Genomic DNA, 113486 nt, shown 5'->3' on the forward strand with positions numbered 1-113486 from the left:
TGGGGCTGTCGCGCAGGTCGCCGCCGTAGAAGGAGGCCACGACCTCCATCCGGCGCCGGGCGCGGGTGACGGCGACGTTGAGTCGCCGCCAGCCGCCCTCTCTGTTGATGGGGCCGAACGACGAGGCGAGCTTGCCCTGCTGGTCGGGTCCGTAGCCGACCGACAGGATGATCACGTCTCGCTCGTCGCCCTGGACGGTCTCCAGGTTCTTGACGAAGAAGCCGTCGAGACGGTCGTCGGTGAAGAAGCGGTCGAGGTCGGGGCGGGCGGCCCTGGCCTTCTGCACGGCCTCCTCAATGGCTTCGGCCTGTGCCTTCGACAGGGCGACCACGCCCAGGGTGAGTCCGGGGCGGGTGGCGAAGTGGTGGATCACCCGCTGGGCGACCCGGGCCGCCTCCAGCGGGTTGTTGCTGCGGCCTCCCTTGTCGTAGACACCGTCTGCCTTGATGAACTCGACCCCGACGTCCGGGCTCTGTTCCAGCGCACCGGGGAAGGTCACCATGGTGTTGTCGTAGAACTCGTGGTTGCTGAAGGCGATGAGGTTCTCGTGGCGGCTTCGGTAGTGCCAGCGCAGAGGGAGACCCCGCAGCACACCGCTCGCCTTGCAGGCGTCGAGTACGGACTCGAAACCGACTGCCCCGTCCTCGTCCCACTCGTCGTCCTCATCGCTGTCGCCGCCCGCGCTGAAGAACGAGGTCGGTGGTAGCTGCTTCTGGTCCCCGGCCACGATGAGTGCGTCGCCGCGGTAGATGGAGTTGACGGCATCCTGGGGCAGCACCTGGGACGCCTCGTCGAAGATGACGACGTCGAAGCGGAAGTCCGAGGGGAGGAACTGACTGACGGTCAACGGGCTCATCATGAAACACGGCTTGATGAGGCGGACGACTTCGCGAGTCTCGCCCAACAGGCGTCGGACCGGCATGTGGCGGGTCTTCAGCTGGGCCTGCCTGCGCAGTACGGCGGCCTGGCCCACCGACGTACGCCGTGGGCGGCGGTCGTTGCAGGCGGCGATGACGTCGGCGTGGGCCGCTTCGACCAGGTCCCGGTCAGCCATGCGGAAGCGCTCCACCAGCTGGTCCCGCTCGACGGCCCGCATGGGCTTTAGCCGGGCGTCGAGTTCGAATCGGCGCTCGATCCACGCGGTGAGGACCGCGCGCTCCATCGCCGCCGGGAACTCGGCGGCGGAGACGTCGCGCTGCGCGAGCTGGCCGGGCAGTCCGTCCAGCCCGTATCCCTTGAGGCGGGTGAGTGCCTGGGCGCAGGAGGTCCATGCCTCGGGGCCGTAGGGATCGTCGTCCAGTCGGGACAGGTAGGTGCGGGCCGCTGACAGGGACTGCTGGAGTTCGCGTCGCAGGTCCCGGTCTCGGGGCGGCTGGAAGTGTTCGGCGAGGGCGTCGCGCTGGCGCCGCCAGTCCTGGTGGCGTTGCGCCACGGACGGGTCGGCGGGCGCCGTCAGCATGGTGTGCGCGGCAGCCGGGGTCAGGGGTGCGGAGTGAGCTCCGTCGGACGTCCTGCGTACCTTCTGGGCCCAGTCGAGGGCATCGAGTACGTCGCTGCGGTTGGTCGCGGTGCTTCGGTAGAGCTCTCCGAGCAGATCACGGTGGGCGGAGGAATCCTCAGTGAAGCGTGCTGCGGCTGCCCGTGCCTGCACGACGGCCGTTACGGCCTCGCGCGCGCGGCCCAGCGTCAGGTCGTGGGGCGTGTCGGCAACGCGGGCGACGGAGTGGACGAGATCGGCAGCGTCCTCGAAGGGCTCGACGTGGGCGCGGAACCACCTCGCTGCCTCGTCCAGCGGCAGAGCCAGGAGCTGGTGGCCTGCGCCTGACAGACGCGGCAGACCTGCATGGCTCTGCCAGATCTCCAGCTCGGAACGGATCCGTTCGGCCTGTCGCTGGGCCTCGTGAGGTTCGGGCCGGCCGTCGGTCATGCCCTCGGCGAGGCGGGCCCTTCGCGCGGGGTCTGCGAGCGCGCCAGCGGCGAGCTTCTCGACGGTTCGTGCCGTCTCGATCGCACGGCGCAGCAGGTCCGAGTCGGGGTGGCCGTCCGGGGCGTACCTCCCGAGCAGTTCGATGTCCTGCGCGCTTGCGCGCGCGACCTGGTCCGGTCCGGCTGTTCCTGCCGGGTCGGAGGCTTCCCACGCCAGGCGGAGCAATTGACCGGTTGCTTCGTGGCCGGTGACGACGCCGGGTGCGTCGTCGCGGAGGCGAGAGGGGTCCGTGTCCAGACCTCCGTACCAAGGGCCGAACAACCGGCGGTGGGTCGCCTCCTCGGCAGCGAACGACGCGGTCTCGCGCCGGGCTTTGTGCGCCGCGGCGACCGCAGCACGGGCGACGGACACCGTGCGTTCGGAGGCTCCTCCGGCTCGTCGGCCGACTGCGGTCAGGGTGTCCAGGAGCGCGATGGCCTCACACAGCGGGTCGAGATGGGCGCGCAGCCGACGGGCTACCGACCTCAGGGGCTGCTTGATGAGCTCATCGGCGTCGGAACGGAGGCTCGGATCGTTCAACTGGGCTGCCCAGGCGCCCAGCTCATCGCGCAGTACGCCCCCCAGGCTGAGCAACTCCGGCGCGGGAGTGACGCTGTCCGCGGTCTGGGCGGCGAGTGCGGTGCGGCGGTGCGGGGTCGTGACAGCGTCCGGTGCGAGCCGGTGCAGGGAATCCGCGTGTGCCGCTGCGGCTTGCAGCGCGGGCACGTCGGGAAGTTCAGAGGCCGCGTAGGCGCCCAGCAGCTCTCGGTGGTCGAGTGTGAGCTGCTTGAGTCGGTCGTGTGCGGTGTGCCAGGCGAGGGCGGTCGGCAATTTGTCGTAGAGATCGCTGCGCCACGAGCCCGTGACGGTGATAGCGGCGACGGTCTTGCGGTCTGCGCGGATGCTGCTGGACAGCAGACCGCCGATACCGCGGGACCCCTCTGTCAGCCGGTGGATCAGATCGGGAAGCCCGGGTGTGCTGAGTACCTCTTGGCGGAAGGTTTCCCGGGCCGCCTGCTCGGCTTCGGTCAAGCGGCCTGCGGCTTCGGCGATTTCAGCGACGGCTTCCCGCATGCGGGGCAGCACTGCGGGGTCGAGCCACGTGGCCGGGGCGCGGTGCGGGGCGGTGGTCAGGTCGATCAGGGCGACCAGGTCTTCGGCCTCCGCCGTGGACCGCGGTCGGTCGAGGCCCAGCAGCGCGGACGCGGACTCGGCATGCCGCTCAGCGGATTCGAGGGTATCGGCGAGGGCGGAGAGCCGGTCGAGAACCTCTGCGGCGTACTGCCGCGTGAACGATGTGATGTCCAGTCCGGCCGGCTTCAGCTCGGCGAGAGCCTGTTCGGCCGCGGACGGATCCGCGCTGAGTCCGATGGGAAGGTCCGCCCATCCGGGCCCGGCCAGCGCGGTGGCTTCCGCCTGCGCGGACAGGACCTTGTCGCGGCGAGCGGAGAAGGTACGCAGTCGGTCGGCGATGACATGCACGGCAGCCTGGTCGGCCTTCGCCGCGCCACCGGGTTCGAGCCAAGACCCGAGTGGTCGGTGCCCGCTTCCGGTCAGCGCGACGATGTCACACACCTGGACAGCTGCTTCGGTGTTGCGGGGAACGTCGAGTCCGAACCGCCGAGCCAGGTCCGAGAGATTCCCATGCGTACGGTCGAGCCCGTCCGCGGTCGTTTCGAACTCCCGGGCCAGTTCGCCCGCTCGCTCTTCCGTGAGAGGGGAAAGGTCGGCCCCAGGAGGCGAGAGACTGGTCAGCGTGCTCTCCGCAGCACTCTTCTCCGCCGTCAGGCGCGCCGAGAGCTCCTCCCAGCGTGCACCGGCCGCAGACCGTGCGGAGGCCGCTGCGCGGTTCGCCTTCCTCAGCTCGGTGAGGAAGGCGTCGACCGGGTTGTCCACCGTCTCGGCGAAGTCGTCGCTGGTCAGCCAGTGTTCGGGCACGGCGCGCCGGGACTCGATGAGCGACAGAAGACCGGTGAGCCGGACGACGCCGCTCTCGTCACCGGCGGGAGAGCCTCCAGGCCCGAGTTCCGGGTAGCGGGACACGGCCGTGACAAGCCCTTCGAGGGCAGCCATGGCCTGGTCGAGCGCGGGTCGCGGATGCGCGGTGCCGGCGCGCAGGTCCCGCCACGGGAAGGACGGGTCGGCGACCGCCTGCCAGGCGTCCGCGATGGCCTGGGTGGCCTCGACGACCAGGTGCAGGTCCTGGCTGCTGACGGTGGCGGCGTCGAACAGCTTCTGGTCCTTGCCGCCGCCGGCCGCCGGGGTCAGATATGCCACGGGTGCGTCGGAAAGCCGTCCCACTCTGCCGATCACGTCGTGCAGGGTCTTGCCGAGCGGCTCGCAGACCTCGTTCATCGCGTCGGCGTAGCCGCTGAGCGCCTGGCGGGTCTCGCGGGCCAAGGTGACGGCCTGCTGCGAGAGCTGGGGCGCCTGCGGTTCCTCTTCGAGCGCCCGGCCCAGCTCCTGTGCCACCGCTCGGCGGCTGGTGTTGTGACTGTGCAGGGCGAGCGCGTACGAGTCCAGGCCGACCGACCGGAGGCGGTCGAGTACCACGTCGAGGGCGGCGGCCTTCTCACTGACGAAGAGCACGCTGCGGCCCGCATGCATGAGACCGGCGATCATGTTGGTGATCGTCTGGCTCTTCCCGGTACCTGGAGGGCCGTCGAGCACAAAGGACTGTCCCGCCACAGCGGCGGCCACGGCCTGACGCTGGGAGGCATCGGCGTCGAGGACCAGCGGGCTGTCCTCGGGCGGGCTGAGCTGGTCGATGCGGTCGAGATCGATCTCCTCGAAGTCGAAGCGATCGGAGGCCAGACCGGCCTTGGGGCCGAGGGCCACCGCTTTGACCAGATCGCTGGCCAGGACGCGGCTCTCGTTCTCCAGCAGGTCCTGGTACATCGACTCCTTGTGGGAGGCGAACAGCGCGAGTACGACGCGGGGCGATACCTTCCAACCGGACTTGCCCGCCACCGACTCGGTGACGGCGGCGAGTACAGCGGCGGGGTCGGTCGGATCCTGCTCGGTGACGGGCACCCAGTCGATGTGGAATTGTTCCAGCTTCACTCTGAGAGCCGGGTTGAGGCGTGGCTCCTCATCCTCGTTGAGCTCGAGGCGCATCCGCCCGTTGGGCGTCCGGGTGATCCGGGCAGGCATCAGGACCAGCGGGGCATCGCTGCCCGTCTCGGCTCCGTCCTCGCGCCAGTGCAGGACGCCGACGCCGAGTTGCAGCGTCCACAGACCGTAGTCGTTGAATATCTGGGTCGACCGGCTGCGCAGACCGCTCAGGGCACGCTGAAGGGCCGGCCCTGTGGTCTTCTGCGTCACGATGCCGTCCGCGGAACTGCGGATCACAGCCGGCCGGCGCGCGGCGGTGCCGCCCTCGGCGGAGCCCGCTTCTTCCTCGCCCGAAAGTTCCTCGTCCGGAAGCGGAGCGAAGTCCCACCCACGCTCCAAGCCCCGTACCAGTGTCTCCGCCGAGGGCTGCGTGATCTCCAAGGTCGCCGACTTGGTGTGGCGGAAGTTGAGCAGGCGATTGCGCCCGCTCAGGTCCACAAGGGAAGTCCGCCAGTCGGCAAGGACCTTCTTGAGTCGTTCCAGGTCTGTACCGCCACCGAAAGTGCCCGGAATTGTCACTCTGGTCCTTGCTCCTCGTCCAGCTTCTCCGGGGCCGACGGAGCACACACGCCCCCGGGTACGTGCTGAACCCGGGACAGCCACACGGCAGGGTCGTGTTCACACAGTCGCCTTGGCCGGATTGGTCCCGCTGATCCCCCTAAGCGGAGGATTCTACGACCAGCGCTGCGTTGAGTGAAGTGCCGGATACAGCCAGGCAGAGAGAAGGCTCAGGTTGTCTCGGCGGCTTTGGCCTTGAGCCCCTTCAGGAACAACGAGTCGAGCACCGCCCACTCGGTCGCCCGGTCGACGACTTCCACCGTGCGCCCGTCCAGTGACGGCGTCTGCTTCGGGTCCTCCATCGGGCACAGCCACCACAGGCCATGCGGGCTCTGCGCAGGGCGGCGGGCCGCCTGTTGCAAGGTCACCAGCAGATCGTGGCCGCCACCATCGAAGTAGCGGGCGAGGAGACCGGCGTTGTGGACGAAGAGCACCGCCCGGGGGCCCGCCTCCTCCGCCATACCGACGAGGCGCTCCGACATCCGCCCGGTGACCCGTTGGACGTACGAGCGCAGGCCCGGCTTCAGCTCTCCGCTGCCGGTGAAGGCGGAGTCCGCACGCAGCACCTTGGACCAGTCGGTGTTCAACTCGTCGGCCAGCGCCCGGAAGATGTTCAGGAACTCCTTGTTGAAGTCCACCGGGACGACTCCGAAGTCGGCTGCCACCGCAGCCGCCGCACCCGGCAGGTCGGCGCCCTTGAGAGTCAGCGCGAGGAAGCCGCCGCGCTCGGCAGACGTGGTGAGCCTCGTGCGCAGCACTGCCTGCGGGTCCCGCCCGGCCGCCGCTGCGGTCCGGGCCTCGGCGACCAGCACGCTGGTACGGGTAAAGGTGGAGCTCGACCAGCGTGCTCCCTCGACCGCCGGAGGGAAGAAGCGCCTGCGAACGGTGTCGTACTCCAGCGGGAAGCCGGCTTCCTTGAGCACGTCCTCGATCTCGATGTGCGTGGGCGCATCAGGAACCGGCACCGACGGGAACCGCGCCTTGACGCGTGCCACGAGTTCACTGATCGAGATGCCCGTCTCCCGGCGCACTCCGGCGGCGGCCTGGGAGATACGCAGGGCGCGGGCCAGCCCGAGTGCCTTGGGGTAGATCTCCAGCCGTGGCGATGCGGAGGCATGCCGGGCGACCACCGCGGCGAGGCCGACCAGGCGGGTGTCGGCGAGCGGAGTCATCCCGCTGGGCGCCGCTACCTCGCGCAGGGTGCGTACGACGGTGGCCCGGCCGGGCAGCGGGTCCTCATCGGCCAGCCGGTCGGCCTCCGCACCGAGGGCTGCCGCGTAGTCGGCCAGCTCCTGCGGGGTGGGGTCGTCCGTGCCCGGCAGCGAGTCGAGTGCCAGTAGGACACGGGAGCCGCGGCGCAGCACTTCGAGGCGCGGATCATGTTCGGTGCCGCGCTGGAGTGCCTCGGCGTCGGCGGCTGCGCGGACGACGGCCAGAGCCTTGGCCAGTGTGCGCTCGGGGGTGTCATCCCCTGCGCCGTGCCTCACACGGAGTTCGGCAGCCGCTTCCTGGACCGTCATCACGCGGCCCGACTGGGCCAGGATCTGCACCAGCTCGTCTCGGATCTGCGGGATCCAGTCGGTGGCGGCCCACTCCTCGATCGCGGCCACATGATGGCGGGAGACAGTGGCCTGACTGCTGCCCAGGTGCTTGGCAATGGCCGTCTGCGGTGGCCATGCCCCGAGCGGGGAGAGCCCGCCGCCATCGGCGGCCGAGCGCGGCAGGCCGAGCGTGAGACGGATGATGTCGGGGCGCAGATTACCCTTACGGGCCGGCCCAGGCGTGAGGCGTGAGGCGAGCGAGTCGACGGGTTCGGCTGCGACGAGCTGCGCCTGTGCCTGCGGATCGGCGGACAGTGACGGCGACATAGGGGCCGCTGCGGAAGAGGCGGGCTCCGCGGGCGGCCGTCGCAGCATCGCCGTCCACTGCTTGTGGCGCCGGTTGAGCTCCCTGCGTACGAGCGTTCCTGCACCACGAGCACGGGCAATCGTGTGCGGGGGGACATCGAGCAGTTCCTCGACGGTACCCGCGCTCAGACCATTGGCGACAGAGACGGCGCGCGGGGAGAGTCCGGCCGCCTCCAGGGCCGTGGTCAGCTCGGCGGCAGCGGCGGCCGTCTCACGGGCTTCCTCCGTGCTGGCGGCGACGGCCCCGACAGTGGCAGGGGTGGTGGCCGGCTTCGCCGAGTCCGCGGTGCGGAAGATCTGCCGCCACGCGTTCTCCATCTGCTTGAAGGTGTCGAAGCGACGGTCGACGTCACGGTGCAGGGCGCGCTGGAAGAAGACGGTGAGACCGTCGCGAAGTCCCGGCTCGAACAGCTCGGCCGCGACGAACAGTGCGACGTCCTCGCTCATGCGAGGGTCGGTCTGGCCGTCACCCCAGACGGGACGCTCTCCCGAAGCCATCTCGTGCAAGGTCACAGCCGCCGCGTAACGCTCGGCATGATCGTCGTACAGCGAGCGGCGGGTGCTACCGAGGAACGGGTCGAGGTAGCCGCGCGTACCCGCCGTGATGTCACGCTCGGAGGCGTCCGCCAGGGAGAAGTCGAAGAGCAGCAGCTCCCACGAACCATCGTTGCGCTTGTGCAGGCCGAGGTTGTCCGGCTTGATGTCGCGGTGCCGGGTGCCCTTGGCGGCGAGTTGGTCGAGCGCAATGAAGAGGTCGTTGCCGTACCGCTCCAACTGGTCGTAGGTCAGGCGCCCTTCGCCGCGCAGCCGTGCGCCGAGGGAGGACTCCCCCGCGTATTCGAGTTCCAGGACGGTGTGACCGGCGATCTCGCGGGGTTCTTCGAGGAGCCTGACGATCCGGCCGCCGCCCACCGCCTTGAGTGCCTGGGCCTCCGCGTACAGCCGGGCGTCCTTGTCCTGGTCGAGCGCAACCTTGAAGACGCGTTCCTCGACGACCGCCCTGCCGTCCGGTCCTTCGGCCTCTTCCACCACTCGCTCGACCAGCAGTGCGCGGGCCGTGGCCCCCGTTCCGAGTACCCGCCGGACCATCCAGGTCTCATCGACCGACTGCCCGGGCACCGCCGTAAGAGGGTCGGTCTCGACGGACACGGACTGGTCGGGAACGGTGGTCTGCTGTTCGGCCTCGTTCAGCAGATCCAGGAAGCGCTCCGTCGAAGGCAGCCGGTCCACGACTTCCGCACGCGTGGCACGGTAGACGAGGTCGTCGAGGCTGTCGGAGAGCCCATCTGCCACTGCGTAGGGGTGCAGCCCACCCTCCGCGGACAACCGCTCGATCAGCGCGCTGCGCCGGTCTGCCGGGGGCTCCCCCGTGAGCAGGAGATACGCGAGCGATCCCAGTCCGAAAAGGTCCAGGTCCACCGGATCGGCGAACTCCTGGTCGGTCTCCGGGGCCAGAAAGACCTGAGAAGCGTCTTCGATCAGGGTGCCATCAAGCGGGGTGTCGCCGATGGAGCGCATCGAAGTGGTGTCGAAATCACGGGCGGCCGTCTGCCAGTCCGTGATCCGAACCACGGGATCGGAACCGTCCTCGTTGGCCGAGACATAAACCGACCGAGCGGCGAGCGCACGGTGGTAGAGGGAGCGGTTGTGGGCGTAGCGGAGCGCCTCAGCAAGCTGGCGTACCAGGTCCAGCCTGGTCTCCGGGGTGAGCTTGCCGCCGTAGGCGTCCAAGTAGGCGTCGAGCCGCAGATCGGTGTGGCGGTGGCGAAAAAGAATCGCCGGGCCGCCCTGGTGTTGGCGGATCTGTACAGCCTGCGCGATGCCACGGTGCGTGATCCCCTGCAGCACCTGGTACTCGCGGCGGGCTGCACGATCCGCGGCTCGCTTGGCTGCCTCCCCGGCCAGCTGCTCGACCAGGTATATCCGGACGCGCCCGCCCTCCTGGACCAGCCCGTCATCGCGGACAGCCAGACGGTCCTCCCAGCCGGGGCCCGCGTCCAGCACGCCGGGTTCCAGCTTCCAGTCGTCGCCGTACCGGAGGTGTGCGGTGGAGTCGCTGATGCCGATCTTCTGCATCAGCTGCTCCAGCAGCTGGGCGGACTGTGGAGTGACGCGCCAGCTCTCGCGCTCCGGCGGCTTGCCGAGCAGGTCGTCCCAGATCCTGCCGAGTCCGCCGGCACCGTCATTGCGGCCGTACACGTTGATCCGCTGGAACTCGTCGAGACCGCTCACCAGGCCGGGTGCATGGAGAAAAACTGCAGGCTTGATGAACGGGACCCGCCGCGGATCGACGCCCATGGACCGTGCAGCCCGCTCCAACTGGCCCTTGAGTTCCTTGCACTTCAGGTCGGTGAGGTGCAGCGGGTTCTTCAGCGTGCGGACGCGGTCGTCATGGAACTGCCAGGTGTCGCCGTGGTTGATGACTCGGCCGGGGTGCCCCTTGAGCTCCAGCAGATACAGACCACCGGGCACGGCAATGAAAAGGTCGCACTCGTTGGTGCGGCCGGACGCTGCGGTAAAGGAGAACGTGGCCCAGGCACGGTACGGCTCGGCAGCCGGCATCAGCTGCCGGACGTGATCGAGCCCTTCCTGCTCCCACGAAAAGGTGGAACGGCGCGACTGAAACCAGCGCTCCTTACGCGGAGGGCCCGGCTTCGGGGCCGAAGGCGTTCCTGCTGCCGTCACGGTCCGACCTCCGCGGTATCCATCTCGCTCTGTGAACGAACGCACAATTCCGCCCGACCTTACCTCGGGCCTGACCGGCCGCACCCGCCCCCATCGGCTTGGCATCCGGCGCGCGGTGGCCTTGTCGAGGTGCTGATTCTCCTCTCCGACTGTGCGATAGCGTTGCTCTGCGCCGCGCGCCCTCCCCGGAGGGTGTACGGGGTACGGTCCTGCGCTGCACACGATTTCGGTGGTCCGGTGGTCTCACTTCAGTGAGTACGGAGAGTTCCCGGTTGGGAGCCATCCCTTCCATCCGACTCCCGAAGGAGATGCTCTCCGCATGCCCCACTCCAAGTACACGCCCGCACGCCGCATCTGGGTACGCGACATCCTCATCGGCGTCGCCGCGAGCCTCGGCTCGGACCTGGTGCGGAATGCCGTGCAGGCGGCAGCGCACCTTCTCGGTTAGCCGAGGGGCGGCGGGGCCGGGGACCCGCCATCACCCGTGTGCCGACAGCCCGCGTGAGGCAATCCGGCAGCGGGACGCATCCGTACAAGGCTCTGCCGGAACCCCAACGCGAGGGCCTCCCTCGGATCGTCGATTGACGTTCAAGAATGGCCAAGTCCGGCTAGAGTACGTCGAAAGTCATTGCGGCCCGACGGGCTTCCGTTCAGGAAACGCCCCCACCCGCACGAGATCCATCGTGCCTGTGGGGAACTCTCTGTACTGCTCCGGAAGTCGGCTGCTGAACTGAGCCCGCTCGTTACCCCCGTCGGCCGAGAGCATCTGCCTCTCACCGAACGGTTGATCAACGAGTACGTGCAGTCTCACCCCAACAAGAAGCAGCCGAACAAAGGCCTGATCGCTTCCTGGGACCACAACCTGCCGGAAGTCATCCACGTACTCGTTGCCCTCGGCCTCCATTCGGTCGAGGCACTCATCGAGTACTCCACTCCCGGAATGGCCGGTGACGCTGATGTCATCCTTGCCGGGCAGCATCCGACGACCGAGGACCTGTCATACGTCGTCATCGAACTGAAGCAGTGGCACAAGGCAGTGGTGTCGTCGACGAACCCGATCGCGGTCGACGCCGGCTACGACAAACCGAAGCTCCATCCCGTACGCCAGGTGCAGCGCTATTGCGAGTACCTCGTCCAGCACCTCGCACCGCTGCGCGGCGCCCGCCAACGGATCGCCGGCGTCGCGTTGCTCCACAACGCCAGCCATGAGGTTGATTCACTCTTCGACTTGCCAAAGAACGACCACGGCCGTCTGTACACGAGAGACCGACTCGGGGAGTTCAAAGCATTCATCGCGTCACGACTGGCTCGAGGATTCTCCGGAAGCCACGCGGCCGATGTGCTGTGTCAGGCCCAACAGTACGAAGCGCCGTCGTCGAGCGAAGCATTCAGCCGGGTCGGGAGTCCGCACCCAGTTTTCGCTCTCCAGAAGGAGCAGGAGATCGCCTTCCAGGAGGTCCGGCAAAAAGTGCGTGCCGGTGGTTCGAAGAGCGGTCGCAAGAAGGTCGTCATCATCCAGGGTGGCCCCGGCAGCGGGAAGACCGCTGTTGCCGTGGAACTCCTGCGCTCTCTCAAGCAGGAGGGACACCACGTCGTGCATGCCAGTGGTTCCCGTTCCTTCACCAGCAACCTGCGTCAGGCAGCCGTCGACACCGCACCTTACGGTAAGCGGGGAGCCGTCGCCAAACAGGCGCGAAAGGACTACCGGTACTTTCAGCAGTCCGGCGAATTGGAGGAGAACTCGCTGGAGGTTCTCATCTGCGACGAGGCCCATCGGGTGCGTGAGAAGTCGGACGGCCGGGACGTCAAGAGATGGGTCAAGGAACGAGGCCTTCCGCAGGCCGACGAACTGATCCGCGTCGCCGAGATGCCTGTCTTCCTGCTCGACGACTGGCAGTCCCTTCGCCCGGACGAGGTCGGCACCGTCGACTATCTCGTTGAGCGGGCCATCGCTTGCGGCTGTGACTACGAGGTTGTCGAGCTGCCCGGAATGTTCCGCGCGGAAGGCAGTATCGCCTTCCGCGAATGGGTGACGAAGCTGCTCAGCCTCAAAGCGACCAGCGCCCCCGCGTGGGTACCGGACGGCCGCATCGACGTGCGGTTGGCGGAAAGCCCGGAGGACATGGAGACCTTCCTCATGGAGCGCATGGAGAAGGACGGATCCCGTGCACACATGACGGCAGGTTTCTGCTGGGAGTGGACACCCCTGGATGGTCGGCTGCGGGTCGAGGTCCAGATCGGTGATTGGCACAGGCCCTGGAACGCCAAGGACGGTGTCCAGCTCGACAACGTGCCGGAGTCGAGTCAATGGGCGACCGATCCGAGAGGTTTCGGACAGATCGGATGTCATTCGCGACCCTCGGTTTGTCCTGGTTTGCACTGCAGACCATCGATTGTCAGCGATCATTGCCTGGTGCTGCCGTCAGCATGCCGTCGGATAATCTCCCGACGTAGTTCCTGGTCCCAGATCTGATCTCCTGCCTCGCGCGGCCGACGCCAGTACTGCACTGGTACCAGGGCGGTCGGCTGACCGCGCTCGGAAGGATCAGCGACGCGATCCGCCCCGGCCTCACATTCTGCGCACACACCCGCACCAGCCACTTCGCAGCACTTTGCCCCGTCGAGCTCATGCTCGACGGGGCAAAGTAGGACCAGCCTCCGAATTGCCCAACAGCGTCCCGCACAGCGCCGGGGGCGGAGGTCTGTCGGTGTACGCACGGTCGTCAGGCGGTCGCCGCCTCCATGTCCGCCTTGACGGCCGACTGGTCGAGCGAGGTGAGCACGGACTGGGGATCGCCGCCCTTCATCACCGCCTGGCCCACATCGGTGCGGATCGTGCCCCGGACGGCGGGCCAGGAACGCATGTTGACCGGTGCGAACTGGGCGTTCGACAGCTGCTCGATGAACGGCGAGAGCGGCTGTTCGGCGGGCTTCCCGGTCGCCGCGTCGGAGGCGGAGTACGTCACGGGCAACGCGGACTGGCTGCCGCCGTAGGTCAGGGCGGACTTCCCGCTGTAAAGGAACGAGAGGAAGGTGCCGCACTCCTTGCGGTGGTCGTTGCGCCGGAAGGCCATCAGCCAGTCGCTGATCCCCACCGGAGGGGCGGCCCCGCCGTCCTTCTTGGGGAACGCGGCGTGCGCATAAGGGAGTTTGGCCCGGTCGGCCGCGCCCATCAGCATGGGGTGGGCGATCATCATGCCGATCTCGCCCCGCAGGAACTGGGCGTACGCGTCGGTCCGGTTGAGCTTCACGGGGTCGGCACCGGCCAGCCCCCCGGCGACCAGCTCGTCCCGCAGCCAGGTCAGGGCCTCGGCGTTCTCCGGCTTCACGAATTCGTACTCCGCGAGCTCCCCCGTGTAGCCGCCGCCGGCCGCGAGCAGCCAGGACAGGGCCTCGTCCTCGGCCGCCTCGGGGCCGAACTGGAGCCCGTACGGCGTCTTCACGCCGATCGCCCTCAGTGCCTGGGCGGCCGCCCGCAACTCGTCCCACGACGTGGGGGCACCGCTGACACGGGCCCGCCGGAAGAGCTCCTTGTTGTAGAAGAGCCGGGGCGTGCTGGCCAGGAACGGAATGCCGTAGGTGGCGTCGTCGACCGTGCCCGCATCGGTGAAGGACCGGATGAAGTCGGCCTGGGTGGCGATGTCGAACAGCTGGGTCATGTTGTAGAGACGGCCGTCCTCGGCGTACGGCGCGAAGACGTTCGACTGCGCGATGTCGGGTGCCCGGCCCTCCTCGACCCGCTGGGCGAGCGTCTTGTCGATCTCGGTGTAGGAAACCCGCTCCAGCTCGATCGTGATCCCGGCGTGCTGCTTCTCGAAAGCGGCGACGATGTCGTCCCACTGGTCGCTGAGCGAAGCGCCGATGCTCTTGTCGTAACTGGCCACGAGCAGGTGGAGCTTCACGTCCTTGCTCGTCGAGCAGCCGGTGAGCCCGAGCGCGGCCGTGGTGCCGGCGAGGCCGGCCGTCTGAAGAAGGAACTGCCGCCGACGCACCGCTCTTGCCACCTCTTGCTAGTCCCACACATGCACTTATGGCAGATTCTGCCACATGGGCAATATCTGCCTTCCGGGCTCGGTGACTCCAGGGCATAACCTGATCCGCATGCAAGGTGGCTCGTTGACGGAGCGGCGCAAGGCCGCGACCCGACTGGATATCGCCCGTACGGCGGCGGCGCTCTTCGTGGAGCACGGCCTGCGGAGCACGCGCGCCGAGGACATCGCGCGGGCCGCGGGCGTCGCCCCACGCACCTTCTACCGCTATTTCGCGACCAAGGAGGAGGCCATCACCCCGCTGCTCGCCGTCGGCGCCCGGCAGTGGGTGGAGGCGGTACGGGACGCCCCGAGCGCCCTGCCGGTGCCGGACGCGCTGCGGCACGCGGCGGCGTGCGCGCTGACCCCGGCCCCCGGTGACACCGCGGCCTCGGAGTCCCTGGAGTGGGTGCGGTCGCTGCTGAGGATGGCGGCGGACAGCCCGGCGCTCCAGTCGGTGTGGAACGACGCGTGCCACGACGCGGACGCCACCCTGGCAGGGGTGCTCGCGGCGCGCGCCGGGCTCCCGGACGAGGCGGGCTCGCTGGAGATCCGGCTGACGGCCGGGGTCGCCGGGGCTGCGGTGCGGGCCGCGGTGGAGACCTGGGCGGCCGGCGACGCCCCGGCGACGGGACCTCAGGGACCGGCGGCACTGGCACAACGCTGCCTGGCCTCGGCGGAGGGCGCGCTGCGGGGCGCCTGATCCCGGACGCCGTAGGACCGGCTCGCGGAGCCCGGCGGGGCTCCGCGAACCGGTCGGCCGCCCCCGGACCCGCTGCTTCAACCCGGTGTCGAGCGCGCTCATCAGCGTGCCCTGCGGCGTGTCCCCCGACATCTCCCGGACCATCACGCCCAGCAGACCCTTGGACTTCACGTAGTCGGTCTTCTTGCCGATGGACCAGGTGTCGTCGAAGGACCACCACTGACTGCCGGTGCTGCCGTACGTCGACACCGGCTGTTCGTCGTGATGGACCGCCATCGTCGGGTAGGCGCCGATGAGGTTGGCGTAACCGCGGGTTCCGGCCTCCTCGGCGAACTGGCCCGGTGCGGCGCCGCCCGCGCTCTGCCGTTCACCGGCGGCCCCGCCGTCGGCGACGTTCTGCCGGCCCCGGCCGTAGAACGGGATGCCGAGGGTCAGCTTGCGGGGCTCGACGCCCGCGCGCAGTTTGCCCCAGCCGTCGTCCGCGCAAAGTCTGCCCGCCCGGCCCCGGACCGCTCGCCCCGCGCCCCTCCCCTCGCCCGGCGGGCCCTCAGCCGCCGAGGACGACCGTGCGCTGGGCGGAGAAGTCGCCCCACTTCCCGTCGGGCAGCTTGGCGCGGATCTTCATCGAGTAGCGGGTGCCGCGCGGGTCGTCGACGGTGAGGCGGTAGCTCGCGCGGCCTGCGGGCGGGGTGGCGCCCCAGACGATCGTGGTGGTCAGCCGGCCGCCGATGAAGAGCTGGTACGCGGGGATCCCGCCGCCCGTCTCCGGCTGCTTCCAGTCCAGTTCGATGGCGTACTCCTTGCCCTCGACGCGGTTGGTGATCCGCAGGTCGGTGGGGGCGGTGCTCGTCGGTACGCCCGGGGCGGAGGCGGTGGTGAGGTCGATGGCGTTGCTGTCCGGCGAGGAGGTGTCGGCGGCATCGCGGGCGCGGACGGTGAAGGTGTAGACGGTGCCGGGGCGCAGTCCGGTCAGATGTGCCGTGGTCCGGGTGCCGGGCACGCTGTGGATCCGGGAGTCCTCCTGGTAGATGTCGTACGAGGTGACACCGATGTCGTCCGTCGAGCCGCCCCAGGAGAGGTTCACCGCCCGGCTGCCGTCCACCGTGCCGCGCAGCCGAACCGGGCGGGTCGGCGCCTCGTGGTCGGCGGGGGTCGGGGCGGGGGTGGTCACGCTCACGGCGGCGCTCGGCGCGGAGAGGTTCCCGGCGGCGTCGCGGGCGCGGACGGTGAAGGTGTAGGCGGTCGACGCGGTCAGCCCGCCGACGTCGGTCATCACCTTGGCCGCCGGGACCGACCGGACCCGCTTCCCCTCGCGGTAGACCTCGTACCCGGTGACCGCCTTGTCGTCGGTGGCCCGCTCCCACATGACGTGTACGGAGGTGGCACTGCTCGCCTGCGCCGTCACATGGCCCGGCACCGTCGGCTTGCCGGTGTCGGCCTCGGGGGCGGAATCGCAGGCGGAGAGCGCGGCGACGAGCAGGGCGGCGGAACAGGCCAACGCGGCGGTTGCGTGGGGGCGTTGCACGGTCGTGCCTTCCATCCGGCAGCAATGGTCCAGACCTGTATCGCATGGTGTGGGGGTCGCCGACAAGAGGGCGGAGCGGAACCTTCCGCAATGTGCCGATGTGTGTCGGCCGTTCGTCGGCGGGGGTCCGATGTGCCGTACGGTCGGCTGATGTCGTGCATACGAGGTGTGGTGCTGCCGGAGCGCGAGGAACGCACGTTCTGGATCGACGGCGAGGTGCTCCGCGCGGGTCCTCCGCCCGGCGGGCTCGCGGGCCGGGACACGGAGACGGTCGTCGACGGCGGCTGGCTGCTGCCCGGTCTCGTCGACGTGCACACGCATCCGGGCGCGTCGGCGCCGGATGCGCCGTTCGACGAGGATCTGCTGCGCAGGCAGTTGGGCGAGCACCGGGACGCCGGGGTGCTCGCGGTACGCACCCCCGGCACCGCGCAGCGGATGCCCGCATGGGTGGCGAAGGACCCGGAGCTGCCGCATGTGACGTCGGCGGGGAGGTGGCTGGCCACACCTGGCCGGTTCTTCCCCGGTTTCGGACGCGATGTGAGCGAGGCCGAGTTGGCGCGGGCGGCCGTGGAGGAGGCGGCCGCCTCGTCCGGGTGGTGCAAGGTCATCGGCGACTGGGCCGCCGACGAACCCGCCCTGCCGCTGCCGCTGTTGACCTCGGTGGTGGCCGCGGTGCACGCGGCGGGCGGGAAGGTGGCGGTGCACTGCCAGACCGCCGAGGGCAGCCGCAATGCCGTACTGGCGGGCGCCGACAGCCTGGAGCACGGTATGCATCTCGACCCGGCCCTGCTGGACCGGATGGCCGCGCAGGGCACGGCGTTCGTGCCGACACTGAGCGTCTTCGGCGCGAAGGAGGACGCGATGCGGGCACGGCAGCCGGGTGTGCGCCGTGATCTGTGGCTGGCCGGCTGGGACACCATGCTCGACAATGTGCGCGCGGCCCACGAGGCGCGGGTGACAGTGCTGGCGGGGACGGACTCCTTCCCTTGCGGGACGGTCGCGGGCGAGATGGAATGGCTGGTACGGGCCGGTCTGCCGGCCCACGCGGCACTCGGTGCCGCGTCCTGGACGGCACGGGCCTGGCTCGGGCTGCCGGGCCTCGTGGACGGCGCACCCGCCGATGTCGTCGCGTACGCCACCGACCCGACCCTGGACCCGGGCGCGCTGAATCACCCGAGCCGGATCGTGCTCCGGGGACGCGTCGTGCGGTGAGCGATGAGTTCGGGGTGCGGAAGGAGTCAGCACTGCATGGACACGCACACGGAAACCACTCCCACGATCGATCTCGAACCCGCGGCGCGGCGGATCGCCGGCCTGCTCGACGGCATCGACGAGCAGCAGCTGGACGATCCGACGCCCTGTCCCGACTATGCGGTACGCGAGCTGCTCGCCCACGTGGCCGGGCTGAGCACGGCATTCTGTGACGCGGCGCGCAAGGACTTCGGCCCGATGACCGACACCGCTCCGGACGCGAAGCTTCCGGTCCTCGCCGACAACTGGCGCGAAGCGCTGCCGCCGTTGCTGGAAGAGCTGGTGACGGCCTGGCGCGATCCTGCCGCCCGGCAGGGAATGACCAGGGCGGGCGGCGTGGATCTGCCGGGTGAGGTGGCGCTGCTGGTCGTGCTGGACGAGCTGGTGATCCACGGCTGGGACCTGGCCCGGTCGACCGGTCAGAGGTACGAGGCGGACGAGGCGAGCCTTCGCATCGCGCTGGACATGCTGACTCCCGGTGACGGCAAGCCCCGGGCGGAGACCATCTTCGGCCCGCCGGTTCCGGTGCCGGACGACGCGCCCCTCGTCGACCGGGCTGTCGCGATGAGCGGCCGCCGCCCGGACTGGCAGCCCGGCGACTGAGCGGTACGCAGGGGCGGGTGTGCCGCTCGGGGGTCGGGTCGGCACGGCCCTCCGGCTCCGGGCGGCGCGGCGCGCGCGGGTCCGGTCAGGGTTTGGCCGGCGTTCGTGCCGCCTCGCGGGCCTGTTCCCGCAGCCGTTCGTCGGCCGGGGCTATCCCCGGCTCCAGGCCCGAGGCCCGCACCCGGAGGTCCCGTTCGGCCAGGGCGATCAGGCGGCGACGACCGTCCTCGGTGAGGGAATCGGGTCCGAGTACGACCAGGGCATCCAGCGCGGTCTCCGCGTCGGCGTCCTGCTCCGCCGCGTCCAGGAGCAGCCCGGCCGTGCGGGGGCCGTCGAGCGTCTCGGGCGCGATCGCGTGCAGGGCGAGCACCGCCGACGGAATCTGCATCGGCTCGGTGAGCAGGCCCTCCAGCGCGGGGACCAGCGGCCGGGCCGCGCCGCCGATGCGGGCGGCAGCCCGCGCGGCACGGCCGAACGTCCAGCGCAGCCACATCGGTTGCACCTCCGCGAGCACACCGGCCAGCACCGGCACCGCTTCCTCCGGGTCACCGGTGATCCGCCACAGGGCCGCGGCGATCTCCACATCGGCGTCCATCTGCGGGATGTTGCGGTCGCCCGCCCGGTCGCTGAGCGCGGACCGGAGGGCGGGTACCAGGGCGACCGCCTCCGGGCCCAGCCCGGCGGCGAGGCTCGCGGCCTCCCGCACCGCCGGACCGCCGGGGGTGAGCCGTGCGGCGACGGCCGCCCGCAGCGGGCCGGTCTCCCCCGTCAGCTCGCGCACCGCCGCCGCAGCAGCGAGCCGGCCCTCCTCCGGGCCGGTGCGTGCCGCGGCGGTCAGGAGCTCCGCGGTCGTCCCCCGGTGCTCCGGCGGGCAGATCGCGACCAGCGCCTTCGGTACCGCCCCCGGGCAGAGCGACAGCACGGCCGACAATTCGGGCAGGGCGGCCGATGCCCGGCTCCCCCACGCGCCGAGCAGGTTGACCAGCCGAACGACCTCATCCGCGCCGGGGCCGCCCGCCTCAGCCAGCCGGGTACGGATCGCGTCCAGCAATTCCGGGTCGTACGTGAACGAGGCCCCGGCCGCCCCTCCGAACAGGAACCCGCATGCCGCGCCCAGTGCCCGTGGGCGCCGTCCCAGGTCCCGGGCCAGGAGCGGGGCGGCCCGGTCGGGGGCCACCGCGACGAGTGCTTCCAGCGCGCGGTCCGCCGGATCGCCCTCGCCCGCGGCGAGTCGGGCCAGCACCGGGGCAGCCGCCGCAGCCCGGACGCCCAGCTTCGCGAGCAGCGAGTACGCCGCGGGCGCGTCCGCCGGGTCGGCGACCATCGCCTCCACGGCACCGGCCAGCCGCTCCGGCGCGCTGCGCGACAGCAGGCAGGCCGTCTCGGCCGCCCACAACGCCTCCGCCCGCGCCTCGGAGTCCGCGCTGCGCAAAGCGCCGTCGAGCAGGGTGTACGCGGCGTCGCGGTCGGCGTCGGTGTCGCGGCGCAGCAGCTCTTCGACGACATACTGCAGGGGTTCGTTGCGCTCCAGGTCCAGCCGGCCCTCGACGAGGTCGTTCACGGGCAGGAGCGAGAGCATCGCCGCGTGGTGCGCGGGTCCCCACGGCAGTCCGCCGTCCACGCAGGCCAGCAGCGCCACGATCCGCACCTCGGCGGGCTCGTGCGCACCGATGGCCGCGGTCGCGTCGGCGGCCGTACCCGGTGGGTCCAGATGCGCCATGGCGCCGAGGAGTTCGGCCCGTACCCCAGGATCCGTCTCGGTCTTCCTGCGCAGGCGGAGCACCGGCAGCACCTGTTCGGCCGCGCCGGTCATCGCGGCGGCCCAGGCCGCGGCCCGCCGGAGCCCCGGATCCTCGGCGTCGGCCTTCGCGAGAATCAGCGGCAGTTGGCCGACGACGGCCGCCCGGCAGGCCGCCTCTTCGCTGTCCCCCTCGTCCGCCCCGCCCTCGGCTATCCCGCCGAGCAGCACCAGCAGGTCCTCCGTGCGGTACCCGGCACCGGCGAGCCGTGCGAGGTACGGAACGGCGCGGGCCGTGGCCCCGTAGACCGAGCCCTGGTGCAGGATGCTGCCGTACAGCTCGGAGATCGCCTCGGACGCGGCCTCCTCGCTCTCCCCGGCGAGCGCCCGCAGGCAGTCGGGGATGTCGGCCGCGCTCCCGTAGGCATGGTGCAGATCCGCCCACGGCTGGGCGTCGACGTCGGCGAAGAACCGTGTGAGATCCATGCAGCGGATCATGGCACCCGGCACTGACAACGCCCACGCCGCCTGCCTTCGGCCGGCCCCGGGCGGGCTTCGGCCGGCCCTCAGCCGGTGAAGAACTCCGTGATCTGGTGGGCGACCTGGTCGGGGTGGATCTCGTGCACCCGGTGGCCGCCCCCGATGGTGATCAGCCGGCAGTCCGGGACGAGCGAGGCCATGTCCTGCAACCGCCCCTGGGGCATGGTGGATTCCGGGCCACCCGCGATGATCAACGTCGGCGCGACGATCTCACCGAGGCCGGCCGCCCACTCGGGGTCGGGGTCGGCCATCTCGGCCCGGATCGGGGCGACGACGGCCAGGTCGTAGTCCACCGGCCCCTCCGGCTCGGCGGCGGGCTTCAGCTCGCTCGGGAACGGCGGCGGGGTCTCCACCAGCACCAGTCGCTCCACCCGGTCCGCGTGTTCCTGGGCGAGCAGATGGGCGACGACACCGCCCATGGAGTGGCCGACCAGGCCGACCCGGTCGATCTCGCACTCGTCCAGGAAGCCGAGTACGTCGTCCCGCATCAGCTCGCAGGAGTACTCGTCCGGCCAGTCGCTCTCGCCGTGGCCGCGCAGGTCGAGGGCGTACACCCGCCACTCCTCGCCGAGCAGGGCGGCGGCCGCCTCCCAGTTCGCGGCGGAGCCGCCGAGGCCGTGCAGCAGGACCACGGGCGAGCCGAAGGGGTCGCCCCAGGTCCGGTACGACAGCCGTACGTCACCGACATCCACTACAGACTGATCTTCCATGCCCATGACGCTACAGGCGCGTGGGCGCCCGGCACGCATCCGGCGGCGCTCACCGCCTCCGGGCCGGTCAAACCTGTGATCGGCGGGCGCGGGAAGCGTCCGCCCCGCTGCCGCGCACGCCGGTGCGCACGTCGTACGACCTGTGCTTTCAGTGCTGCTCGAAGACCGGCCCGGACCCGTGACCCGCCGATCGGCGACCCCGTTGGGGCTGGCGGACGGCTCACGCCGACGTGGGCCGGATCAAGGAGGAGAAATTCGCATGATGAAGAAGATGATGCTGGCCGCGATGGTGCTGACCGCCGGTCTCGGACTGGCCGTGAGCCCCGCCGCCCAGGCCGCGCAGAGCCCCGTCGCCGCACAGGCCACGAAGGCGCCCGCGGCGGTCTGCACCGTCAACGACAACGGGGTGAACTTCCGCGGCGGACCGGGCACCAACTACCCGGTCCTGGGTCAGGTGAACCGGGGTCAGAACCTCGACGCCCGCGGCCAGCAGGGCGAATGGGTCATGGGTGACCTGTGGGGCGGTCCCACGGGCGTCTGGATCCACGTGGCCTACCTCGACTGCTGAGGCCCGCGCCACCCCGGCCCTCACCGCGCCGCTCGTCGCGGACCTGCATCCGTCCCGTACCGGCCCCGCATCGCGCGTTCCGCGCGGTGCGGGGCTGTCGCGTTTCGGGGAAAGTTCTCAACTCCCTGCTGCCGGAGGGGTGTACGGCCCCCTTCCACTCTGATAGGAAAGCTTCCTAACAGACCGATGGAACGAAGAACTCCCCTTGGAGGACTGGTGCACGCTCCCCATAAGCGCGCCGCACGTCGCAGTACCCGCCCCGTGCGCATCGCGGTCATCGCGGTCGGACTGGCCCTCACGGCGATTCCCGTCGCCGCCTACGCCGGTAGCCCCACGCACCAGGCGGCACAGCAGCCGGCGGCAGCGGCCCCGAAGGCCGCCGCCGCGACCGGGCTGGACGATCCGGCGAAGAAGGAGATCGCCATGCAACTGGTCTCCAGCGCCGAGAACTCCTCCCTCAACTGGAAGTCCCAGTACAAGTACATCGAGGACATCGACGACGACCGTGGCTACACCGCGGGCATCATCGGTTTCTGTTCCGGCACCGGCGACATGCTCGACCTCGTCGAGCTGTACACCGAGCGCAAGCCCGGCAACGTCCTCGCGAAGTACCTCCCCGCGCTGCGGAAGGTCAACGGCACCCCCTCGCACAGCGGTCTCGACCCGAACTTCACCAAGGACTGGGTGAAGGCCGCGTCCGACTCGGCGTTCCAGCAGGCGCAGAACGACGAGCGGGACCGGGTGTACTTCAACCCGGCCGTCAAGCAGGGCAAGGCCGACGGCATCGGCACGCTGGGCCAGTTCGCGTACTACGACGCCATCGTCATGCACGGCGACGGCGGCGACAGCACCGGCTTCAGCTCCATCCGCAAGCGGGCCCTCTCCAAGGCGAAGCCGCCGTCCCAGGGCGGCAACGAGGTCACGTACCTCAACGCCTTCCTCGACGCCCGCGTCTGGGCGATGAAGCAGGAGGAGGCCCACGAGGACACCAGCCGGGTGGACACCGCCCAGCGGGTCTTCCTGAAGAAGGGCAACCTGAACCTGGACCCGCCGCTCGACTGGAAGGTGTACGGCGACAGCTACCACATCGGCTGACGCACCGGACGACACCGCTGTGGCGCGTACGGCGACCCTCGCGGGTGCTGCCGTACGCGCCACAGTGCCGTACCGGCCCGTACTTGGCCGGACCGGGCCGGATCGGATCGGACCGGGCCGGATCGGATCGGGCCGGACCGGGTCAGGGCGCGGCCACCGGGTCCGCGGGCGCCGGGCTCTGCTCCCGCTCCGACGGTTGCGGATCCGGCTTCTTCCCGAGGTGGTTGAAGGCCAGGTTGAGCACGATCGCCACCACGCAGCCGGTCGAGATCCCGGAGTCGAGCACCACCAGCAGGTCCTTCGGGAACGAGTGGTAGAACTCCGGCGCGGCGATCGGGATCAGGCCGACGCCCACGGCCGCGGCCACGATCAGCGCGTTCTCGCCCTTCTCCAGTGCGGCGGTCGCCAGGGTCTGGATGCCGCTCGCGGCGACCGAACCGAAGAGCACGATGCCCGCGCCGCCGAGGACCGGCAGCGGGACGAGCGCGATGACGGACGCGGCGGCGGGGACCAGCCCGAGCACGATCAGGATGCCGCCGCCGGCGGCCACCACGAAGCGGCTGCGGACCTTCGTCATCGCGACCAGGCCGATGTTCTGGGCGAAGGCACTGCACATGAAGCCGTTGAAGAGCGGGCTGATGGCACTGCCCAGGGTGTCGGCGCGCAGGCCGCCCTCGATGGTCCGCTCGTCCGCCGGCCGGTCGACGATCCGGCCGAGCGCCAGCATGTCCGCGGTGGACTCGGTCATGCAGACCAGCATCACGATGCTCATGGAGACGATCGCGGCGATCTCGAACTGCGGTGCCCCGAAGTGGAACGGTGTCGGGAAGCCGATCAGGTCGGCGTCCTTGATGGCTCCGAAGTCGGTGATGCCGACCGGTATCGCGATCAGTGTGCCGACGATCAGACCGAGCAGGATCGCGATCTGCTGGAGGAAGCCGCGCAGCAGTTTGCGCAGTGCGAGGACGATCACCAGGGTGACGGCGGCCATGGTGATGTTGGTCGTGGAGCCGTAGTCGGCGGCCTTGGCGCTGCCGCCCTGGGCCCAGGTGAAGGCGACCGGAAGCAGCGAGACACCGATCAGGGTGATCACGGTGCCGGTGACCACGGGCGGGAAGAAGCGGACCAGTTTGCAGAAGTACGGTGCCAGCAGGAAGCCGAGCAGGCCGGCGACGATGATCGCGCCGAAGATGACGGCGATGCCGTCGTGCCCGCGGTCCTTTCCGATCGCCACCATCGGGGTGACCCCGGCGAACGAGACGCCGTTGACGAACGGCAGCCGGGCGCCGATGCGCCAGAAGCCGAGGGTCTGGAGCAGGGTGGCGATGCCCGCGGTGAACAGGCTCGCCCCCATCAGGAAGGCGGTCTCCTTGGCGGTGAGGCCCACGGCGGGCCCCACGATCATCGGCGGGGCCACCACACCCGCGTACATCGCGGCCACATGCTGGAGGCCGCTGGTGAACATCTTCAGTGGGGGGAGCGTCTCGTCGACCGGGTGCTTCCGGTCGGCCGAGGCCGGGTCGGGAAGTGATCCGGAATCGGATGCTGCGTCTGCATCGTTGCGAAACCTGGGCGTAGCTGCCACGGCGGTTCCTCCGGTCGGGTGCACGTCTGCGGTGACGTGGCTGTCAGGGAGGTGGTGCAAGTGGGGCGTTGGTGCAGGTCGGGCAGGTCGTGCAGCTGGTGCGGGCAGCTTCGGTCACCGGTGCGGGGGCGCGTGCGTCCAGGCGCGCGCCCCCGCACCGGTTGCCGTGGACCCCGCTCGGGTCCACGGCGGCCGGCCGAGGGCCGTCCCCCTCGGCCGGCCGGTTCCGGGGGTGCCGGGGAGCGTCAGGCTCCGGCGGCGATCTGTGCGAGGCGGCGGGCCTCGTCGCGGGTGGCGCGGGCGATGGCGTCCTCGTCCGCGGTGATCAGGTGGTTGTCCTCGACGACCGGCTTGCCGTTGACGAGGGAGAGGGTGACGGGGGCCGCGGCGCCGAAGACGAGGGCGGTCACCGGGTCGGCGATGGAGGCGTGGGCGAGGGTGTCGAGCTTCCAGAGCACCAGGTCGGCGAGCTTGCCGCGTTCCAGGGAGCCGATCTGGTCTGCGCGGCCGAGCACCTGGGCGCCGCCGTACGTTCCCAGGCGCAGGGCCTGACGTGCGTTCAGGGCCTTTTCGCGGTGGGCGCCGAGGCGGTTGATGAGGAGGGCGTTGCGCAACTCGGTGTGGAGTTCGCCGGACTCGTTGGAGGCGGTGCCGTCGACGCCGAGGCCGACCGGGACGCCGGCCGCGAGCATGTCGGGGACCCGGGCGATGCCCGCGGCGAGCCGGGCGTTGGACGAGGGACAGTGCGCGACGCCGGTTCCGGTGCGGGCGAAGGCGGCGATGTCGGAGTCGTTCATGTGGACGCAGTGCGCCATCCACACATCTTCGCCGAGCCAGCCGGTGGATTCGAAGTAGTCGGTCGGCCCCATCCCGAACAGCTCGTGGCAGAACTTCTCCTCCTCCACGGTCTCCGAGCCGTGGGTGTGCATGCGCACTCCCTTGCGACGGGCCAGCTCGGCGCCCTGTCGCAGCAGTTCGGTGGAGATGGAGAACGGGGAGCAGGGCGCGGCCGCGATCTGGGTCATCGAGTCGAACGACGCGTCGTGGTGTGCGTCGATGGTCGCCTCGGTGCCGGCGAGCGCGCCGTCGAGGGTCTCCACGGCGAAGTCCGGCGGCAGTCCGCCGTCCTTGACGCTGCGGTCCATGGACCCGCGGGCGAGGGTGAACCGTACGCCCATGTCGCGGGCGACCCCGATGATGGCGCCGGACAGATCTCCGGACCCCTGCGGGTAGACGTAGTGGTGGTCCATGGCGGTGGTGACACCGCCGCGGGCCATCATGGCGAGCGAGCCCTGGGCGGCGGCACGGACCATCGGCTCGTCGATGCGGGCCCACGTCGGGTAGAGGGCGACCAGCCAGTCGAACAGGTTGTGGTCGGTGGCCAGGCCCCGGGTGATCCACTGGTAGAAGTGGTGGTGCGTGTTGACCAGGCCCGGGGTGACCAGGTGCCCGGTGCCGTCGATGCGGCGTACGACGTTCCGAAGGCCCTCGGGGGCCCGGCCGGCGCCGATGGATTCGATCCTGTTGCCCGCGACGACGAGGTGGCCACAGGCGTACTCGGTGTCGTGGGCGTCGACCGTGGCGATGGCCACGTTCTCGATGACGATGCGGGATACGGGGTCTGCCGAAGGTGCCATGGTGCTTCCTTCCGGGGTCAGTGGCGATGCGGGCACGGCAGGACCCTAGGAGGATTTGAGTGCCGCGGCGGACGTGCCGCCACGGGTGCCGAGATGGTGGAAGAACAGGTTCCGGACGGCCTGGCCGATGATGAGCGGGGGCGTGACGACTCCCGCGTACATGGCGGCGATGTGCTGGAGCGCGGCGGGGACGAACCGCGAGAGGTGGAGCTTCTGGTCGACCGGGTGGACCTCGGGTCCTTCCGGTGCGGTGGAACACGGGCCTTCTGCCGGCCCTTGTGCAGGCGTTGCCATGGCTGGCTGTTCCCTCCGGTGTGGCGCATCCCCGCCGACTGCGGGCGGCGGGGATGCGCGCCCCGCGTCAGAGGTTGGTCATGTCGACCGGGATGCGCGGCTCGCAGCCGTCGCGCAGGATGGTGGCCTCGATCAGGCCGTAGGGGCGGTCGGCGGCGTAATACACGGCGCCGTCCTTGGCTTCGTTCTCCAGGCCGAATGCGGAGAGGTCCTGCCGGAAGTGGTGCTTGTTGGGGGCGGAGAAGCGGATCTCGTCGATCTCGCTGCGGTTGTTGATGACCCGCGAACCCATCTGGTACAGCGTCTGCTGGAGCGAGAGCGAGTACGTCTCCACGAAGGCGTGCAGGATGTGCTTCTTGGCCTGCTCGTAGGACTTCTCCCACTGCGGCATGCGCTGCTCGTCACTGGTCCAGTTGTGCCGCCACCACGTCGACAGGGACGTGGCGAGGATCCGGTCGTAGTCCTCGTGGAGCGTCGTGTACTTGTCCTTGATGTAGCCCCAGAACTCGGAGTTCGTGGAGTTCATCACGGTCAGGTCCTTGAGCCCGGACAGGACTTCGAACTTCTCACCGTCGTACGTGATCTGCGCGAGGCGGGTCTCCTGCCCCTTGCGTACGAAGGAGTGCTTGACCTCGTCGGCGCCGATGAACCTGGAGTTGCCGTCGGAGCCGGCGATGCGCTCCCAGGCGTACTCCTCGATGCGGATGCGCGCGCGGTGGATCGAGGGCTGGCTGTCCACGAAGTGCCGGGCGAGGTGGATGCCGTACTGCTCGGCCGACTCGATGCCGTATTCCTTGGCGAACGCGAAGCAGGTGTTCTTCGTGGTGTCCGTCGGAAGGCAGTTGGCGTTCGAGCCGTTGTAGTGGACGTCGTCCAGGTCGCCGGAGAGGGCGACGGAGACGTTCAGGTCCTTGATGTGGTGGGTGTCGCCGTCCCTCGTGATCCTTACGACGCGGTTCTCTGCTTTGCCGTACTGGTTCTGGCCGAGAATCGTGGGCATGTCTGCTAGCTCCCTCGGTATACGGAGTAGCCGAACGGGTTGAGCAGCAGCGGTACGTGATAGTGCTCGCCCGGTACGACGGCGAAGGTGATCGCCACTTCCGGGAAGAACGCACCGCTGTCCCTTACGCGGGGGGCGTCCTGCTGCGCCTCGGCTTGCTTCTTGGCTGCGAAGTACGCCTCGGTCTCGAAGTCGAGACGTACATGGGTGGTGCCCTCCGGCAGAGCCGGCAGGTCCTTGCATCGCCCGTCCGCGTCGGTGGCGGATCCGCCGAGCGTCGCCCAGGGCTCGCCGGCGCCACTGCGGGCGGCGAGCGTGATGGCGACGGCCGCGGCGGGGCGGCCGATGCTGGTGTCCAGGATGTGGGTGGACACCGATGCGGTGGTGTCGGTACTCAAGACCGTCACTCTCCTTCGGTTACGAGACGGGTCAGCCGGATGCGGTTGATCTTGCCCAGCTCGGTGCGCACGATCCCGCGCTCCTGCTCGGGCGAGTTCCCGATCCGGGACTTCACCGCGTCGCGCATCTGCTCACCGGTGGCTCCGGTGGCGCAGATCAGGAAGACATGTCCGAACCGCTCCTGGTAGGCCAGGTTCAGTTCGAGCATCTCGGCCTTGAGTGCCTCGGTGGCGCCCGCCATCCCCCGCTGTTCGTGGGAGGAGGTCGGGTCTCCGGGCTTCGGGCGGCCGATCGGCGGGTGACCGGCCATCGCGTCGCCCAGATCTTTTGGTGTCAGTGCGGCCGTGGCGGCGTCACTGGCAAGAAGGAGGGCTTCCGCGCCGGCGTACGGGCGTCGGGAGAGGATCGCTCTTCCCCATGCCGCACTGGCACACACCTCGTGCAAGGCGGTGGTGGCCTCGTCGTCCGCCAGGGTGTTGAACCGGGCGAGGCCCGGCGTGGAGCTCGAAGTCACGGGAGCCTCCGTGGCTGTTCTTCGCTGTGCGTTCTTCGCTTCGCGTCGGTCGGGCTGCGGATAGCTAACGCCCTCCACAACACCACGTCAACACTTTGTTGAAATTGCGCGAATGCAAAAAGCCGTCGCCCGGTTCTCCGGACGACGGCCCCGCGCGGCCTTCCACCGCGGTCGCTCGGCTACGGCCTCAACCACTCGCCTTTGGCGGCATTTTCCCTGTTCAGGTAGTTGTAGATGGTGAAGCGGCTGACCCCCAGCGCGCCCGCCACCGTCTCCACGCCGTGCCGCACCGAGAAAGCACCACGTGCCTCCAGGGTCCGCACCACCGACTGTTTGGTCCTGCGGTCGAGCTCGGCGAGCGGCATACCGTGCCGGCGTTCCATGGCGGCCAGGATGTGACCGAGCGACTCCGAGAGCTGGGGCAGCCGTACGGCTATGACCTCCTCGCCCTCCCAGGCCAGCACGACGTCATCGGGCTGGGCCTGCTCGGGCCCGATCAGCTCGGCGCCCATGGCGTCGACGAGCGGCTTGACCGCGGTGACGAGCGGGTGGTCCGCCGGTTCGGTCACTTGGAGTCCTCCCCGATCACATTGACCTGGAGGGACACCCGGGTGGCACCCGATGCCAGGGCCCGGCGGAGCAACGAGTCCACCGCGGTGAGCACCTCGTCGGCGCCGCCCTCCGCCGTGTTGCCGAAGGGGCCGACGTCCACGGCGTCCAGGTCGGCCGACTGGATGACCTCGCGGGCCACGACCGCGTGGGCGGGCGCCTCGTCGAGATCGAAGGGCTCGGTGGTGAACTCCACTCTCAAGCGCACTGTGCCTCCCTCATGCGTTCGCCGCGCGGCTGTGGGGCCCGCGGCTCGGGCCCGACCCTAACGGACGTGGGCGGCGGCCATCCGGCGTCGGATCCGCCCTCAGTGCCCGGCCGGGGGCGCGCTCGGGTACGGCAGTACGCAGACGGCGACCGGGGCGGCCAGCGCCCGGCCGGTGCGGGTCAGGCCGCCGTCGCGGGCGTCGACCCGGAAGGCGGTCACCGTGCCCGACCTCTGGTTGGCCGCGAAGAGCAGTTTCCCGTCGGGCGAGAAGGCGATCTGCCGGGGGAAGTCGCCGCCGACGGGCACGGCGGCGAGCAGCCGCAGCACCGCCCCGTCGTCCTCGACGGCGTAACGCGTCAGACTGTTGTGCCCCCGGTTGGCGAGGTAGGCGAACCGGCCGTCGGCGGTGACCAGGAACTGCGCGGGGTAGCTCGTTCCCGCGCCGGTGCCGGTGGACTGCGGGGCGCCCGGGGAGAGCGTGCCGGTGGCCGGGTCGTAGCCGCAGACGACCGCGGTGTTGTCGACCTCGCAGGCCAGGTAGGCGAAGCGGCCGCCGGGGTGAAAGGTGATGTGGCGGGGCCCGGCCCCGGGGCGCAGAGCCGCGCAGGAGACCAGGACGAGCCTGCCGCGCTTCTCGTCGAGCCGGTACGTGTACACGGCGTCGTTGCCGAGGTCCACGGCGAGGACGTGGCCGCCGTCGGGGGTGGTGACGATCTGGTGGGCGTGCGCCCCGTCCTGACCGGGTCCGGGCGGCGGGGTGGTGTGGGCGACCAGGTCGGTACGCTCCCCCAGCGAGCCGTCGCCCCTGATGGGGTGCACCGCGACGCTGCCCGAGGTGTGGTTCGCGGTGAGCAGCCACCTTCCGGTGGGGTGCACGGACAGGTGGGTGGGCCCGGCGCCGCCCGTGCCACGCGTTCCGAGCACCCGGTGGCCGCCGTCCGGCGTCAGGGCCACCGCCGTCACACCGCCCGGGTCCTGCTCGTCGACCGCGTAGACGGTGGCGCCTGAGGGGTGCGCGGCCAGGTACGAAGGGTTGGCCACGCCCGTGATCACGGGGCCTGCTGCCATCTTCCCGGTGACCGGGTCGTAGGCCGCCGTCCCGATTCCCGTACCGCCGCCCTCGGCCGAGGTGTACGTACCGAGCAGCAGCCGCCGGGGGGTGCGCGGGCGCGGGCCGACCGTGGATGCCGGGTCCGGTGACCTCGAAGAGCCGGGCGGTGCGGGAGCCACCGACAGGGCGGCACCGGCGAACAGCGCTCCGAGGACGGTGCGCCGGCTGGTGGCGTGGTTCATGCGAGGCACCTCGTACGGGGTCGGCGGCATCGGACGCACCAGCAACCCTGGCCCGCCCCGGACCCCATCGGCAACCGGCGCAGTCGAGGGCGCACCTTGCGCAACCCGCGCGAAGACCCCGGGGACCGAATTCCGGGCACCCCCTTGACAGCTTCCGCAGCTCCGGGCAGCCTTCCGTTGCGCAGAAACTAACTTCCGCAACACGGAAGGGCGCCGGAACTCTCATGGGCTACCCGGACCAGCGCTTCGATGTGAACCTCTCGATCCTCTTCACGGAACTCCCGCTCCTGGAGCGTCCCGCGGCAGCCGTCGCGGCCGGCTTCACGGCGGTCGAGCTGTGGTGGCCCTGGATCGAGACCCCCACTCCGCCGCAGGCCGAGCTCGACGCCCTCAAGAAGGCGCTCGACGACGCGGGCACGCAGTTGGTGGGGCTGAACGTCTACGCCGGACAGCTGCCCGGCCCCGACCGCGGCGCGCTCTCCGTGCCGGGCACGGAGTCGGACCGCTTCCGCGCCAATATCGACGTGGCGGCCGACTTCGCCGCCTCGGTCGGCTGAAAGGCGCTCAACGCGCTGTACGGCAACCGCGTCGACGGCGTGGACCCGGCCGTGCAGGACGGACTCGCCCTGGAGAATCTGGTGCTCGCCGCCCGCGCGGCCGACCGGATCGGCGCGGTGCTCCTGATCGTCCCGGTCACCCACCGCACCTGGAACGACGACTGGGTGGCGGTACGCTGCCCCGCCTGCGGGCGGCTGGACCAGTGGCCGCAGGCGGAGTTGTGCTGCCCGTGCGGGACGGTGCTGCGCGTCCCCGTCCGGCCGGCGGCGGCCGACGGCGACCCCGCGCCCGGGGACGGCTCCCTGCCCGCCGGACCCTCGCACATCCCGTTGCCGCGCACGGCACCGGCGCCCCGGCCCGCGTTCCGGGCCGTCGCCATCCGCGGCGCGGGCGACGCGCTCGCGACCGCGGCCCGCCATCTGGGCTGGCTGGGCTACCGCGACGTGGTGCGGCCCCCGCAGCCCTCGCCCGCCCGGGTCGACCTGCGGGCCGCCGGGCTGGTGGCCCGGGTCGACACGGTCACCCACCCGACCGCCCTGCGCGATGTCGAGTGCCTCTGGCTGCACGCGCTCAGCACATCGGTCACCGGCGTCTTCTTCTCGCTCCCGGGGTACGCACCGGACGCCGCGGCACGCGCGGACGGCCTGGGCATGCCGCTGTTCGTGCTGGACCCGGCGGGAACGCCGCGGCCGGTCAACAGCCCGGCCGACGAGCTGCTCAGCACCGGGGCCTGAGTGGCGTCCCGGAGCGACATACTGGCCGTATGCGCATCCGTACCGCCCGCCGCACCGACCTTCCACTGCTCCAGGACATCGAGCGCGCCGCCGGCGAACCGTTCCGCACCCTCGGCATGTCCGCGATCGCGGACGACGATCCGCCGCCGCTCGACCTGCTGGAGGAGTACCGCCGGGGCGGCCGCGCCTGGGTGGCCGCGGACCCCGAGGACCACCCGGTCGGTTATCTGATCGCGGACCGGGTCGACGGGGCGGCCCACATCGAGCAGGTCTCCGTGCATCCGTCCGCCGCACGGCGCGGCGTCGGCAGCACGCTCATCGACCACCTCGCCGGCTGGGCGGGCGAGCAGGGTCTGGGCGCGCTCACGCTCACGACCTTCTCCCACGTCCCCTGGAACGCGCCGTACTACGCCCGGCTCGGCTTTCGCGCCCTCGACGAATCCGAACTCACCGACGGGCTGCGGAAGATCAGGGCGCAGGAGGCCGAACACGGCCTGGACCACTGGCCGAGGGTCTGCATGCGACGCGAGATCCCGCACACCGGGCACGCCCGGCAGCTCACCGGAGCCGACCGGCAACAGTGAGTGCAATCGGTCACGTTCGGGCCAGAGGGCCACAAATGTTCGGCCGCTGTCAGTGGTGGGCCTTAAGGTTGTGGTCATGGCTTTAACTCCACGGAACACCCCATCCGACACCCGGCCGCGCACGTCCCGGCCGGTACCCTCGTCCGCCGCCCGGGCGAACGAGGCGATACGGGCGTTCGTGGACGCGCAGGCCGGCCAGGACTGGTCCTCCGTGGAGTCCGCCGCCTACGAGGTGCTGCTGATCGAATGGGCGGCCGCGACCCGGGGCGTCACCTGCGACATCATCGAGGCCGCCTGACGACGCCCGGGGCGATCCGGTCCTACTGCCCGTAGCCCTCCCGCAGTTCGATCTTCCTGACCTTCCCGCTGACCGTCATCGGGAAGGCCTCCAGGATCCGCAGCTGCCGGGGGATCTTGTAGTGCGCCAGCTGCTCGCGGCAGAAGGCCGTCACCTCGTCCAGGGTCGGCGGGTCCGCCGGGTCCCTCGGGATGACACAGGCCAGGATCTCCTCGCCGTAGGTGTCGTCCGGTACGCCCACCACCTGCACATCGGCGATCTTCGGGTGGCCGTAGAGGAATTCCTCGATCTCCCGCGGATAGACGTTCTCGCCACCGCGGATGATCATGTCCTTGATCCGGCCGACTATCTGGACATAGCCGTCCCCGCGCATCACCGCGAGGTCGCCGGTGTGCATCCAGCGGCCTGCGTCGACGACTTCGGCGGTCCGCTCGGGCTGCTCCCAGTAGCCGAGCATCACGCTGTAGCCACGGGTGCGGAGTTCGCCCGGCACACCGCGCTCCAGGGTCACCCCGGTCACCGGGTCGACGACCTTGACCTCGATGTGCGGCATCACGCGGCCGACGGTGCCGGTGCGGCGCTCCAGGTCGTCGTCGCGGCGGGTCTGGGTGGAGACCGGTGAGGTCTCCGTCATGCCGTAGCAGATGGACACCTCGTCCATGTGCATCTCGGCGACGACCCGCTTCATCACCTCGACCGGGCAGGGCGATCCGGCCATGATGCCGGTGCGCAACGAGGAGAGGTCGTACGAGGCGAAGTCGGGGAGGTTCAGCTCCGCGATGAACATGGTGGGGACGCCGTAGAGCGAGGTGCAGCGTTCCTGCTGCACGGCGGCGAGCACGGCGGCGGCCTCGAAGGCGGGGGCCGGGATCACGATGCAGGCGCCGTGCGAGGTGGCACCCAGGTTCCCCATGACCATGCCGAAGCAGTGGTAGAAGGGGACGGGCAGACAGATCCGGTCCTGTTCCGTGTAGGCGACCTGCTCCCCCACGAAGTACCCGTTGTTGAGGATGTTGTGGTGGGAGAGGGTGGCGCCCTTGGGGAAGCCGGTGGTGCCGGAGGTGTACTGGATGTTGATCGGATCGTCGCAGGACAACTCGGCTTCCCGCGCGGCGAGCTGCTCCTGCGTCACGGATCCGGCCACGGACAGCAGTTCGTCCCAGGACGGGTCGCCGATGTAGTGCACGGCGCGCAGCGCGGGGCAGTCGGCGCGGACCTGGCCGACCAGGGCGCGGTAGTCGCTGGTGCGGTGCGAGAGCGAGGAGACCAGGAGCGAGATCCCGGCCTGCGTCAGTACGTACTCCAGCTCGTGCGCCCGGTACGCCGGGTTGATGTTGACCATGATGGCGCCGATGCGGGCGGTGGCGTACTGCACGAGCACCCACTCCGGGCAGTTGACCGCCCAGATGCCGACCCGGTCCCCCTTGGCCACGCCCGAGGCCATCAGGGCGCGGGCCAGCTCGTCGACCGCCGCGCCGAATTGGGCGTAGGTCCAGCGCCGCCCCGACGCGACGTCCACGAGCGCCTCCCGGTCGCCGAACGCCTCGATCGCGCGGTCCAGATTGCGTCCGATGGTGTCGCCGAGCAGCGCCGTGGTGCCGGTGCCGTGCGCGTAGGAGAGCTCGCTCATCGCAGATCACCCTCGTCGTACTCGGTGCCGGTGCCCTGGGCCGTGCGCTCGCGCAGTTCGATGCGGCGGATCTTTCCGGAGACGGTCTTGGGCAGCTCGGCGAACTCCAGCTTGCGCACCCGCTTGTACGGGGCGAGGACCGACCGGGAGTGCTCGAACAGCACCTTCGCCGTGTCCGGGCCGGGCTCCCAGCCCTCCGCGAGCACGATGTACGCCTTGGGGACGGCGAGCCGGACGGGGTCGGGGGCGGGAACGACGGCGGCCTCGGCGACCGCCTCGTGCTCCAGCAGGGCGCTCTCCAGTTCGAAGGGGCTGATCTTGTAATCGCTCGCCTTGAAGACGTCGTCCGCGCGCCCGACGTAGGTGATGTAGCCGTCCGCGTCGCGCGAACCGATGTCGCCGGTGCGGTAGTAGCCGCCCGCCATGGCCTCGGCCGTGCGGTCCGGGTCGCCGTGGTAGCCGGTCATCAGGCCGACCGGGCGGCCGGACAGATCGAGGGAGATCTCGCCCTCGGCCGCACCGGGCTCACCGGTGACCGGGTCCAGGAGCTCGACCTTGAAGCCGGGGCTGGGCCGCCCCATCGAACCGGCCTTCAGCAGCTGGCCCGGGGTGTTGGCGACCTGGACGGCGGTCTCGGTCTGGCCGAAGCCGTCCCGGATGGTGACGCCCCAGGTGCGCCGCACCGTCTCGATGACCTCGGGGTTCAGCGGTTCACCGGCCGCGACGACCTCGCGCGGCGGGGTCTTCAGCTGGGAGAGGTCGGCCTGGATCAGCATCCGCCAGACGGTGGGCGGGGCACAGAAGCTGGTGACGCCCGAGCGGTCCATCTCGGCCATCAGCCGGCCCGCGTCGAAGCGGGTGTAGTTGAAGATGAAGACGGTCGCCTCGGCGCTCCAGGGCGCGAAGAGGTTCGACCAGGCGTGCTTGGCCCAGCCGGGCGAGGAGATGTTGAGGTGGACGTCCCCGGGCTTGAGGCCGATCCAGTACATCGTCGACAAGTGGCCCACGGGGTACGAGACATGGGTGTGCTCGACGAGCTTGGGGCTGGCGGTCGTGCCGGAGGTGAAGTAGAGCATCAGCGGCTCGTCGGCGTCGGTCTCCCGGTCTGCCCCGAAGGTCTCCGGCTGCTCGTCGGCCCCGGCGTACGACAGCCAGCCGGGCACGTCCGCGCCGACGGCGAACCGGGAGTAGCCGCCGGGCACCTCGTCGAACTTCGCGGCGTCGGTGTCCCGGACCAGGACGTGCCCGACCCGGCCGCGCTCCACCCGGTCGCGCAGGTCGACCGGGCCGAGCAGCGGGGTGGCGGGGATGACCACGGCGCGCAGCTTCATCGCGGCGAGTGCGGTCTCCCACAGCTCGACCTGGTTGCCGAGCATGACAAGGATGCGGTCCCCGGCGCGCACGCCCTGGGCGCGCAGCCAGTTCGCGGCCTGGTTGGACCGGGCGGACATCCGGGCGAAGGACACCTCGGTGCGGCCGCCGTCCTCCTCCACGATGTGCAGGGCGGTGCGGTCATTGTTCTCCGCGATGACGTCGAACCAGTCGAGCGCCCAGTTGAAATGGTCGGTCCTGGGCCAGCTGAAGCCCTCGTAGGCCGCGTGGTAGTCCTCGCGGTGCTTCAGCAGAAAGTCCCGGGCGGCCCGGAACGTTTCCGTCGCGCTGGTTGCCGACATGTGCCCTCCTCATTGCGGACCGGACCGGTCGCTTAACATCATGTAAACAGTGACCCAGGTCTCACCACCCCCGAACGGGGGTGACCCTCGGCCACCCCTGGAGCCGGGCAGGAAAGGCGTCAGCGTGCCGGAATCCTTCGATGCGGTCGAGATGCAGACAGCGCTGCTGCGGCTGCGCCGGACCAGTGGGCTGCCGGTGGCCTTCGGCGGGCTGCTCGCCGACGCCCGTCATGCCCGGATCGCCGAGCTGAACGGGGCGCAGACCGCCGCCCTGCGCGGGCTCGTCATCTCGGCGGGCAGCGGGCTCGGCGGCAAGGCGATCGCGCTGTCCCGGCCGTGCGCGGTGACCGACTACCACTCCTCGCGCCACATCAGCCACGAGTACGACCTGGCGGTCGCGGCGGAGGGCCTGCGCTCGGTGGTCGCGGTCCCCGTCGTGGTGCGGCGCAAGGTGCGCGGGGTGCTGTACGGGGCGCTGCGTGAGCCGATCACCCTCGGGGACCGTACGTTCGACGCGGCGGTCGCCGCCGCCCGCGATGTGGAGCAGGCCCTGGTGGTGCGGGACGAGGTGCAGCAGCTGCTGGCGGTGACCCGGGAGCAGGTCACGGATCCGAGGGCGGCCCCGGGGGCGTGGGAGGACGTCCGCGAGGCCCACCGCGAGCTGCGGGCCCTGGTCCCGAAAGTCGTCGACCCGGCGTTGCGGGACGAGTTGCTCGCGGTGTGCGGGCGGCTCGCCTCGGCGGCCGGGACCCGCTCGCCGAAGCCCTGCGAGGTGCAGCTGGCACCGCGCGAGCTGGATGTGCTGGCCTGCGTGGCGGCGGGGGCGACGAACGCGGTGGCGGCGGAACGGCTCGGGGTGCGGCCGGAGACGGTGAAGGGCTATCTGCGTTCGGCGATGCGCAAGCTGGGGGCGCACACCCGTCTGGAGGCCGTGGTGGCGGCCCGGCGCGCGGGGCTGCTGCCGTAGGGCTCCTTGCTCACTCCGCGAAGTCGGTGAAGGCTCACTGCCCGAAATCGACGAAGGCCGCGAACCGGATGTCGTGGCCGTCGGTGCCGCCCACTGCCGTCCTCATGACCGAGAGCATCCGTACGGCCTCCTCCGTGACCGCGTCGCGCTCCGCCCGGCCGAGCCTGCCGAGGGCTGCACGGTGAGCGACGCCGCCCCGGGACCCGGGTGTCCGGCGCCGTCGCCCAGCCGCCGGACCGCCGCGAGGAACCCGTCGGCTCGACGAACAGCTCCTCGCGGATCTCCTTGGGCGTACGGGGCCGCTCCTCGACGAATGTCCTGCTCACCGACCTGAGCCGGTCGAGGTCCACCCCGGCCGGCCCCTCGTGGAAGATGTCGAGCTCCCGGTCGCGCGCCGCCTGGACGAGCGGGCGCAGGGCGAGCGCGTCGGCGGCGGTGTGCATATGGATGGTGGACCGCAACGTGACGATACGGACCACCTCACGGGACTCCATCAGCCCGGCGAGCTCCGCCGGGTCGAAGCCGTCGAGGCGGGCGCAGAGCAGGCCGGTCCGTACGCCTCGCCGTGCCGCCGTGGCGCGGGACCCGGGATCGCGGGGCGCCCGCCCGCATCATGGGCCGGTGGTCAGTGTCCTGTTCGCCGTCCTCACCGCGCTCAGCAATGGCACCGCGTCCGTGCTCCAGCGCCGTGCCGCCCGCACCGTCCCCGACAGCAAGGCGATGCACCTGTCACTGATCGGGCATCTGCTGCGCCGGCGGCTGTGGCTCGCCGGGATCGGCCTGGTGGTGGTCGCGGCCGTCTGTCAGGCCGTGGCGCTGGCCACCGGACCGATCGCCGTGGTCCAGCCGATCTTTGTCATCGAGCTGCCCGCCACGCTGCTGATGGCGGCGTTCGTGATGCGTGTACGGCTGCCCCGGCGGGTCTGGTACGGGGTGGTGGCCGTGACCCTCGGGCTGGCCCTGGGCATGACCTCGGCGGCCCCGGCGGCGGCAGCACCTCCGTGCAGGGGGCGGCCTGGGTCCCCGCGCTGATCCTGACCGGACTCTTCGAGGCCGCGCTGATCGGCGCGGCCCTGAAGAGTCGCGGCAACACCCGGGGCACGCGGCTCGGCCTCGCCGCCGCGTGCGGGTACGCCCTGACGGCGGCGCTTGAAGGACGCCATGGCACGGCTCGAAGGGGGCGGCGGAGCGGTGGCGCTGCTGACGTCCTGGCAGCTGTACGCCACCGCGGCGGCCGGGGTGGGCGCCCTGTTCCTGCTCCAGAACGCACTCCAGGCGGGCACGCTGGTCGCCGTCCAGCCGATGCTGACCCTCGGGGACGCGCTGATCAGCGTGGCGTACGGGGTGACGCTGTTCGGCGAGGAGCTGCGTACCGGCTGGTGGGTGCTGCCCGAGCTGGTCGCCCTCGCCCTGATCGCGGCCGGCTGCGTGGAACTGGCCCGTTCCCCGCTGGCGGCCGGGAACCCGGCCCCGCCCGCGCGCCGGGTCAGGTGAGCCGGCCCGGTCCGGGACGGGGCGATTGCCCCTGACCGGGTCGCGCCGCCCTGCGCTCGACGCTATTCTCCGGTCGAGCCATGTGTGGCGTACGGGCAAGGGGCCCGGTTCTTTTTCTGGGGGTCGGTGTGGTTTCTGGTCGTGTGGTGCGGTTCGACGGAGCTCGGGGATACGGCTTCATCGCGCCCGAACACGGGGGTGAGGACGTCTTCCTCCATGTGAACGACATGCTGATCCCCGAGTCCTACGTACACACGGGTACGGCGGTCGAGTTCGAGATCGAGGACGGTGACCGCGGGCTGAAGGCGTCGTCGGTACGGCTCGCCGAGGGGCCCGACGGGAAGCCGCTGACCCCGCCGAGGATCTCGGGCATCAGCGTTTCCGGAGCACCTGACGACGACACCCTGTGCGATGTGCTCAGCGCGGACGAGTACACCAGGGACGTGACCGACGTGCTGCTGGAGTCCGCACCGTCGCTGACGGGTGCTCAGATCCTCCAGATCCGGCGCGGGCTGCTGCAGTTCGCCAAGAACCACGGCTGGACCGAGGGCTGACGGCCCAGGGTGTGTCCTTGAGGTTCCGGGGCCGGGCCGTCCGCCGTTCAGCCGCTCGGCTCCCGTACCACCAGCGGGGTGCCGAGCACCTGGTGCCCGCCGCTGGCCAGCATGCGCACCTCGCCCCGGTCGCTGATCTCCGCGCGCACGATTCCGGTCTCGTCCTCGTAGATCGGGTAGCCGCCGGCTCCCGACTGTTCCGTGCGCCGGACGGTCACCGTGTCGTCCTCCACGGCGGACGCCTGAAATACCAACTGGTAGCTCTCCGGGTAATCCATGGCCGTTCTCCGATGCGGAGGGGGCAGGGCATGTTCCTCCCGCACCTTCCATGGTCCCTCCGACCGGCCCTCGGCGCCCGAGCAGCGGCCCACGGCTGCGGGCTCATGCCCGGGCCACTTATCCTGAATCCATACGGGCGGTTCAACCGCACTCGGGTGCATACCGCATGAATGGCCCCCTTTTCTCCCGAGCCGTGTGCACGGCATGCACGCCCGGGATCCCCGAAGCCGGGAAGGGACACACCATGATGGATGCCGACAGGGGAGACGATGTCTACCAGCCCCAGCAGCCGGAGGCCTCGGACCTCGCCGAGCAGCTCGACGTCGAGGACACCCTGGACAACCGGGGGCTGACCGACGCACTCGACGAGGGCTACTCCCCGCCCGAGCGCCCATGGGCGGTGGAGGACCGGGGCACCACGGCCGCCGAACAGCACGACGGCGAGTCGCTGGACGGCCGGCTGGCCCGTGAACTCCCCGACTCGCCCGACGGGGACGGCGATGGCGTGGGGGATCTGCCCGGCGGTGACGGCGAGCTCTGGGACGCGGAGGTCGGTACGGTACGCGCCGGCCGGCTCACCCGGCAGCTGGACATCGACGAGCCGGACACCATGGCGGGCGAGGACGTCGGGATCGACGGGGCCGGCGCATCCGCCGAGGAGGCGGCCATGCATGTGGTGTCGGACGGCCAGGTCTGAGACGACGGCCCCCGGCACCGCTCGCACGGCCCCCGCACGAACCGCGCGCCCCTCTCGGACCATGACTTCTCGCCGGGTCGGACGTGGCCACCCTCGCCGAGGCCGGACGCATCTCCTCGGTCAGCGGCTTCCTCGACCGGGTCCCCGGTGCCTGAAGGTCCGCCGGGATGCCTGGGGCGGGCCCGGCACCACCCGCCTCAGGCCGGCTCGTCAAGGAACTTGCCGCCCTCCAGAAGGGTCTTGAGCGTCGAGAGGATCGCCACCCAGCCGCCGCTGACGCCCTCCAGCATCCTGCTGTCGGGGCTGTCGAACCCGTCATGGGTGAGCGTCAGCTTGATCCCCAGCTCGGGTTCCTCGGCCGGCTCGATGTCGAAGGCGACCTTCGACCGCTCCTGGACGGCCCTGTCCCACTCCTCGTCCGAGGCGAAGTCGAACATCTGGCGGTGCATGGGCTGGAGGGTGTGCCAGGTGTACGAGAGCCGCTTGCCGGGTTCCGCCTCCAGGACCCGCTGGCCGACCTCCTCGAACTCACCGTCCGGGTCCATCTTCCAGCGGACCGGTGCGCCGGGTTCCCAGGTCGAATCGGGGCCGTAACCGCCCATGTAGATCTTGATGAGCTCGGGGTCGGTCAGCGCGTGGTAGAGCTTCTCGGCGCTGGTCTGGATGTAGAGGGCGTAGACGAACTCGGACTTGTCCATGACGGTTCCTTCCTACGGGGTGTCGGCGAAGTCCACTCCGGCCGGCGACCGTGACGCCCGTGACTGCGCCGGGAGTGCCGACAGTCCGGGCGCCGGCTCCAGCGGGCGGTCGGTGAAGAACCGGGCCGCGAGGTCCGCGACGTCGTCCGGGCGCTCCAGGACGACCCAGTGGTCGGACTCCCCGATCGTGAGGAATCTGCTTCCCGTCGATCGTGGCGGCGAACGCCCGCTGCCGCTCGGGCGAGGTCACCGTGTCGTGCTCGCCCGCGAAGACCAGCGCCGGCACGCCGGTCGGTCCGCCGGAGGAATCCGGCCGGTGGCACAGCGCCCGATGCCGGGCGGCAGCGGGTCCGCGCCACCCGTGCCGGGCAGGCCGTGGAGTTCGGGCCGGTGCGGGACCGACGGCGCGGTCGACACCTCACAGACCGTGCGCCAGCTCGCTTCGGCACCGATGCCCGCGGCGGTGACCATGCCGATCCCGGTGACGGCGGCGGCGAACGGCTCGGGGCGGTACGGGAGGCCCGTCACGCGGCGGCCTTGCGGTGCACCGCGTCGACGAGCCGGCCGACGGTGTCCCGCGAGCTCAGCTGGACGTCGTCCGGATCGACGCCCATCCGGTCCTCGATGAGCAGCCGCAGTTCCTCCAACGCCAGTGCGTCGAGGCGGAGATGACGGAGCGACACCTCGGGCCGGATGGCGAGCGGATCAGTGCCGAAGTCCGCCATCGGCAAGGTGTTGATCTCATCTGCCGTGCTCATGCGGCGCTCCTGCGCTCTCGTACGCGGTGACGCCCTGCCGCGTGAGGTGTGAGTGCCATCGGGGGACGCCGGCCGGCCCGGAAGAACCATATATACGCCTTCGCGAAGGTGATTCCGATCCGCGTTCCCCCGTGCGGTGGGTGGACGTCCAGGTGTGCGAATTCAGTGGTGCGCGGCGGTCGACGGGCCTCCCGCCGCCGATGACCGGCCCGTACACTCCGCGATCATGACGATCGACATGACCCACGCCGACGGGCCCGCGCTCTTCCCGACGATGTCCACCATGCGCGCGATGCGCCGCCTGAAGCCGGAACCGGTGCCGGACGAGACGCTGGAGCAGCTCATACAGGCCGCCGTCTGGGGTCCCAGCGGCGGCAACATGCAGTGTTACGAGTACGTGGTGGTGACCGACCGCGAGGTGATGGCGCGTCTGGCGCCGTTGTGGAAGCGGTGCGTGGACGCCTACCTGGCGACGACCGGGAAGTACGCGCCCAAGGGCATGGACGACGCGGCGTACGGCCGGATGGTCGCCGCGATCGAGTACCAGCGCGACCGCTTCGCCGACACTCCGGCACTGATCGTGCCCTGCTACCGGTTCCCGGAGCCGCGCCTGGACGAGGAGGGGCTGCTGGCCTCCGCGCGGGCGCTCGGCCCGGCCGCGACCGAGCGCATGATGAACACCCAGGCGCGCTTCCAGGCGCTCGCCGAGGGCTCCTGCGTCTACCCCGGCGCACAGAACATCCTGCTCGCCGCACGGGCCCTGGGGCTCGCGGCGAACATCACCATCTGGCACCTGATGCTGGAGCAGGAGTGGAAGGAAGCCCTCGGCATCCCCGAGGACATGCACACCTATGCCGCCATTCCGGTCGGGTGGCCGCTGGGCAACTTCGGCCCGGTGCGGCGCCGCCCGGTGGCGGACGTCATCCACCGCGACCGCTGGTAGCCCCGGGGCCCGCCGACGGCCCGTCCGTCCACCGGGCGGGCCCCACGTCTCGCGCCTCAACTCCATTGGAGTGAACGGGAGTTCGACACGCCACGGAAGTGATTGTCATGCCCCGGACGGATGAATACGCTGAGCGGGCTTCGCGGCCCCCGGGCCCACCCCACTCGGGCCCGGGGGCCGTTCTTCTCTCTCCACCCCCCACCGAGCAGGAGCAGGTATGCCCAGCCGCGCCGCCGCCCACACAAAGGGCCGCGCATCCGTCCTGGCGGCCCTCACCGCCACCGTCCTCACCGTGACCGGCTCGCCGGCCCTCGCCGCCGCGGACGGCGGCCACCCGATGAACCGGGCGTTCGCGCGGGCCGCCGCGGAGTTCGACGTGCCGCGCGATCTGCTCGCCGCCGTCGGTTACGGCGAGACCCGGCTCGACGATCACTCCGGGCGCCCCAGCCAGGCGGGCGGCTACGGCGTGATGCATCTGGTCAGCAACCCCACGAACCGGTCCCTGGAACAGGCGGCGGCCCTCACCGGCAAGCCCCTCGCCGAGCTCCGCACCGACACCGCGGCCAACATCCTGGGCGGCGCCGCGGTGCTGCGCAGCTACGCGGACAAGCTCGGCCTCGACGCCCGCGACCGCGACGACATCGACGCCTGGTACCCGGCCGTCGCCCGGTACGGCGGCACGCAGGGGCCGGCCGCGGCCTTCTACGCCGACACCGTCTACACCTTCCTGGCCGACGGGCTGAAGGCAGTCGGCCCCGGCGGCGAGCGGATCTCGGTGACGAGCCGTCCGGTCTCCCCGCACAAGGGGGCGCTCTCCGCCACCGGCGTACGCACCCAGAGCCCGGACTACCCCTCGGCGCTGTGGGTCCCGGCCAACCCGAACAATTACGCGACGGGCCGCTCGGCGAAGATCAACAAGGTGATCGTCCATGTCACGCAGGGCTCGTACGCGGGCTCCATCAGCTGGTTCCAGAACCCGGCCTCGGCGGTGAGCGCCCATTACGTGGTGCGCTCCTCCGACGGCAAGATCACCCAGATGGTGCGCGACAGAGACACCGCGTACCACGCGAAAAGCGCCAACGCCTCGGCGCTCGGCATCGAGCACGAGGGGTTCATCGACGACCCGTCCTGGTTCACGGAATCGATGTACCGGTCGTCGGCGGCACTGACCAAGTACCTGTGCGACCGCTACGGGATCCCGAAGGACCGGGCGCACATCATCGGGCACAGCGAGGCACCGGGCAACGACCACACCGACCCGGGGCCCTACTGGGACTGGACCCGCTACATGCAGCTGGTCGGCGGAAACACCGGCGGCGGCAACAGCGCCGACGGGCTGAGCTTCACCTCGTACGCGACCCAGCAGAGCGGCTCGACGGGCGCCCAGGTCAAGGCGGTCCAGCAACTGCTGAACGAGCAGGGCTACTCCGCGGGCGCGGTGGACGGCAGCTTCGGCCCGGCCACGAGGACCGCGGTGACGGCATACCAGGCGGCGCGCGGACTGGGTGCCGACGGCGTGGTGGGGGCCAGGACCTGGACCGCGCTGCTGTCGGCCGGCGCGACGCCGAGCCTCCAGCAGGGCACATCGGGCGACGGGGTGAAGCGGCTCCAGCGCTCGCTGACCGCGGCGCTCGGCTCGACGGTCGGAATCGACGGCAGCTTCGGCCCGGCGACGGTGACCGCGGTGCGCGGCTACCAGACGAGCCGGGGGCTGACGGCCGACGGCATCGTGGGGCCGGACACCTGGGCGGCGCTGCAGACGGGTCGCTGACGAGCCGTCCCCACGAGCGGGGCGGGGCGCGTGCGGACCGCACCGCCCCGCTCCCGGGGGCCATGTCACGTTCAGGTAACCTGCCGGAAACCCTTGACGTTTCTCCTGGCGCGTTCTTAACCTCACTGCGTAGTTCGCATTCCTTGCAGTTCACGTGCTGCGGCGCTTTCCGCAGTGTTTTGACAGGCACAGACATAGACCACCTGTCGGTGGTTTCGTCATGCCTGTTTTTTTGTGCTCCCCGTGCCGCCGATGGGTCTTCCTCGAAGGCGGATTCATGGCACAACGTCCGAGCGTCAAAGGCGTCGCCGACGTCGTTGCGCTCATCGATGGGCTGGGAAAGATCACCGGCCGGGCGCAGGTCATCTGGCTTCTCGTGTTCGGCGGGCTGTTTCTCGACGCCTATTCGAACGCCGCGCTGAGCGCCGGTCTGGGGCCGATGACGTCCCAGATGGAGCTCACCAGCACCCAGGTCTCGATCCTCACGGCCACCGCTCCGGCCCTGGCGATCATCTTCAACCCGGTCGGCGGCTGGCTGGCCACCCGGATCGGCCGCGTTCCCCCACTGCTCATCGCCAAGGTGTTCGCCATCGCGGGCGCCCTGCTGGCCGCCTTCGCCGGTGATTTCACCGTCGTCTGGCTCGGCCGGGTCCTGGTGGGCGTCGCGTACGGCATCGACTTCGCCGTGGCCATGGCGCTGCTCGCCGAGTACACCCCCGCGAAGCTGGGCGGCCGGCTGAACCTGTGGCAGGCCGTCTGGTACGTCGCCACCACCAGCAACCTCGCGCTCGCCCTGGTCTTCTTCAACCTGGACGTCGGCGCGGACATCTGGCGCTGGTCGGTCGGCTCGGCCGCGGTCGTGGCCGGCGCCCTGCTCCTGGGCCAGTGGCTGATGCTGCGGGAGAGCCCCACCTGGCTGGCGAGCAAGGGCCGGCTGGACGAGGCCGTCGTCAACCTGGAGAAGATCTACCGGATCGAGGCCGTCGCCGGGAAGCCCGACGAGGCGACCCGCGCCGCCACCGAGGCGCCCGCCATCGGCTTCCGCCAGGCCGGGCTGCTCTTCAAGGGCGAGTACCTGCCGCGCACGGTCCTCTCCTCGGTCATCTCGCTCGGGCAGTCGATGCAGTACTTCGCGGTCGGCTGGTACCTCCCGCTGATCAGCCTGACGATCTTCGGCGAGAGCTTCGAGAAGGCGACGATCGGCTCGATGGCCTTCAACGCCTTCGGTATCGCGGGCGGGCTCCTCTCCGCCTACTTCGGCCGCCGGCTGGGACTGCGGCTCAGCTCCGCCGCCGGCTTCGCCGGTGTCTTCGTGGCGCTGCTCGCGATGGGGCTGACCTTCGAGAAGGTGCCCACGGCCGTGGCGTTCCTGCTGCCGGTGCTGTTCATCCTCTGTCACTCCGCGGGCCCCGGCGCCAACGGCAAGTCCATCGCCGCGCTCTCGTACAGCAGCGACGTCCGGGCGCTGGGCACCGGTGTCACCGGGATGGTCGGCAGCTTCGGCAGTGTCGTCGGGCTGTACGTCTTCCCGCAGATCAAGGACTCGCTGGGGCTCGCCGACACCTTCCTGGTGCTCTCCGTCGTGCCGCTGCTCGGCCTGATCACCTGCCTGGCGATCAAGTGGGACCCGACGAAGGCCGCCTCCCCCGACGAGGTCGCCGGTCAGGACCGGGCCGCCGCCGCACAGACGGGTCCGTCGGAATCCGCGGAGTCCCTGACCGCGCGCTGACCGGCCGCCGGGCCTGTCGCACCACACGATGGTCCCCTCCCCTCTCTCCCTCCGCACAGCTCGCTCGCGATGCTCGCAATGAAAGGGCTGCAATGACGCAGACGCCCCCCGGCGCCGCCCCACGGCGCGGTGTGCTGTCCATCGACGAGGGCACCACCGGCACCCGGGCCGGAGTCGTCCTCGACTCCGGCGCCGCCCACGAGGTGTTCTACCGGTCGATCAAGGTCAGCCATCCGGACGACCTCTCGGTCGAGCAGGACCCGATGGAGATCTGGACCGCCACCGTCGAGGTGGCGCGCCGGGCCGTCGGCCGGGCCCGCGAGGAGGGCATCGAGATCACCGCGGTGGCGCTCTCCACCCAGCGGGCGACCGCGATGTTGTGGGACCGGGTGACCGGGCGGCCGCTGCTGCCCGCGGTGGTGTGGCAGGACCGGCGGTACGCGGCCGAGCTCACCGCGTACGAGACGGGGTGGGACGCCGCCCTGCTGGCCCGCCAGGGCCGGCCGGTCGGCGCCCGCGCTCCGTTCCTCTGGGCCGCCCGGCAGATCGCCGCGCACCCGGAGGCGGCCGCCGCGCACCGCGAGGGACGGCTGCTCTTCGGCACCGTCGACACCTGGCTGATCTGGCGGCTCACCGGCGGCGCCGTACACGCCACGACGCCGACGAACGCCGCCTCCACCGGCGGATATCTGCTGGAGCGGCACGCCTGGGATGAGGAGTGGATCGGCCACCTCGGCTTCCCCCTCGACCTGCTCCCGGAGCTCCGCTCCGACGACGCCGGATTCGGTACGACCGACCCGGCGGCCCTCGGGATCGCCGTCCCGCTGGCCGCCTCCATGGGCGACCAGCACGCCGCACTCGTCGCGCTCGGCGGCCTCGCCGCCGGGCAGGGCATGTGCGTGTACGGGACCGGCGCCTTCGTCGACGCGGCGACCGGCACCACGCCCGCCCTGCCCCGGCCGGACATCTCCGGGGTGCTCGCCCAGCCCGGCCGGCGGCAGGGCGACATCAGCCACTACAGCCTGGAGGCGTACACCTCCACGGCGGGTTCGGCGCTGCGCTGGCTCTGCGACGACCTGGGCCTGTTCGCATCGCCGAAGGAGCTCGGTGAGGAGGCGGGCCGGGTCCCCACCCGGCCGGGCCGCACCCCGCGTTTCGTCCCGGCGCTCGCCGGGGTCCGTACGCCGGTCTGGCACCCGGAGGCCACCGCCTCCCTCACCGGGCTCACCCTCGCCACCACCCGCGCCGATCTCGCCCGCGCCGTCCTCGACGGGATCGCGCACTCGGTGTGCGACCTGATCGACGGGGTCGCCGACACCATGGGCACACCGTTCACCCGGCTCCGGGTCGGCGGCGGTGTCTCCGGCAGCGACCCGCTGATGCGGATCCAGGCCGATCTGACCGGTCTGCCGCTGGAACGGGTATCCGACTCCGCCACCGCCAGCCTGCGGGGCACCGCGTATCTCGCCGGTGTCGCCCAGGGCCTGTGGTCCTCGCTCGAAGAGGTCGTCGAGGCACAGCCGCTCGGCCGGATCTTCGAGCCCTCGATCACGGCGGCCGAGCGCACCGCGCAGCGGTCCGCCTGGCGCGACGTGCTCATCGCCCACCTGAACGACCCCGCCCTGCTCCCCCTGCGGGCCCCTGAACCTCCCACCCCCCACTGACGGCCCCCCGACCGTCACCCGGCGGCCGGTACCGACCACGCGGCCGCCGCACCGAAACACCAGGAGTTGATGTTGTGATCACCATGCCCGCCCGGAAGCCGCGGCGCAGCGCCGCGGCGACCCGCCGAACGCCCCTGCTGCTCGACCGGGCAGCCCTCAAGCGCCGGCTGGCCGACGACGCGTACGACGTACTCGTCATAGGCGGCGGCATCACCGGGGCGTACGCCGTGCTCGACGCGGCCTCGCGCGGGCTGCGCGCGGCGCTGGTCGAGAAGGACGACTTCGCCTCCGGTACGTCGTCGAAGTCCTCGAAGATGGTGCACGGCGGCCTGCGCTACATCGAGCAGGGCAACGTCAACCTGGTCCGCCACTCGCTCCTGGAGCGGCACCGCTTCCGCAAGAACGCCCCGCACCTGGTGCACCGACTGCCGTTCCTCTTCCCGATCCTGGAGAAGGAGGGAATCTTCGACGCCCGCCTCGCCAAGGGCTTCGAGGGGCTGCTGTGGACGTACGACCTGGTCGGCGGCTGGCGGATCGGCAAGCTGCACCAGCGGCTCACCGTCCCCGAGGTCCTCGCGCAGGCGCCGACGCTGCGCGCGGAGAACCTCAAGGGCGGGCTGATGTACTTCGACGCCCGTACCGATGACGCCCGGCTCGTGCTGACCATCGTCCGGACCGCCGCGGCGCTCGGTGCGACGATCCTCAACGGTGCCCGGGCCGAGGGTCTGCTGATGCAGACGGGCAAGGTGGCCGGTGCCCGGGTCTCGGCGGACGGCGACACCCTCGACATCCGGGCGCGGGCCGTCGTCAACGCCACCGGCGTATGGACCGACGAGCTCGACGCGAAGGCGGACGACGGCCACAAGCCGCAGGTCAGGCCCGCCAAGGGCGTCCACATCGTGGTGCCGTGGGACAAGGTGCGGATCAACTGCACGGTCACCGTGCCGATCCCCGGCCGGGCTCGCCGCGCGACCTGCACCCGCTGGGGCAACAGCGTCGTGCTCGGCACCACCGACGAGGACTACCAGGGCTCCCCCGACGATGTGCACTGCACCCGGGAGGAGATGGACTTCCTGCTGGAGGGCGCCAACACCGCCTTCGAGGGGAAGCTCACCCCGGACGACGTGGTCGGCTCCATCGGCGGTCTGCGCCCGCTGGTCGGCGGCAAGGAGGGCGCGACCCTCGACATGCGCCGCGACCACCACATCACCGTCGGCCGCACCGGCATGGTGACGGTGACCGGCGGCAAGCTGACCACCAGCCGGCACATGGGCGAACTCGTCATCGACAAGGTGATGACCGTCCTCGGCCGCAAGGGGAAGAGCCGCACCTCCGACCTCCCGCTGCTCGGCGGCGCCGGTTACGACGCCGAGGCCGTCGCGGCCTCCGGCGGCATCGCCGCGCACCTCGGCGAGCGCTTCGGCACCGAGGCCCGGTTCGTCGGCGACCTGATCCAGGACGACCCGGCGCTGGCCGAGCCGATCGTCGCGGGACTCCCTCACACCAAGGCCGAGGTCGTCTACGCGGCCCGCGCCGAACTGGCCCGCTCGGTCGACGACGTGCTCTCCCGCCGGATGCGCGCCCGGCTGTTCGCCCGGGACGCGTCCGTCGACGCCGCCGGGGCCGTGGGCGCGATCCTCGGCCAGGAACTGAACCTCACTCAGGCCGAGGTGGAGCGTTCGGTCTCCGAGTACCTCGCAGCCGTCCGTCACGAAAAGTCCGTACTCCTCGAAGGGGCAGCAGCATGATCAGCCGTCAGACCATCACCCACCCGTTCAACCGGGGCAACTACACGATCGGCGCCCCCAGCTTCGCCAAGTGGGCGCAGAGCACCCCGATCGGGGACGGCGAGGCCGCCCTCCAGGTGAACCCGGTCGAGGTGCCCGAGACCGTGATCGAGGCGCTGCGCGAGGCCGCGCACGCGGTGCACACCGCCCGCGAGGAGGTCGTCACCCGGACCCGTGACTGGTGGGCCGGCTCGATGATCGGCGAGACCGAGGGCCGTCCCGCGACGCCGGACGCCGTGATCGTCGAGGCGGCCGACGCCGACCAGGTCGCGGCCGTGCTGCGGATCTGTCACGAGGCCGGCATCCCGGTCACCCCGTCCGCCGGCCGCTCCAATGTCACCGGCGCGGCGCTCCCCGTCTTCGGCGGAGTCGTCCTGGATGTCTGCGGACTGAACCGGATCACCGGCTTCGACGCCGAGTCCAACATCGTGGACGTCCAGGCCGGCATGTTCGGCGACCTCTTCGAGAAGCAGCTCCAGGAGGAGTACGGCGTCACCACCGGCCACTGGCCGTCCGCGTTCGCCGTCTCGACGGTCGGCGGCTGGATCGCCTGCCGCGGCGCCGGTCAGCTCTCCACCCGGTACGGCAAGATCGAGGACATGGTCGTCGGCGTGGACGTGGTGCACGCCGACGGCACCCGGGCCACGTACGGCGACTACGCGCGCGCCGCGGTCGGCCCGGACCTGCGCCAGCTGTTCGTCGGCTCCGAGGGCACCCTCGGTGTCATCGTCTCGGCCCGGCTGCGGGTCCACCCGCTGCCGGAGTACGCCAACGCCGTGGCGTACGGCTTCAAGACCTTCGCGGAGGGCCTGGACGCCTGCCGCAGGATCATGCAGCGCGGTGCGACCCCGGCCGTGCTTCGCCTGTACGACACCCTGGAGTCGGGCACCCACTTCGGCCACCCGGAGACCAACCTGCTGCTCGTCGCCGACGAGGGCGACCCGGCCATCGTCGACGCCTCGATCAAGGTGGCGGCCGAGGTCTGCGAGGAGTACGGCCCCGAGCTGGACAGCAAGGCGGTCTTCGAGCGCTGGCTCGACGAGCGGATGCTGGTCGGCAAGTCCGCCGACGGTTTCAAGCCCGGCCCCGGCTTCGTCGCCGACACCCTGGAGATGGCCGCGTCCTGGACCGACCTCCCGGTGATCTACGACGAGGTGGTCGCCGCGATCCAGTCGGTGCCCGGCACCCTGGCGGCCTCGGCCCACCAGTCCCACGCGTACACCGACGGTGCCTGCGTCTACTTCTCGCTGCGCGGCGACGTGGCTCCCGAGTCGCGCCGCGACTGGTACCGCTCGGTGTGGGACGCCGCCAACGCCGTACTGATCAAGCACGCCGCGGCGCTCAGCCACCACCACGGCTGCGGTCTGCTGCGCGGCCCCTACCTGGAGGAATCCCTCGGGGCGGGCTTCGCGACCTTCGTCGCGGTGAAGAAGGCCCTGGACCCGGCCGGCATTCTCAACCCTGGCAAACTGGGCCTTCCCAGCCGATTCGGTACGTCTCCGCTGAGCTGACGCCAGGCCTCAGCAGCCACGAACCCCTCCCTCCCCAGGCAGGCCCTTGCCATGACCCCTTCCCCCTCCCGGTCCGGTGCCCCGCTCGACCCCCGGCTCACCGCGGCGTTCGCCGAGGTGCCGGTCGTCGCGTCGGTCGTCGGCACCCAGCCGCTGCGGCAGTTCCTGACCGCGCCGGCCAAGGTGTGCATCCTCGCCTCGTTCGCGGTGGGGCAGCTGCCCCAGGTCGTGCCGGCGCTGGGCCGGGCGGGGAAGACCGTGTTCGTGAACGTGGACAGCAGCCCCGGTCTGGCTCAGGACCGGGGCGCGCTGGAGTTCATCAAGAACATGGGCGCGCACGGCGTGGTCAGCACCCGGCTCTCCCTCATAGAGAAGGGCCGCCCGCTCGGCCTGCTGACGATGATGAAGGTGTTCGTCACCGACCGGTCCAATCTGCGCCGCTCCACGGACGCGATCTCGCGCGGGGCGCCGGACCTGGTCGAGATCATGCCCGCCCCGATCATCGGACGGATGAGCGCGCAGGCACAGCGCGCCATGTCCCCGTCGGTGGCCGCGGGCTTCGTGGAGAGCCCCGCGGACGTCGCGCTGGCGCTGGCCCTCGGGTCGGCCGCCGCCGCCACGTCCGACCCCCGCCTCTGGAATCTGCGCCGGGACCAGCTGCCGCCGGTCCCGCCCGCCGCCCTGAAGAGGCCCGCCCCACCCCAGGAGTAACCCCCATGACGTATGTGGTCGTAGCCCGCTACCGCACCAGGGCCGGTGAGGAGAACACCGTCCTGCCCCTGCTCGACACGATGGCCGCCGCCTCCCGCGAGGAGCCCGGCAACCTCGCCTACCGGGTCCACCAGGGCACCGAGGACCCGCGCGCGATCGTGCTGTACGAGGAGTACGCCTCCGAGGCCGACTTCACCGCGCACTGCGCCACCCCGCACTTCCAGGAGATCGTGCTCGGCAAGGTCGTGCCGCTGCTGGAGAGCCGGGACGTGCTGCGCTGCGCCCCGCGTGCGGAGGTGGCGGCGTGAAGACCCGCGCGGTGGTGCTGCGCGGGACATCGACGGCCCGCCCGTACTCCGACACCCGTCCGGTCGAGGTGGAGGAGCTGGAGCTGGGCGCCCCGCGCGAGGGCGAGGTGCTGGTCCGGATCGCGGCCGCCTCGCTCTGCCACTCGGACCTCTCGGTGGTCAACGGCGACCGGGTCCGCCCGCTGCCGATGGCGCTGGGCCACGAGGCGGTGGGCGTCGTCCAGGACACCGGACCGGGCGTCGGCCGGGTCTCCCCCGGCGACCACGTGGCGCTGGTCTTCGTGCCGAGCTGCGGTTTCTGCGGCGACTGCGCGGCAGGTCGGCCGGCCCTGTGCGCACAGGCCGCGGCGGCCAACGGTTCGGGGGCGCTGCTGCACGGCCCGTCGCTGCTGACCGACGCCGCCGGTAACCCGGTCCACCACCAGTTGGGTGTCTCCGCGTTCTCCGAACACGCGGTGCTGGCCCAGGAGTCGGTGGTCCCGATCCCCAAGGACGTCCCGTTCACCGTGGCGTCGATGTTCGGCTGCGCGGTGCTGACGGGCGCGGGCGCGGTGATCAACACGGCGGCCCTGCGTCCGGGGCAGTCGACGGTGGTCTACGGCCTGGGCGGGGTGGGCCTCTCCGCGGTGCTGGGCGCCCGCGCCGCGGGGGCGTATCCGATCATCGCGGTCGACCCGGTCCAGGAGAAGCGCGAACTGGCCCTCCGGCTGGGTGCGACGCACGCCTACGCCCCCGATGAAGCCGCGCGGCAGATCCGTGAACTCACCTCCGGCGGAGCCGAGTCGGCGGTGGAGGCGGTGGGCAGCCCGAAGGTGATGGCGCAGTGTCTGTCGGCCGTGGCGCGGGGCGGCAAGGTCGTCTCGGTGGGCCTGCCCGCGCCGGACCGGGTGCTGGAGGTGCCGGCCCTGGCCTTCGCGGGCGAGGGCAAGTCGCTGCTGGGCTCGTACATGGGTGACGCGGTGCCGCGCCGCGACATCCCGAGGTTCCTGGACCTGTGGCGGGCGGGCCTGATGCCGGTGGAGCAGATGCACACGGGCACGCTGCCGCTGAGCGACATCAACGTGGCGATGGAGGAGCTGGCTTCGGGCCGGGCGATCCGTCAGGTCATCGACACCTCGGGGATGCTGAGCGCCTGACGCCGGAGCCGTGGCCCGGTCGGCGGCGCCCCCTGCTTGTCCGAGGGGGCGCCGTCGACCGTCGGCCATCAGCTGTCCGCCTCCTCGGTCTCCGGTGCGGCCGCGGGCGAGAAGTGCAGGATGATCTTGCGTCGGCTGATGCGCCATCCCCGCTCGCCGCGCACGATCACATCCTCGTAGGTCACGCTTCCGCACTCGCCGTCCGGGCCGGCGCCGATCCCCTTGGACCGCCCGTGCACCCGGCCTTCCCCGGCCTCGGTGAGGACGATGTTGGTGACATGGTGGCCGACGGGCGCACCCGGCTTGCCCGCCCGCGCCCGTGCCATGTCCCGGAAGGCGGCCAGCCCGTGCAGCTCTCCGTGCCCGAGGTTCGAGGTTTCGTAGACGATGTCTTCGGTGAACAGCTCGTCCAGCCGGTCCATTTCGTCGTTGTCGACCAAGTGCCCGTGCAGGGCGAGCAGTTCGGAGATGTCCAGACGGTCCTCGACACTGAGCGTCATCGCCGGTCCTTTCGTGAGATCTCGCGATGGTGCGGCAGTTATACGGGGAGAGCTCCCCGTACGACCCGGCACAGCACCGGTCACACACCGTCGAGGCCCGGGGAGTTCATCCCGCTGGAGCAACCGCGCGACGGTCGTAGCGAAGCAGCACGACCCCGTTGTCGGTCTAGGCCGAGCCGCATGAAGGTCGCGGCGAGATCGGCGCCCCCGAGACACAGGTCCCCGCCGGGCTGCGCCTTCAGCGCCCACAGCACGGCACAGCGCGACGCGACGCGACGCGGCAGGACCGGCATACGGTGATTCCATCGAGCGGCATCGCTGCGGCCGGTGCGTCCCCACGGCCCGGAAAGAGGTTCAGCATGAGAGTCGGTACGGCCCGTTCGGCCGCGGTCCAGTGGGTCACCGAGCATGCCCGGCCCGATCCCGGTTTCCGCGGTGCCTATTTCAGCGGCTCCACGGTGGGCCTGCCGGACGACGCCGAGCTGTCCCCGTTCTCGGACGTGGACGTGGTGGTCGTCACCGCCGCACCGGGCCCGCCGGCCGGGCCCGGCAAGTTCCGCTTCCGGGGTGCGCTGCTGGAGGTCAGCCATCTGTCGTGGGACGAACTCGCCTCGGCGGACGGGGTGCTCTCCTCGTACCATCTGGCGGGGAGCTTCCGCCGCGACACGGTCATCGACGACCCGACGGGCAGGCTGCGCGAACTGCGGGCGGATGTGTCGCGCCGGTTCGCCGAGCGGTGCTGGGTGCGCCGCAGATGCCTGGACGCCGAGCGCCGGATCGAGACCCGCCTCGCCGCCTTCGACGCCTCGGCGCCGTTCCACGAACAGGTGGTGTCCTGGCTGTTCCCGACCGGGGTGACCACCCACGTCCTGCTGGTCGCCGCCCTGCGCAACCCCACGGTCCGGCTCCGGTATCCGGCGGCGCGCGAAGTCCTCGACGCGTACGGGCAGGCGCAGCTGTACCCGGAGCTGCTGGAACTGCTCGGGTGCGCACGGCTGTCCGCACCCAGGGCGGGGCACCACCTGGACGAGCTGGCCCGCACCTTCGACGCCGCCGCCGAGGTCTCCCGTACACCGTTCTTCTTCAGCGGCGACATCACCGCCGGGGCACGGCCGGTCGCCATCGACGGCAGCCGGCACCTCATCGAGCGGGGCGACCACCGCGAAGCGGTGTTCTGGATCATCGCGACCTTCGCGCGATGCCACACCGTGCTGGCCGCGGACGCCCCCGAACTGCACCGCGCACGGCTCCCGGCCTTCCGGGAGGCCGTCGCCGATCTCGGCATCACGTCCACCGAGGACCTTCTGCGCCGGGGCGAGGAGGTCATCGCCTTCCTCCCCGAACTCCGGCGGACCGCCGGACGGATCCTGGCGGCCAACACCGGCATCACCGGCACCACCGGATGACGCGGGCGGCGGACACCGGCGATGTCACACCCCACACCGTTTCCCTCCCGGCCGCCGCGATGCCGAACTCCCCCTCCACCCACGCCAGTCGCCCTGATACCTTGACCGGCATGTTCCTCTCCCTTGCGTAGGACCCCGCACTGACCGCACCCCGCTTCCGCCGGGTGCGGCACTTCGGTGTCCCCGCATGCCCGCAGCGCCCTCTGCCGCGCTGCCCTCACGAGGAACGTATCGATGCTTTCGCCATCACCCGTGCCTTCGCGCACGCCTTCGTACGCCACCGTCCTGCGTACCCGTCACGCCGCCCGCACCTTCGGCGCCGCCCTGCTGGGGCGGCTCTCGTACGGGATGGTCTCGCTCTCGCTGATGCTGGCGGTGAACGCGAGCACCGGCTCGTACTCCGTCGCCGGTGCCGTCATGGCGCTCTTCGGGGCGACCAGTGTCTTCCTCTCCCCCGCCCGTGCCGCAATGATCGACCGGTACGGGCCGCGCCGGGTCCTGCCGCCGATGGCCGGGGCCTACGCGGTACTGCTCGCCGCCCTCGCGCACGCCACCTGGCGGCCGGGGGCCTCGGCTTTCCTGCTGGGGGCGTTGGTCGCCGCGGCGGGGGCCTGTTCACCACCGCTGGGGCCGGTGATGCGGACCCTGTGGAGCGGTCTCGTCGCCGACCGGGAACTGCTGCGGCGCGCCTACAGCCTGGACGGTGTCGCCGAGGAACTCCTCTTCGTCAGCGGTCCGTTGCTGGTGGGGGTGGTGGTGAAGTTCGCCTCGCCCGCGGCCGGGATCGCGGTCAGCGCCGCGCTGATCCTCGCGGGCACATTGGCGCTGGTGTCGTCACCGGCGGTACGCGGTGCGGGCGTGGCGCCGTCGGAAGACAAGGCCACCGGACCGGATGACCCGCCGGTCGGGCGGCGGCTGCTCCGCGTCATCGGGCTGCGGCACGCGGTGCTGGTGACGGCGGCCGTGGGGTTGTGCCTGGGGGGCCTGGACCTGCTGGTGGTGGCATTCACCGAGCAGCGCCACCAGGGCGCGGGGGCTGTGTCGTGGGTGCTCGCCGCGCTCTCGGCCGGAAGCGCGGTCGGGGGGCTCGCCTACGGCGCCGTCTCCTGGCGGGCGTCGAACCGGGCGCGGCTCCCGCTGCTGGCCGCCGGACTGGGCGCCGCCGTGGTCGGGGCCGGGCTGTCGCCCAGTGTGTACGTGCTGGCCGCGCTCGCCGCGGTGGCCGGGCTGTTCGTCGCGCCGGCGCTGACCACCGCGTACCTCATCGCGGACGAGTCCGTGGGCGCGGGCAGCCGCACACAGGCGGGTGCCTGGGTGAACACCGCGGTCAACGCCGGGGCGTCGGTGGGCGCCGCGGCGGTGGGTCTGCTGGTGGACCGGCTCCCGCCGGCCGTCTGCTTCGCGGTCGCGGCGGTGCCCGCGCTGTTGTGTGCGGCCGTGGTGGCTCGCGGCGCGGTGGTGCGCGGTCCGGTGGATCGCGGCGAAACAGCTCGCGGCGCGGTCAGCCGTTCGTGACCGGGAGGCCTGGCGTTCCGGGGCCGCCCGGTGCGCGCCGGTCCTCCCGGACGGCGGCCAGGTCCGCCTCGATCGCCGGTGCCAACGTGTCCAGCAGCCGTACCTGCGCCCCCGGCCCCGCCAGTGCCATGCGGTACGGGTGGGGCCGGCCGCCGGGATCGGCGCCGAGCGCCGTGACGGTCGCGCCGTCGGGGCGGTCCACGGTGACGGTGTCCTGCTTGCCGGCACCGTCGGTGTAGTGCACGACATCGCCCGTGAGCAGGCTGATGTCGTACTCCTCGACGGGTGCGGCGGCCTGGTGGGCCCGGGCCGGGCCGGGGCGGCGGAGGCGGAGCCCGCCGCGGGAAGCAGTGCGCCGCTCACCAGGGCGACCGAGGTCGCTATGAGCAGAGCCCTGCGTCCCGCGCGAGCGGGTCTCGCCCGGCCGGAGGCGGAGGAGGCAGTGAATGTCATGCAGCTGATCTACCGGCAAGACCGTGGCTACGGCCGAGTTCGCACCTGGCGTGAAGCCGCCGTGGCGGCATTCCGCCCTCAGCGGTCACGGCACGGGGGGCCGGCTCAGGCCACGGATGTGATCACTGCTGTCGGCGGCTCGCCCGCCTCGTGATGGATCGGGGTGTGCGCGCCCTTGAGCGGTACGCCGCTGCCGCCGCGCCGGTCCGCGACGATTTCGGCGGCGATCGACAGCGCGGTCTCCTCGGGGGTACGTGCTCCGAGATCGAGGCCGATCGGAGAGTGCAGCCTGGCCAGTTCCAGCTCCGTGACGCCGGCCTCGCGCAGCCGGTCGTTGCGCTCCAGATGGGTGCGGCGCGATCCCATCGCCCCGACGTACGCGACCGGCATCCTCAACGCCACCTCCAGCAGCGGGACATCGAACTTGGCGTCGTGGGTGAGGACGCACAGGACGGTGCGCGCGTCGACCTCGGTCGCCGCGAGGTAGCGGGGCGGCCAGTCGACGACCAGCTCGTCGGCCTCGGGGAAGCGGGCCTTCGTGGTGAAGACCGGGCGGGCGTCGCACAAGGTCACGCGGTACCCGAGGAACTTGCCCGCGCGGACCAGTGCCGAGGCGAAGTCGATGGCCCCGAAGACGATCATCCGGGGCGGTGGGACGCTCGATTCGACGAGCAGGGTGAGGGGTTGTCCGCAGCGCGATCCCTCGGCGCCGATGACGACAGGGCCGGTGCGGCCCGCGTCCAGCATGGCGCGGGCATCGGCGGCCGCGGTGCGGTCCAGCTCCGGGTGTCCGCCGAGCCCGCCCTCGTACGAGCCGTCGGGGTGGACGAGCAGGGGGCGCCCGAGGAGTTCCGCCGGCCCGTCGGTGATCCTGGCGAGGGCTGCCGCCGCCCCCCGTGCGGCGGCGGCGAACGCGGCGGCGAACACCGCCCGTGCGGGGTCGTCCGCACGGACCGGTGTCACCAGGATGTCGATGACGCCGCCGCAGGTCAGCCCGACCGCGAAGGCGTCCTCGTCGCTGTAGCCGAACCGTTCGCGCACCGCGGTGCCGTCGTCCAGTGCCTGCCCGCACAGTTCGTACACCGCGCCCTCCACACACCCGCCGGAGACCGACCCGATCGCCGTGCCGTCGCGGTCGACGGCGAGCGCGGCTCCGGGCTGCCGGGGCGCGCTGCCGCCGACGGCCACGACGGTGGCCACGGCGAAGTCGCGTCCCTGCTCGACCCACCGGTTGAGCTCCTCGGCGATGTCCAGCATGGCGTTTCTCCTTCTACGGGTGTGCGGAGGGGCGGCGGCATCGGCTCCGGTCCTACTCGGCGCCGATCCAGCTCTCGATCGGGCTGAGCGCGAAGTACACGACGAACACGCCGGTCAGCGCCCACATGAAGACGCCCACTTCACGGAACCTGCCCTGCGCCGCCTTGATCGCGGCGAAGGAGATCGCTCCGGCGCCGACCCCGGCGGTGACGCGTGACGTGGTACATGTGCGGCGTCACCCGCACTGCTGTCGTTGCGGTACTGCGTAACTGCGGTACTGCGGTTCTCCGGGCGGTGCGGGCGGCGGAAGCGCGACGTTCCTGGGAGGCACGCACCGCCCGGAGAGATCGGATGGAGCCGCGGCTCAGGTGCCGGTGAGGTGCTCGGGGCGTACCGGCGTCCGGTTGAGCTCCAGGCCCGTCGCGTTCCGGATCGCCGCGAGGACGGCCGGGGTCGACGACAGGGTGGGTGCCTCGCCGACGCCACGGAGCCCGTACGGGGCGTGGTCGTCGGCGAGTTCGAGCACGTCGACCGGGACCGTCGGGGTGTCGAGGATGGTGGGGATCAGGTAGTCCGTGAAGGACGGGTTGCGCACCTTCGCGGTCTTCGGGTCGACGATGATCTCCTCCATGACGGCGACACCCAGCCCCTGGGTGGTGCCACCCTGGATCTGGCCCACGACCGAGAGCGGGTTGAGCGCCTTGCCGACGTCCTGGGCGCAGGCCAGTTCGACGACCTTGACCAGGCCGAGTTCGGTGTCGACCTCGACGACCGCGCGGTGGGCGGCGAAGGAGTACTGGACATGGCCGTTGCCCTGTCCGGTACGGAGGTCGAACGCCTCGGTGGGCCGGTGGCGCCACTCCAGCTCGATGTCGACCGCCTCGTCCTCCAGTACGTCGACCAGGTCGGCCAGCACCTCGCCGCCGTCGGTGACGACCTTGCCGCCCTCCAGGAGCAGTTCGGCGGTGGCCCACGCGGGGTGGTACGTACCGAACTTGCGGCGGCCGATCTCCAGGACCTTCTCGCGGACGGCCTCGCAGGAGTGCTTCACGGCGCCGCCGGTGACGTAGGTCTGCCGGGACGCGGAGGTGGAGCCGGCCGAGCCGACCTGGGTGTCGGCCGGGTGGATGGTGACCTGGGAGACGCCGAGTTCGGTACGGGCGATCTGGGCGTGGACGGTGACGCCGCCCTGCCCGACCTCCGCCATGGCGGTGTGCACGGTCGCGACCGGTTCGCCGGCGACGACCTCCATGCGCACCCGGGCGGTGGAGTAGTCGTCGAAGCCCTCGGAGAAGCCGACGTTCTTGAGGCCGACCGCGTAGCCGATGCCGCGTACGACGCCTTCGCCGTGGGTGGTGTTGGAGAGCCCGCCGGGCAGGGCCCGTACGTCGGCCTGTTCGCCGGCCACCTCCCACTGGCGCTCGGGCGGCAGCGGCATGGCCTTGACCCGGCGCAGCAGTTCGGCGACCGGTGCGGGCGAGTCGACGACCTGACCGGTCGGCAGGAGGGTGCCCTGTTCCATGGCGTTGAGCTGCCTGAACTCGACCGGGTCCATGCCCAGTTCGGCGGCGAGCTTGTCCATCTGGGCCTCGTAGGCGAAGCAGGCCTGCACCGCGCCGAAGCCGCGCATGGCGCCGCACGGCGGGTTGTTGGTGTAGAGCGCGATGGCCTCGATGTCGACGTCGTCGATGACGTACGGGCCGACGGAGAGCGAGGAGGCGTTGCCGACGACGGCCGGGGAGGCGGATGCGTAGGCCCCGCCGTCCAGCACGATGCGGCACTTCATATGGGTCAGCTTGCCGTCGCGGGTGGCGCCGTGCTCGTACCAGAGCTTCGCCGGGTGGCGGTGGACGTGACCGAAGAAGGACTCGAACCGGTTGTAGACGATCTTGACCGGTTTGCCGGTGCGCAGGGCGAGCAGGCAGGCGTGGATCTGCATCGACAGGTCCTCGCGGCCGCCGAAGGCCCCGCCGACGCCGGAGAGCGTCATGCGGACCTTGTCCTCGGGCAGGCCCAGGACCGGTGCGATCTGGCGCAGGTCGGAGTGGAGCCACTGGGTGGCGACGTACAGGTCGACGCCGCCGTCCTCGGCGGGCACCGCCAGACCGGACTCGGGGCCGAGGAAGGCCTGGTCCTGCATGCCGAAGACGTACTCACCGCTCACCACGACATCGGCGCGGGCCGCCGCCGCGTCCGCGTCGCCGCGGACGATGGGCTGGCGGTGGACGATGTTGGGGTGCGGTACGTGCTCGGCGTGGTGGTCGTCGCGTCCCTCGTGGACGAGGATCGCGTCGGGGGCGGTGGCGGAGGCCTCGTCGGTGATGACGGGCAGTTCGCGGTAGTCGATCCTGATCTTCGCGGCGGCGCGGCGGGCCGTCTCCGGGTGGTCGGCGGCGACGAGCGCCACCGGTTCGCCGTGGTGGCGCACCTTGCCGTGGGCGAGGACGGGGGTGTCCTGGATCTCCAGGCCGTAGTTCTTGACCGTGCTCGGCAGGTCGTCGTAGGTGAGTACGGCGTAGACGCCGGACGTGGCGAGTGCCTCCGAGGTGTCGATGGAGACGATCTCGGCGTGCGCGACCGTGGAGCGCAGTGTGTGGCCCCAGAGCATGTCCTCGTGCCACATGTCGGAGGAGTACGCGAACTCGCCGGTGACCTTGAGGATGCCGTCGGGGCGGAGCGTGGACTCGCCGATGCCGCCCTTGGTGCGGGTGCCCTGGTTGATGCTGGTGGGGTTTCCGGTTACGCCCATCGTCAGACCGTTTCTTCCGCGCGGGCGGCCGCGAGGCGGACCGCGTCGAGGATCTTCTCGTAGCCGGTGCAGCGGCAGAGGTTGCCGGAGAGCGCCTCGCGGATGTCCGCGTCGGACGGTTCCGGGTTGCGCTCCAGCAGTTCGTCGGCGGCGACCAGCAGGCCGGGGGTGCAGAAGCCGCACTGGACGGCTCCGGCGTCGATGAACGCCTGCTGGATCGGGGAGAGTTCACCGGTTTCCCGGCTCTCCTCGCCGCTCGGCCCGGCCTCCCACCGCCGGGCCTTGTCGAGCGCCGTGCCGCACGCGCCGGAGGCGCAGCCGCTGCCCGGGTGCTGCTCGGCGCGGTGGGTGGCGAAGTCCGCGAGGCCCTCCACCGTGACGACCTCGCGCCCCTCCACCTGGCCGGCCGCGACGAGGCAGGAGCAGACCGGCACACCGTCCAGGCGGACCGTGCAGGAGCCGCACTCGCCCTGCTCGCAGGCGTTCTTCGAGCCGGGCAGGCCCATCCGCTCGCGCAGCACGTAGAGGAGGGACTCGCCCTCCCAGACGTCGTCCGCCTCGTGCCTGCGTCCGTTGACCGTGAAATTGACGCGCATGATCAGGCAGCTCCTTCGGTGCTGCGGCCGTTGCCGCGGTACGACTCCCAGGTCCAGCCGAGGGTGCGGCGGGCCATGATCCCGACCGCGTGCCGGCGATAGCTCGCGGTGCCGCGCACGTCGTCGATCGGGTTGCAGGCACCGGCGGCGAGCGCGGCGAACTGCTTGGCGATGGACGGGGTGATGATCGTGCGGCTGTCCCAGAAGCCGCCCTCCTCGAGCGCGGCGTTCAGGAATTCCTCGGCCTCCTTCGCCCGTACGGGCGTGGGGGCGGCCGAGCCGATGCCGGTGCGCACCGTGCGGGTCTCGGGGTGCAGGGCCAGGCCGAAGGCGCAGACCGCGATGACCATCGCGTTGCGGGTGCCGACCTTGGAGTACTGCTGGGGCCCGTCGGCCTTCCTGATGTGCACGGCCCGGATCAGCTCGTCCGGTTCGAGGGCGTTGCGCTTGACGCCGGTGTAGAAGGCGTCGATCGGGATCATCCTGGTTCCGCGTACGGATTCGGCCTCGACCTCGGCGCCCGCGGCGAGCAGGGCCGGGTGGGCGTCGCCGGCGGGCGAGGCGGTGCCCAGGTTGCCGCCGACGCCGCCGCGGTTGCGGATCTGGGGCGAGGCGACGGTGTGCGAGGCGAGCGCCAGTCCGGGCAGCTCGGCCCGCAGGTGCTCCATGATGTGGCTGTACGGGACGGAGGCGCCGAGCCGTACGTTCTCCTGGCCCACCTCCCACTCGGTCAGCTCTCCGATGCGGTTCAGGTCCAGGAGGTACTCGGGCCGCCGGTGGTCGAAGTTGATCTCGACCATCACATCGGTGCCACCCGCGATGGGCACAGCCGTCGGGTGCTCGGCCTTGGCGGCGAGCGCCTCCTCCCAGCTGGCGGGGCGAAGGAAGTCCATGAGTGGCTCTCTTCTTCTCATTCGGGTCGTTCACTGGGGGGCGGTGTGCGGCCGGCCCTCGACTGGTCGTTCATGTGTTGTTGACGCGGTGTGGGGCCAAGTACACAAGCCGTGCTCCACCCGGTGCAGTCACCGAAACCATGAAGGAGTTGGCTGGTCGATCTCCTCGTCTTGTAGATTCGAACGAATGGCGGGGATCAGTGACCTCACCGCAATACCCAGTTTTCACCCGCACCAACGAAAGAGATCGGCGGCGACGAGATGCGGCTGCGCGCACTGCTGGAGACCGACGCGCTGGGCCTGCGGCTGCTCGGCGGCGAGGACGAGCTGGACCGCTCGGTCCGTGGCGTGATGACCACCGACCTGCGGGATCCCAGCCGCTACCTGTCGGGGGGCGAGCTGGTCCTGACGGGTCTGGCCTGGCGCCGGGACGCGGCGGACTCGGAGCCGTTCGTACGGATCCTGGCGGGTGCCGGCGTCGCCGGGCTCGCGGCGGGCGAGGCGGAGCTCGGGGACATCCCCGGCGATCTGGTGGAAGCCTGTGCGCACCACCGGCTGCCGCTCTTCGCCGTCCATGAGACCGTCGCGTTCGCAACGATCACCGAGCATGTGGTGCGCCAGGTGTCCGGTGAGCGGGCGGGCGATCTGGCCGCGGTCGTGGACCGGCACCGCAGGCTGATGACCTCGGGCCCGGCGGGCGGCGGTCCGGAAGTGGTCCTGGATCTGCTCGGATCCGACCTGGACCTGCACGCCTGGGTACTCTCCCCCACCGGCCGGCAGATCGCGGGCGCCGGTGAAACGTCACTGCCCGGACCGGTCGGCGCCGCGCTGGCCGGCCACCATCTGGCCGCCACCCGCACCGGCCACCGGGCCCCGCACCGGGCCACGGTCGAAGGAACCACGTATTCGCTCTTCCCGATCCGGAACACCGGCCGCGGCGCCCTCCCGGCCTCCCGCGATGTCCGCGAGTCGGTGCTCTCCGACTGGCTGCTCGCGGTCGAGGCGGACGCGAGCGACTGGCTGCCGGCCCGGCTGGACCTGCTCCAGGGCGTCACCCAGCTGATCGCCGTCGAACGGGACCGGCGCGACGCGGCCCGTACGGTACGCCGCAGGCTCGCCCAGGAAGTCCTGGAACTGCTCCAGACGGGTGCCCCGCCGGCCGAGATCGCCGCCAGGCTGCGGGTCGCGGCCCCGGTGCTGCTGCCGGGCCTCGGCACGGCGCCGCACTGGCAGGTCGTGGTGGCGCGGGTCGAGTGGGGCTGCGCGGAGGGCCAGTCCGCCGTCTCCGCCGTCCCGGGCGGCCCGGTCGCCCAGGCGCTGCTGGAGGAGATCCTGGTCGACCCCGCGGTCACCGGCCCCGACACGGCGGACCGGATCGCGGTCGCCCATACGGGCGAGGAGGCCGTGGCCCTCGTACCGCTGCCCGCCGTCACCGCGCCCGCGCCGGACCGGGGCGCCGGTGCGGACGACGCGCACACCGACGCGCACGACGGGCCCGCGCTCCATGCCGATGTGCTGCTCGCCGCCGTCCGCGAACCGCTCTCCGCGGGCCTCGCCGACGACGGCCGGCTGACACTCGGTGTCAGCGCGGCCGTCCATTCGCCCGAGGGACTGCGCGGCGCCCTGGAGGAGGCCCGGCATGCCCGCCGGGTGGCGGCGGCCCGCCCGGGCCGGGTCTGCGCGGCCGGGCACCACGAGCTGGCCTCGCACGTGCTGCTGCTGCCGTTCGTACCGGACGACGTGCGCCGCGCGTTCACCGCACGCCTGCTCGACCCGCTCTGCGACTACGACCGGCGCCACCGCGCGGAGCTGATCCCGACCCTGGAGGCGTTCCTGGAGTGCGACGGCTCCTGGACCCGCTGTGCGGCCCGGCTCCACCTGCACGTCAACACGCTGCGCTACCGGGTCGGGCGAATCGAGCAGTTGACGGGACGTGACCTTTCACGCCTGGAGGACAAGCTCGATTTCTTCCTCGCCCTGCGTATGAGCTGATTTCCCGGCCCTGCCACGGCTGTTGGCGGCTCCGGCGGTTTGTGAAATCTTTCACCTGAGATGGAACGACCCCTTGGCCCGGCGTGCCGATCCGTGCTGAGATGCCGCCAGACCCAACAGCTCAATGGCGCGCTCGGGGAGGGCAATGTGGCGCATACCGCCATGTCTGGTTCCGGAACGACAGCCGATGACGATCCGCCGCTCCAGACAGCGGTATGGCGGCTGCGGTCACGTGCCTGCTGGACGGACGCCGCCGCGCTGCTCGAACCCGGCGCCGGGACCGATCCGGCCGCGGCGCTCCAGCGGACCGCCCTGCTGACCGAACGGTGCCTGTACACCGGAAAGGGCTGGACCGACGCCGAGGACGCGCTGCGCACCGCGGAGGCGCTGGCCCACGACGACGACGAACGCGGCGCGGCCGCCTGTGAACGCGGCCATCTGGCGTACGCGTCGACACTCCTGGGGGTGCGCGACCGGGCCGACGAGGCCAGTGTCGCGCTGAGCCGGGCCGCCGCGCTGCTCGCCCCGTCCGCGCCGGGCCGCCCGCTGCTGGACTTCCGGCGGGGCCTGATCGCGCAGAACATCGCCGACTCGCCGCAGGCCGCGCGCGCCGCGTACCGCAGGGCCCACGCCGGGGCCACCGCCCAGGGCGACGCGCTGCTGCTCTCCTCGACCTGGCGTCATCTCGCCCTGCTGGCCCTGCGCGAGGGCGAACTGGCGGAGGCCCGGCACGGCTTCGCGGAGTCCTTGCGGCTGAGGGAGGAGCTGGGCTATCTGATCGGTACGGCCCCGGCCCTCATCGCCCTCGCGGACTCCGAACCGGAGCCCGAGCTGGCGACCCGGCTGCGCGCCGAGGCGGGCCGGCTGTTCCGGCTGCTCGGCGGCGTCCCGACGTGGCTGGCGCCGCATCTGGACCCGCCTCCGGCAAAGACCGCCGAGGCGAACTGAGGGCGGGTGCCGCTCCCGGTCAGCCCTCGGCGCCGGTGAAGTGTTCCCGTACCAGCGACTGCACGACGGCCAGGTCCTGGGCGATCAGCGCGTCGAGCAGTGCGGTGTGCTCGGCCGCGTCGGCGAGGAGGTCGGCGCGGCGGGTGGCGGGGTTGCTCTCCAGCGGCCACTGGGAGCGGCGGTGCAGATCGTCGGCGACCTGCACCAGCTGCTCGTTCCCGCAGAGCGCGAGGACCGCGCCGTGGAAGGCCCGGTCGGACTCGGCGTAGCTCGCCCGGTCGCCCACGGCCGCGGCGGCCACCGTGGCCTCGGCCAGCGGGCGCAGGGCGCACCAGGTGCCGGGCGGGACGGTGCGGGCCAGCCGCAGCATCACGGGGACCTCGATCAGGGCCCGCACCTCGGCCAGCTCGGCGAGCTCGCGCGGGCCGCGCTCGGCCACCCGGAACCCCCGGTTCGGTACGACCTCGACGGCGCCCTCGATGGCCAGCTGCTGCATCGCCTCGCGCACCGGCGTGGCGGAGACCCCGAACCGGGCGCCGAGGGCCGGGGCCGAATAGACCTGGCCCGGAGCCAGCCGGCCGTCGACCAGGGCGGCGCGCAGCGCCTCCAGGATCTGGCCGCGCACGGAGTGCCGCCGCACCGCCGGCCGGGGGGCGGGGGGCTCGCCGTGGGTGTGCTCGCCACGCGCCTGCTCGGGCACCCGGACGACCGTCGGGGCGGTTGCGGGCGCGGCGGTCCCGTACCCCTCACGCGCTCTGCCCTGCTCCACTCGGACCTCCTCGGCCTGCCGTGGGCGCGGCTCGCGCGTGCCATGCCCTTTGTGCACGATAGGCGCAGGAGGCCGCAGTTCAAACATCGATCCGGTCGGGTAAGGTAAGGCTAACCTGCAAACGGTCGCGATTCGGTGGTCCCTGCATGACACTCCCCGCCCTGCTTCCCGGCACCACGGCGTCCGCCGTGACGGACGCCTACGCACGCCTGGCCGAGGTCTTTCCCGGACTGCGCGCACAGGTGCTGGCCGACGGCGAGAGCGCCCCCGGCGGCGCCGGCTGGGTGGGTGCGGACGAGCTCGCGGCGGGCGGCGCCGCGCTCGACACCTTTCTCGCCTGGGACCACGCCCAGGTGGTGCGGGACTACGGGCAGGAGCCCCGCCCCGACGTGGTCGCCAGTTTCGGGCTGCACCGCTACGCCTGGCCCGCCTGTCTGCTGGTGACGGTGCCCTGGTTCCTCCACCGGCGGGTGCCCCGGATTCCCGTCGGGGACGTGGCGTTCCAGCGTGCGCTGGGCCATCTGACCCTCCGGGTGCGGGAGTTCGTCTGCCTGCCGGACGACCCGGCGGCCGTGCTGCCGGGCGCCCGCGTGGTGCCCGACGAGGCGGCGCTGCGGGCCGAGGTGCTCGCGGCGGTGGCCGACCACATCGGCCCGGTGCTCGACGGCTTCGGACCCCGGATGCGGCGCGGCAGGCGCGCGCTGTGGGGCATGGCGACGGACGAGATCGTCGAGGGGCTCTGGTACATCGCCCATCTGCTGGGCGAGGAGCGGCGGGCGATGGCCGAGCTGGAGGCGCTCCTGCCGGGCACCACGAAGCCTTACGTCGGCTCCGCGGGCTTCCGCGATCTGACCGGGCCGAACGGCGAGTCGCTGCCCACTCGCGACCGGGCGAGCTGCTGCCTCTTCTACACTCTGCGCCCCGAGGACACCTGCGTCACCTGCCCGCGCACCTGCGACGCCGACCGGGTACGGAAGCTGACGCCCGCTCACTGATCAACACCGCTCGCGCGAGTAGTACAATTCGAACGCAACTCATCGGACGCGTACGGTCATTCGATCCGATCCCGGTCATCCGTGCGCCGTGCCGACCCAATGGCGTTCTCTTGTCCCGAAACCCCCTGTGCGTGATGGGGTTTCGGCAATCATGGCGCCCGAAATGCCCTACGCAATGCAAGGGACCGCGCATGAGACTGACCGACATATCGCTGAATTGGCTGCTTCCGGGCGCCGTGCTGCTCGTGGGAGTCCTGGCGGCGGTGGCGGTGGTCGCGCGCGGCAAGCGCGCAGCTGACACATCCGCGGCCGAGGACAGCTGGGAACGCAGCGAGGAACGCCGCAGACGCAAGGAAGCCCTGTACGCCACCGCCTCCTACGTCCTGCTGTTCTGCTGTGCGGCGGTCGCCGCCGCGCTCTCCTTCCACGGGCTCGTCGGCTTCGGCGAGCAGAACCTCGGCCTCTCCGGGGGCTGGGAGTACCTTGTCCCCTTCGGCCTCGACGGCGCGGCCATGTTCTGTTCCGTGCTCGCGGTGCGCGAGGCCAGCCACGGTGACGCGGCGCTCGGCTCGCGCCTGCTCGTGTGGACGTTCGCCGGCGCCGCCGCCTGGTTCAACTGGGTGCACGCGCCGCGCGGCATCGACCACGCGGGCGCCCCGCACTTCTTCGCGGGGATGTCGCTCTCGGCGGCCGTGCTCTTCGACCGGGCCCTGAAGCAGACCCGCCGGGCCGCGCTGCGCGAGCAGGGCCTGGTGCCCCGCCCGCTGCCGCAGATCCGGATCGTACGGTGGCTGCGCGCCCCCCGGGAGACCTTCGGCGCCTGGTCGCTGATGCTGCTGGAAGGCGTACGCACGCTGGACGAGGCCGTCGACGAGGTACGTGAGGACAGGCGGGAGAAGGAGCAGAACCGTCTTCGCAGGAAGGACCAGGAGAAGCTGGACCGGGCCCACATCAAGGCCCTGAACCGGCAGAACCGGGCCTGGCGCCGGGTCGGCCGCGGCGGCACCCAGGTGGACGTCCAGGCCATCGCCCCCACGGCGGCCTCCGCGCCCGTCGTGGAGCCCGCCATATCCGAGCCGGGACAACTGCCGTTGCGCCCCCGGCCATCCCTGCAAGCCGTGACGGGTCCGAGCGCCGACTCTCCGGATCGGAGCCCGGCTGACCCGGTCACCGTCGACCTCACCGCCGAGGACGACACCCAGGCACTGCCCCGGCTCGATTCGCTGGAGCGGAAACTGAAGGATCTGGAGCAGCAGTTCGGCTGATCCGCAGCCACAGGCCCTGACGGCCCGGTCATTTCCGGTCCGTCAGGGCCTTTCGCCGTCCAGCTCGAACCAGACGACCTTGCCCAGCGCATGGGTGTTGACTCCCCAGGCGTCCGCGAGACTCCGCACCAGGAGCAGCCCCCGGCCGTGCGTACCGTCGTCGGCGTTCGGTACGTACGACACGGGCAGCCCGGACACGAAGTCCCGTACCTCCACCCGCAGTCCGGCGGGCGCCACGCTCGCAGTGACGACCGCGCCGTGTCTCGTGTGGATCAGTGCGTTGGTCACCAGTTCGCTCAGCAGGAGCTCCGCCACCTCAGCCGGCTCGGCCTGCCACCGGTGGCGCAGGAACTCCCGTAACGCACTGCGCACTTCGCCCACGGCCGCCAGATCGGTGTGGGCCAGTCTGCGGTGCAGCCGGACCGGCTGCCGCTCCTTCGCCCCCGGCTGGTGCGAGGCCTCGCCTTCCATGGAATCGGCATCTCCCTGACGTTCCATCGTCTCCCCCGCCCGCACAGTGAATCGCCCCCTTCTCGTCGAACTCCTTCGCGGAACACGTTCACCGGATGCATGCCCCACAGACGGGCCCCCACGCTTGTCGACTCATCAATAAGTGAACAGAGGACGGAATCACCCCGAGGACTGCCGGACATCTGCGCGACACATTTTCTTCCCTCGGGTCAACTTCCGAAAAATTCACATCGGTTGGCGTTGACGGGACCGTATCTACGCGCGTCATCATGGTGGTTATGCGAATCCCCCCACGGATCACCACGCTCGGCGGCGCAGCCGCCCTCCTGTCCGTCCTCCTCGTCGGAGCCCCGGCCACCGCGGCCACCGCCCCGACCGGATCCACGGCCTCCACCTCCGTATCCATCACGTCGGTCGGCAGCATCTGCTACTCGGCGCTGCCCTCCCAGGCGCACGACACCCTCGACCTCATCGACGCGGGCGGCCCGTTCCCGTACTCGCAGGACGGCTCCGTCTTCCAGAACCGTGAAGGCGTCCTGCCCCGCCAGAGCACCGGCTACTACCACGAGTACACGGTCGTCACCCCCGGCTCCCCGACGCGCGGCGCGCGCCGGATCGTGACGGGCGAGAGGGCTCAGGAGGACTACTACACCAGCGACCACTACGCCACCTTCGACCTGATCGACCAGGGCTGCTGAAGCCCGGCCCCTTTGGACCGATCCGCGCCGTAGACCCCCACCTGCGGCGCGGATCACGAACGCGGGACCGCGGCCTGCCGGACCACGGGCCGCAGTCGGCGTCCGCCACCTCGTTCACGCTTGTACTCTCCCTTCCATGACCGTGACCTATGTGATCGACGGCTCCCGGGTCACCGGCCTGGAACGCTTCTGGGAAGTGATCGGCGAGGCCGTGAACGGCCCCGGCGGGTACTTCGGCCGCAACCTCGACGCCCTCGCGGACTGCCTGGGCGGCGGGATGGGCACCCCGGACGACGGCGACTTCGTCTTCGAGTGGCGGGACCACACGCTCTCCGCACGGGCCCTGGGTCACGAGGAGACGGCCCGCCATCTGCGGCGACGCCTGGAGCGGGTGCATCCCACCAACCGGCCCGCGATGCAGGAGCGGCTCGACGAGGCCCTGGCCGGTCGGGGGCCGACGCTCTTCGACCTGATCGTGGAGATCCTGGCGGACGGCGCGACGCCCGGCACGCTGCGGCTGTCGTGAGCCCCGGGCCGCGTCCGGCGGACGCGGCCCGGGGGACGGCACCGGCCGGCCGAGCGGATCAACACTCGGCCGGCCGATGCCATGGGGGTCGTAGGGATCAGAACTCGGTGGTGACCTTGGCGCCGTCGAACTGCTCGGTGCCGTAGAGGCTGATGAAGTGGTAGCCCGGCGCCGGGTTGTTGACGGTCAGGGTGTGCTCGTTGCCCGCCCCGACGGACTTGTCGGTGTTGACCTTGGTGGTCGCCCATTCCTTGTCGCTGTAGTAGAGGTCGGCGTCACCCGTGCCGCCGGAGGCGGTGATCTTCAACTGGGTGGTGCCGGCCGGGATGACGACGGCCAGGTAGGCGTAGTCGCCCTTGACGGCCTTCAGCTCGCTGCGCATGCAGTTCTTGCCCAGCATCCGGGTGTCGGCATCCTTGCACTCGGTGATCTCACCGGGCGGGTTGGTGGACCCGCTGCCGCAGGCACCGGCCGCACAGGCCTCCAGCCAGGTGTTCCAGTCGGTGTCGTAACGGTTGCCGATGGTCGAGGTGAGCAGGGTGCGGGCGCCGTCCCAGTCGCCCTTGCGGTAGAGGCCGAGCAGGGTGTCGACGTCGGCGCGGTGGGATTCGAGCATGTAACGGACGGCCAGGTAGCCCCAGTTGTACACGCGGGTCTGGTCGGCGTTCTCGTAGGTGGTGTCGAACAGGGTGCTCAGGGGGTAGGTGCGGTTCGCGGCCTGGGCGATGGCGGCCTCGTAGTCGAGCTTGCGGTACGAGTAGGAGACGAACTCCGCGAAGCCCTCGACCCACCAGACGGTCGGCGTGGTCATTCCGGCGGCGAAGTCGCCGTACATGTTGAAGCGGCCGTCGAGGTAGTGGGTGTACTCGTGGTTGAGGTTCCAGATCTGGAAGTCGGGGCGGGCCCACTCGGCCTCGTAGGCGATGAACCGGGGCTGGTTGCCCTCGACCTTGGGGTCGCCCTCCAGGTACATGCCGCCGTTGTTGGTGTCGATGCCGAAGATCACTCCGGCGTAGGTCTGGTAGTCGGCGCTGGAGTCGAAGGCCACGACCTCGATGGTCTTGTTGTTGTCGTCGGCGACCGCACCGTTGTCCCGGGCCACCTCGTGGAAATAGGCGTCCTGGTTACGCAGGCTGGTACAGCTGGCTTCGAGCTCCTCCGCGACCATGTCCTGCGCCCGGATGGTGATGCTGTCGCTACAGGTGTGCTTCACCGGCAGGACGGCCTTCTCGAGACGCTCCGCGAGGTTGCAGGCGTCGTACTTCGCGCAGTTGTCCTTGTCGTAGGCGTCGACCATCTTGGCCAGGTTGACCCAGAGCGGGGCGGTGGGGCCGTCGATGGAGCTCTTGCCCATCAGATCGATCGCCAGCGGGCTCGCCTTGTCGCGCAGCGAGTCATCCTTGAGGAAGCGGCCGAGCTCGAGCCCCGCGTTGGCGGCCAGGAACGAATTCTTGGTGCCCAGCAGGTCGAGGTGGTTCGCGGCGAAGTCGCGCAGCGAGGTCAGCACACCGGAATCGGCCTCGATGGCGCTGATGAACTCCGGCACCTGGTGACCGCGGAACATGACCGTGTACACGCTGTTCACGGCGTTGACCATGTACCACGAGTCGTTGTACGACTCGTCGTAGTCGGCCAGCATCTTCTTGACGATGTTCAGGTAGCGGGCGTTCTCCACGGCGCTGTCGACCAGGATGATCGCCTCGGACAGGCTCTCGCCGTTGGCGTCGGTGACGTCGAAGGCGTGCGAGGAGCCGAAGAAGCCGTCGAGCGCGCCCTGGATGGCGGTGCGCAGGCGCGGCCCGTACTCCCCGACGGTGTCGGGGTCGTAGTACTGCACGTAGTAGCCGGCCCGGAGGAAGAGGATCAGCTGCGGCATGCCTGTGGTGCTGTCACCGGGGTAGGAGGCCGACGCGTCGCGCATCGCATCGGCGATGGTGACCATCTGGTCCTCACGGAAGGCGTTGTAGCCGTCCTGGCCCTGGATACGGAACAGTGTGTTGACACAGTCGGTGGTCGCCGCCTTGACCTTCTCGACCAGGGCGCCTCCGGTGTTGTTGGTGAAATCGGTGATGTTGCACTCGGCCGCAGCCGTGCCGGACTTCTTGGCGCGGGCCCGCTTCTCGGCCTTCATCGAAGGTGCCTGGTGGCTCGGAAGCGCGGTGGCCGGGTCGTCGTAGTCCCGCTTGAGCGCGTCCTTGGACGCGGACAGCGGCGGCCGGTCGGCGGCCTTGAGCGACTTGCGTTCGACGTGAGCGGCATCGTCGGCGGGTGCCGTCAGCGCCTCGGCGGTGGGGCCACCGGGGTCCTCGGTCCGGGGTTCCGCCCGCTTCTGGGCGGCGTCCGAGAAGTGGGGGGTCACGGTCGACACGGCGGGGCGTTGCTCGACGGCCTGGCTCGGTGCCGTGAACAGGCCCACGCCCAGGCATGCTGCCAGGACCGCAGTGGACAATCCGGTTATTTTTTGCCGAACCCTCAGGTTCTTCACGTGCCGCCTCCAGCGGAGTGGTGACCGCGCGACAGGGCGCGGTTGTGGGGGAATGCAAGAGGTCGGTGCCGGACCGGATCTGAGGTGCACTCACGTCGTGACATGAGCACGGCTCCTTTCCCCTTGCGCGCTGTACAATGGCACATGTCACATGTTCTTTGGAACCCCTCTCACGCACATTCATCTGCGCGACAACTTCTCGTCGCAGCAACGGATATGACACGCGGCCCCGAACGCACCGGCCGCCACCACCGGTTTCCCGACCACCGCACCACCGTGTCCCCGGAGAGCCGGAATTCCGGCCCCGCCCCCGGTCCCACAGAGCCCCGAGGAGCAATGTCCGTGTCCCGTTCCTTCTCCGCGCCCCGCACCGGCAGCCACGATCTGCCGGTGTCACCCGCCCTGGACGCCTTCATGGGCACCGGGTGGGCCAAGTCCCCACTGCCGACGGACCTTCGTGCCCCCTCCATCGACGCCACCCCCGCCCGCCGGGCCCGGCTGGCCGCCCGCTTCCCCGGCGAGCGCCTGATCATCCCGGCGGGCGCGCTCGCGGTCCGCTCCAACGACACCGACCACCGCTTCCGGCCGCACACCGGCTACGCCTGGCTCACCGGCCTCACCGGCGAGGACCAGGCCGGCCATGTCCTCGTCCTGGAACCGGACGGCGACGAGCGCCACGAGGCGGTGCTGTATCTGCGGCCCCGGTCACCGCGCACCGGCCAGGAGTTCTACCGTGACCGCAGATACGGGGAGTTCTGGGTCGGCCGCAGGCCCGACCTGGCGGAGGCAGCCCGGCTGACCGGCATCCGCTGCGCGCATCTGGATGCCTGGGAGAAGCTGCTGACCGGGCCGCAGCCACCGGTTTGGGTACTGGGCGGCGTGGACCCGTCCGTCGACGAACTCCTGCGTTCCCGCCGGCCGTTCCCGCTCGGACGGTCGGCGCCGGCCGGACTCGAAGCGGTGCTCAGCGAACTCCGGCTCGTCAAGGACCCCTGGGAGACCGGGCAGTTGCAACAGGCCGTCGATGCGACGACAGCGGGTTTCGAGGACGTGGTGCGAAGCCTGCCGCAGGCGCTGCGGCACCCGCGCGGCGAGCGCTGGATCGAAGGCGTCTTCGATCTCCGGGCCCGGCTGGAGGGAAACGGTCCGGGCTACTCCACGATCGCCGCCGCCGGGGCGCACGCCTGTGTCCTGCACTGGATCCGCAATGACGGACCGCTGGCACCCGACCAGTTGCTGCTCCTGGACGCCGGGGTGGAGACCGACTCGCTCTACACGGCCGACATCACCCGCACCCTGCCACTTTCCGGCCGCTTCTCACCCGTACAGCGAACGGTCTACGAGCTGGTGCTGGCGGCACAGGACGCGGGCATCGCGGCCCTGCGCCCGGGGGCACGATTCCGTGACTTCCACATGGCGGCCATGCGGGTCATCGCCGAAGGGCTGCACGAGTGGGGCGTGCTGCGGATGCCGGCGGACGAGGCGCTCGACGCGGACAACGGCTTCTACCGCCGGTACACGCTCTGCAGCAGCGGCCACATGCTCGGCATGGACGTGCACGACTGTGCGCAGGCGCGTGCGGAAACCTATCTGGACGGGTGCCTGGAGGCCGGTCAGGTGCTGACCGTGGAGCCCGGGCTCTACCTCCAGCCCGACGACGAGACGCTGCCCCGGTCGCTGCGCGGAATCGGGGTGCGGATCGAGGACGACCTCGTCATCACGGCCGACGGCGCTCGCCTCATGTCGTCCGCGCTGCCGCGCACCGCCGACGGCATCGAGGAGTGGATGGCCGCGCTGCTGGAGACCGGGACCTGAGAGCCTCTTCAACGGCCGCCCGGTGGGCGGCCGTTGAAGGACCGGTCGTGCGGCGGCTGCAGGGCGAGCCGTGGATCAGGCCTCTGCGGCCGGCATCCTCACGCTTCTGATCCGCCTGCCTCCGGCGCCCGTGTCATCGGGTTCGTCCTCGGCCCAGAGGTTCCTGACATGTGACATATGGCCCAGCATGCACCGCTCCGCGTCCTCCGCGTTCCCCGCGATCAAGAGGTCGAGCAACTGGCCGTGCTCCTCCGCCGACTGGACCAACAGCCCGGTTTCGTCGAGCCGGTTCAGCCCGAACAGACGCGACCGCTTGCGCAGATTGCTGACCTCCTCCACCAAGCGGCGGTTTCCCGCCAGGCCCAGCAGTTCGAGATGGAAGCGGCGGTCGGCCTCCAGGTAGCCGAGGATGTCGTGCTCGGCGGCGGCTGCGACGATCGCCTGGGCGAGTGGCCGTAGCGCCTCCAGCTCCTTGGTCCTGCCCATCCGGGCGATGCGGCCGACGGTGGGAACCTCGATCATGACCCGCAGCTCGGTGAAGTCGTCGAGATCCTGCTCGGTCAACTCTGTTATCCGGAAGCCCTTGTTGCGTACCGCTTCGACCAGGCCCTCGCGAGCCAGGTCGAGCATGGCCTCACGGACCGGGGTGGCGGACACCCCGAAGTCCGCGGCGAGAGCGGGAGCGGAGTAGATCATTCCCGGACGGAGCTCCCCTGCGATCAGGGCCGCCCTGAGGGCGTTTGCCACCCGGTCACGCAAATGCTCCTGCGCGGAGATGGCGTTGAGCGTCGTCAGGCGGGCCATATCTGTTCCTCCAGCGCCGTGCGGGGCCTCAGAATACAATGTCACGTTTCCGCCAGGGCCCGTCGTTCCGAGGCTGTGGACAACTCGTTCAAGGCGCCGGATTCCGGTGCACCGCCGCGGCCACGGCGAGGTCTTCCCAGCCCATGCCGACGCTCTTGAAGAACCGGGGGCCCTCGAAATCGGACAGCTTTTCGCGGAGGTTGCGACCGGTCACCAGCTCGGCGAGGTTGCCGTCGATGCCCTCGGCCCCGAAGGCCCCCTCCGCCAGCGGGATCAGCAGATCGCCCGCCTCCGCCAGCGCCGCCGCCCGTGATTCGACGACGACGGCGGAGCGCGCCACCAGCGCGGTGTCGACCTCGCGGGCGTCCGGGGTGTGCGAGCCGACCGCGACGACCGTCGCCCCGTCCGGCACGAGGGAACCGTCGAACAACGGGGTGGCGGAGGTGGTGCAGCAGAGCACCAGATCGGCCGTGGTGACGTCACCGGCACCGTGCCCCTGTCCCGCGCGGGCGTCCACCCCGATCCGCCGGGCGTGCTCGGCGAGCGCCTCGGCCCGGTCCGGATTGCGGCCGACCACGGTGACCCGCTCGACCTGGCGCTCCGCGAGCACCGCCGCCAGGTGCCCGTACGCCTGGGGACCCGTTCCGAAGAGCACCAGGTGGCGCACGACGGGCCCGGTGAGGTGGCGGATCGCCAGTGCGGACACGGCCGGCGTGCGCAGGGTGGTGAGCGCGGCCCCGTCCAGCAGGGCGAGCGGCAGCAGCGTGGCGGCGTCGAGCAGCAGATAGCTTCCGGTGATCCGGGGCAGGCCGCGCGCCGGGTTGTCCGGGGCGACCCCGGCGATCTTCACCCCGGTCACCTGCTGGGTGCTGGCGGGCATGATCAGCAGCTCCCCGCCCGGCACGGTGAGATGGTGCCGGGCGGGTGCCGTCTCCGGATCCAGACCCCCGCTCAGCGCCGACTCCAGTGCGTCCACGGCTCCGGTGGGTCCCAGGGCCTCGATGTCGTCGGCGCCGAGCAGGGGCAGGTTCACAGCAGGAATCCTTCGGGGAAGGGATCGGACGGGTTCAGGAAGAATTGTGCGGTACCGGTGATCCAGGCGCGGCCGGTGACGGTGGGGACCACGGCCGGCAGTCCGCCCACGGTGGTCTCCTGGACGATCCGTCCGGTGAACGAGGTGCCGATGAAGGACTCGTTCACGAAATCGGTGTCCAGGGGGAGTTCACCGCGTGCGTGCAGCTGCGCCATACGGGCCGAGGTGCCGGTCCCGCAGGGCGAGCGGTCGAACCAGCCGGGGTGGATGGCCATCGCGTGCCGGGAGTGGCGGGCGTCGGACCCGGGTGCGATGCACTGCACGTGCTTGAGGCCGTGGATGTTCGGGTCTACGGGATGGACGGGCCGGTCGGTGGCGTTGACCGCGTCCATGAGGGCGAGGCCGGCGGCCAGGATGTCGTCCTTGCGCGCCCGGTCGAAGGGCAGCCCGAGGTCGGACAGGTGAAGCATCGCGTAGAAGTTCCCACCGTAGGCGAGGTCGTAGCGCAGCTTCCCGTAGCCGGGTACGTCCACCGTCCGGTCGAGCGCGACGCTGAACGCCGGAACGTTGGTGAAGGTCACGGCGGTGGCGGCGCCGTCCGTCACCTGTACGTCGACGCTGACGAGCCCCGCCGGGGTGTCCAGTCGCACGGTGGTGACGGGTTCGGTGACCTCCACCATGCCGGTCTCCACCAGAACGGTCGCCACCCCGATGGTGCCGTGCCCGCACATCGGCAGAAAGCCGGAGACCTCTATGAAGAGGACGCCGTAGTCCGCGTCCGGCCGGGTGGGCGGCTGGAGGATCGCGCCGCTCATGGCGGCGTGGCCGCGCGGTTCGTACATGAGCAGGGTGCGTACGGCGTCCCGGTGCTCCTGGAAGTGGTTGCGCCGTTCGGCCATCGTGGCACCGGGGATGGTGCCGATGCCGCCGGTGATGACGCGGGTGGGCATGCCCTCGGTGTGCGAGTCGACGGCGTGGAAAATGTGACGTGTCTGCAAGGCTCCCCCTGATTGGTCACGGCGTACACGAAGAACGCGGGAACGGGACAGATCGGGATGGAACGGGATGGCCCGTACGTCCGGGCAGAGCCTGGCGCGGCTCCGCCCGGACGTACGGGCCGGGCGCCGCTCTCAGTGGCGACCGCCGGCGAGTGCCTTCTCCGTCGCGGCACGCACGGCGGCCTCGTCCTCGGCGGGAAGCGGGAACCGCGGCGGTCGAGTACGGCCGCCGTGGCGTCCGGCGACGTCCATGGATGCCTTGATGGCCTGGACGAACTCGGGCTTCGAGTCCCACCGCAGCAGCGGGTGCAGCTCCCGGTACAGCGGCAGCGCGGTTGCCATGTCACCGGTGACAGCGGCCCGGTACAGGTCCACGCAGCTGGACGGCAGCATGTTCGGACAGCCGGCGATCCACCCGACGGCGCCGGCGAGCGCCAGCTCCAGCAGTACGTCGTCGGCGCCCACGAGCACATCGAGACCGGGCGCCTGTTCGGCGATCTCGTACGCTCTGCGGACGTCGCCGCTGAACTCCTTGACGGCCACGATGCTGCCGTCCTGGTGAAGGCGGGCGAGCAGGCTCGGAGCCAGATCCACCTTGGTGTCGTACGGGTTGTTGTACGCGACGACCGGCACCCCGACTTCGGCCACCTCGGCGTAGTGGGCGCGCACCGCCTCGTCCTCGCAGCGGTATCCGTTGGGCGGCAGGAGCAGTACGGAACCGGCGCCCGCCTCGGCGGCCTGTTCCGTCCAGCGCCGTGATTCCGCGCTGCCGTAGGCGGAGACGCCCGGCATGACGCGGCTGCCGTCGCCCGCGGCTTCGACGGCGACCCGGACCACCTGCTCGCGTTCGCTGTCGGTCAGGGTCTGGTACTCCCCCAGTGAGCCGTTGGGCACCACTCCGTCACAGCCCGCCTCGATGAGCTGCCGCACATGGGTGGCGTAGGCGTCGTAGTCGATGGTGCAGTCGTCGCGGAGGGTGACCGGGGTGGCGACCATGACCCCGTGCCAGGGGCGGGTGCGCGGGTGGGTGTTCGTCTGCATCGTGACTCCTTGAGAGAGATGTGACATGTCATGGTGTGGCGGTACGCGGACGACAGTTGGCGAACGCGGCGTTCTGGTGTGCGGGAACCCGAACCGGCGGGCCGTCGGGCTCCGGGGCAGGACTGGCTGCGAGGGGCTGGTTGCGAGGGGTCCGACCGCGAGGGCTGGTGGCCGGGCTACCCGGGGTCGGCCAGGTCGGCGAGCGTGGAGAGCTTCACGGGGCAGGCCAGCGGGCGCCGGTCGGGCCCGCCCGGGTCCTGCCCGGCGCCGTGCACGGCGGCGAGTTCACGGACGGCGAATCCACACGTCCGGCCCTGGCACCACCCCATTCCGGCCCGGGTGAGCAGTTTGACGGTCCTGGTGTCACCGGCTCCCAGCTCCTCGCAGGCGCTACGGATCCGGCCCGCGGTGACCTCTTCGCAGCGGCAGACCTCCGTATCGCCGGTCAGCCACTCGATCCACCCGGCGCCCGGCCGGTGCACGGCCCCCATCAGCGCGGCGAAGGCCCGCAGCCGGCGCCGGGAGCGTCGCAGCGCGACCGCTCTGCGCGCCTCCTGCCGCCGCACCCCGCCCCGCGCCTCGCGAATGATCGACAGCGCCGCCAACTCACCTTCGTAGAGGGCGAGTTCTACGCCTCCGACGCCTCCGGTCTCACCGGCCGCCCAGACGCCGGGGACGGTGGTCCTGAGCTGCTCGTCAAGGGTGACGGCGTGCGTGCCGTCGGGGCCCGGACGCGTGGCGCAGCCGGCTGCCACGGCGAGTTCCAGCTGCGGCACGAGCCCGTGTCCCACGGCGAGCACGTCGCAGGCGATCCGGCGGCCGGTCCCCGCGACAGGGCGCCATCGACGGTCCACCCTGCTGACGGTCACCGCCTCCACCCGCTCGTCGCCGTGCACCTCGGTGACCGCCCGGTGTCCCAGCACCCGGACCCCGGCACGGGCCAGCGCCGCCCCGAACCGCGCCCCTTCCGCCGCCTTGCCGGGGTTGGCCGCCAGCACCCGCGGAGCACGGGCATACGCCCCGTACCCGGCGGCCTCGACGAGCGCCGGGACACTCGCCCCCGCACGCGTCAGCGAGAGTGCGACCGCCTGGAGGAGCGGACCGCTCCCCGCGACCACGATCCGGCGCCCCGGCAGCACCAGCCCGGACTTGAGCATGGCCTGGGCCCCCGCCGCACTCACCACCCCTGGAAGTGTCCAGCCCGGGAAGGGGAGTTGGCGCTCGTGGGCACCCGTCGCCAGGACCATGCGGCGGGCCCGGACAGCGGTGCGGGTCTCCTCGTCGCCCCCGGTGACCGCGTGCAGGATCCAGTCGCCGTCACCGGTTCTTTCGACCGTCCACACCTGGTGGCCGGTGAGATGGCGGATCGCGCCGGTGTCGCGGTGCGCGGCGAGTCGTGAGGAGAGTTCCGCGAAGGCACGCCAGTGGTGGTGAAGTGCCTCGGGCCGGGTGGCACCGAGCCCGTCCGCCGGGCTGCGGTAGTACTGCCCGCCGGGCGCGGTGGCCGCGTCCAGCAGAACCACGTCGAGCCCGTGGTCGGCGGCGGTGACGGCTGCGGCCAGGCCCGCCGGTCCCGCTCCCACCACGGCTATCGTGGCGCACCCGGTCTCCCGCGCCCGGTGGTCATCCGTCGAGTGCGGCATGCCCGTCGCCCTCCTGAGTGGTGATGACGTCGCCCGGCGCGGCGGGCAGCAGACAGGCACGCCGGTTGGGCCGGCCGTTGACGGTGGCCAGGCAGTCGTAGCAGGCGCCGATGCCGCAGAAGGCGCCGCGCGGCCGGTCGTGGACCCGGGTGGTGCGCCAGGTCAGGATGCCCGCCGACCAGAGTGCGGCGGCGATGGTCTGGCCCGGCAGTCCGCGGATCGGGCGGCCGTCGAAGGTCAGCCGGAACTCCGGTTCGGGCTCGGCCCCGACGAGTTCGGCGGGGGTGCGTGCACGGGTGCGTCTCACGGGGTCCTCTCCTGGGGCAAGGGTGCCCCGCTCTCCACCGTCATGGGACATGGCATGTGGCATCGAACCGGTCGGGGGCGAACGGTGCGAGGTCGAGTACGGGCCGCTTCCCCCGGATCGCTTCGGCGATCAGCAGTCCGGTCGCGGGCGCCAGCCCGATTCCGGCGCCCTCGTGGCCGCAGGCGTGGAAGAGCCCCGGTGCCCGGGGGTCCGGTCCGATCGCGGGCAGATGGTCGGGCAGGTAGGGGCGGAACCCGTGGTAGGCGCGCAGTACCCGCACATCGGCGAGCACGGGGAAGAGGTCGGCGGCCCGGGCCGCCAGCCGGGCGACCACCGGAACGGACAACGTCCGGTCGAAGCCGACCCGTTCGCGGCTCGCCCCGATGAGTACCGGACCCGAGGGTGTTCCCTCCACCACCGGGGAGGTCTGCAGCGCCGCCGACCCGCTCGACACGTCGGCCACGTACTCCGCCGCGTAGACCTTGTGCCGGATCAGCCGGGGCAGCGGTTCGGTGACGAGTACGAACCCCCTGCGCGGCAGGACCGGCAGGTTCACCCCGGCCAGTGCGGCAAGGTCGCCGCCCCAGGTGCCCCCCGCGTTGACGACTACAGGGGCCCGCAGTTCACCCCGGGTCGTCCGTACCCCGCACACGGCGCCCTCCCGGCTCCTGAGGATCCCCACCACCTCCTCCCCCGGACGGACAAGCGCACCGGCACGCGTGGCCGCACGCAACAACTCCGCAGCCGCCAGGGCCGGCTGGACCTGGGCGTCCTGCGGGTAGTGGCAGCCACCGGCCAGGTGCGGCGCGAGATGGGGTTCGAGTTCGCGCAGCCGGTCGGGGGTGAGGTGGTGCGCCTCGACGCCCTCCTCCCGCTGACCGGCGGCCGTCGCGGACAGAGTGGCCAGGGAGTCCTCGGACGCCGCGACGACCACGCCGCCCTTGAGTTCGTACTCGATGCCCTCGGGCAGCTCCTCGGACAGCTGCTGCCACAAGGAGGCGGAGAGCAGGGCCAGTTCCAGCTCCGGTCCCGGCACTTTGTCGGAGACCAGGAGGTTGCCCTCGCCGGCTCCGGTGGTGCCGCCGGCCACCGGCCCGCGGTCGACGACGGCTACGGAGAGTCCGGACCGGGAGGTGTAGTAGGCGCAGGCGGCGCCGACCATTCCGGCCCCGACGATGACGACATCCAGGGGGTGTCTCGTGAGCACGTCAGTAATATGTCACATTGCTCAAGGGTCGCCAAGGGTGCGGGCAGGGCCAGTTGATCTACCGTCACCCCCTCGTGCCACCCGCAGGGGTGCCGGGTCGGCCGCCGGGGAAGTGGAGCCATGGGCACCCCGTAGGCGCCGACTCCGAGGAGCCGTGATGCACGACGACCGCACCCTGGTCGAGGACCGCCTCGAACGGGCCCTTCACCAGTTCATCCGCCCCGCCCAGTACCCGGACCGGACCCCGCTCGCGCTCTCCGTCCGGCACGTCCCCGGCGAACCCGTTCCCGTGGCACAGGTCCTCCGGGAGCCGTTCGAGCCGTTCAGTACCGGCACCGAGTGGGGGAAGCCCTGGTCCACCAGCTGGTTCCGGCTGGAGGGGACCGTGCCGGCACGGTGGGCGGGGCGGCGGGTCGAGGTGGTCGTCGATCCCGGGTTCTCCGGTCAGGGGCCGGGCTTCCAGGCCGAGGGCATGCTGTACGACCCCGCGGGCGTCCCCATCAAGGGCATCCATCCGCGCAATCGCCATCTGACACTGGCCTCCCCGGCGGCGGGCGGCGAGCCGGTGTCGCTGCTGCTGGAGGCGGCGGCCAACCCGTGCGTGCCACGGCGGCGACGCTGCGCAGCCCCGCCCACCTCTATGCCTATCCGTACGAGGCGCTGGACCGGCTGTGGAAGACGGTGCTGCTGCACCAGTTCCATGACATCCTGCCCGGCTCGTCGATCGCCTGGGTGCATCGCGAGGCCCGCGAGACATACGAGCGGGTGCAAGCGGAACTGGCGGATCTGGTGGCGGACGCGGTGGCCGCGCTGGGTGCGCCCGGGGGGCTGGTGGCGCTCAACTCCTCTCCGTACCAACGCCGTCAGGTGGTCGAGCTGGACGCGGAGGCGAGCGCGCTGCTGCCTTCCGGCGCGCAGGTGCAGCGCCTGGGTGACGGTCGCACGGTGGTGGAGGCCGACGTACCCGGACTCGGCTCAGGGCCGTTGAACGGCTCGACGGTGCCGGAGCACCCGGTCACCGCGACCGGTTCGGCGGGCGAGGGTCTCGTACTCGACAACGGGCTGTTGCGGTTGGTGGTCGACGGCGACGGGCTGATCGCCTCCGTGCGCGATCTCGCCGCCGGGCGGGACGTCCTCGCCCCCGGCCACCGGGCCAACCTCCTCCAGCTGCACCCGGACCACCCCAACCACTGGGACGCCTGGGACATCGACCGGCACTACCGCCGCACCCGGACCGATCTCACCGGAGCCGACTCCGTCGAGCTGGTGGAGGAGGGGCCGTTGCGGGCGGCGGTCCGTGTGCTGCGGTCCTTCGGGCAGTCACATGTCACGCAGGAGGTCCGGCTGACCGCGGACAGCCGGCGGATCGACATCGAGACCGAGATCGACTGGCGTGAGTCGGAGAAGGTCCTCAAGGTGGCATTCCCGCTCGATGTGCATGCCGAACGGTCCACGTCCGAGATCCAGTTCGGCCACATCCACCGCCCCACGCACGACAACACCGGCTGGGACGCGGCCCGTTTCGAGATCTGCGCCCATCGCTGGCTCCGGGTCGCCGAGCCGGGGTACGGCGTGACCTTGCTCAACGACTCGACGTACGGACACGAGGTGACCCGGACCCCGCACGGCTCGGGTCTCGGCACGACCGTACGTCTCACGCTGCTGCGCGCTCCGCACAGCCCCGACCCGGAGACGGACCTGGGCCGGCACCGGTTCGGTTACGCACTGGCACCGGGTGGCGCGATCACGGACTCGGTACGGGAGGGGCTCGCGCTCAACCTGCCGTTGCGGGCGGCCGTGGCGCCCGTGCTGCCGTCGCTGGTCGAGACGGGGCATCCGGCGGTCACGGTGGAGTCGGTGAAGCTCGCCGAGGACCGGAGCGGAGATGTGATCGTGCGGCTGTACGAGTCGGCGGGCGGCCGTGCCGGAACCACGCTGCGGGTCGGGTTCCCCGTCGTGCGGGCCCGGGTCACCGATCTGCTGGAACGGCCGCTGCACGAGGCGGACACCGACGAGCACGGACTCGTACTGTCGTTGCGGCCGTTCCAGATCCTGACACTGCGACTGACCCCGGCGTGACGGTCCGGGCCGCTCCGGGCGACTCGGTCCGCGTTCAGGGGCGGGGCACGTTCCGCAGGTTGGAGCGGGCCATCTGGACCATCCGGCCCACTCCCCCGTCCAGCACGATCTTGCTCGCGGAGAGCGCGAAGCCGGTGACCATCTCGGCGCTGATCTTCGGCGGGATGGAGAGCGCGTTGGGGTCGGTGACGACATCCACGAGTGCCGGGCCCTTGTGCTTGAAGGCGTCCTTGAGTGCGCCTTCGAGCTGCTTGGGCTTCTCCACCCGCACCCCGTACGCCCCGCAGGCGCGGGCGACCGCGGCGAAGTCCGGGTTCTTGTTGGACGTACCGAACGACGGCAGGCCCGCGACCAGCATCTCCAACTCGACCATGCTGAGCGAGGAGTTGTTGAACAGCACGACCTTGACCGGCAGGTCGTACTGCACCAGCGTCAGGAAGTCGCCCATCAGCATGGTGAATCCGCCGTCGCCGGACATCGAGACCACTTGCCGGTGCGGGTCGGTGAACTGGGCGCCGATGGCCTGCGGGAGCGCGTTGGCCATCGAGCCGTGGCTGAACGAGCCGATGACGCGGCGCTTGCCGTTGGGGGAGAGATACCGTGCGGCCCACACATTGCACATACCGGTGTCGACGGTGAACACGGCGTCGTCCTCGGCCAGTTCGTCCAGCAGCGAGGCGACGTACTCCGGATGGATCGGGACGTGCTTCTCGACCTTGCGGGTGTACGCCTTGACCACGCCCTCCAGCGCCTCGGCGTGCTTCTTCAGCATCCGGTCGAGGAATCTGCGGTCGGTCTTGGGCTTCACCTGCGGGGTCAGACAGCGCAGGGTCTCGCGGACATCGCCCCAGACCGCCAGATCCAGCTTGGAGCGGCGGCCCAGGTGCTCGGGGCGCACATCGACCTGGACGATCTTCACGTCGCTCGGGAGGAAGGCGTTGTACGGGAAGTCGGTGCCGAGCAGGATGAGGAGGTCGCACTGGTTGGTCGCCTCGTAGGCGGCGCCGTAGCCGAGCAGGCCGCTCATCCCGACGTCGTACGGGTTGTCGTACTGGATCCATTCCTTGCCGCGCAGCGCGTGCCCGACGGGGGCCTTCACCCGTTCGGCGAACTCCATCACCTCGGCGTGGGCGCCCGCCGTTCCGCTGCCGCAGAACAGGGTCACACGTTTCGCCGCGTCGACCATCCGGCAGAGCTCGGCGATCTCCTCGTCACCGGGCCGGACCGTCGGCCGCGAGGTGACCAGCGCGTGCTCGATGGACCTCTCCGGGGCGGGCTGCGACGCGATGTCACCCGGCATCGTGACGACACTGACCCCGCCCCGGCCGATCGCGTGCTGAATGGCGGTCTGGAGCAGCCGCGGCATCTGCTGCGGGTTGGAGATCATCTCGTTGTAGTGGCTGCACTCCTGGAAGAGCAGCTCCGGGTGGGTCTCCTGGAAGTAGCCGAGCCCGATCTCGCTCGACGGGATGTGCGAGGCGAGGGCGAGCACGGGAGCCATGGAACGGTGGGCGTCGTAGAGACCATTGATGAGGTGCAGGTTGCCTGGGCCGCACGATCCGGCGCAGGCCGCCAGCGAGCCCGTGATCTGGGCCTCCGCGCCGGCGGCGAATGCGGCGGTCTCCTCGTGCCGGACCTGGATCCAGTCGATGGCCCGGTTGCGGCGGATGGCGTCGACGACCGGGTTGAGGCTGTCGCCGACGACACCGTACATACGCTTGACGCCCGCCCGGACGAGGATGTCGACGAACTGCTCCGACACGTTCTGCTTGGCCATGGGTGCGTACCCTTTCCGCGCTTCGGCTTCCGGACTCCGCATCCATCAACCCATGGCGCGCGCGGTTACGCCTCCCAGACGCCCACGCCCGTACGGTCGTCGGAGTACCCCTTCACCCGGAGCTGGGTGTCCGCGAGGAAGGCCACGAGCCCGGGTGCCGTGCCGGGGGCCCAGCGTCCGGCGAGCTCCCGGGCCAGGGCGGGCTCGCCGCGCAACGGTTCGGCCAGTCCGGGGCTGCACAGCAGCAGGGTGTCCCCCGGCCGGGCCACCGAGCCCCTGAAGCGGAACGGTTCTGCGGGCGGATCGGACGGGCCGGGCGGGGCCTCGGCGCAGGGGGACGCGGGCGTGGTGATGGCCGGATCCATGGTGAGGCGGTCACCGTCGGGGCCGCTCCCGGGCGACGCGGACCCGGCCGGGAACCCGGCACCGGCACCCGATCCGGCCGTGGGGTCCGCGCCGAGGTCGCCGGCTGCCGGGACCTCCGGTTCGAGGTCCTGCCAGGCGCCCTCGCGGAGCCGGAAGAGTCCACCGGCGCCGACGCCGAAGAAGATCCTCGTACGGCAGTCGGGGTCCGCAGGCAGCAGGAGGCAGCGCAGGCCCGCCGTGTACTGCTGCGGTTCCGTCCCCAGCTCGGCGGCGCGGGCGCGCAGCTTGCCGTATGTGCGGTCGGTGAGGCGGTGCAGACCGGATTTGAGCTCTCCGCGGCGGCCCGCCCTTATGTCCTCGGAGAGCCGGGCGTGGCTGCGTCCGACCGCTGCGCCGATCCAGCGGCAGGCGTCGGCCGCCGCCAGATGTGCCGATTCGGTGGCGCGGGCCCCGGTGGCGACGGCGACCAGGACCAGTGCGTGCTCGTCGGTGCCGAAGCGGACGGTGAGCAGCGCGTCGCGGCGGGGCTCGCCGCGGAACCGCGAGGAGTCCCCGCGCACGGAGGCGGCGCGCAGGGTGCATGTGCCGTAGCGGGCGCCGTCGAGGGCGGTGTCGGCGACGAGTCCGTCCAGTTCCTGCGGGACGGTGACGGGCAGTGCGGTGGGTTCGGCGTCGTAGGTGGGCGGCCGGTCACCCACATGGCCGATCACGGGACGGGGAGCGGGCGCGGTCTCGTGCCCCTCCTCCGGTACGGGTGTGGCGGCCGTGGCGCCTGAGACCGGCGGGGCAGCAGGGACCGGCGGCGCGCCCTCCCCCTTCGCAGGTGCGGGCTCCGCCTCCGGCAGCGTCCCCGTCTCGCCGGCGGGCCCCTCGCGCCCGCCGGATCCCACCGCGCCCGACGCCGAGTCGAAGCGGTCGTCGAGACTGTCGGCCGCGTTGCTCGTCCCGGTGTCCCGGGCGTTCTCGTCGTACAGCCTGCGCCACCAGTCGTCCTCGTGGGCGGCGGGCCTCTCCCCCTGCTGACTCATGCCCTTATTTTCGACCGCGGGGGTCGTACGAAAACGGGTCATCCGGAAATAGTGGCCGCGGACATGGGTCCGCCGGGCGTCCCCACCCCCCACGGGAAGGACGCCCGGCGGACCGGTAAGGTCGTGATCAGCGCACGGCGTACGCGTCGGTCACGGTCTGGATGACGGAGTTGCCGTTGGCGTCCGTCAGTTCGGTCTTCAGGGTGACCGGTTTGCCGGCCGCGCCCGCGTGGTTCACGGTCGCGGTCCACCGGCCGTCCTGCTGTGCGGTGGTCGCCTCGGTCCAGGTCTTCCCACCGTCGTAGGAGTACGAGACCTTGGCCTCGGTCAGCTTGCCGGGCGTGTAGCCGGCGTGACCGGTGACGCTCAGGCCGATCCTCTGACCGTCCTTCGCTGCAAGGGTCTTGAGCCCGTCGGTCGCCAGGTCGTAGCCCGGGAAGAGCAGCGGAATGCCCTGGGAGTAGGCGTTCTCGTCCCGCTTCGAACGGAACTTCCAGGTGGTCTCGGTGCTGGTGGACCGCTTCCATACGGCGGCGGGCTGACCGAACTTGGTGGTCTGCATGGTGAGTTCGTACGCGGCGTCCTGCGCCGGGACGGTGAACGCCCCGGACGGCCAGCCGTTCTCGCCGATCACCTTGCCGCCGCTGCTCAGGCGCATGCTGCCCATGTCACCGAAGGAGCCCTGGAGACCGGCGTGCTCGCTGTCGCTCCAGAAGCCCGGGGCGACGCCGATCAGGTTGTCCTGGCGCTCGGCGGCGAGCTGGAGCTCGCCGGCGGCGTCGCGCGGGGCGGCCGGGACCGGGATGCCCCGGTACCAGTTCTCCGTACGCTTCGAACCGGCCGTATAGGTGCGCGGCTGGTCGACCATCATCTCGCCCCAGGGGAAGCTGGAGGAGAGGTACCGCACCCAGGCGGTGTCGCCCGCCGAGTAGTACTCGGTGCGCTTGCTGGGGGCGGCGACGGAGTCGGTGATGGCGGAGAACCTCGCGCCGTACGGCCGGTTGGTGATCATCATGTCGACGTAGTCCGCCGCGAGGCCCATCGCCTCGTAGTTGGCGGTGACCTTGCCGAGCTTGGTGTCACGGACCCTGTAGGTGCGGTCCGAGGCGACCGGGCCGGTCTCGGGGAACGCGAGGTTGTAGACGAACGGGCTGACCGCGGTGGCCTTCCAGCTCAGCTCGACCGGGCCCTCGGCCAGGGCGGCCTTCAGCGCGTCGGCCTCACCCGTCTCGATGCCGAGCGCGGGCACCGGCGCCTGGGCGTAGCCGACGGACGGCTTCCAGGGACCCGCGGAGGGGCGGTGGCCGATGACGGCCTTGGCGCCGGCGGCCTTGGCGTCGCTGGCCTGGGCGTACATGTAGCCGTCGTCGCCGACCTCGACCAGGGCGATCTTTCCGGCGACGCCCGCGGCCTTCAGTTCGTCGGGGGTACCCGTACCGGCGTCGACGAGTGCGGCCTCGCCCGTGCCGTCGAGGTTGGTGGAGCCGGTGCTCGCCACCCTCGGGTGCAGTTCGACGCCGCCGACGACCGACAGCTTCTCGATCTGCGGGGCGTACGCGCGCCAGAAGCTGGCGAACTCGAAGTCGCCGTCGCTCGCCCTGCCCTGTACGTCGGCCAAGTAGTTCTTGACCGCCGAGCCACCGGTGATGGAGCCCGAGTGCAGCCAGACATCGTCCCAGCTGCGGCCGAACGCGAGCGTCGTGGAACGGTTCTCGGAGGCGCGGTCCACGGTCTTGACCTGGATCCGGTGGGCCTTGCGGGCGTCCAGGACCAGGGTGGTGTCCTTGGTTACGTTCAGCTGCGGCCGCGCGAGGTAGGCGACGGAGTCTTCCATGCGGCCGGTGGCGTCCTTCGGGTCGGCCGTGGTGACGAAGCCGGACACGAAGTACGCGCCGGGTCGCACCTGGTAGACCTGGTCGGTGGCACCCTCGTTGAAGCGGCGTTCGCCGCTGGCGTCGTCGGTGCCGATGATGTCCAGCGAGGAGGAGCCCGCGGCGGGCTTCCCGGCGCGGTCGACGAGCTTGACCCGCAGCGTGACGGTCTCGGCCCCGACGTACAGCGAGAACGGGGTGGAGACCTTGGCTCCGCCGGGGCCGGTGGCCAGCACGCGTCCGGTGACGTCACCGTACTGCGCGGCCTTCAGCTTCGCCGTCGGGTCGATCTTCAGCGGGACCTTGACGGTGGCTCCGGCCGGGACGGTGACGGTGCTCGCGTCGAGCTTCGCGACGGAGGAACGGACGGCCGAGCCGTCGTTGCCGGTGACGCCCTGGACGTTCAGCGACAGCTTCACCGGCTTGGTACCGGAGTTGGTGTACGGGACGTCGACCGTGGTGCGGTCGGTCCGGTCCTGCGGCCAGTTGTAGGTGCCGCCCTGGATGGCGGGGGCGCCGACGAGGGTGGTGTCGATGGCGGCCTCGACGTCGAGGCGGCCGCCGCCGGTCTCGCGTACGTCGCCGGGGATGTCGCTCTTCGCGGACGAGACGAGCGCCGCCTTGATCTGCTGGGCGGTCCAGTCCGGGTGACGCTGCTTCACGATGGCCGCGGCGCCCGCGACATGCGGGGTGGCCATCGACGTACCTGACATCGTCCGGTACGCGTAGATGCCGCGGCCACCGGCCGCGGCGGCCGAGATGGCGACGCCGGGCGCGGCGATCTCGGGCTTGAGGGTGTGCGATCCGATGACCGGTCCGCGGCTGGAGAACTGGGCCGTGGTGTCGTCGCGGTCGACGGCGCCGACGGTCAGCACGCTCGGGGCGCAGCCGGGCGAGGAGACGGTGTTGAACGTCGGGCCCGAGTTGCCGGCCGCGATCACGAACAAGGTGCCCTTGTTCTGCGCGAGTTCCTCGGCGGCGACGCTCATCGGGTCGGTGCAGTCGGTCGGTTCCGGGCTGCCGAGGCTCATGGAGACGACGTCGGCCTTCTGGTCGACGGCCCACTGCATGCCGGCGATGATCCAGGACTCGGCGCCGGAGCCGCTGTCGTTGAGGACCTTGCCCGCGAGCAGGTCGGCGCCGGGGGCGACACCCTTCTTCTTGCCGCCGCTGGCCGCGCCGGAGCCGCCGACCGTGGAGATGGTGTGGGTGCCGTGGCCCTGGCGGTCGTCGGTGCTGTCGGAGTCGGTGAAGTTCTCCGAGGCGGCGACCCGGCCCTTGAGGTCGGGGTGTTCGGCGTCGACACCGGTGTCGAGGACGGCGACCTTGGTGCCCTTGCCGTCGTATCCGGCGGCCCAGGCGAGGTCGGCGCCGATCTGCTTGGTCGACTTGTCGAGAGTGGCTTGAACCTTGCGGTCGAGCCAGAGCTTCTTCAGGCCGGAGGCCGAGCGGGAGCGGGTGTTGGTGACGTCCGACCAGAAGTCGGCGGCCTTCGTCTTCTCCGCCTTGAGGGCGAGACCGTCGATGGCGTCGAGCGCCAGTCCGCGGACGGCGCCACGCGGGGTGGCGAAGGTGGAACGGGCCCGGTCCTTGCCGTAAACCGCGATCAGCGGCAGCGACTTGGTGTGCGCGTCGTCGTAGCCCTGCCGGATGAGGCCGGTGACGTTGAAGAGCTCCTCGTCGACCTTGCCCGCGGCGAGCGCGGCGGTGGCGGTTTCGGGGTAGACGTAGAGGTCCTTGCCGGACTGCCTGGTCTGCACCAGGGGGACGGTGCCGTCCTCGCGGGGCAGCGCGGTGGCCGAGGCGGCCCCCGAACTGTCCTTGCTCACCAGGACCTTGTCACCGGTGACCAGTGTCACGGTGACCGACTTGCCCTTCTCGGCATCGGCGGCCGGACTGCCGGTCAGTGCTCTCTTCCCTGTCGCGTCGTCCTGCGGCGCTGCCGCGGACGGTGCGATCGCGGTGACGGCCAGGACGGCGGCGGTGGCCGCTCCCAGTGCCATACGCGATATCGGACGCATCGCTCTCCCCAAGTGAATCCGGAACCAACTGCGCAAACCGCAGCTTTCCGGCGGTTGTTGGTACTGCGGTGGCGCCACATTGGCAGAGCGAAGGGCGTTGAAGGGATGATGTACACGGCGGGTTTACGCCGTGGCCGCTTTCCGCCATGGCCGGACACCCGGCGGCAGCGACATCGTGCGGAATCAGTGCGTCCAGGAAAGGGCCGGGGATGCTGGGAGCCATAGGTCTCGACGAGATACAGGAGTCGGCGTACCGCGCGCTCGTGGCGGTGGGGGCCGCGGAGGTCTCCGATCTCGCGCACCGGCTGGGCCTTCCCGAGCCGGACACCGAGCGGGCCCTGCGCAGGCTGGAGCAGCACGGCCTGGCCGCGCAGGCATCGGCCCGCACCGGACGCTGGGTGGCGGCGCCGCCGGGCGTGGCGCTGGGCGCGTTGCTGACCCAGCAGCGCCATGAGCTGGAGCAGGCGGAGCTGGCGGCGGCGCTGCTCGCCGAGGAGTACCGGGCGGATGCCGCCGAACCGGCCGTGCACGACCTGGTCGAGGTGGTCACGGGGGCGAGTGCGGTGTCGCACCGCTTCCACCAGTTGCAGCTCGGTGCGACGAGCGAGGTGTGCGCCCTGGTCACCGGGAAGCCGATCGCCGTCAGCGGAATGGAGAACGAGGCCGAGGAGCGGGCCGCGACGCGCGGGGTGTCGTACCGGGTGGTGGTCGAGCGGGAGACGCTCTCGATGCCGTTCGGGATTCTGGAGCTGTCGGCGGCGCTGAGCCGGGACGAGCAGTGCCGGGTCATCGACCGGGTGCCGACCAAGCTGGTCGTCGCGGACGGCGCCCTGGCGATGGTGCCGCTGACCGGTCGCGGCGCCGAGCCGGCCGCCCTGGTGGTCCATGCCTCCGGGCTGCTGGAGTCGCTGATGGGGCTCTTCGAGGCGGTGTGGCGCGAGGCGATGCCGCTCAGGCTGGGGGAGAGCGGCGGGCTTCAGGAAGAGGTCACCGGACCCGATCCGACGGACCTGGAGATCCTCTCGTTGCTGCTGGCGGGGCTGACGGACGCGAGCGTGGCGAAACAGCTGGAACTGGGGCTGCGGACCGTACAGCGAAGGGTGAAGGGCCTGATGGAGATGACGGGCGTCTCCACCCGGCTGCAGCTGGGCTGGCACGCGTACGAACGGGGCTGGGTGTCCCGCACGCCGCTGGCCTGAGCGGGCCCCGCCGGCGCTGACGGGCGGGACCGGCCGGACTCCGGCAGGCTGGTCAGATGAGTGTGTGGCAACTCGTCGCCGTCGGCCTCGTCATGCTCCTCGGCCTGTTGGGCGTGCTGGTGCCGGGAGCGCCGGGGCAGGCGATCGTCTGGGCCGCCGTGCTGTGGTGGGCGCTGACCGACGTGACGCCGGTCGCCTGGGGGGTACTCATGGGTGCGACAGCACTGCTGCTGCTGAACCAGGCATTGAAGCCGCTGCTGCCGCGCCGCCCGCGCGAGACGGGGGCGCCGCGCAAGACGCTGATGCTCGGCGGGACGGGTGCGATCGTGGGCTTCTTCGTGGTGCCGGTGGTCGGCGGAGTGGTGGGGTACGTGGGGGCCGTCTACGGGGCGGAGCGGCTGCGGCTCGGCAGCCGCGGGGCGGGCTGGACCTCGGTGCGCTCGGTGATGCGGGCGACCGGCTACTCGGTACTCGTCGAGCTCTATGCGTGCCTCCTGGTGGCGGGGGCCTGGCTGGGCGCGGTGATCTGGGGCTGACCGCCGCGCATCCCGTTGGACTGCATCCAGATACACGGAAATACATCGGACCTCTAGCGCTCCATTGACGCAGCAACGCCCCCACGCCTACCTTCCCTCAAGGAATAGCTCGGATGAATTGAAGCGCCTGCGTACGAGTTGCCAGGAGACGCCTTGCCCACGGCACCGAACCCCTACCGTGCACGACTTCCGGACGCAGGGCGCTTTCCTGCTCAGTGCGGTACGCGAGGAGGGCCGGACCCGCTGGGTGCGGCCGACCAGTGAAGCCGGCGCACCTGCGTCGTGCGCCACGGCATCGACGGGCCGGTGGAGATCCGGGACCGGCACGGACGGCCGCTGGACCACGAGGAGCCGGCCGACGGTACGGTACGCATCCGCCTCGGCAAGGGCGAATCGGCGCTGATCACCGCGGAGGGCGACCACCCGGACCTGACCGTCCGCCCGGTAACGGCGAACGCACCCGCGCCGCGCTGGGGCCTGCCGGCATGAGCCCGCTCACAACAGCCCCAGGTGGCGCACCCCGTACGAACGCCAAGGCCGCCACCGCTCCGCCTCGGGCCGCCCGTCCGGATCCACGTCCGGGTCACCGAGCGCACGCATCCTGATGAGCGCCGCGGCTGCCGGGCCGATCCCCGGCAGCCGCGGCAGCGCCTGCTCGGCCTCGTCGCGGTCGGCCCCGGCGTCGAGCCGTACGTCCCCGTCGGCGAGCGCACCCGCCAGCGCCCGCAGCTCCGCTCCGTCCGCCGCACCGGCCAGCACGCCCGGCTCGGGGAACACATGCGTCAGCCCGCCGCAGGGCACGTCCAGCACCTTCCCGTACGTCTCCACCATCCGCTCCGCCACATCCCGGCCCACCAGTGTCCGTACGGCGAACTCCTCCGGGTCCGCGGCACCCGGCGACCGCAGCCCCGGGCGGGCGGCGACACCTGGCGCGAGGAGCGGGTCGGCGCCGAGCCGCTCGTCGACGGCGTACGGATCGGCGTCCAGGTCGAAGAGCCGCCGCAGCCGCTGGACCGCCGTCGTCAGGTCCCGCAGGTCCGTGAGGTGGATCCGGGCGTCCAGCCAGGACCCGGCGGACCGCTCGTCGACGGCCACGATGCCCGTGCCGTACGGAAGGCGCAGGGTGCGCCGGTAGGTACGGGCCCCGGCCGCACCGCTGACCTCCTCGATCCGGGCGACCGTCTCGGCGGCCAGGAGATCGAAGACCTCGCGGGCGGCGTACGGCCCCCGGTGGGCGAGCCGCAGCGGGATCCCGGTGGTCCGCGCCTCCCGGACCGCCGCTCCCAGCCCCGTCCCGGCCTCGGCCCGCAGCGCACTCGGCGTACGGGCGTAGATCTGCCGGATCGTGTCGTTGAACTGGCGCACGCTGGCGAAGCCCGACGCGAAGGCGATCTCCGTCACGGGCAGCCCGGTCGTCTGGAGCAGCACGCGTGCGGTGTGGGCCCGCTGGGCGCGGGCCAGCGCGACGGGGCCGGCGCCCAGCTCGGCGTTGAGCTGCCGCTGCACCTGGCGTGAGCTGTAGCCGAGCCGGTGGGCGAGACCGGGCACGCCCTCCCGGTCGACCACCCCGTCGCCGATCATCCGCATGGCGCGGCCCACGGCATCGGCCCGGACGTTCCAGTCGGCCGAGCCGGGCACGGCGTCGGGGCGGCAGCGCCGGCAGGCCCGGAAGCCGTTGCCCTGCGCGGCGGCCGCGGTCGGGTAGAAGCGGACGTTCTGCCGCTTGGGCGTGACGGCGGGGCAGCTCGGCCGGCAGTAGATGCCGGTCGTTTCCACGGCGAAGAAGAAGACCCCGTCGAAACGCGCGTCGCGGCTGCTCACCGCCTCATACCTGGTCCGTTCGTCCATCACACCGTCCAGTGTGCGGCACCCGCCGGTACCGCACTGGCGGTTTTCGGACGTGGACCGGCGGCCCGCGGCCGTGGGCGGCCGGGGACCACCGCCTACCGCACCCGGCCCCGCTTCGCCTCCATGGCGAACCGGCCCTCGGCACCCTTGCGCTTCCAGTCGCGCAACATCTCCGACCGCATCCGGGCGTCGGTCTTGGCCGCGATGCGCTGGTTCTCACGCAGCAGTTTGCGGAAGCTGTCGAGGCGCCGCTCGTGCAGCGAACCGTCCTCGATCGCGGCGAGCACCGCGCAGCCGGGCTCCGTCTCGTGGGCGCAGTCGTGGAACCGGCACTGCTCGGCCAGCTCCTCGATCTCGGAGAAGACCTGGCCGACACCGGTCTCCGCGTCCCAGAGCCCGACCCCGCGCAGTCCGGGGGTGTCGATCAGCACACCCCCGGAGGGCAGGACCAGCAGATTGCGCGTGGTGGTGGTGTGCCGGCCCTTGCCGTCGACATCACGCGCGGCCTGCACCTCCATCACGTCACGACCGAGCAGTGTGTTGGCGAGGGTCGACTTGCCCGCACCGGACGCCCCGAGCAGCACGCTCGTACCGCCCGAGACGACGGCGGAGAAGACATCGATCCCCTCCCCCGTGGCGGAACTGACGGTCAGCACCTGCACACCGGGCGCGACGCCCTCGATGTCCTGGACGAAGTACGACAGTGTGGCCGCGTCCGGCACGAGGTCGGCCTTGGTCAGCACCACGATCGGCTCGGCCACGCCGTCACCGGCCGGCCCGCCGTCCCGCAGCAGCGCGGCGCCGCTGGAGCTGGACATGGCGAGCGCGAGAAAGCGCTCCACCCGCCCCAGGTCGAACTCGACCGCGAGCGAGAGACAGATGACGATGTGGTCCACGTTGGTGGCGAGCACCTGGCCTTCGGAGCGCTGCGAGGACGTCGAGCGCACGAAGGCGGTACGCCGCGGCAGCAGCGTCCGTACGAACTGCGGGTCGCCGTCGGGGTCGACGGCGACCCAGTCGCCCGTGCAGACGATCCGCATCGGATCGCGCGGGACGACGAAGGCGGTGTCGGCGCGGAGCGTGCCGCTCGGGGTGACGACATCGCACTGTCCGCGGTCCACCCGCACCACGCGTCCGGGCAGCAGACCCTGCTCGGCGTACGGTGCGAATTCGGCCGCCCAGGCGTCGTCCCAGCCGTACGGGGACAGCGGATGCGACGCGGACGGGCCCTGAAGAGAAGAAACGGACGGAAAAGACGGGAAAGACAAGGGAAACCCTTCAAAGGGGTGGCCCCGGCAACGCGCACTCGGGCGCGGAGAGTTACGGAGTAGGTCAGCCGGCGACCACGGGGGTGGGAACGATGCTCTTCGAGTTGTGGGCAGCGCCCATCGCAGCGACAGTCATCACGATCCTCACCTCCTGGTTCAAGCACGGGACCGACAGTGGTGGTTGATCCCCGCCGTCCGGAACAGTGGACACCATAGTGCGTCCACGTCGGGCGGCTCAACACATTTGATCGAGGCCGTGTGCAGCCCTCGGGCGGAGACGATTCGGGCCACGTCCGCCGGAGATCTCCGGCTATCTCCCTCGATCAGGTGATCTACATGCACAACGTCCGGTCCGTGGCCGTTATGGTGCCGAGCATGACCTCACCCCAGACCTCCACCGGCGCGTTCACACAAGCCCAGTTGGGCACGATCACACTGATCGGGTGGAGCGGCGAACACCCGGCCGACGGCCACGACGTCGCCTTCCTTCTCGTCTACTCGCTGGGCGACGGTACGGACGGCCCCGCGGCCGGCGAGGCCGCCATGCGCGTGGCCCTGGAACGCAGCAGACTCCCCGTCGGCAGCGGTCCGGTGTACGCCGCCGAGAACCCGGGTCTCCCGGTGAAGCTGCTCGTCCAGGCCGGCCAGGCAGTCCTGACGATGCCGCACTTCACGGCTCAGTACCCCGCACCGCCAAAGTGGCTGGCGGCGGCCGGTCAGCGGGGCGAGGTGCACACCATGTTCGCCACCCGCCCGTGGCCCCAGAGCGCACCGGGCCGGCCGGTGAGCGAGGAGCTGCTGCGGTCCTTCGCGGCCGACCCCGAGGTCATCACGACCGCCGCCCACTGCGTCCTTCCGGTACGCAGCCTGGGCTGACCCGCCCCGGTACGCCGAATGCCCACCGCCCCCCGTGGTGCGGTGGGCATCCTCATGCGTGGAGCCCTGGGGCGGTGCCCCAGATCCTGCTGTGCGGCGCCGTGCACCGCGGTGCGGGCGGCCCGGGACGGATCCCCCGGCAGCCCGCACTCAGGCACGTCAGTCGTTGGCGATGCCGTTGCCCGAGAGCACCGGGATGTCGTCGACGAGGTGCGACAGCGGCTCGTCTCCCTTGGCCTGGGTGGAGTTCTCGGCGCACTGCTGGTTCTGCGGCGAGGACAGCACGTTGACGTCCTGGACCGCGACCGGCACCAGCACACCGGCGAGCGAACCGGCGTTGGCCTTGAGCGGCAGACCGACGCAGGCCTTGTTCAGCGTGCCCTGGACGAGCTGGACCTGCGGGCTGCCGTCGCCCCGGGTCACGCTGTTGCCGAACTCGTCCACGGCGCCGTTGCCGTTGACCGACGTGGTGCCCCCGTCATTGCCGATCGCCATGGCCGCGGGGGCCGCTGCGGCGGACAGACCGACCAGGGACACGGCCACTGCTGCGCCGGCCGTCATCTTCTTCATCACGCTCAACCTTTCGGAGCGTCCCGTTGTGGAACGTACTGATCAACCCGCTACGGAAGCGTCGGTTCCGCAGTACCACTCGAACGGGTTCGATCCGGCATGAGTTCGATCATCTTCGGTCACCCGTCGACAGCCTCGCCGGAAGTGCGGGCCGCTGGAACCCGGCTTCCCGCGCGCGGCCGCTCGGGCCCTGCGGGCGGGGGCGCCTCCGGGCTGCCGTGGGCCGCCCGCCACTCGGCGAGCAGCCGGTCGTAGATGGGTGTGCCGTCCTGTGCATGCCGCTGCCGGTCGCAGGGGCGTTGACTGTCGTACTGGTCCATGAATGGCCCCTACCCGGTGCGGCGGGTGACGTCTGCCGGTACTACGGCAACCGGCCCAGTCCACCCGCCCCTTCGAGGGGCCGTGGTGGGCCGGACACACCAGTGGGGCCGGCGCATCCGGGCGGCCGGGGAACCGGCTGCCGTGTGGATGTGCCGACCCCACGGGTGTTTCGGGTACTGCGTACAGACGGGCGCGAAGCTGCCCGCGGCGCACTCCCTGCCGGTTCGGACGACCGGCGAGGAGCGCCCGGAGCGGTACGGCCTTAGTCGTTGCCGGCGCCGTTGCCGGACAGGACCGGGATGTCGTCCAGGATGTGCGAGAGGGCCTCGTCACCCTTGGCCTGGGTGGAGTTCTCGGTGCACTGCTGGTTCTGCGGCGAAGCCAGGACGTTGATGTCCTGGACCGAGACCGGGACGGCCCCGAGGACCGAACCGGCGTTGGCCTTGGCGGGCAGCGCGATGCAGGGCTTGTTGAGCGAGCCCTGGATGAGCGCGAACTGCGGGCTCCAGTCGCCGTGGGTGGCGGAGTTGCCGTACGACTGGACGGCGTCGTTGCCGTTGACCGACGTCGTACCACCGTCGTTACCGATGGCCATGGCCTGCGGGGCGATCGCGGCGGAGACGCCGACGATCGAAGCAGCGACGGCTGCCGAGGCCATAATCTTCTTGATCATGAAATAGCCCTTCTGGGGTTTTCTGTTGCCCGCCTGTCCAGAGCGTCCTGATCAACTCACGACAACGGGGATAGTTGTGCCGATTCACTCGAACGATGGTTTTACGTTCGGTTGTTCGCCGAATTCGCGGCACCGGAGGAATGAGAAAGGCCGGGGGCCGGCGGGAAACTGCCGCAGCGCGACGGATCAGCCGCCGAGCGGCAGGCCGCCCATGAGCGGGGCCGCGCCCTTGGCCGCGCCGGTGGCCTGGTCGGCCAGCTTGGTGACGGTGCCGTTCTTCTGCACCGATTCCGCGGCGCCGCCGACCGTGTCGACGATCGGGTCGACGGCCTGCGGGGCGCTCTCCACCGCCTGGTTGACGCCTCCGTTGAGGCTGAAGTTGGGGGCCGTGGCGTTGGTGACGGCGAAGGCGGGAGCAGCCGTTCCGAGAGCAACCACGGAACCGGCAACGAACGCAGCAGTCTTCGCGTACTTCACTTTCGGGTTCCCTTCTGCAGCGGCATCTGTTTCGGTCGCGTACTCGCGCCGCACGGGCATTCTTTAGCCGTGCCTTCTGCCGCTTTCGCCCTGGGTAACGATGCGGTTGCGACACGGCAACTGGACGGGGTCGCTTTTCTGCGGGACCACGCGATCGAATGCCGGAAGAGAAACGGGGAAGGCCCCGGACCGCATCGAATGCGGTCCGGGGCCTTCCGGTCACGAGCGTTCGGCCCGTCCGACCAGAGGTCAGATGTTGGCGCAGTTGTTGCCGAAAGCGGGGTTGACCAGACCGATCACGTTGATGGTGTTGCCGCACGCGTTGACCGGAACGTGGATCGGGACCTGGACGTTGTTGCCGGACACCACGCCCGGGGAGGAAGTAGCGCCGCCCTCGGCACCGGAGTCGGCGAAGGCGGGCGCGGCGGCGCCCATCGCCATCAGGGTTCCGGCGGCGATGGCGGCAACCTTGGTGTACTTCACTTTTTGTTCCCTTTCTTTGACGGAGTCCGGAGCGGCAACGTCTTTCGTGCCGCACGAGCGCGGTCCTGATCGCCCGTAACTCCGCCGCTGTAATTCGTAACGATTTCAGACGGTATTCGAAACTCTTCTGGCGAAAGATTCTTGAAAGATCGCCCGAACGATGCAATATCGAACACCCGATGCCACCGGAAAGGTCTTCCGACAATCCGATGTGCCAGTGCCGGGGGACGACAGCAACAGGCCCGGGCCGCGCGGAGGAGGAACGCCTGCGGCCCGGGCCTGTCGTCTACGGCTGGATCGGCTGCGGATCAGCTGTTGCCGGCACCGTTGCCGGAGAGCACCGGGATGCCGTCCAGGATGTGCGACAGCGGCTCGTCGCCCTTGGCCTGAGTGGAGCTCTCGGTGCACTGCTGGTTCTGCGGCGAGGACAGCACGTTGACATCCTGGACCGCGACCGGGATCACGCCGACGAGCGAGCCGACGTTGGCCTTGGCCGGCAGGCCGATGCACGGCTTGTTCAGGCTGCCCTGGACCAGACCGAACTGCGGGCTGCCGTCACCGTGGGTCTCGGCGTTGCCGAACGACTGCGAGGCTCCGTTGCCGTTGACCGAGGTCGTACCGCCGTCGTCGCCGATGGCCAGGGCCTGTGTCGCGCCCAGACCGAGGATGGAGGCGGCAACGGCACCCGTAGCCAGAACCTTCTTGATCACGATTAACCCTTCTCGTACCGAGTGCCCCGTACCGGAGCCCCCTGACCAACTCACGACCGGGCGTTTGGTTCTCTCCATTCACCCGAATGCCAGGGGTGCGCGTACAGCAGTGCGAAACAGCACTTCAGGGACGTCCGGACGGGAGCGGTCCGACCGGTCGCTTCCCGGCCCCAACGACCTCTTTTCCTCTCGAGGAACCGAACGCCCTGCACGCCGACGGGGCCCGAACCGGCATGTATGCGTACTCCATTCGTGTGATCACAAAATTTCCACGACCTGTCGAGTTTCCTCGACATTCTCTCCTCGTTATGAGTGACACAAGCGTGCAAGTTCGGGCGCTTGACCGGCAGAAGCACGGACTCGTCACATGAAGCACATGTCTTCATGGTCTCTGCGCTTTCCGTGACCGCCGTTTGCCGAGTCACGCACGGGCACCGCCGGAGTGATCTCCCGGCGGCCTCCGCACCGGCCTGATGAATGAACTGCGAGCGTCCCGCTCGCACGGAATGTCCTAAGAGGGGGCAATCAATGCGAAAAGCCTTGAGTAAGAGCGTGCTGGTAGTGGCGGCGGCGTCAGGGATCCTGACCGCAGCCGGTGGATACGCGTTCGCGGATGCCTCCGCCGACGGTGTGGCCGTCGGTTCGCCCGGCATCGGCTCGGGCAACAACGTGCAGGTCCCGGTGCACGTGCCGGTCAACGTGTGTGGCAACACGGTGAATGTGATCGGTCTGCTGAACCCCGCGTTCGGCAACAAGTGCGTGAACGAGGGCGGCCAGGGCGGCGGGGGCCAGGGGGCGAGCGCCGAGGGCGGCGCGGTCGGCTCCCCCGGGGTGCTGTCCGGCAACAACATCCAGGCTCCGGTGGATGTTCCGGTCAACGTCTGCGGCAACACCGTCGACATCGTCGGTGCGCTGAACCCGGCTGCTGGGAACACGTGCGTGAACGAGGGCGGGCCGGGCATCGAGCCGCCGGTGGTCGAGCCTCCCGTGACACCCCCGGTGGTCACGCCTCCGGTGGTCACGCCCCCCGTGACACCCCCGGTGGTCACGCCTCCCGTGACACCCCCGGTGGTCACGCCGCCGGTGGTCACGCCCCCCGTGACACCGCCGGTGGTCACGCCCCCGGTGGTCACGCCCCCCGTGACACCCCCGGTGGTCACGCCCCCGGTGGTCACGCCCCCCGTGACACCCCCGGTGGTCACGCCGCCGGTAGTCACTCCCCCCGTGACACCGGTGGTGACACCCCCGCTCACGCCCCGTACCGATGAACCGCGGACCGGCATTGAGCCCGGGGGCGTAACCGTCGGGCAGCTGGCGCACACCGGTGCCGACGCCGACCTGGGGCTGGCCGGCGGTGCCGCCGCGGCCTTGGTGCTCGGTGGATCCCTGCTGGTCCGCCGTACCCGCGCCGCGAAGAACTGACCGGCGCGGTCAACAGGTAGCGGACCCGAAGAAGCGGTCCGTCGTCACAGTCGGGGCTGTGGCGACGGACCGCTGTTCTTCCGTTCGGGCCGACTCAGATCCGGGCTAGCCCCGCGCGGTCCAGGCAGGCCGCGATCTCGGCGGTCTCGGCCGCGCCCAGGCGGCGCATCGGCGCGCTCACCGCATTCGTCTCGATGATCCCGAGCAGCATGAGTGCGGTCTTGAAGGCACCCAGACCCGCGGCGATGGCGGACGCCGTGCCGGGGCGGGCCGCGCGGACGATGTCGAAAAACCCGACCAGCCGGTCCTGTTCGGCCCTGGCGGCGGCCCAGTCGCCCCGTACCGCGGCCTCGTGGAGACGTACGTACCCGTGCGGGTCCACATTGCCGAGCCCCGGGACCGAGCCGTCCGCGCCGACGAGCATCATCGCGTCGACGACCAGCTCGTGCCCGGTGAGCACGGAGAACTCCGGGAGCCCGCGGGCGCCGATGGCCAGGCGGCGGAACGAGCCGTCGTCGCCGCTGGAGTCCTTCACCCCGGCGAGCACACCGTCCGCGGCGAGCGGCAATAGCAGCTCCGGGTCGAGCTTGCTGTGCCCACAGACCGGTGCGTCGTACGCCAGGACCGGCAGGTCGAGGGTGGCGGCGATGTCGCGGAAGTGGCGGTCGATCTCGGTGTCGTGCGTGCGCGTGCAGAAGGGGTCGGTGACGACGACGGCGTCGGCGCCGAGCGCTTCGGCGGCGCGGGCCCGCTCGATCGCCCGGCCGGTGGTGGTCTCGATCGCTCCGACGAGCACCGGGACCTGACCGGCGCAGGCGGCCGTGATGACCTTGATGACCTCGTCCTGCCGGCCGGGTGTCAGGTAGGCGGTCTCGCCCGAGCTGCCGAGGGCGAACAGGCCGCTGACGCCGCCGTCGAGCAGATGCCCGACGACCCGCCTCCAGGGAGGGGCGTTCGATCTCGCCGTCGGCGGTGAGCGGGGTGACGACGGGCGGGATCACGCCGGTGCAGCGGGGGTTCCGGGCGCTCATCCGGTGCTCCTTGTGGACGGTACGGGGGAAGCGGGGCTCTGGGGGTGGACGCAGTGCCAGCGGTGTCCGTCCGGGCCCGAGGCCTCGGTGGGAAAGACCAGGGCGCAGGCGTCGTCGGCCTTCCAGCAGCGGGTACGGAACGGGCAGCCGGACGGCGGCTTGGTGGCTGAGGGCACCGGTCCGGTGAGCACGATGCGTTCGGTGGTCTCCAGCAGGCTCGGGGTCGCGGAGAGCAGGGCTCGGTGTACGGGTGCACGGGAGCGCCCGCCACATCGGCCGCGCGCCCTACCTCCACGATCCGGCCGAGGTGGAGGACAGCGAGGCGGTCGGCGAGGTAGCGCACCGTCTGGACGTCGCGCGAGATGAACACCATGCCGAGCCCCAGGCGTTCACGCAGGTCGACCAGGAGGTTGAGGACCTGGGCGCGGACCGAGACGTCCAGGGCGGAGGTCGGTTCGTCGGCGACGATCAGTTCCGGTTCCAGGGCCAGGGCGCGGGCGATGGCGACGCGCTGGCGCTGGCCGCCGGAGAGTTGTCCGGGGAGCGTGGCAAGGGTGTGGCCGGGCAGGCCGACCAGGTCGGGGAGTTCCTCGACGCGTGCCTGCCGCTGCCCCTGTCTGCCGTGCGGTCAGCGGTCGATGACGGTCCGCCGCAGGCGGAAAGGCTCGCCGTGACGGCGGCTGCCGCACCGACAGCGCCGGTGTATCGCAGGAAGGTGCGGCGCTCGACACCGGCCGGTCTCAGCTCGGGCACGGGTCCTCCAAGGACGCGTCGAAGGTGGAACGTGAGGGGGAGATCCGGCGGGGAAGCAGGAGGCGGGACGCAGGATCGCGAGGGATCGGGAAGCCCGAGCATCAGACGTCAGATGTCTGATGCCTTGATAGCGTGGCAACTTAGCTGGACAATCGAGAGGGGTCAAGAGGTGGGGAGTTCACATATGTCCGGTGCGAAGCCCGGCCGGCAGCTGCTCCGGCAGGAAGTGGTCGAGGGCATCAAGCGCCACATCCTGGAGAAGCGTCTTCGCCCCGGGGACCCACTGCCCACCGAGCCGGCCCTGTGCGAGGCGCTCGGCGCCAGCCGCTCCAGCGTCCGCGAGGCGGTCAAGATCCTCGACGCGCTGGACATCGTGGAGGTGCGGCACGGGCACGGTACGTACGTGGGCAGGCTGAGCCTGTCGGCCCTGGTGGAGAGCCTGACCTTCCGCGGGCTGCTCTCCCCCGACGACGACTTCCAGGTGATGGCCGACCTCGTCGACGTACGCGAGCTCTTCGAGCGTGGGATGGCCGACCGGATCGTCTCGCTGCTCAGCGAGGAGCAGCTCGACAAGCTGGACGGCCTGGTCGCCACGATGCGCAGGACCGGCGCCCGGGACGGGCACGGCTTCGTGGAGGCGGACCGGGCGTTCCACGCACTTCTGGTGGCACCGCTCGGCAATGAGCTGATCGGCCAGCTCTCGATGGCCTTCTGGGAGGTGTACTCGATCGTCGCGCCGCATCTCGACGGATTCACGCACGCCGACGAGATGGCGACGATCGTGGCACACCAGAACATAGTGGACGCCGCACGGGCCGGGGACATCACCGGCTTCATGAAGGCGCTGGGCGAGCACTACGCCCCGGTCCGGCGCCGGATCTCCGAGGCCCGCGCCCGCGACAGCGCCCTGGACTAGGGCCCGGCCGGAGGATCGCGGGCCGCCGACCCCGGCCGTGATCCGCCGACCGGGCTCTTGACGGCCGGCGCGAGGGCTGCCAAGGGTCCGTGTGCCGCCAAAACATCTGACGTCTTCTGTCTCGATGCCCGGCGTTCACACCCCCGGCGCATCCCAGGAGGGCACCTCCATGCCGTTGACGGATCTCTCGCTCGCGGACTGCCGCGACTACCGGCCCCCGGTGCCGCGGCCTGCTCGACACTGACCCGGCTGCCCGACGGCCGCCTCGGACTGCTCTACGAGCGGGCCGACTACCAGCACATCACCTACGCGTCCTTCGACCTGAAGTGGCTCGGCAGCACCTGCGCCGACATCACGATCACCCCGCCTGCGACGCTCAAGGCCGTTACGGGCGCCGAGGTGACGGTGCGGGTGGTCAAACCGGATGGAGGTACGCCGTGACCGGGGCAGCATGGATCTCACCGTGCCCGGCGGATGGACGACGAGCCGGGTCGTCGTCCCTGCGCTCAACCCGGGCCAGGGCGCCAATGTGCAGGTCCCGGTGACGGTCTCCGCGGGCGCCTCGGGCAGTGTCACGCTCACCGCCACGTACCGGGCGAGCGACAAGCAGGCGTCCGGCAGCGCGACGGTGACCGTGACCCCGTAGCGGCCCGGCCCTCCGGAGGCGCCGCGTCCTGTCCCGCACCGGCTCCGCACGGGTGCGACGATGAGGGCCTCCAGCACTTCCCGGAGCGTCGGAACAGGCGGTGGCACGGTGGCAGTGACGGGTTTACGCATCGGGGTGGTCGGCGGCAGCATCGCCGGCTGCGCCATGGCGATCGCGGGGGCACGGGCCGGGGCGGACGTCACCGTCCACGAGCGCAGCGACGGCGCGTTGCAGGACCGGGGCTTCGGCATCGTCATCCCTCCGCCGCTCCATCAGGAGCTGGTCGTGGGCGGGTATCTGGGCGCGGACATGCCGACGGCACCGGTCGCCACCCGGGTCTGGCTCGCACGGGCGCCGGGGCGGCGGTCGGCGCGTGAGCTGGCACGGCAGCAGGCCCCGGTGGCGGCGTGCAACTGGGGCCTGCTGTGGCGGGCGTTGCGCGCCAACGCCCAGGACGGTACCTACCACCGCGGGCGGCCCGTCGGCTCCGTCGGGCGTACGGCCTCCGGCGGCGCCCTGATCCGTACCGCGGACGGCGAGCGGGAGTACGACGTCGTCGTCGGGGCGGACGGGCACCGCTCCGTCACCCGCGACGCGCTCGCGCCCGGGGTCCGGCCGGTTCCCGCCGGGTATCTGGTCTGGCGGGGCACGATTCCGGCCGCCGCCCTCCGCGACCATCCGGGGCAGCTGGCGATGCTGGAGAGCTCCTGGGTCACCCTGGGCTTCCCCGGCGGACACGGTGTCTTCTACCTGATCCCGGGGGCGGCCGGGGGTTCGCGTCTGCTGGCGTACGCCATCTACGCCTCTCCCCCGGCCGCGGACGTCCCGGCCTCCACCGCGTACGTGCGGCACATCGCCGAGGAGCACTTCCCCGCGGAGTGGGCCGACATCGTCGCCCGGGGCGAGCACACCTCCCAGGTGCTCCACCCGGTCGCCGACTTCGTGGTGCCCCGGGCGGCAGAACCCCCCTTCCTGCTGGCGGGCGACGCGGCGAGCGTGACCCGGCCGCACACCGCGAGCGGGGCGGTCAAGGCGCTCCAGGACGCGCTGTGCCTGGAACGGTCGCTGCGCGCCTCCTCCTCGGCGGCCGAGGCCCTGCGCCGGTACGCGGACGAGCGTTCCGCCGAGGGGGCCCGCCTGGTCGGCCTCGGCCGCAGGCTGGGGCGTGCGTTGGTCGAGAACACGCCCGACTGGCCCGCGATGGGGCCCGCCGAGGTGGAGGCGCTGAGCCGCGCCGCGCTGGACGGCGACGGCAGCTATCTGTACGGCAGCGTCCAGCGGTGACGGGCCGGGGCGGGGTCAGCGGCCGGGCCGTGCGGACGGGGCCGCTTCGGCGGTCAGCGCGGCCATGTCCACGATCCGGTCGGCGGCTTCCGCCACGGCCGGGTCGTGCGTGGCGACGACCGTGACGCAGTCGTCCTCGCGGGTGCGTTCGGCGAGGAGCGCGGCCAGTTCGCCGGCCTGCGAGCGGTCGACGGCCGCCGTCGGTTCGTCGATCAGCAGCAGTTTCGGGGAGAGGAAGAGCGCACGGGCCAGGGCGACGCGCTGGCGTTCGCCGCCGGAGAGCTGTTCGGGGCGGTGGCGCAGGCGGTGGCCGAGGCCCACCCGGGTCAGGGCCTCCCCGGCGCGGGAGCGGTGCGCGCGGGGGCGCCCGGCGCTTATGTACACGGCGGCGAGCAGCTGGTCGACGGCGGTCAGTCCGGAGAGCAGGTTGCCGCTCTGGAACATGTAGCCGATCCGTTCGCGGCGCGCCTCGGCGCGCCGGGCGTCGGAGAGCCCGGCGAGATCCTCGCCGTCCAGCAGGACCTGCCCGGCGGTGGGCCGCAGCAGCGCGCCCGCGACGGCGAGCAGCGTGGACTTGCCGGAGCCCGACGGGCCGACGAGGGCCGTCATGCGGCCGGGTTCGAAGGTGACGTCGAGGCCGTCGAGGACGGTGGTACGGGCGTCGGCCCGGCCGAACTCGACGGTGACGCCGGTCAGTTCGAGGCTCATCGGTTGGCTCCCAGCATGGTCAGGGGGTCGGCTCGGGTGACCCGGCGCAGGGTCAGGGCGGTGCCCGCGAGGCCTACGGCCGCGACGGTGCACATGGTGGCGGCGAGGGTGGTGGCGGGCAAGCTGAACGGCACCTGTTCGCCGACCAGCAGCCCGACCGCTCCGGCGAGCACGGCGCCGCCCGCGGTGCCGAGGGCGACGACCAGGGCAGCCTGGAGCACGGTGTGGGCGAGCAGCCGCCGGCGGGAGGCGCCCAGTGCGCGCAGCAGGGCGAGTTCGGGCTGCCGCTGCACGGTCCACACGGCGAAGAAGGCGCCGACCACGAGCGGGGCGATCAGGTAGAGGAAAACCTGGATCGAGCTCATGGTGACGCGCTCGCCGGTGTAGCCGGGGGCCGCCTCGTACGCCTCCTCCTTGGTGAGGGTGGTGGTGGAGTGCCGCTTGTCGAGGGCGGCGGTGGAGGTCCCGGCCGGCGGGGTGCGCAGGGCCAGTGCGCTGAACTGGCCGGGAATCGCGGCGGCGGCGGAGGCCGGGGCGCCGGGGGTGCTGAAGCGGATGCGCTGCCAGGTCTTGAGCGGGACGTAGGCGACGGGCACATGGCCGTAACTGGAGCGCTCGGTCAGCCCGATGACGTGCAGTTCGATGCCGAGCCGGTCGATGACGAGGGTGTCCCCGACGCGTACTCCCTCGTCGGCGAGCTTGGCGGACATCACGATGCTGTCCGCCGCCGCGCCGGCGAGGCCGTCGCCGTCGGTGGCCGAGGGGTCGAGGAAGGAGCCGGGCTCGACGCCGAAGGCGGCGAGGTCGACCTCGGTGCCCCGGTTCGTCGTACCGCGGGTGATGGAGACGCCCAGCGGGGTCGCCTCGGTGTCCGCGTCCGCGCGCCAGGCGGCGGCGGTCTTCTCGTCGAGGAGGCTGCGGGCGAACTGGTCGGACCGGGCGTCCGAGGAGAAGACCAGCTGCGCGGCCGGAAGGCGGCGCAGCGCGGAGACGGTGTCGTCTCCCAGGCCGGTGGTGAAGCCGGAGACGATGCCGACGAGTGCGGCGACGAGCACCACGACGGACCCCATGAGCAGGAAGCGCCCTCGGGCGGCGCGCAGCTCCAGCAGAGCGAGGAACACGGCGGTTCCCTTCGGTGGATCGATGTTAGGGACGGTGTGTCGCCAACATAGATGATGGGGACGCGGCGTCCCCAAGTGGGGGGGTCGACAGTGCGCCGGGGCTTCTAGACTGGGCCGGTGCCCAGGATCAGAGCCGCCACGGTTGCCGAGCACCATGCCCAGCAGCGGCTGGCCCTGGTGCGGGCGGCCCGTGAGCTGCTGGAGGGCGGCGACGCGGAGGCCGTGACCTTCACCGCGGTCGCCAGGGCCACGGGCCTCGCCCGCAACAGCGTGTACAAGTACTTCCCCGGCCGCCCCGAGCTGCTCGCCGCGGTCGTCGAGGACGCGACGCCCCGCTGGACGGAGGCCATCCGGGCCGGCATGTCGGCGGCCGGTACGCCCGAGGAGAAGATCGCCGCCTATGTGTCGTCCCAGCTGGAGCTGGTGCGCGGCGGCGAGCACCGGATCGCCCAGGCACTGGCCGGGGTGCGGGACGCGACGGTGGTACGGGAGAGCGCGGCGCGGGTCCACCGGGAGCTGCTCACCCCGCTGACCGCTGCGCTGACCGAGCTGGGCGAGGAGGACCCCCGGCGTACGGCGCTGCTCCTCCAGGGAATCGTCAACGCGGCCACGACGGCGATCGAGAACGGCGACGACCCCCGGGCGGTGACGGACCGGGCGGTCCGGATGGCCGTCACCGCGATCACCGGGGCGATGCCGGGACGGTGAGGGACGGCTCCAGGCGGGTGCGGATGCCGTCGAAGTGGGTGCGCATGGCGCGTACCGCGCGTTCGCCGTCGGCCGACGCGACCGCCTCGACGATCTCGCGGTGCCGGGCGCAGGTGGCCAGCGGGTCCTGATGGCCGTCATCGACGTCGTCGCACACCCGGTCCATGGCCGCCCAGAACGCGTCGAGCACCTCGCTGAGCAGGTGGTTGTCGAGCGAGGCGTAGAGCGCGAGGTGGAAGGCGCGGTCGGTGCCGCGCGCCACCCGGCCGCCGTCGCGGACCTCGTCCTCCATCCTCGCGACGAGACCGCGCAGCACGCCGAGGTCCTCGTCGGGAATCCCGGCCGTGACCGCGCCGACCAGGCCGGCCTCCAGCGCCTCCCGCACCTTCATCAGCTCGAAGAGGCCCGACCCTCCCTGCCATGACGTACGGCGGCCCGGAAGGCGAGCCCCTCGGCGAAGGGTGACAGGGAGAGCGAGCCGACGAAGGTGCCGTAGCCGCGGCGGATCTCCACGACACTGACGGCCTGGAGCGCCTTGAGGGCTTCGCGCACCGACACCCGGCCGGCCGGCCCCGAAGAGCTCCATCAGCTCCGCCTCGGTGGGCAGCGCGTCGCCGGGGCCGAGTCTGCGTTCCAGGATCAGTTCCTTGAGCCGGCGCTCCATGTCCTGAGCCATGGTGGGGCGCGCCACAACATCCTCCCGAGGTGCGATTGCCCCTTGACCGGTCACAGGAGCATCCGTTTATGGTGAGTCAGACATAGGACATCTTACGTCTCATGTCTCGATCCGTGCAGCTGTCTCGGGCCACGGATCGGCGCATCGACCGAGCTGGAGCCCTCACCATGTCCCTGACCTCACCGCTGCACGGCGTCGTCCCTCCGGTCTGCACCCCGCTCGACCCCCGGGGGGAGGTCGACACCGCGTCCCTCGCCCGGCTCGTCGAGCACCTCATCGGCGGCGGTGTGCACGGGCTGTTCGCGCTCGGGTCCACCAGCGAGGTCGCGTACCTCACCGACGAGCAGCGCGCCACGGCGCTGGAGACCGTGGTCGATGCGACCGACGGCAGGGTTCCGGTGCTGGCCGGTGTCATCGACACCACCACCGCCCGGGTCGTCGAGCACGCCCGGTCCGCCGCCGGACTGGGCGCGGACGCCCTGGTCGCGACCGCGCCGTTCTACACCCGCACCCACGGCAAGGAGATCGCCCAGCACTTCCGGCGGCTGCGCGCGACCGTCGACCTGCCGCTGTTCGCGTACGACATCCCGGTCGCCGTGCACAGCAAGCTCTCCCCAGCGCTGGTGCGCGAACTCGCAGAGGACGGCACGCTGGCCGGCCTCAAGGACAGCAGCGGCGACGAGGGCGGGCTGCGCCGCCTGATCGTCGAGCTGGGTGGCCGCGAGGGCCGCGCGAACAGCCCGGCACCCCGCTTCAGCATCCTCACCGGCTCCGAACTCACCGTGGACGCCGCCCTGTTGGCCGGAGCCGACGGTGTCGTGCCGGGCATCGGCAATGTCGACCCGGCCGGTTACGTACGGCTCTACGACGCCGCGCGGGCCGGGAACTGGGAGCTGGCCGCGCAGGAGCAGGAGCGGCTCGTCGAACTGTTCGCCATGGTCGACGCGGGCCCGGAGGCGGACATGGGCCGCAGCTCATCGGCGCTCGGCTCCTTCAAGGCGGCGCTCCAGCTGCTCGGCGTCATCGACTGCGGCGACACCGCCTTCCCGCAGATCCAGCTCAGCGCCGAGTCCGTCGCCCTGGTCTCCCGGCACCTGCGCGCCGCCGGCCTGCCGCCGGTCCGATGAGCGACCACTCCCGGCCGTCCGCCGGGACGGGTGCCGCGGTGATCGGGCTCGACCTCGGCGGTATGAAGATCGCCGCCGCGCTCCTCGGCCCCGACGCGCGCCCGCTCAGCGCGAGGATCTCCGGGATGCCGTTCACGGTCAGCGGCATGGCGGCCGGCCTCTCGTCTCTCTTCTCGTGGGCAGGGGTCAGACGGCGGCGGCCGCGGTAGGTGACACGGTGGAGGGTTCCGCGGCCTGCTCGTCGTGGTTGGGGCGCTTGAGCAGCAGGAGCATGCAGCCCAGGACGCTACTCGGCGGCACCACCCCCCAGAAGGTCGCGAAGGCGACCAGGGTGCCCACCGGCCCGTCCAGCTCCTACGGTCTCGCGATGCTCGGCGTCCTGGGCCACCTCGGCGCTCAGCTTCGACCGCAGCCCTGCCGGTGTAGCGCAGGTGTCGCGATCAGTGCGCCGAAGGGCTGGACGACGATCTCGGCGGCCGAGCCTCAGTCCGCGATCCGCTCGAAGACCGCGGCGAGACCCTGGCCGCCGCCGATGCACATGGTCTCCAGCCCGTACCGGGCCTCCCGGCGGTGCAGTTCACGGGTCAGCGTGGCGAGGATACGGGCGCCGGTGGCGCCGACCGGATGGCCGAGGGAGACGCCGGAGCCGTTGACGTTGATCCGCTGCTCGTGGTCCCTCTCGCCGAGGCCCAGCTCCCGGGTGCAGGCGAGCACCTGGGCGGCGAAGGCCTCGTTGAGCTCGATCAGGTCGAGGTCGGCGAGGGTGAGTCCGGCGCGTTCGAGGGCGGCCCGGGTCGCCGGTACGGGGCCGATGCCCATCGTCGCGGCGGGTACCCCGGCACGGGCGAAGGAGACGAGCCGGACCAGCGGGGTGAGGCCGAGGCGTTCGGCGGTGGCCGCGCCGGTGACCAGGCAGGCGGCGGCCGCGTCGTTCTGACCGCTGGCGTTGCCCGCGGTGACGGTCGCCTCCGGGTCGGACTTCGCCATGATCGGGCGCAGCGCGGCGAGTTGTTCTGCGGTGGTGTCGGGGCGGGGGTGCTCGTCGGCGGTGACGACGGTCTCGCCCTTGCGGGTGCGTACGGTGACGGGGACGGTCTCCGCGTCGTACCGGCCCTCCGCCGCGGCCCGGCCGGCGCGCTGCTGGGAGCGCAGGGCGAGGGCGTCCTGGTCGGCGCGGCTGATTCCGTAGGCGCGCCGGAGGTTCTCGGCGGTCTCGATCATGCCGCCCGGCACGGGGTGGTTGACGCCGCCCGCGGTGACCCTGCCCCGGGCCAGCGAGTCGTGGAGCTGGAGGCCGGGGCCCTTGATGCCCCAGCGGCCCTCGTGCGTGTAGTACGGGGCACCGCTCATCACGTCGACGCCGCCCGCGATCACGACCTCGCTGAAGCCGGCCCGGATCTGCATCGCCGCGTCGAGCACGGCCTGGAGGCCCGATCCGCAGCGGCGGTCCACCTGGGAGCCGGTGACCGTCTCGGGCAGTCCGGCGTCGAGCGCGGCGACCCGGCCGATGGCGGGGGCCTCGGCGGACGGGTAGGAGTGCCCCAGGATCACCTCGTCGACGACGGCGGGGTCGATTCCGGTACGGGCCACGATCTCGGCGATGACGCGTGCGGCGAGTGCGGCCGGCGTCTGCTGTGCGAACACTCCGCCGAAGCGGCCGATGGGGGTGCGCAGTGGTTCACAGATGACGACATCGAGCTGCTGATCGGGCACGGCGTGACCTTTCGGAGGCGAGTGGCGTGTGCCGCCGACCCTTGCACCCGGCGACTGAGCCGGTCCAATATCCAGTTCGCCCTGGTTCAAGACGTGGCGCGTCTCAATTCTCCGCTTGCGGAGGTCCGGCCCCCGGCCGGGCGCGGTGGCGTGGGCAGGGCCTCCTCCGCCACCGCGAGCACCGCCCGCAGCGCGGCGGAGGGGTTGTCGGCCCGCCAGGCCAGCGCCGCCTGGAGCCGGATCGGCGGGCCGGCCAGGGGCCGGTAGACGAGACCGTTCTGCTGGATGTGCTGGACGGAGGTGACGGTGAGCGTGGCTCCGACACCCGCGGCGACGAGCGCCAGGATGGTGTACGAGTCCGGCGCCTCCTGGACCACCCGGGGGTTGAACCCGGCGGCCTCGCAGGTCCCGACCATCGCGTCACGCACGGTGGAGCCGGTGTTGGCGGGGAAGGAGACGAAGGGCTCCTCGGCCAGGACGCCGATGGGGACGCTCTCCAGCCGGGCGAGCGGGTGTTCGAAGGGCAGCGCGCACACCAGCTCCTCCTCGTCGATCACCCGGTACGCCACTCCCGGCTGGGTCACCGGCAGCCGGACGAACCCCAGGTCCAGCGAGCCGTCGGCGACCCGGTCGAGGGCGACGTTGGCGTAGGTCTGCCCCCTCATGACCAGTTCGAGCGCGGGGTGGGCGGCGCGCACGGCCCGGGTGAGGAGCGGCAGCGTCTCGTGGCTGGAGGCGCCCGCGAAGCCGATGGTGACCCGCCCGTACTCGCCGCGGCCCGCCGCCTTCGCGGCGCGCACCGCCGTGTCGAGGTCGTCGAGCACGGTCCGTACCGGCTGGAGGAAGGACTCCCCCGCGCTGGTGAGCCGCACCGACCGGGTGTTGCGCTCGAAGAGCTGGACGCCCAGCTCCTTCTCCAGCTGGCGGATCTGCTGGCTCAGCGGCGGCTGGGCCATCTGCAGCCGTTTCGCGGCCCGTCCGAAGTGCAGTTCCTCTGCCACGGCGACGAACGCGGACAGATGACGCAGCTCCATGCACGCCCCCTCGGCCGATTCATTACTCAGGTGTCTTGATGCGACCTTAATTTGGTATTGGACAGCAATCAATAGCCGCTGACACGGTGGGGCGACGCGCATACCCAGGACGCGCCAGCAGAGCCGGAGGAGCACCGTGGCCACGACGGAACGGAAAGACAAGACGATGTCGATGAAGGCGGCCGTCGCCGCCTTCGTCCACGACGGCGGCACCGTCTGTCTCGAAGGCTTCACCCATCTCGTCCCGACCGCCGCGGGTCACGAGATCATCCGCCAGGGCCGCCGCGACCTGACCGTGGTCCGGATGACCGCGGACATCGTGGTGGACCAGATGATCGCCGCGGGCTGTGTGTCGCGGCTGGTCTCCTCCTTCGTGGGCAACTCCTCCGCCGGGTCGCTCGGCGAACTGCGCCGCCGCATCGAGACCGGCGAACCGGCGCCGCTCGCCTTCGAGGAGTACAGCCACTACGGAATGATCTGCCGCTATCTGGCCGGCGCCCAGCGGCTGCCGTTCCACCCGCTGCGCAGCTACGGCGGCAGTGATCTGCCGTCCGTCAACAGCGATCTGCGCAAGGTCACTTCGCCCTACCCCGGCCCGGACGGCGAGCCCGAGCAGATCTATGTCGTACCGCCCGTCAACCCGGATGTGACGATCATCCACGCCCAGCGCGCCGACCTCAGCGGCAACACCCAGATCTGGGGCCTGACCGGCATCCAGGCCGAGGCGGTGTACGCGGCGGACAAGGCGATCGTGGTCGTGGAGGAGATCGTCGACGACGAGGTGATCCGCTCGGACCCGAACCGCACGCTCGTCCCCGCCCACGCGGTCGACGCGGTCGTCGTCTGTCCGCGCGGCGCCCACCC

Annotated in this window: 96 protein-coding genes and 16 pseudogenes (2 of these 112 cut by a window edge); 49 read left to right on the plus strand and 63 right to left on the minus strand. The window is 71.2% G+C overall.

Features of this window, described 5'->3' with window-relative positions:
- Both BT364_RS17840 and pglW read right to left on the minus strand, forming a co-directional pair.
- On the minus strand, window positions 1–5599 hold the 5' portion of the coding sequence (locus BT364_RS17840; protein WP_072486168.1) for a DUF3320 domain-containing protein. It extends 1166 nt beyond the left edge of the window; only the first 5599 of its 6765 coding nucleotides appear in the window; its start codon is at window positions 5597–5599; its stop codon lies beyond the left edge, outside the window.
- Window positions 5600–5808: 209 nt separating this feature from the next.
- The gene (pglW, locus tag BT364_RS17845) at window positions 5809–10275 is read right to left on the minus strand and encodes a BREX system serine/threonine kinase PglW (protein WP_371268606.1); all 4467 of its coding nucleotides are present in this window, start codon (window positions 10273–10275) and stop codon (window positions 5809–5811) included.
- A 274-nt stretch (window positions 10276–10549) separates the two neighbouring features.
- On the opposite strand from pglW, the gene BT364_RS43030 reads away from it, so the two are divergent.
- Window positions 10550–10678 (plus strand): DUF6408 family protein, encoded by a 129-nt coding sequence (locus BT364_RS43030; RefSeq protein ID WP_256259974.1) that lies wholly within the window; start codon window positions 10550–10552, stop codon window positions 10676–10678.
- A gap of 336 nt (window positions 10679–11014) precedes the next feature.
- The gene (locus BT364_RS17850) at window positions 11015–12703 is read left to right on the plus strand and encodes a DNA/RNA helicase domain-containing protein (RefSeq protein WP_072486170.1); all 1689 of its coding nucleotides are present in this window, start codon (window positions 11015–11017) and stop codon (window positions 12701–12703) included.
- 250 nt (window positions 12704–12953) lie between these two features.
- Here BT364_RS17850 and BT364_RS17855 read toward each other — a convergent pair whose 3' ends face one another.
- Window positions 12954–14222 (minus strand): ABC transporter substrate-binding protein, encoded by a 1269-nt coding sequence (locus tag BT364_RS17855; RefSeq protein ID WP_072486171.1) that lies wholly within the window; start codon window positions 14220–14222, stop codon window positions 12954–12956.
- A 109-nt stretch (window positions 14223–14331) separates the two neighbouring features.
- Here BT364_RS17855 and BT364_RS17860 point away from each other — a divergent pair, with 109 nt between their 5' ends.
- The gene (locus tag BT364_RS17860) at window positions 14332–14961 is read left to right on the plus strand and encodes a TetR/AcrR family transcriptional regulator (protein ID WP_072486172.1); all 630 of its coding nucleotides are present in this window, start codon (window positions 14332–14334) and stop codon (window positions 14959–14961) included.
- Between the two features lie 75 nt (window positions 14962–15036).
- On the opposite strand, the pseudogene BT364_RS17865 reads toward BT364_RS17860, so the two are convergent.
- Together BT364_RS17865 and BT364_RS17870 are read right to left on the minus strand one after the other, a co-directional pair.
- Window positions 15037–15417: pseudogene (locus tag BT364_RS17865) on the minus strand (glycosyl hydrolase family 18 protein); the annotation flags it as partial.
- A 91-nt stretch (window positions 15418–15508) separates the two neighbouring features.
- Window positions 15509–16501 carry a fibronectin type III domain-containing protein gene (locus BT364_RS17870; RefSeq protein WP_072486173.1) on the minus strand — a complete coding sequence of 331 codons (993 nt, stop codon included), beginning with the start codon at window positions 16499–16501 and terminating at the stop codon, window positions 15509–15511.
- A gap of 135 nt (window positions 16502–16636) precedes the next feature.
- On the opposite strand from BT364_RS17870, the gene BT364_RS17875 reads away from it, so the two are divergent.
- Window positions 16637–17698 (plus strand): amidohydrolase family protein, encoded by a 1062-nt coding sequence (locus BT364_RS17875; RefSeq protein WP_177328156.1) that lies wholly within the window; start codon window positions 16637–16639, stop codon window positions 17696–17698.
- 36 nt (window positions 17699–17734) lie between these two features.
- Window positions 17735–18340 carry a TIGR03086 family metal-binding protein gene (locus BT364_RS17880; protein WP_072486175.1) on the plus strand — a complete coding sequence of 202 codons (606 nt, stop codon included), beginning with the start codon at window positions 17735–17737 and terminating at the stop codon, window positions 18338–18340.
- Window positions 18341–18425: 85 nt separating this feature from the next.
- Here the strand turns inward: BT364_RS17880 and BT364_RS17885 are convergent, their stop codons facing one another.
- Both BT364_RS17885 and BT364_RS17890 read right to left on the minus strand, forming a co-directional pair.
- On the minus strand, window positions 18426–20564 hold the full coding sequence (locus tag BT364_RS17885) for a hypothetical protein (protein WP_143166506.1): 2139 nt from the start codon (window positions 20562–20564) through the stop codon (window positions 18426–18428).
- Between the two features lie 80 nt (window positions 20565–20644).
- Window positions 20645–21328 carry an alpha/beta fold hydrolase gene (locus BT364_RS17890; protein WP_072486266.1) on the minus strand — a complete coding sequence of 228 codons (684 nt, stop codon included), beginning with the start codon at window positions 21326–21328 and terminating at the stop codon, window positions 20645–20647.
- Between the two features lie 259 nt (window positions 21329–21587).
- Between BT364_RS17890 and BT364_RS17895 the strand changes: the two genes are divergently transcribed.
- Both BT364_RS17895 and BT364_RS17900 read left to right on the plus strand, forming a co-directional pair.
- Window positions 21588–21896, plus strand: a complete 309-nt coding sequence (locus BT364_RS17895; RefSeq protein WP_072486177.1) for an SH3 domain-containing protein — start codon at window positions 21588–21590, stop codon at window positions 21894–21896.
- 216 nt (window positions 21897–22112) lie between these two features.
- The gene (locus BT364_RS17900) at window positions 22113–22991 is read left to right on the plus strand and encodes a chitosanase (RefSeq protein ID WP_072486178.1); all 879 of its coding nucleotides are present in this window, start codon (window positions 22113–22115) and stop codon (window positions 22989–22991) included.
- Between the two features lie 142 nt (window positions 22992–23133).
- Here BT364_RS17900 and BT364_RS17905 read toward each other — a convergent pair whose 3' ends face one another.
- From BT364_RS17905 to BT364_RS17945, 9 genes and pseudogenes are all read right to left on the minus strand, one after another.
- On the minus strand, window positions 23134–24576 hold the full coding sequence (locus tag BT364_RS17905; RefSeq protein ID WP_072486179.1) for a nucleobase:cation symporter-2 family protein: 1443 nt from the start codon (window positions 24574–24576) through the stop codon (window positions 23134–23136).
- A 245-nt stretch (window positions 24577–24821) separates the two neighbouring features.
- Window positions 24822–26213, minus strand: coding sequence for an 8-oxoguanine deaminase (locus tag BT364_RS17910; protein ID WP_072486180.1), 1392 nt, complete (start codon window positions 26211–26213; stop codon window positions 24822–24824).
- A 114-nt stretch (window positions 26214–26327) separates the two neighbouring features.
- Window positions 26328–26507 (minus strand): annotated as a pseudogene (locus BT364_RS17915) (purine permease); the annotation flags it as partial.
- A 67-nt stretch (window positions 26508–26574) separates the two neighbouring features.
- Complete coding sequence (gene pucL, locus BT364_RS17920) at window positions 26575–27507, minus strand: factor-independent urate hydroxylase (RefSeq protein WP_072486181.1); 933 nt, start codon at window positions 27505–27507, stop codon at window positions 26575–26577.
- A 5-nt stretch (window positions 27508–27512) separates the two neighbouring features.
- On the minus strand, window positions 27513–27905 hold the full coding sequence (uraH, locus tag BT364_RS17925) for a hydroxyisourate hydrolase (protein WP_072486267.1): 393 nt from the start codon (window positions 27903–27905) through the stop codon (window positions 27513–27515).
- Window positions 27906–27910: 5 nt separating this feature from the next.
- Window positions 27911–28420, minus strand: a complete 510-nt coding sequence (gene uraD / locus BT364_RS17930; RefSeq protein WP_072486182.1) for a 2-oxo-4-hydroxy-4-carboxy-5-ureidoimidazoline decarboxylase — start codon at window positions 28418–28420, stop codon at window positions 27911–27913.
- A 179-nt stretch (window positions 28421–28599) separates the two neighbouring features.
- Window positions 28600–28989, minus strand: a complete 390-nt coding sequence (locus tag BT364_RS17935; protein ID WP_072486183.1) for a helix-turn-helix domain-containing protein — start codon at window positions 28987–28989, stop codon at window positions 28600–28602.
- Window positions 28986–29237, minus strand: coding sequence for a YkoF family thiamine-binding protein (locus BT364_RS17940; RefSeq protein ID WP_072486184.1), 252 nt, complete (start codon window positions 29235–29237; stop codon window positions 28986–28988). Before BT364_RS17940 ends, BT364_RS17935 begins: the two co-directional genes overlap by 4 nt.
- 99 nt (window positions 29238–29336) lie before the next feature.
- Window positions 29337–30530 (minus strand): lactonase family protein, encoded by a 1194-nt coding sequence (locus tag BT364_RS17945; protein WP_072486185.1) that lies wholly within the window; start codon window positions 30528–30530, stop codon window positions 29337–29339.
- Window positions 30531–30754: 224 nt separating this feature from the next.
- Here BT364_RS17945 and BT364_RS17950 point away from each other — a divergent pair.
- From BT364_RS17950 to BT364_RS17960, 4 genes and pseudogenes are all read left to right on the plus strand, one after another.
- Window positions 30755–31216: pseudogene (locus BT364_RS17950) on the plus strand (TIM barrel protein); the annotation flags it as partial.
- A pseudogene (locus BT364_RS43035) lies at window positions 31217–31822 on the plus strand (hypothetical protein); the annotation flags it as partial.
- 29 nt (window positions 31823–31851) lie between these two features.
- Complete coding sequence (locus BT364_RS17955) at window positions 31852–32406, plus strand: GNAT family N-acetyltransferase (protein WP_072486186.1); 555 nt, start codon at window positions 31852–31854, stop codon at window positions 32404–32406.
- A 76-nt stretch (window positions 32407–32482) separates the two neighbouring features.
- Entirely contained in the window at window positions 32483–32704 is a 222-nt protein-coding gene (locus BT364_RS17960) for a hypothetical protein (RefSeq protein ID WP_072486187.1), read from the plus strand.
- Window positions 32705–32726: 22 nt separating this feature from the next.
- Here the strand turns inward: BT364_RS17960 and BT364_RS17965 are convergent, their stop codons facing one another.
- Window positions 32727–34334, minus strand: coding sequence for an AMP-binding protein (locus tag BT364_RS17965; RefSeq protein ID WP_072486188.1), 1608 nt, complete (start codon window positions 34332–34334; stop codon window positions 32727–32729).
- Complete coding sequence (locus tag BT364_RS17970) at window positions 34331–36007, minus strand: AMP-binding protein (protein WP_072486189.1); 1677 nt, start codon at window positions 36005–36007, stop codon at window positions 34331–34333. Before BT364_RS17970 ends, BT364_RS17965 begins: the two co-directional genes overlap by 4 nt.
- A gap of 124 nt (window positions 36008–36131) precedes the next feature.
- Here BT364_RS17970 and BT364_RS17975 point away from each other — a divergent pair, with 124 nt between their 5' ends.
- Entirely contained in the window at window positions 36132–36974 is an 843-nt protein-coding gene (locus BT364_RS17975; RefSeq protein ID WP_072486190.1) for a helix-turn-helix transcriptional regulator, read from the plus strand.
- 266 nt (window positions 36975–37240) lie between these two features.
- Here the strand turns inward: BT364_RS17975 and BT364_RS43040 are convergent.
- Window positions 37241–37516: pseudogene (locus tag BT364_RS43040) on the minus strand (DNA glycosylase AlkZ-like family protein); the annotation flags it as partial.
- A 79-nt stretch (window positions 37517–37595) separates the two neighbouring features.
- On the opposite strand from BT364_RS43040, the pseudogene BT364_RS17985 reads away from it, so the two are divergent.
- Window positions 37596–38468, plus strand: a pseudogene (locus tag BT364_RS17985) (DMT family transporter).
- Between the two features lie 128 nt (window positions 38469–38596).
- Entirely contained in the window at window positions 38597–39022 is a 426-nt protein-coding gene (locus BT364_RS17990) for a cold-shock protein (protein WP_072486191.1), read from the plus strand.
- Between the two features lie 47 nt (window positions 39023–39069).
- On the opposite strand, the gene BT364_RS17995 is transcribed toward BT364_RS17990, so the two are convergent.
- Window positions 39070–39300 (minus strand): DUF6296 family protein, encoded by a 231-nt coding sequence (locus tag BT364_RS17995; RefSeq protein ID WP_072486192.1) that lies wholly within the window; start codon window positions 39298–39300, stop codon window positions 39070–39072.
- A gap of 245 nt (window positions 39301–39545) precedes the next feature.
- On the opposite strand from BT364_RS17995, the gene BT364_RS18000 reads away from it, so the two are divergent.
- Window positions 39546–39998 (plus strand): DUF5709 domain-containing protein, encoded by a 453-nt coding sequence (locus tag BT364_RS18000; RefSeq protein ID WP_072486193.1) that lies wholly within the window; start codon window positions 39546–39548, stop codon window positions 39996–39998.
- 68 nt (window positions 39999–40066) lie between these two features.
- Window positions 40067–40153 (plus strand): annotated as a pseudogene (locus BT364_RS43045) (nuclear transport factor 2 family protein); the annotation flags it as partial.
- Window positions 40154–40195: 42 nt separating this feature from the next.
- On the opposite strand, the gene BT364_RS18005 reads toward BT364_RS43045, so the two are convergent.
- From BT364_RS18005 to BT364_RS18020, 4 genes and pseudogenes are all read right to left on the minus strand, one after another.
- A complete protein-coding gene (locus BT364_RS18005) occupies window positions 40196–40696 on the minus strand; it encodes an SRPBCC family protein (protein ID WP_072486194.1) in 501 nt (166 codons plus the stop codon).
- Window positions 40697–40708: 12 nt separating this feature from the next.
- Window positions 40709–41030: pseudogene (locus BT364_RS43050) on the minus strand (alpha/beta fold hydrolase); the annotation flags it as partial.
- A gap of 32 nt (window positions 41031–41062) precedes the next feature.
- Window positions 41063–41224: pseudogene (locus BT364_RS44215) on the minus strand (3-oxoacyl-ACP synthase); the annotation flags it as partial.
- The gene (locus tag BT364_RS18020; protein WP_072486196.1) at window positions 41221–41454 is read right to left on the minus strand and encodes a phosphopantetheine-binding protein; all 234 of its coding nucleotides are present in this window, start codon (window positions 41452–41454) and stop codon (window positions 41221–41223) included. The pseudogene BT364_RS44215 and the gene BT364_RS18020, both read right to left, overlap by 4 nt.
- Window positions 41455–41680: 226 nt before the next feature.
- Here BT364_RS18020 and BT364_RS18025 point away from each other — a divergent pair, with 226 nt between their 5' ends.
- The 9 genes from BT364_RS18025 to BT364_RS18065 all read left to right on the plus strand — a co-directional run bounded on the left by BT364_RS18025 (window position 41681) and on the right by BT364_RS18065 (window position 53014).
- A complete protein-coding gene (locus BT364_RS18025) occupies window positions 41681–42397 on the plus strand; it encodes a nitroreductase family protein (RefSeq protein ID WP_072486268.1) in 717 nt (238 codons plus the stop codon).
- Window positions 42398–42614: 217 nt separating this feature from the next.
- Complete coding sequence (locus BT364_RS18030) at window positions 42615–44168, plus strand: peptidoglycan recognition protein family protein (protein WP_072486197.1); 1554 nt, start codon at window positions 42615–42617, stop codon at window positions 44166–44168.
- 277 nt (window positions 44169–44445) lie between these two features.
- Window positions 44446–45897: an MFS transporter gene (locus tag BT364_RS18035; protein WP_072486198.1), complete on the plus strand. Its 1452-nt coding sequence runs from the start codon at window positions 44446–44448 to the stop codon at window positions 45895–45897.
- A gap of 92 nt (window positions 45898–45989) precedes the next feature.
- Window positions 45990–47561: an FGGY family carbohydrate kinase gene (locus BT364_RS18040; RefSeq protein WP_072486199.1), complete on the plus strand. Its 1572-nt coding sequence runs from the start codon at window positions 45990–45992 to the stop codon at window positions 47559–47561.
- A gap of 74 nt (window positions 47562–47635) precedes the next feature.
- Entirely contained in the window at window positions 47636–49309 is a 1674-nt protein-coding gene (locus BT364_RS18045) for a glycerol-3-phosphate dehydrogenase/oxidase (RefSeq protein WP_072486200.1), read from the plus strand.
- Window positions 49306–50859: an FAD-binding oxidoreductase gene (locus BT364_RS18050; protein ID WP_072486201.1), complete on the plus strand. Its 1554-nt coding sequence runs from the start codon at window positions 49306–49308 to the stop codon at window positions 50857–50859. The genes BT364_RS18045 and BT364_RS18050 overlap by 4 nt, the downstream gene beginning before the upstream one ends.
- A gap of 51 nt (window positions 50860–50910) precedes the next feature.
- Window positions 50911–51570 (plus strand): glycerol-3-phosphate responsive antiterminator, encoded by a 660-nt coding sequence (locus BT364_RS18055; RefSeq protein ID WP_072486202.1) that lies wholly within the window; start codon window positions 50911–50913, stop codon window positions 51568–51570.
- A 5-nt stretch (window positions 51571–51575) separates the two neighbouring features.
- Window positions 51576–51878 carry a putative quinol monooxygenase gene (locus BT364_RS18060; protein ID WP_072486203.1) on the plus strand — a complete coding sequence of 101 codons (303 nt, stop codon included), beginning with the start codon at window positions 51576–51578 and terminating at the stop codon, window positions 51876–51878.
- Window positions 51875–53014: a zinc-binding dehydrogenase gene (locus tag BT364_RS18065; protein ID WP_072486204.1), complete on the plus strand. Its 1140-nt coding sequence runs from the start codon at window positions 51875–51877 to the stop codon at window positions 53012–53014. The genes BT364_RS18060 and BT364_RS18065 overlap by 4 nt, the downstream gene beginning before the upstream one ends.
- Window positions 53015–53082: 68 nt before the next feature.
- Here BT364_RS18065 and BT364_RS18070 read toward each other — a convergent pair whose 3' ends face one another.
- Window positions 53083–53514, minus strand: a complete 432-nt coding sequence (locus tag BT364_RS18070; RefSeq protein WP_072486205.1) for a nuclear transport factor 2 family protein — start codon at window positions 53512–53514, stop codon at window positions 53083–53085.
- Window positions 53515–53873: 359 nt separating this feature from the next.
- Here BT364_RS18070 and BT364_RS18080 point away from each other — a divergent pair, with 359 nt between their 5' ends.
- Both BT364_RS18080 and BT364_RS18085 read left to right on the plus strand, forming a co-directional pair.
- Window positions 53874–54920, plus strand: a complete 1047-nt coding sequence (locus tag BT364_RS18080; RefSeq protein ID WP_072486206.1) for a hypothetical protein — start codon at window positions 53874–53876, stop codon at window positions 54918–54920.
- Between the two features lie 234 nt (window positions 54921–55154).
- Entirely contained in the window at window positions 55155–56435 is a 1281-nt protein-coding gene (locus BT364_RS18085) for an MFS transporter (RefSeq protein ID WP_072486207.1), read from the plus strand.
- Here BT364_RS18085 and BT364_RS43055 read toward each other — a convergent pair.
- From BT364_RS43055 to BT364_RS18110, 6 genes and pseudogenes are all read right to left on the minus strand, one after another.
- Window positions 56422–56907: a hypothetical protein gene (locus BT364_RS43055; RefSeq protein ID WP_256259979.1), complete on the minus strand. Its 486-nt coding sequence runs from the start codon at window positions 56905–56907 to the stop codon at window positions 56422–56424. The genes BT364_RS18085 and BT364_RS43055 overlap by 14 nt on opposite strands.
- Before the next feature lie 86 nt (window positions 56908–56993).
- Window positions 56994–58145 carry an XdhC family protein gene (locus tag BT364_RS18095; RefSeq protein WP_072486208.1) on the minus strand — a complete coding sequence of 384 codons (1152 nt, stop codon included), beginning with the start codon at window positions 58143–58145 and terminating at the stop codon, window positions 56994–56996.
- 52 nt (window positions 58146–58197) lie between these two features.
- A pseudogene (locus tag BT364_RS43060) lies at window positions 58198–58365 on the minus strand (NCS2 family permease); the annotation flags it as partial.
- Between the two features lie 144 nt (window positions 58366–58509).
- Entirely contained in the window at window positions 58510–60894 is a 2385-nt protein-coding gene (locus tag BT364_RS18100; RefSeq protein ID WP_072486209.1) for a xanthine dehydrogenase family protein molybdopterin-binding subunit, read from the minus strand.
- 2 nt (window positions 60895–60896) lie between these two features.
- Window positions 60897–61490, minus strand: a complete 594-nt coding sequence (locus BT364_RS18105) for a (2Fe-2S)-binding protein (protein WP_072486210.1) — start codon at window positions 61488–61490, stop codon at window positions 60897–60899.
- A 2-nt stretch (window positions 61491–61492) separates the two neighbouring features.
- Window positions 61493–62383, minus strand: a complete 891-nt coding sequence (locus tag BT364_RS18110) for an FAD binding domain-containing protein (RefSeq protein ID WP_072486211.1) — start codon at window positions 62381–62383, stop codon at window positions 61493–61495.
- A 261-nt stretch (window positions 62384–62644) separates the two neighbouring features.
- Between BT364_RS18110 and BT364_RS18115 the strand changes: the two genes are divergently transcribed.
- Together BT364_RS18115 and BT364_RS18120 are read left to right on the plus strand one after the other, a co-directional pair.
- A complete protein-coding gene (locus tag BT364_RS18115) occupies window positions 62645–64375 on the plus strand; it encodes a PucR family transcriptional regulator (protein WP_072486212.1) in 1731 nt (576 codons plus the stop codon).
- 162 nt (window positions 64376–64537) lie between these two features.
- Entirely contained in the window at window positions 64538–65323 is a 786-nt protein-coding gene (locus BT364_RS18120; RefSeq protein WP_072486213.1) for a hypothetical protein, read from the plus strand.
- A 19-nt stretch (window positions 65324–65342) separates the two neighbouring features.
- On the opposite strand, the gene BT364_RS18125 is transcribed toward BT364_RS18120, so the two are convergent.
- Window positions 65343–66092, minus strand: a complete 750-nt coding sequence (locus BT364_RS18125) for a GntR family transcriptional regulator (RefSeq protein WP_072486214.1) — start codon at window positions 66090–66092, stop codon at window positions 65343–65345.
- 146 nt (window positions 66093–66238) lie between these two features.
- Between BT364_RS18125 and BT364_RS18130 the strand changes: the two genes are divergently transcribed.
- The gene (locus BT364_RS18130; RefSeq protein WP_072486215.1) at window positions 66239–67087 is read left to right on the plus strand and encodes a (2Fe-2S)-binding protein; all 849 of its coding nucleotides are present in this window, start codon (window positions 66239–66241) and stop codon (window positions 67085–67087) included.
- 191 nt (window positions 67088–67278) lie between these two features.
- The gene (locus tag BT364_RS18135; protein ID WP_072486216.1) at window positions 67279–68352 is read left to right on the plus strand and encodes a DUF2637 domain-containing protein; all 1074 of its coding nucleotides are present in this window, start codon (window positions 67279–67281) and stop codon (window positions 68350–68352) included.
- Between the two features lie 42 nt (window positions 68353–68394).
- Here the strand turns inward: BT364_RS18135 and BT364_RS18140 are convergent, their stop codons facing one another.
- Entirely contained in the window at window positions 68395–68757 is a 363-nt protein-coding gene (locus tag BT364_RS18140) for an ATP-binding protein (RefSeq protein WP_072486269.1), read from the minus strand.
- 344 nt (window positions 68758–69101) lie between these two features.
- On the opposite strand from BT364_RS18140, the gene BT364_RS18145 reads away from it, so the two are divergent.
- A complete protein-coding gene (locus BT364_RS18145) occupies window positions 69102–69521 on the plus strand; it encodes a guanyl-specific ribonuclease (RefSeq protein ID WP_072486217.1) in 420 nt (139 codons plus the stop codon).
- A 136-nt stretch (window positions 69522–69657) separates the two neighbouring features.
- Window positions 69658–70047, plus strand: a complete 390-nt coding sequence (locus tag BT364_RS18150) for a barstar family protein (protein ID WP_072486218.1) — start codon at window positions 69658–69660, stop codon at window positions 70045–70047.
- Window positions 70048–70144: 97 nt separating this feature from the next.
- Here BT364_RS18150 and BT364_RS18155 read toward each other — a convergent pair whose 3' ends face one another.
- Complete coding sequence (locus BT364_RS18155) at window positions 70145–72532, minus strand: M9 family metallopeptidase (protein WP_072486219.1); 2388 nt, start codon at window positions 72530–72532, stop codon at window positions 70145–70147.
- A gap of 336 nt (window positions 72533–72868) precedes the next feature.
- Between BT364_RS18155 and BT364_RS18160 the strand changes: the two genes are divergently transcribed.
- Window positions 72869–74347, plus strand: a complete 1479-nt coding sequence (locus BT364_RS18160; RefSeq protein WP_107408250.1) for an aminopeptidase P family protein — start codon at window positions 72869–72871, stop codon at window positions 74345–74347.
- 75 nt (window positions 74348–74422) lie between these two features.
- Here BT364_RS18160 and BT364_RS18165 read toward each other — a convergent pair whose 3' ends face one another.
- The 7 genes from BT364_RS18165 to BT364_RS18195 all read right to left on the minus strand — a co-directional run bounded on the left by BT364_RS18165 (window position 74423) and on the right by BT364_RS18195 (window position 81380).
- Window positions 74423–75151, minus strand: a complete 729-nt coding sequence (locus BT364_RS18165; RefSeq protein WP_072486220.1) for a GntR family transcriptional regulator — start codon at window positions 75149–75151, stop codon at window positions 74423–74425.
- An 88-nt stretch (window positions 75152–75239) separates the two neighbouring features.
- Complete coding sequence (locus tag BT364_RS18170) at window positions 75240–76184, minus strand: ornithine cyclodeaminase family protein (protein ID WP_256259984.1); 945 nt, start codon at window positions 76182–76184, stop codon at window positions 75240–75242.
- Complete coding sequence (locus tag BT364_RS18175) at window positions 76181–77182, minus strand: proline racemase family protein (protein ID WP_072486222.1); 1002 nt, start codon at window positions 77180–77182, stop codon at window positions 76181–76183. Before BT364_RS18175 ends, BT364_RS18170 begins: the two co-directional genes overlap by 4 nt.
- Window positions 77183–77314: 132 nt before the next feature.
- Entirely contained in the window at window positions 77315–78223 is a 909-nt protein-coding gene (locus BT364_RS18180) for a dihydrodipicolinate synthase family protein (RefSeq protein WP_072486223.1), read from the minus strand.
- 176 nt (window positions 78224–78399) lie between these two features.
- Window positions 78400–79866 carry an FAD/NAD(P)-dependent oxidoreductase gene (locus BT364_RS18185; RefSeq protein ID WP_072486224.1) on the minus strand — a complete coding sequence of 489 codons (1467 nt, stop codon included), beginning with the start codon at window positions 79864–79866 and terminating at the stop codon, window positions 78400–78402.
- Entirely contained in the window at window positions 79847–80173 is a 327-nt protein-coding gene (locus BT364_RS18190; RefSeq protein ID WP_072486225.1) for a (2Fe-2S)-binding protein, read from the minus strand. Before BT364_RS18190 ends, BT364_RS18185 begins: the two co-directional genes overlap by 20 nt.
- Before the next feature lie 40 nt (window positions 80174–80213).
- Window positions 80214–81380, minus strand: coding sequence for an NAD(P)/FAD-dependent oxidoreductase (locus BT364_RS18195; RefSeq protein ID WP_072486226.1), 1167 nt, complete (start codon window positions 81378–81380; stop codon window positions 80214–80216).
- Window positions 81381–81537: 157 nt separating this feature from the next.
- Between BT364_RS18195 and BT364_RS44580 the strand changes: the two are divergent.
- Both BT364_RS44580 and BT364_RS18200 read left to right on the plus strand, forming a co-directional pair.
- Window positions 81538–81984: pseudogene (locus BT364_RS44580) on the plus strand (alpha-mannosidase); the annotation flags it as partial.
- Window positions 81984–83459: pseudogene (locus tag BT364_RS18200) on the plus strand (alpha-mannosidase); the annotation flags it as partial. The pseudogenes BT364_RS44580 and BT364_RS18200, both read left to right, overlap by 1 nt.
- Before the next feature lie 34 nt (window positions 83460–83493).
- Here the strand turns inward: BT364_RS18200 and BT364_RS18205 are convergent.
- The 3 genes from BT364_RS18205 to BT364_RS18215 form a co-directional block, all read right to left on the minus strand.
- Complete coding sequence (locus BT364_RS18205) at window positions 83494–85236, minus strand: pyruvate dehydrogenase (protein ID WP_072486227.1); 1743 nt, start codon at window positions 85234–85236, stop codon at window positions 83494–83496.
- Between the two features lie 65 nt (window positions 85237–85301).
- Entirely contained in the window at window positions 85302–86630 is a 1329-nt protein-coding gene (locus tag BT364_RS18210; protein ID WP_072486228.1) for a protein phosphatase 2C domain-containing protein, read from the minus strand.
- Window positions 86631–86757: 127 nt separating this feature from the next.
- Window positions 86758–90522 carry a S8 family serine peptidase gene (locus BT364_RS18215; RefSeq protein ID WP_072486229.1) on the minus strand — a complete coding sequence of 1255 codons (3765 nt, stop codon included), beginning with the start codon at window positions 90520–90522 and terminating at the stop codon, window positions 86758–86760.
- A 209-nt stretch (window positions 90523–90731) separates the two neighbouring features.
- Here BT364_RS18215 and BT364_RS18220 point away from each other — a divergent pair, with 209 nt between their 5' ends.
- The 3 genes from BT364_RS18220 to BT364_RS18230 all read left to right on the plus strand — a co-directional run bounded on the left by BT364_RS18220 (window position 90732) and on the right by BT364_RS18230 (window position 92746).
- Window positions 90732–91721, plus strand: a complete 990-nt coding sequence (locus tag BT364_RS18220; protein WP_072486230.1) for a helix-turn-helix transcriptional regulator — start codon at window positions 90732–90734, stop codon at window positions 91719–91721.
- Window positions 91722–91777: 56 nt separating this feature from the next.
- On the plus strand, window positions 91778–92257 hold the full coding sequence (locus tag BT364_RS18225) for a DUF456 domain-containing protein (RefSeq protein WP_072486231.1): 480 nt from the start codon (window positions 91778–91780) through the stop codon (window positions 92255–92257).
- 282 nt (window positions 92258–92539) lie between these two features.
- Window positions 92540–92746: a hypothetical protein gene (locus BT364_RS18230; RefSeq protein ID WP_371268607.1), complete on the plus strand. Its 207-nt coding sequence runs from the start codon at window positions 92540–92542 to the stop codon at window positions 92744–92746.
- Between the two features lie 6 nt (window positions 92747–92752).
- On the opposite strand, the gene BT364_RS18235 is transcribed toward BT364_RS18230, so the two are convergent.
- On the minus strand, window positions 92753–94105 hold the full coding sequence (locus BT364_RS18235; protein ID WP_072486232.1) for a DNA-3-methyladenine glycosylase 2 family protein: 1353 nt from the start codon (window positions 94103–94105) through the stop codon (window positions 92753–92755).
- 95 nt (window positions 94106–94200) lie between these two features.
- On the minus strand, window positions 94201–95373 hold the full coding sequence (rsgA, locus tag BT364_RS18240; protein ID WP_072486233.1) for a ribosome small subunit-dependent GTPase A: 1173 nt from the start codon (window positions 95371–95373) through the stop codon (window positions 94201–94203).
- 375 nt (window positions 95374–95748) lie between these two features.
- Between rsgA and BT364_RS18245 the strand changes: the two genes are divergently transcribed.
- Window positions 95749–96249 carry a DUF5949 family protein gene (locus BT364_RS18245; RefSeq protein WP_072486271.1) on the plus strand — a complete coding sequence of 167 codons (501 nt, stop codon included), beginning with the start codon at window positions 95749–95751 and terminating at the stop codon, window positions 96247–96249.
- A gap of 159 nt (window positions 96250–96408) precedes the next feature.
- Here the strand turns inward: BT364_RS18245 and BT364_RS18250 are convergent, their stop codons facing one another.
- From BT364_RS18250 to BT364_RS18275, 6 genes are all read right to left on the minus strand, one after another.
- Entirely contained in the window at window positions 96409–96819 is a 411-nt protein-coding gene (locus BT364_RS18250) for a rodlin (RefSeq protein ID WP_072486234.1), read from the minus strand.
- A 119-nt stretch (window positions 96820–96938) separates the two neighbouring features.
- Entirely contained in the window at window positions 96939–97139 is a 201-nt protein-coding gene (locus tag BT364_RS18255) for a hypothetical protein (protein WP_072486235.1), read from the minus strand.
- Between the two features lie 263 nt (window positions 97140–97402).
- Complete coding sequence (locus BT364_RS18260; RefSeq protein WP_072486236.1) at window positions 97403–97813, minus strand: rodlin; 411 nt, start codon at window positions 97811–97813, stop codon at window positions 97403–97405.
- A 186-nt stretch (window positions 97814–97999) separates the two neighbouring features.
- On the minus strand, window positions 98000–98290 hold the full coding sequence (locus tag BT364_RS18265; RefSeq protein WP_072486237.1) for a hypothetical protein: 291 nt from the start codon (window positions 98288–98290) through the stop codon (window positions 98000–98002).
- A 249-nt stretch (window positions 98291–98539) separates the two neighbouring features.
- Window positions 98540–98773 carry a chaplin gene (locus BT364_RS18270; protein WP_072486238.1) on the minus strand — a complete coding sequence of 78 codons (234 nt, stop codon included), beginning with the start codon at window positions 98771–98773 and terminating at the stop codon, window positions 98540–98542.
- A 308-nt stretch (window positions 98774–99081) separates the two neighbouring features.
- Entirely contained in the window at window positions 99082–99483 is a 402-nt protein-coding gene (locus BT364_RS18275) for a rodlin (protein WP_072486239.1), read from the minus strand.
- A 528-nt stretch (window positions 99484–100011) separates the two neighbouring features.
- Here BT364_RS18275 and BT364_RS43960 point away from each other — a divergent pair.
- Window positions 100012–100905, plus strand: coding sequence for a chaplin (locus tag BT364_RS43960; RefSeq protein WP_177328160.1), 894 nt, complete (start codon window positions 100012–100014; stop codon window positions 100903–100905).
- Between the two features lie 94 nt (window positions 100906–100999).
- Here BT364_RS43960 and BT364_RS18285 read toward each other — a convergent pair.
- From BT364_RS18285 to BT364_RS40175, 3 pseudogenes are all read right to left on the minus strand, one after another.
- Window positions 101000–101936, minus strand: a pseudogene (locus BT364_RS18285) (dihydrodipicolinate synthase family protein).
- A pseudogene (locus tag BT364_RS18290) lies at window positions 101933–102543 on the minus strand (oligopeptide/dipeptide ABC transporter ATP-binding protein); the annotation flags it as partial. The pseudogenes BT364_RS18285 and BT364_RS18290, both read right to left, overlap by 4 nt.
- A pseudogene (locus tag BT364_RS40175) lies at window positions 102540–102689 on the minus strand (twin-arginine translocation signal domain-containing protein); the annotation flags it as partial. The pseudogenes BT364_RS18290 and BT364_RS40175, both read right to left, overlap by 4 nt.
- Window positions 102690–102873: 184 nt before the next feature.
- On the opposite strand from BT364_RS40175, the gene BT364_RS18295 reads away from it, so the two are divergent.
- The 4 genes from BT364_RS18295 to BT364_RS18305 all read left to right on the plus strand — a co-directional run bounded on the left by BT364_RS18295 (window position 102874) and on the right by BT364_RS18305 (window position 105535).
- On the plus strand, window positions 102874–103605 hold the full coding sequence (locus BT364_RS18295) for a FadR/GntR family transcriptional regulator (protein ID WP_072486241.1): 732 nt from the start codon (window positions 102874–102876) through the stop codon (window positions 103603–103605).
- A 57-nt stretch (window positions 103606–103662) separates the two neighbouring features.
- Complete coding sequence (locus BT364_RS18300) at window positions 103663–104046, plus strand: sialidase family protein (RefSeq protein WP_256259994.1); 384 nt, start codon at window positions 103663–103665, stop codon at window positions 104044–104046.
- 10 nt (window positions 104047–104056) lie between these two features.
- Window positions 104057–104251 carry an NEW3 domain-containing protein gene (locus tag BT364_RS43075; protein ID WP_256259997.1) on the plus strand — a complete coding sequence of 65 codons (195 nt, stop codon included), beginning with the start codon at window positions 104057–104059 and terminating at the stop codon, window positions 104249–104251.
- A gap of 108 nt (window positions 104252–104359) precedes the next feature.
- On the plus strand, window positions 104360–105535 hold the full coding sequence (locus BT364_RS18305) for an FAD-dependent monooxygenase (protein ID WP_256260000.1): 1176 nt from the start codon (window positions 104360–104362) through the stop codon (window positions 105533–105535).
- A gap of 15 nt (window positions 105536–105550) precedes the next feature.
- Here the strand turns inward: BT364_RS18305 and BT364_RS18310 are convergent, their stop codons facing one another.
- Together BT364_RS18310 and BT364_RS18315 are read right to left on the minus strand one after the other, a co-directional pair.
- Window positions 105551–106243 carry an ABC transporter ATP-binding protein gene (locus tag BT364_RS18310; protein ID WP_072486242.1) on the minus strand — a complete coding sequence of 231 codons (693 nt, stop codon included), beginning with the start codon at window positions 106241–106243 and terminating at the stop codon, window positions 105551–105553.
- The gene (locus BT364_RS18315) at window positions 106240–107364 is read right to left on the minus strand and encodes an ABC transporter permease (RefSeq protein ID WP_072486243.1); all 1125 of its coding nucleotides are present in this window, start codon (window positions 107362–107364) and stop codon (window positions 106240–106242) included. The genes BT364_RS18310 and BT364_RS18315 overlap by 4 nt, the downstream gene beginning before the upstream one ends.
- 117 nt (window positions 107365–107481) lie before the next feature.
- Here BT364_RS18315 and BT364_RS18320 point away from each other — a divergent pair, with 117 nt between their 5' ends.
- Window positions 107482–108072: a TetR/AcrR family transcriptional regulator gene (locus tag BT364_RS18320; protein WP_072486244.1), complete on the plus strand. Its 591-nt coding sequence runs from the start codon at window positions 107482–107484 to the stop codon at window positions 108070–108072.
- Here the strand turns inward: BT364_RS18320 and BT364_RS44220 are convergent.
- The 3 genes and pseudogenes from BT364_RS44220 to BT364_RS44230 all read right to left on the minus strand — a co-directional run.
- Window positions 108047–108463, minus strand: coding sequence for a FadR/GntR family transcriptional regulator (locus tag BT364_RS44220; RefSeq protein WP_371268610.1), 417 nt, complete (start codon window positions 108461–108463; stop codon window positions 108047–108049). The two genes, BT364_RS18320 and BT364_RS44220, sit on opposite strands and share 26 nt — an antisense overlap.
- Complete coding sequence (locus BT364_RS44225) at window positions 108463–108624, minus strand: hypothetical protein (RefSeq protein ID WP_371268612.1); 162 nt, start codon at window positions 108622–108624, stop codon at window positions 108463–108465. The genes BT364_RS44220 and BT364_RS44225 overlap by 1 nt, the downstream gene beginning before the upstream one ends.
- A 13-nt stretch (window positions 108625–108637) precedes the next feature.
- A pseudogene (locus tag BT364_RS44230) lies at window positions 108638–108748 on the minus strand (GntR family transcriptional regulator); the annotation flags it as partial.
- Between the two features lie 167 nt (window positions 108749–108915).
- Between BT364_RS44230 and BT364_RS18330 the strand changes: the two are divergent.
- Both BT364_RS18330 and BT364_RS18335 read left to right on the plus strand, forming a co-directional pair.
- Window positions 108916–109875 (plus strand): dihydrodipicolinate synthase family protein, encoded by a 960-nt coding sequence (locus tag BT364_RS18330; RefSeq protein WP_072486245.1) that lies wholly within the window; start codon window positions 108916–108918, stop codon window positions 109873–109875.
- The gene (locus BT364_RS18335; protein WP_072486246.1) at window positions 109872–110084 is read left to right on the plus strand and encodes a hypothetical protein; all 213 of its coding nucleotides are present in this window, start codon (window positions 109872–109874) and stop codon (window positions 110082–110084) included. Before BT364_RS18330 ends, BT364_RS18335 begins: the two co-directional genes overlap by 4 nt.
- Here the strand turns inward: BT364_RS18335 and BT364_RS41580 are convergent.
- From BT364_RS41580 to BT364_RS18345, 3 genes are all read right to left on the minus strand, one after another.
- Entirely contained in the window at window positions 110062–110214 is a 153-nt protein-coding gene (locus BT364_RS41580) for a hypothetical protein (protein WP_177328151.1), read from the minus strand. The genes BT364_RS18335 and BT364_RS41580 overlap by 23 nt on opposite strands.
- A 144-nt stretch (window positions 110215–110358) precedes the next feature.
- Window positions 110359–111588, minus strand: a complete 1230-nt coding sequence (locus BT364_RS18340; protein WP_072486247.1) for an acetyl-CoA C-acetyltransferase — start codon at window positions 111586–111588, stop codon at window positions 110359–110361.
- A gap of 86 nt (window positions 111589–111674) precedes the next feature.
- The gene (locus tag BT364_RS18345) at window positions 111675–112622 is read right to left on the minus strand and encodes a LysR family transcriptional regulator (RefSeq protein ID WP_072486248.1); all 948 of its coding nucleotides are present in this window, start codon (window positions 112620–112622) and stop codon (window positions 111675–111677) included.
- A 166-nt stretch (window positions 112623–112788) separates the two neighbouring features.
- Here BT364_RS18345 and BT364_RS18350 point away from each other — a divergent pair, with 166 nt between their 5' ends.
- Window positions 112789–113486, plus strand: partial view of a CoA transferase subunit A gene (locus BT364_RS18350; protein WP_072486273.1) — the 5' portion only. 220 nt of this gene lie beyond the right edge of the window; the window shows 698 of its 918 coding nt (coding positions 1–698); its start codon is at window positions 112789–112791; its stop codon lies off the right edge, out of view.

Source organism: Streptomyces atratus (genome assembly GCF_900119365.1).
GTDB classification, from domain to species: domain Bacteria; phylum Actinomycetota; class Actinomycetes; order Streptomycetales; family Streptomycetaceae; genus Streptomyces; species Streptomyces atratus_B.

What these genes read in the sequence shown, in the direction of transcription:
- BT364_RS17880 (WP_072486175.1), top strand. Translation starts at nt 17,735, where the DNA reads ATGGACACGCACACGGAAACCACTCCCACGATCGATCTCGAACCCGCG.
- BT364_RS17965 (WP_072486188.1), bottom strand. Translation starts at nt 34,334, where the DNA reads ATGAGCGAGCTCTCCTACGCGCACGGCACCGGCACCACGGCGCTGCTC.
- BT364_RS18060 (WP_072486203.1), top strand. Translation starts at nt 51,576, where the DNA reads ATGACGTATGTGGTCGTAGCCCGCTACCGCACCAGGGCCGGTGAGGAG.
- BT364_RS18035 (WP_072486198.1), top strand. Translation starts at nt 44,446, where the DNA reads ATGGCACAACGTCCGAGCGTCAAAGGCGTCGCCGACGTCGTTGCGCTC.
- BT364_RS18110 (WP_072486211.1), bottom strand. Translation starts at nt 62,383, where the DNA reads ATGGACTTCCTTCGCCCCGCCAGCTGGGAGGAGGCGCTCGCCGCCAAG.
- BT364_RS18295 (WP_072486241.1), top strand. Translation starts at nt 102,874, where the DNA reads ATGTCCGGTGCGAAGCCCGGCCGGCAGCTGCTCCGGCAGGAAGTGGTC.
- BT364_RS17860 (WP_072486172.1), top strand. Translation starts at nt 14,332, where the DNA reads ATGCAAGGTGGCTCGTTGACGGAGCGGCGCAAGGCCGCGACCCGACTG.
- BT364_RS18050 (WP_072486201.1), top strand. Translation starts at nt 49,306, where the DNA reads ATGATCAGCCGTCAGACCATCACCCACCCGTTCAACCGGGGCAACTAC.
- BT364_RS18185 (WP_072486224.1), bottom strand. Translation starts at nt 79,866, where the DNA reads ATGCCGCACTCGACGGATGACCACCGGGCGCGGGAGACCGGGTGCGCC.
- BT364_RS18310 (WP_072486242.1), bottom strand. Translation starts at nt 106,243, where the DNA reads ATGAGCCTCGAACTGACCGGCGTCACCGTCGAGTTCGGCCGGGCCGAC.
- BT364_RS18225 (WP_072486231.1), top strand. Translation starts at nt 91,778, where the DNA reads ATGAGTGTGTGGCAACTCGTCGCCGTCGGCCTCGTCATGCTCCTCGGC.
- BT364_RS18020 (WP_072486196.1), bottom strand. Translation starts at nt 41,454, where the DNA reads ATGAGCACGGCAGATGAGATCAACACCTTGCCGATGGCGGACTTCGGC.
- BT364_RS17890 (WP_072486266.1), bottom strand. Translation starts at nt 21,328, where the DNA reads ATGGAAGATCAGTCTGTAGTGGATGTCGGTGACGTACGGCTGTCGTAC.
- BT364_RS18080 (WP_072486206.1), top strand. Translation starts at nt 53,874, where the DNA reads ATGAGAGTCGGTACGGCCCGTTCGGCCGCGGTCCAGTGGGTCACCGAG.
- BT364_RS17875 (WP_177328156.1), top strand. Translation starts at nt 16,637, where the DNA reads ATGTCGTGCATACGAGGTGTGGTGCTGCCGGAGCGCGAGGAACGCACG.
- BT364_RS18255 (WP_072486235.1), bottom strand. Translation starts at nt 97,139, where the DNA reads ATGGACCAGTACGACAGTCAACGCCCCTGCGACCGGCAGCGGCATGCA.
- BT364_RS18105 (WP_072486210.1), bottom strand. Translation starts at nt 61,490, where the DNA reads ATGCGCGTCAATTTCACGGTCAACGGACGCAGGCACGAGGCGGACGAC.
- BT364_RS18205 (WP_072486227.1), bottom strand. Translation starts at nt 85,236, where the DNA reads ATGGCCAAGCAGAACGTGTCGGAGCAGTTCGTCGACATCCTCGTCCGG.
- BT364_RS18335 (WP_072486246.1), top strand. Translation starts at nt 109,872, where the DNA reads ATGAGCGACCACTCCCGGCCGTCCGCCGGGACGGGTGCCGCGGTGATC.
- BT364_RS18220 (WP_072486230.1), top strand. Translation starts at nt 90,732, where the DNA reads ATGCTGGGAGCCATAGGTCTCGACGAGATACAGGAGTCGGCGTACCGC.
- BT364_RS18135 (WP_072486216.1), top strand. Translation starts at nt 67,279, where the DNA reads ATGAGACTGACCGACATATCGCTGAATTGGCTGCTTCCGGGCGCCGTG.
- BT364_RS17945 (WP_072486185.1), bottom strand. Translation starts at nt 30,530, where the DNA reads ATGAACCACGCCACCAGCCGGCGCACCGTCCTCGGAGCGCTGTTCGCC.
- BT364_RS17910 (WP_072486180.1), bottom strand. Translation starts at nt 26,213, where the DNA reads ATGGCACCTTCGGCAGACCCCGTATCCCGCATCGTCATCGAGAACGTG.
- BT364_RS18040 (WP_072486199.1), top strand. Translation starts at nt 45,990, where the DNA reads ATGACGCAGACGCCCCCCGGCGCCGCCCCACGGCGCGGTGTGCTGTCC.
- BT364_RS18085 (WP_072486207.1), top strand. Translation starts at nt 55,155, where the DNA reads ATGCTTTCGCCATCACCCGTGCCTTCGCGCACGCCTTCGTACGCCACC.
- BT364_RS18055 (WP_072486202.1), top strand. Translation starts at nt 50,911, where the DNA reads ATGACCCCTTCCCCCTCCCGGTCCGGTGCCCCGCTCGACCCCCGGCTC.
- BT364_RS17970 (WP_072486189.1), bottom strand. Translation starts at nt 36,007, where the DNA reads ATGTCGGCAACCAGCGCGACGGAAACGTTCCGGGCCGCCCGGGACTTT.
- BT364_RS18210 (WP_072486228.1), bottom strand. Translation starts at nt 86,630, where the DNA reads ATGAGTCAGCAGGGGGAGAGGCCCGCCGCCCACGAGGACGACTGGTGG.
- BT364_RS18095 (WP_072486208.1), bottom strand. Translation starts at nt 58,145, where the DNA reads ATGCTGGACATCGCCGAGGAGCTCAACCGGTGGGTCGAGCAGGGACGC.
- BT364_RS18330 (WP_072486245.1), top strand. Translation starts at nt 108,916, where the DNA reads ATGTCCCTGACCTCACCGCTGCACGGCGTCGTCCCTCCGGTCTGCACC.
- BT364_RS17995 (WP_072486192.1), bottom strand. Translation starts at nt 39,300, where the DNA reads ATGGATTACCCGGAGAGCTACCAGTTGGTATTTCAGGCGTCCGCCGTG.
- pucL (WP_072486181.1), bottom strand. Translation starts at nt 27,507, where the DNA reads ATGCCCACGATTCTCGGCCAGAACCAGTACGGCAAAGCAGAGAACCGC.
- BT364_RS18025 (WP_072486268.1), top strand. Translation starts at nt 41,681, where the DNA reads ATGACGATCGACATGACCCACGCCGACGGGCCCGCGCTCTTCCCGACG.
- BT364_RS18115 (WP_072486212.1), top strand. Translation starts at nt 62,645, where the DNA reads ATGCGGCTGCGCGCACTGCTGGAGACCGACGCGCTGGGCCTGCGGCTG.
- BT364_RS18150 (WP_072486218.1), top strand. Translation starts at nt 69,658, where the DNA reads ATGACCGTGACCTATGTGATCGACGGCTCCCGGGTCACCGGCCTGGAA.
- BT364_RS18130 (WP_072486215.1), top strand. Translation starts at nt 66,239, where the DNA reads ATGACACTCCCCGCCCTGCTTCCCGGCACCACGGCGTCCGCCGTGACG.
- BT364_RS17955 (WP_072486186.1), top strand. Translation starts at nt 31,852, where the DNA reads ATGCGCATCCGTACCGCCCGCCGCACCGACCTTCCACTGCTCCAGGAC.
- BT364_RS43960 (WP_177328160.1), top strand. Translation starts at nt 100,012, where the DNA reads ATGCGAAAAGCCTTGAGTAAGAGCGTGCTGGTAGTGGCGGCGGCGTCA.
- BT364_RS17885 (WP_143166506.1), bottom strand. Translation starts at nt 20,564, where the DNA reads ATGGATCTCACACGGTTCTTCGCCGACGTCGACGCCCAGCCGTGGGCG.
- BT364_RS17960 (WP_072486187.1), top strand. Translation starts at nt 32,483, where the DNA reads ATGGCTTTAACTCCACGGAACACCCCATCCGACACCCGGCCGCGCACG.
- BT364_RS18235 (WP_072486232.1), bottom strand. Translation starts at nt 94,105, where the DNA reads ATGGACGAACGGACCAGGTATGAGGCGGTGAGCAGCCGCGACGCGCGT.
- BT364_RS18245 (WP_072486271.1), top strand. Translation starts at nt 95,749, where the DNA reads ATGACCTCACCCCAGACCTCCACCGGCGCGTTCACACAAGCCCAGTTG.
- BT364_RS17895 (WP_072486177.1), top strand. Translation starts at nt 21,588, where the DNA reads ATGATGAAGAAGATGATGCTGGCCGCGATGGTGCTGACCGCCGGTCTC.
- BT364_RS43030 (WP_256259974.1), top strand. Translation starts at nt 10,550, where the DNA reads ATGCCCCACTCCAAGTACACGCCCGCACGCCGCATCTGGGTACGCGAC.
- BT364_RS17870 (WP_072486173.1), bottom strand. Translation starts at nt 16,501, where the DNA reads ATGGAAGGCACGACCGTGCAACGCCCCCACGCAACCGCCGCGTTGGCC.
- BT364_RS18180 (WP_072486223.1), bottom strand. Translation starts at nt 78,223, where the DNA reads ATGCAGACGAACACCCACCCGCGCACCCGCCCCTGGCACGGGGTCATG.
- BT364_RS18160 (WP_107408250.1), top strand. Translation starts at nt 72,869, where the DNA reads ATGTCCGTGTCCCGTTCCTTCTCCGCGCCCCGCACCGGCAGCCACGAT.
- BT364_RS44220 (WP_371268610.1), bottom strand. Translation starts at nt 108,463, where the DNA reads ATGAAGGTGCGGGAGGCGCTGGAGGCCGGCCTGGTCGGCGCGGTCACG.
- BT364_RS43075 (WP_256259997.1), top strand. Translation starts at nt 104,057, where the DNA reads ATGGATCTCACCGTGCCCGGCGGATGGACGACGAGCCGGGTCGTCGTC.
- BT364_RS18145 (WP_072486217.1), top strand. Translation starts at nt 69,102, where the DNA reads ATGCGAATCCCCCCACGGATCACCACGCTCGGCGGCGCAGCCGCCCTC.
- BT364_RS18250 (WP_072486234.1), bottom strand. Translation starts at nt 96,819, where the DNA reads ATGAAGAAGATGACGGCCGGCGCAGCAGTGGCCGTGTCCCTGGTCGGT.
- BT364_RS18215 (WP_072486229.1), bottom strand. Translation starts at nt 90,522, where the DNA reads ATGCGTCCGATATCGCGTATGGCACTGGGAGCGGCCACCGCCGCCGTC.
- BT364_RS18000 (WP_072486193.1), top strand. Translation starts at nt 39,546, where the DNA reads ATGATGGATGCCGACAGGGGAGACGATGTCTACCAGCCCCAGCAGCCG.
- BT364_RS18260 (WP_072486236.1), bottom strand. Translation starts at nt 97,813, where the DNA reads ATGATCAAGAAGATTATGGCCTCGGCAGCCGTCGCTGCTTCGATCGTC.
- BT364_RS18165 (WP_072486220.1), bottom strand. Translation starts at nt 75,151, where the DNA reads ATGGCCCGCCTGACGACGCTCAACGCCATCTCCGCGCAGGAGCATTTG.
- BT364_RS18345 (WP_072486248.1), bottom strand. Translation starts at nt 112,622, where the DNA reads ATGGAGCTGCGTCATCTGTCCGCGTTCGTCGCCGTGGCAGAGGAACTG.
- BT364_RS18005 (WP_072486194.1), bottom strand. Translation starts at nt 40,696, where the DNA reads ATGGACAAGTCCGAGTTCGTCTACGCCCTCTACATCCAGACCAGCGCC.
- BT364_RS18120 (WP_072486213.1), top strand. Translation starts at nt 64,538, where the DNA reads ATGTCTGGTTCCGGAACGACAGCCGATGACGATCCGCCGCTCCAGACA.
- BT364_RS18070 (WP_072486205.1), bottom strand. Translation starts at nt 53,514, where the DNA reads ATGACGCTCAGTGTCGAGGACCGTCTGGACATCTCCGAACTGCTCGCC.
- BT364_RS18100 (WP_072486209.1), bottom strand. Translation starts at nt 60,894, where the DNA reads ATGGGCGTAACCGGAAACCCCACCAGCATCAACCAGGGCACCCGCACC.
- BT364_RS18030 (WP_072486197.1), top strand. Translation starts at nt 42,615, where the DNA reads ATGCCCAGCCGCGCCGCCGCCCACACAAAGGGCCGCGCATCCGTCCTG.